This window comes from Deltaproteobacteria bacterium HGW-Deltaproteobacteria-4, from assembly GCA_002841765.1.
Classification (GTDB): domain Bacteria; phylum Desulfobacterota; class Desulfuromonadia; order Desulfuromonadales; family UBA2197; genus UBA2197.
Genome location: PHAV01000006.1, coordinates 1 through 115,343 on the forward strand (window position 1 = coordinate 1; position 115,343 = coordinate 115,343).

Here is a 115,343-nt window from a genome sequence, read left to right on the forward strand (position 1 = left end):
GGCAGTCGAGCACGTCTTTCGGTATGGCCATCGGTTCCTCCAGTGGTTACGGGTTGTAACCGACGATGACCATTTACACAAAGTTTTTTACACCCTCATAGTGGTGTTCATGTCTCGAAGTATAACTATGAGTTTGATTTCTTGTCAGATCGATGGCAAATCTCTGGCGATGCCTCCTTGCTCTTCAAAAATCTTGAAACTGATGACCATGAGTTTGAACTGGGTTTTCGTGCGGCTTTGTCGCGATATGCAGAAGAGTCTTCTGCCCGACATACGCAAAATATGTTTTTCGCTACACAAAAATACTTAAAAAACACAGGGGCTAACTCTCTAACAGTAAAGGATATTTCTAAATTTCTGTCTCAGCTTCCTAAAGACGAAGAGTATAAACTGGGAGTCGTTAAGGGCTTTTGGCTGCAATGGTTCGACTGGGACCTGCCGGGGATCGACAAAGACGTCGCCGATTTCCTGGAAGAGTTAATCCTTTCCGGCAACACCAAAGGTGAGGCGGTCGCGAAGGGGTGCCCTTATAGCGGGCCTCTTACTGAGTTGGAACAGTCCGCCTTGCTTGACTGGGCCGTAAACGCTTTGCAGCGTGGTGCTATAAGATTGACCGAATACGCCTACTTTCTGTGCCTGATGCTCACTGGTCGCAGGGCTATCCAGATACAGTCCCTGAGAGCAGTTGACCTTCCCATGTCAGAAACTCCGAATGGAAACAACTTTACTCTGAACGTTCCTCGCGCAAAGCAAAGAGGCGGTAGCTTCAGGGGAGAATTTCGGACCATCCCTATTTCAGATGAGCTTCACATGACGCTCAAGTGTTTGGTTGTAGAGTCTAAGTCTCGAATTGAAAAACTCTTTTCCTGCAAACTCCCTCCTCAGCGGATAAAGCAACTCCCTATTTTTATCGAGTGGGGTCGGCTCGGCAATTTTAGTGACTTCAATGAGGTTGAAGCGTTGCTCAAGAATAAGCCAGATTATCTTCACGCGACCCAAAACACGGCGGGAGACCTTTTGAGAACATTTCTCAAATTGTGTGAAGCCAGGTCCGAAAGAACTGGCGACTTTATCACCCTGACTAGTCGACGCTTCAGGTACACCAAGGGTACCAACCTGGCCCGGCGAGGGATTAGTGGAACTGCTCTGGCATTGAGCCTTGACCACTCCGACACGCAAAACATTGACGTTTATACGGAGAACACATCCAAAAACGCAGAAGTCATCGAAAAAATCATGGCCCCCGTTCTGGCGCCCATGGCACAGGCATGCGTTGGGAAGCTGATCAACTCTGAGCGAGACGCATTGCGTGAAAAAGACCCGAACAGCAGGGTGTACGGTTCCCGCGATAACCCTGTAGGAAACTGTGGCTCGCATGGGTTTTGCGCTATCGGATATCGCGGGTGCTATACCTGTACGGACTTTCAGCCGTGGCGTGATGCACCCCACCATGAAGTCTTGGATGACCTGATTGCCGAGCGACAAGTGCAACAGGAGGAAGGCGTTTCCTTGCATGTGATCCAAGCGACTGACAGACTACTGCTCGCCGTCCAGTGGGTTATGCAACTGTGCGAGAAGGCCAAGGCAGAACAGTGCGAGGCGGTATAAATGGCTGAAATAATTACGTTTAGGCCTAAGTTCAAGACACCGGCAGACAATTTGGCCGAGTTGATTGCCCACTGCCGGGACAACATTGCACTCTATGAGGATCAAGGTGGCTTCGGGGTGGACGAATGGAAGACAACGCATAAGCGTCAACAGTCCATTCGGTTCAGCATTTATGACGGTGGTTTGACAGGCAAGCAGTTTACGCCCCTCCCAGACCCATATGCACTGATTGCGAAAAGCTATGTTCGCTACAAGCAACACCTTAATGAAAGCAGCGCAATCTCAGTGGTGATCGTTGGCTTACAGGCTGTTTGTGAGGCATTGATCGCAGTGCACAGAGACGCCGATATATTGAAAATCGATGGGCTTGTCCAAAGGAAGGTGGTGGAGATACTAGACACGCGCTATCCGGGATCAGACAGACTCGCCAAATACGGCGGCGGGCTTGTGACATTTTACGAGTTCCTCCGTGAAAAAGGAGTTGCCCCTGCACTGCCCATGTGGAAGAGGCCTGGGCACTGGAAGAGGGGCAAGTCAAAGGCAGAGAGAACAGACCCCGAGTCCCGAAAATGGCAGGAAAAACGGTGTCCAAGCATGCAAGAGATGCTGTGCTTGGCCGACTGCTTCTATCTGGCTGAAAAACCTCAAGACCTCTACTGGTCGAGTGTTTGCACCCTTCTGATGTTCGCGCCAGCACGGGGTAGCGAGCCTTTTGTTTTGACGCTTAACTGCATCGGGCAAGAAACGGATGGAAGTTACTATGTGAGCTGGCACAGCAGGAAGGGCTTTGGCGCGACCAAGAAATGGGTCCCCACCCCCATGGTTGAGCCTGTCAAAGAGGCCGTCAGAAGGCTTACTGAGATCAGCAAGCCAGCCAGAGACGCAGTCCAGTTTGCGTACCAGAATCCAGGAAAATTCATGCGGCACCCCGACTGTACTACACCTGCGGGCTTCCCCGAGGACAAGCCCTTGAACTTCGACCAGTTCTGCGCTGCCATGAACATGCCCAAGACTGCGAAGGGTAAAATTAACAGGGGCCTTAAGGAGACGACAGCCTGGAATCAACTGGCCATCGCTACCAAGTGGGTGAAGAAGATTTTAGATGGCGGCCCAATCACCTATCGGCGGCTGGCCGCCCTCACTCTCGAAAAGTACAAGGGCAATGACGGTCGCCTCAAAAAGGATTGGCCTAATTTGCCAGACACGGATCGTCCCATATGGGAGTCGCTGTTGCTGATTAGGGACAACGAGTTCCACGCTGATATTGCTACCAAACTGTTCAGTTGGGACTTGCCTGATGTAAACAGGCTGAACGACCAACTTGGGAAGCGGGTAGCACCGACATTGTTTGAACGATTTGGCCTTAAGGATGAAAATGGGGGGGAGATCTATATGTCCTCCCACCAGCCCCGTGTTTGGCTGTCGACACAGGCCGAACGAGGAGGTATGGATGACTGGCGGTTGGCACGCTGGGCGGGGCGTGTAAACCTTAAGGACAACCGGCACTACAACATGATGACCAGGGCTGAGTACATCGAAAAATCAAGAGCGGTGCTGGGCTTGGAAACTGCGCCGACAGCCCTAGAGGCAGCCAAGATGAAATTACCCGTGACATATGAATCTCTTGGCATAGATCGCATTGGGGTCGCCGTTCCCACCTTATGGGGGATGTGCGTCTTTAACTTTGCCGAGTCGCCTTGCCGGAAGGCTGGCGATTGCATGCTTTGCAAGGATCACGTCTGCATCAAGGGGTTGCCAAACACGTTGGAGCGTCTGAAGCTCCTTGAGAACCATGTTGCCACATCGCTTACTAAGGCCAAAGATGCCGCCGGGTCAGGCATTTTCGGAGCTGATCGCTGGGTGACGCATTTGGGATGGAAACTGGCCCACATAAGCACGCAGATAAAGCGACTGGAAGATCCGAACGTCCCCGATGGAGCCGTTCTATTGATACCGCCAGCACATGATCCAAGCCCTGTAAAGAGGGCCTTGGAGGCGCGGGGACATAACACCGACATGGACACTGACTCACCCGACAAAGTGGAACTCAGTGAACTCAGAAAGCTGATGGGGTTCTGATCTAAATGGGAGGCTAACATGCCGAAAGTTGTAATCACACTAGACAAAATACCCAAGGTCTTGAGTATCCTCGATAAATGGCGGGGGAAGCTGACCTGGGATCTTTACTGCCAAGAGGTAGCTAAAGTTTTAGGGTTGGAGAGCGTTGATCGCGGTACGCTGAATGCCTATGGAGATATAAAAGCAGCTTTCCAAAAGAAAAAGGAAAACTCTCGAAAAAGTTCCGAACACAATCACGCCAAAGACTCTACTATTGATGTACTTCTTAAAGAGATTGCCGAGAAAGAATCGAAAATAATCAGGATTGAAGACAAGTTAAACAAGTACAAAGAGCAGTTTGTACGATGGCAAAACAATTTCTATATGATGCCAGGAGTTGATTTGGATAAGCTTAACAAGGAAATCGATGCACCATTGCCAACGATTAAAAGGAAATAACCATGCCCAATAAACGAAGCAATGGTGCAGATGACGGCAAGGAGAACCTTAAAAAGGTCGAAGTGTGGATTTCTGAAAGAAATCAACATAGAGACTGGGACGATTATCAGGAAAAAGGCAAGATTCATCGTGGAAGAGTGGCCGAAGAACTTGGCTTTGGTCGCTCTGTTTGCAATCAAAACCCTGGCGTTAAAGAGCTTCTGCTGAAGTACGACAAGATTTGGTTTAACGCCGAACCTGTCACGAAAGACGCCCAGATAGCTGCGCAAGAAGCCAGCATAGAGCGCACCCGTAGCAAGTTGCAGACCGCAACGACTGACAACAATAAGCATTTTGTAAAGATCGCCGAACTTGAAGCAGAAGTCCGCAGGCTCGAAAAGAAGCTTGATAAGTATGTGGCGCTGCACGGTCTGATAATGACCGGAGGCCCCGGATGTCAAATATGAGTAGCATCAGTCATCTAAACCAAATAGTCCAGGTTGTGAAGCCCCGGCGCGATGGATATGCCACGGTGAAGATGGTTGATAGCAACGGGTCTATCATCAGTCGCGACAAGACACTGGTTGTAAAATTTCCTAGTCATTCCCTAGAGGCCGTTCGCCTGGGGTCTTTGTGGCAAGTCTCCGGTACTGAAAAGGTGTCTCAGTACAAAATAAACGGCTACGACGTGTCCGAGTACACCATTACAGCGGCTGAGGTGAAGTACCTGAAGCCCGCCGGCAGGGTCTTATCTCGCTGGATAAGCACCAACGTGAAGGGCGTTGGTAAGACTATCGCTGATAGGCTTGTGAGAAAGCAGGGGATGTTGGAGGCTATACGCAAAAGAGACAGGGAGGTCTTGCGGTCAATAAAAGGCATGTCCGACGACCGCATTGATAGCCTCTTTAAGATCTGGCCGGACGACCACCTGTACGAAGTGATTGAGTGGCTGGAAGAGCGGCACTTGCCCCTAGGGCTTGGGAACAAACTTATTGACGTTTTTGGCAGCGAAGCACTTGAGAAGGTCAAAAAGAACCCGTTCCTGCTGATGGCAATGGGCGCCCCTTTTGAAAAAGCAATGGAAGTTTCGAAGGCCTTAGGGCTAGACCTTGCTGACGAGGCTGTACTGGCCGGAGTTGCCCAGCATTTTACATCCATCCACTCCTTCGACACGGGCAGCACAATCATTGATGCTGAAACACTAATCGAGGGTTGCAAGCTAATAACAGGGCGCGAGGTTCCTGAGAACATAGGTGACATCGCTGTTTCTGCGGGCCTGCTCGCCAAGGTCGGCCTTGGTTATCAAGTCTATGGTACGGCGGTCCAAGAGGTCTCGGTTGCTTCTTTTCTGGTTGACTGCCTAACCCGCCCACCGGGACAGGGTGCTCTATTGGCCGTGTGGGAGAGGGATCTGACAGAGGCGGAGGTCAACAACGCCCTGTCAAAATATGAGAAGACCCTTGACTTCGCGTTAACAGACGAACAGAGACGAGCCATCAAGGGAGCTGTGATGTCGCCCCTGTGCGGCATATCTGGAGGGGCTGGTACTGGCAAGACAACCATTCTGAGAGGCGTTATTTCGGTCTATGAGGCACTGTCTCCCGCCATACATGTCCGGCAGGTGGCTTTGTCAGGTCGTGCGGCACAGAGGATGTCTGAGAGCACCAGAAAGCCTGCCCACTCTATCGCAAAGCTTATCTACGACCATATTGGCCAAGGCAAAAAGGAACTGCCCCCTCATCTCCTGTTGGTTATCGATGAAGCAAGCATGGTTGACCTGCTGTCGATGTACCAATTGGTTGGCATTCTTCCACCCGCTACAAGGATTCTGTTTGTTGGGGATACGGAACAGTTGCCGCCCGTTCGTGCTGGACTGATATTCCACGAACTCAAAGAATCGGGAATACCCTTTTTCAATCTATCTGAAGTAAAGCGACAGGGCGCAGAAAGTGGAATCCACCATTTCGCAATGTCTATAAGAAATGACTCTCCGGAACAGCCTGAGCAGATTGCGGAAACTGTAGATGAAAGCGCCGATTGCGTTATTGAAGAGGTCGCTACAGTCGAACGCCTTATAGAGCTGTGGGAGGAAATTCGCGATGAGGACTCCATTGTATTGTCGCCCGTCCGCAAGGGTGAGCTTGGGGTACTCAATATCAACAAGAAGCTACAGGCGCATGTTGGAGGAGATCGGCTGCCACTGTCTTACCTCGATGAGGTGCGCGGCTGGATACCCTGGTGCGGTGATGACGGAGAGTTTCTTCTTGAAGGCGACCGTGTCCTGATCACCAAGAACAACTATGACGAAGACGCTGACTTGAGGAATGGCGACCTCGGTGTCATCGAAGAAGTATACGACGAGCCTGACGATGATAATGTCGTTGGCAAGTTGCTGGTCAACGGCCAGAGCATCGGGATTACGCGTAAACTGCTTGAGAAGATAACACTCGGCTATGCTGTGACCATCCACAAGGCCCAAGGTTCGCAGTGGAATACTTGCATTGTGACAATACCAAAAGAAGGTTTGCCTATAACAGATAAGACACTTATCTATACTGCGGTCACAAGACCTACTAATAGGCTAATTATAATTGGTAATTTTAATTACATAAAGAGAGCAGTAGATAAAGGATCGGAAGCTCTTAAACGTAAAACATATATAAAAAAACGACTGGAACAATGTATTGCTCTTAAAAATAAAAATGAGACTGCTTAAAATTATACTATATTATTGTTATTATATAGATTTTTGTTATAGGGTTAGTTGCGCTTCAGCGTAATACCTACTTAAAAGAAAGGCTTGAGCAAATTATTCGTTCTGCAACCTCAAATAAAGCGGCCTAACAGAACTGATTATATTTATTTTTCACTGGATCGGTGGCAGTCCCAACTCTTTCAGAAAAGTATTGTGAGCCTCAGCCGCTTTTGTGGCACGTTTTTCAATCTCCTTTAATTCAGCGCTCACAGCCTGTAAATCAATCTCTTCCTCTGCCGTGGCGGTGCTGATATAACGCGAGATATTCAGGTTGTAGTCGTTCTTCTCGATTTCCTCCATCGAGACGCGACGGGCGTAGCGGGCTTCTTCGTTGCGATACTGATAGGTATCGACAATCTTGTCAATGTGCTCCGGCAGCAGGCGATTTTGCAGCTTACCTCTTTCGAAGTTCTCGCTGGCATTGATGAATAGAACGTCGTCCGGCTTTTTGCAGCGTTTCAGCACCAAAATACAGACTGGGATGCCGGTGGAGAAAAACAGGTTGGCGGGCAGGCCGATCACGGTGTCGATATGCCCGTCTTTTAGCAACTTGGTGCGGATGCGTTCCTCCACGCCGCCACGGAACAGTACGCCGTGGGGCAGAATGATCGCCATCACGCCGTTGTCGCTCAGGAAGTGAAAACCGTGCAAGAGAAAGGCGAAGTCTGCTGCGGATTTCGGCGCAAGTCCGTAGTTCTTGAAACGAAAATCCTCGCCCAGTGCTTCGTTCGGCTCCCAGCGATAGCTGAAGGGCGGATTGGCGACCACGGCGTCGAATTGCATCTTCTTGGCCGGGTTCATCTCGTTGAGGATATCCCAGTCGTTGAGCAGCGAATCGCCGTGGTTGATCGCGAATTCGGTATCCTTCACGCCGTGCAGTAGCATGTTCATGCGCGCCAGGTTGTAAGTGGTAATGTTCTTTTCCTGCCCGTAGATTTTTCCAATTGTGCCGCCCTCTTCATGAAGCTGCTTGCGCACATTCAACAGCAGCGAGCCGGAACCGCAAGCGAAGTCCAGAACCTGCCTCAGTTTTTTCTTTTTGCCAGTGGCCGGTTCCTGACTATCAAGCGTGACAATTTCGGAGAGAATGGTGGATATCTGTTGCGGGGTGTAGAACTCACCCGCCTTCTTGCCGGAACCGGCGGCGAATTCGCCGATCAGGTACTCATAGGCATCGCCCAGGATATCGGTGTCGGTACTGAATTTCGAAATGCCCTCGGCAATCTTCTGAATGATGGTGCAGAGTTTGGCATTGCGATCTGCCGGTTTCTTGCCCAGCTTTTCGGAGTGTAGGTTGATTTCGGAAAACAGCCCCTGAAACGTACTCTCGAATGATTTCTCTTCGATGTACTTGAAGCCCTTCCACAGGGTATCCAGCAGGTCGTCATGGTGCGTGCGCGCCATTTCGGCAACGCTGCTCCAAAGGTGCTGCGGCTCGATCACATAATGCACCTTGAGTCGCATCTGCTTTTCAAAATCTTCGATATCTTCGGCGTTCTCTTCGTACCAGATTGCAAGCGGTGAGCGCCGGTCTCCCACCTTGGGTGTGGGATAGTCTTTGCCTAACTCCTTCTTCGCCGCCATCTCGTAGTTGTCCGAGAGGTAACGCAAAAACAGGAACGACAACATATAGTCGCGAAAGTCATCGGCATTCATCGCGCCGCGCAACTGGTTGGCGATATCCCAGAGAGTTTTGCCGAGTTGGCTCATTTCTTCTTTAGTCATTTTTATAGACCCCAATTTATACCCTTATGGATGTAGCCCTGGTAAATCGAAAGAATAACGTTCCAGAAACCCATTTAAGATATTCCGAAATAGCTGCTTGTTGTCTTCCGTTAGCTCATTTGGCTCAAAAAGCGAATAACCACCATGACTCAAAAGATTTAAAGCACGGCTAAAGAGAACATCATCATCTACGCCATGAATACATCCAGAAAAATCACTAAACCCGAAAAACGAAGAAGTTTTCTCTAAGACACATCGCAGCACATTGAAGTGATTGGCATAGAGTCGGCCAGATTCACATGCTTTCTGTAATTCGCTGAGCATCGCCACATGGTGGAAAAAAGGAGTATCAGTTGTTGACTGAAGGCTATAGCCGCCATCACCGTTTTCATGAATAAAGTACAACTTATGAGGTTCCTTTTTTAGCTCATTACACATCACATTAAAGAACAGACTGTGGTGTGACGATATGATTGTCCTAATATTTCTTCCAGAGCTACGCCGAAGCAGTTTGGCCAAATCAGAGGAAACTGCTATGGCGTTGTTATCATCCAGTGAAGAAATCGGGTCGTCTATGTAGAAATACCTGACCCAGTCATAGATATTTGTGTCGTCGTCCAACGCCACTTCACAAATAGCGAGATAAATACACCAAATGAATATATTCTCCTCGCCACGCGAAATCTTAATATTATTCTCAATTACCGTTTCCGGTTCGTCCGATTCTGGTCTAAATCTTGGATTTTTCACCTCCTTACTGAAAACAATATGCCAATTATCATAATCGATCATAAAATTAAACTTTGCATAACGCCCAAGATAGGTAAAAATCCTTTCCTCAAGCGCAAGTGTTTTGAATCCATCAAAAAATCGAGAGGCATAATTAATTTTTAAGAATCTTTCTGCATCATTTTCCAAGTCATTGTTCCAACTGAACAAATCTTCTGTGTAGGCGTTGAAGTACAAGGTATCTCGATCAATACCTTTCTTCCGCTTGCCTACATCTTTGAATTCCATTGATAGGCGAGTTTTGCCCGTACCGTTAAATGCGTAAAGCAAAACAAAATGAACGCCACCATTATCATGTTCACGCAGGTCATCTCTTAGTCGAGTGACTACCTTACGCAGGTTTTTATATTTATAGATTCTTGGTTTGCTGCTCATACGTTTACTTCATCCATAACCGGGAAGAGCTGCTGCAACAGGCCTTTTTTATGCAACTTGAGGGTAGCAATTTTTTGGGTTTGGTTGGTAATCAGCTCGTCGATGGAGGTAAGGCAAGCGGCAATTTTTTGTTGCTCTTCTTTTTTCGGAATAGGTATTTTTCCGTTCAATACATCTGAATTATTTACCTTCATATCGTTCTTTGCACCTTTATTGACAATCGGCTGCAAATAACTATTCACATGAAAATCTCTTGAGAAATACTGGCCTAAATATTCTGGATGCGCTATATCCGTGACGCGATAAACAGCGTATAGGGTCGAAACAATACCTGTTTTTCCTCTGTTTTCCTTGATGATTCCGAATGGATTATTTTTTAATGGGCTTTTTGTATATACGATGTCTCCTGTCTCAACGACATGATAGTCCTTGACACTGACCCCGGCATACGAACGACCCTTAAATTCTATTTGGTTTACACACCCGTATTCACCGGACACGGAAAGCACATTTTGTGGTCCATATTTTAAATCTCTGTTTCTATGCTTCGTCTCAAAAAGTAATTCACTCAATAATTTTTTTCCCCAATCTCCGGCCTCCTGAAACTCAGGAAAACGAAGTTTTGGCACAGTTTTGCCTTCGGCTGGGAAAAGTTGCTGAATCAGGCCTTTTTTATAGGCCTTGAGTGATTCGACATTATTGACCTGGTTGACAATCAACTCGTCGATGGAGGTGAAGCAATCTGTTATTTTTTGTTGTTCTTCTGGTTCGGTCACAGGTACGGGCATAGACATGAAAACATCATTGGATATGCTCATGCGGTCATGTCTTGCACCGCTATTTGAAACTACTTGCAAGTAATGATGCCACCTGGTTGACTTGAAGTATTGTTCGTAAAAATCGTTAATTTTGTTGTTGAATCTAAAGACGGTATAAAGAGGCGACATTACCCCTTTTGCAATTTTATTCTTCGAGATTGGGCCAACAGACGCAATGATTGATACTCGCGGGTTGTAAACGTAGTCTCCTTCTTCAACAATATAGTAGCCTCCAAGGTTGCTTTGGTTGGCTATATCCTTATCGAAGTAATCTCGCTGATCAACAACGCCGTATTGTGCTGAGTTAGTCAGGACACGAGTCTCACCGCTATCTAAATTTCTCTGAGTGGTACGTTTTGCCAGATGTTTTAGCTTGCTTATCTGCCAGTCCCCTTTATCACGAAACTCAGAAAAACGTCGCTCCGGCACCAAGCCCTTTTTCTTACTCATACGCATTCACCCCCGATATCTCGCGCCCACCCGCGAGCTTTTTTAGATAGGGCACTAGGTCTGCCATCAAGACCAGTTCGGCTTCTCGCCGCGCTTTCCAACCGAGCTCTAGAGGTGCAAGCAGGTCGGTGAGCTGTTCGCCGTCAAAGATCATGCGGCCCATGATGGTATCGACGAAGGCTTGTAGCGCCGTAGTTTGCAAGCCGTGCTTGTTGGCGATGTTGGCCAGGTCGGCGGCGGCCTTTTGCGCTTTGAAGACATGGAAACCTTCATATATTTCTTTTGTACTCAAGACTTCGCCTGTTGTCAGACTTTTGATGTAGTCGACGATATCTTCTCGTTCACTCTCAAGATTTGAATAACTCCTAATCATTTCAATAATTTGTGCGCGTGTCATCTTCTGCTTGCCGGTTTTCTGGGTAGATTTGGCAATCAGCCCCATGATGTAGTCATAGTCGATGAGGCTGGAGGCGAATAGCACCAGGTCGAATTCCAGTTGTTGTAGTTCTAGCTCTAGCCCCTCCTCATCGCCTTTACCTTGCTTGCGCTTGAGTTCAAGCGCGGTGTCGAGATAGACGGCCCTGAAGCTGCGCAGGGTGTCGGTGGGCAGCTTCTGTTCGATGGTTTTTTTGCTCTGGTCGTCGAGGTCGGTGTATTGCTCCAGTTGGGTCTTGAGCTTCTGCACCTCTTTAAAGTGGTTGATGAATTCCGCCTTGGCGATGTCTCCCTTGAGGTTGAACACTTGCGAAGGCGCACAGGGCAGCCCTTTGGCGGCCATAAAGGTTTCCAACTTGTCCACTGCTGCTTGGTACTGTTCCACCACCTTGGGGGCGGGGTCGACCAGCCAGATTTCCCGCGCCCGGTCGATGTCCGCACCGGAAAAGAGTTTGATTGCGTCGTCTACTTCGCTCTCCTGATAGCGGAAGTCAAGGATGTTGCCCCAGGGCTTGCTGTCGTTGAGCACCCGATTGGTGCGCGACAAGGCCTGGATCAGGCCGTGGTGTTTGAGGATTTTATCCACGTACAGGGTGTTGAGATATTTGGAATCGAAGCCGGTAAGCAGCATGTCCACCACGATGGTGATATCAATCTTGTTTTTGCGCGAGTAGTCGGCGTTACAATATTTGTGGTCCTTGATGCGCTGCTGCACGTCCTGATAGTAGAGGTCGAATTCATTGATGGAGTGATTGGTACCATATTGCCGGTTGTAGTCGTCAATAATGGTTTTGAGCGCGGCCTTTTTTTTCTCCGGATCTTGCTTGTTGTCTTCCTTTTCCTGTGCCAGGTCTTCCTGTAGTTGCTGCACATCCTTGTTGCCTTCTGCCGGTGGAGAGAAGACGCAGGCGATGTGAAGTGGGTCGAAGGTTTCATCTTCGGCCTGTTTTTTTGCCTGCATGGTTTTGAATCGCTCGTAATATTCCATGGCGTTGTTAATGGAAGCAGTGGCCAGTATTGCGTTGAAGCGGCGATGGTCTGTGGCGCTGTCGTGCTTTTGCAGTATGGCGTTGATGACAGCATCCGCCGGCGGCGTTTGCCCTTTCTTTGGCTTTTTATCCCCCTCTTTGCCGAAATAATCGATGTGGAAACTCAGCACGTTTTTGTCATCGATAGCGTGGGTGATGGTGTAGGCGTGTAGCTCCTTTTCGAAGATGTCTTTGGTGGTTTTGAAGGAGCCGACATTGCCATCGATCTGCTGATAGGTGGCGTTTTCGTCAAAGATAGGCGTGCCGGTAAAACCGAACAGTTGCGCCTTGGGAAAGAACTTTTTGATGGCCTTGTGGTTCTCGCCAAACTGGGAGCGGTGGCATTCATCGAAGATAAAGACGACGCGCTTGTCGCACAGGGGTTCGAGGCGTTCCTTGTAGGTCTGTTTGCCCTCTTTTTGTTTTGCCTTGTTGCGCTTGCTGTTTTCGTCCAGCGCCAGGCCCAGCTTCTGGATGGTGGTGACAATCACCTTGTCGGCGTAGTCGTCCGACAACATACGGCGCACCATGGCTTCGGTGTTGGTGTTTTGCTCGACACAGCCCTCCTGAAATTTGTTGAATTCCTCGCGAGTCTGGCGATCAAGGTCTTTGCGGTCCACCACGAATAGGCATTTTTCGATGTCGGGGTTGTCCTTCAGTAAGGTGGAGGCCTTGAACGAGGTGAGCGTCTTACCGCTGCCGGTGGTGTGCCAGATATAGCCGTTGCCGCGATTCTGGTGGATACATTCAACAATAGCCTTGACCGCATAGATTTGGTAAGGCCGCATAATAAGAATTTTTTGCTCGCTCTGCACCAAAACCATGTAGCGGCCGATCAAGCGGCCTAGGCGGCACTTTTCGAGGAAGTCGTCAGCAAAGTCGTGCAGGTTTGCAATTTTGTTGTTTTTTTCGTCGGCGTGCTGGTAGATGGGCAAAAAGCGCTCTTCAGCGTTAAAGCTGAAGTGCTGGTTACAGTTGTTTGCAAAGTAGCGGGTATCGCTTTCGTTGCTGACGATGAACAACTGCATAAAACAGAGCAGAGAGTTAGTGTAGCCGTTGCCGGGATCACTTTTGTAGTCGACGATCTGTTCCATGGCGCGGCGAGGGCTGATTTGCAGGGTTTTCAGCTCGATTTGCACCATCGGTAAGCCGTTGATCAGGAGGATGACATCATAGCGGTGGTGGCTGTTGTCGGTATTGATGCGGAGTTGGTTGATGACCTCGAACTCGTTCTTGCACCAATCACGGAGATTGACCAGCATGTATTCCAGCGGGGTACCGTCTTCGCGGGTGAATTTGCCCTTCTCGCGCAATGCCTGTGCGGCGGTGAAGACATCGGCGGTAATGATCTCGTCGCGCAGGCGGGCGAATTCGGCGTCTGTGAGGTGGACGCGATTTAAGGCTTCAAACTTCTGACGGAAGTTTTTCTCAAGCGTAGCCTTGTCGCGGATGTCGTCGCGGTAGGTGTATTTGAGATCGGTTAGCTTGGCGATCAGGCTTTGTTCTATCTGGTTTTCTTTTTGCGTCATCTTGCCAACTCGATTCACACAATATTTAGATTATTGTGACCCACCAACCATCGCAACGGGAGTCATCTGGTCACATAGAGTTACTGCGGGGTGATTGCTGCACAACTTCAAGAAGAAGCTGACGACAATCAACCAACTGAATTTAAACACCTTTCACTAAAAATAAAACCCGCTTGGCAGCACGAAGCCGACGGCAGAGGGAAGATCTTCCCTGGTTTTTAAATTTCGGACTTGGCAATCATCCTTCTCTCCTGTAAATCCATTAAAATTAGATTGATCAATGTAGACCTGACGTGAACAACGGTCAAGTTTTTTGCCCGTCCGGTAAATCGTCTTGGATTTAGTTCAGGGGTTGTAATGGCTCTGCTGACCCCGTTCTCAGATTCCCTGATAAATCAGAAACCCCCGATCCACTGACCGAGGGTTTTGAGTGTCTGATTGATGGTAAGTTTTGGGATAACCCTGCCGCTGTCAGGTTTTCAGGGTTTACTTTTCCCCTTGCCGGAATCCATTTTTGGCACCTCATCCCGATCAATGGTCAGAGCTTTCACCACACTCATTCTCCCTGTCTCCAAACGAGGAGAATCAGGAGACCTAAGAAAATTACCAATGATTGACCCTAGAGAGTCCTTTTTGCGAGACATAGTTAACCTCCAAGTTGTTTTTCAGTACGATAATATTGGTAGTTTGACCTTTAAAAGATATTCTCACGAAAAACGGCTAAAGTAAAATTATTTTTATATAACGGGTATTTAGTTAACATTTCTGCTAGATTTTATTGGTCTTATTTCTGAGCAATAAAAAATTTCAATTATTTTATTGCAACAAACTGTCGTCTTTGATATATTTATATATATACCTTCCACGTTATTCCTGACGACATTCTCGACCTTCCCCGAGCAAATCCAATCAATCTCCAATTGATCTGCGACATATTTATATGCGCCTATGTATCCTTGACTTCGCTGTTAAAGTGCAGTCGCAAACTATTCTTAGTCTAGCAAAAGGAGGTGTGTCTATGCTATATGTCGACATGTTTATCACGTAGGACTGCGCTCAGTCGCTGAAACGGACTGTCGTCGGGTTACCAGAACCCAAAATTGTGGTTATACTTTTGTTGATTTAAGGCCATTCGAGTTACGTTAAACTCTCAAAAAAACCTTTATATCAACAAAAATTACAGAAATGTTGAAAATGATTCATGGCCATTCTAAAAAAACCGTTTATTCAAAAGAGGTTACACGCTCACTCACTCACTCCATGAGTGAGAAAGGTGAATATAACCATTTTAATTCGGGGGAAGTGTTTGTTGCTGTTGCTGAGACGGGTTCTTGAAAATTCGAGGGAAAACGTGGTTGAAGACCGGAAGAAAAGATTAATAGAATTGTTGCGCGATCCCGACCCGGAAATTCGGAAGGCGGCTGCAGAGTCCCTGAATATTGTGGAATCGTTCTCTTCCCTCGATAGAATTTTAGAGATTTTACGGGGGGGAGAGCGAGGCGCCAAGGTCAACGCCATTTTTGCCCTTGAACGGATCGACTCCGACAAAGTTTTTCCTCCCCTGCTGCAGCTCTTGCAGCAGGCCGATGCAGATTTACGTGCGACCGCCATTCAAGTGCTGGGGACAAAAAAGAATCCCCAAACTTTGGGGGCGCTCGTCAAACATCTTAAAGATCCTCATCCCGCTGTTCGCGTTCATGCTGCGACCGCCGTCGGCCACTTCTCTGATAAACGACTTATCCCCTACCTGGCAGCACTCATCAACGAAAAAGATGACACGTTAGCGGCTGCGGCGATAAAATCCCTCGGGCAAATCGGCACAGTCGAATGTGAACCACGCATCCTCGCCGCTATGCTAGATCCCCGGCCAGCGGTACGCCTTGCGGCGGCCCGGGCAATCTCCGTTATCGCTATTTAGCCTTCCTGATCCGTCGCCCTAAAAATATTCGGTGACATCCACGCCCTTGGTCAAAGGATCAACTTCGCCAATAATCCTTGCTGTCTCGGTATTAACCAGTTCGATCAACGGCAGAGTGGTGAGTCTGGTGCCGCTGCTGTCAAAAAGAATCTTGAGCTTTACTGCTTCTCGTCCCTGTACCTCAACTTTGACGACAAGGCCGATTTCATTGGAATCAAGACGGACCAGAGTCCCGACTGGATAGGTGCCGAGGGAGGTAATGAATTTTTCGACAAAGTCGGGATGTAGCGCTGTGCCCGACAACTTCCGCAACTGTTCCGTTGCATTCCTGGGTGTCCTGGGGCGCTGATAAGAGCGCAGAGTCGTCAAGGCATCATAGGTGTCGGCAATCGCCGTCATATCGATCATCGGACTCATGGTCTGACCCAGTGCCGAGGCCGGGTAGCCGCTGCGATCAAAGCGCAGGTGATGTCCAAGAACAATGTCTACCACTTCCGCTGTGATCCCCTCCATCTCCACAACCAAGGCCGCGCCGTCGCCAGGATGTTTTTTGATCTCGACAAACTCTTCAAGGGTTAAACGGCCAGGCTTGGTGATAATATCTACATCGACTTTGAGTTTGCCAAGATCGTGCAGCAGGGCACCGAGGCCAAGCGTCCGCAACTGCTCTTCATTCAGGCCGCAGGCGCGGCCAACCGCCAGCGAGATGACGGAGACATTGACTGAGTGCGTAAAGGTGTAGTTGTCATAATCTTTAAGCATTGACAGCGCAAAGAGCGTGTCGGGTTCGGAGATCATCAATTTGACCATATCCCCCATGACACTGACTGCTTCAGTCGATGAAGGAATTTTTCCGAGGCGGACATCATGAAAAATATTATCCACCACTTTCAGCGCCCGTCCATAGACGGCCCGGGGCGCTTGATTTTCTTGTTCCGATTCCTGCACTAAAGGATGAATATGCGGGAAGTGTCTTGCCGAGAAAATGCTTTCCACGGACTGAGCGTTTATTGTCGGCGTCGTTAACAAAGTCAGCAGTCTGGAAAATTCATCTTCGTTTACACCTGACTCGAACTGCAATCCTGTTAACCCCGCGCGCTGCAAGAGCTTGACGAGGTCGTCTGCCGCAGGCATATCGGCTGAGAGCAGCAGGTCGTCGACGACCAGCGCCCCATCATGCAGCCCGATGCGGAGTGAAGAATGTTTTTGATGGCAGACCTGCAGGACCCCAAGAAAAGTCCGCATTTGACGGGCAAGCGCAGGATGCTGCAGCGGATAAAGTTTCAAACCCTTCAGGCTGCTGACAAAGGCTTGAACCAGCTGCCGGGCAATCTCCTCAGTCATTCGGCGATCCTTTCCTCGCTTGCTTTAATGCACTGATAGCGGCTTTCTGCACGATGGGATTAGACGCTTCCCCCATTGTTTCGAGAAAGCTGATCGCTTCAAAGCCGCCGATCTCTCCTATTGTTAACAGGGCAGCAGCCCGCAGTACGTTATTGCGGCTGCGATAAAAGAGGCAGCGATGATTGACAATCGACATTAATTCCGGGAGGGCCTCAGCCGAGCCGATCTCACCAAGAGCTCTGATAGCATCAATTTTTTCCTCAAGCCGGAGAAAGCGCCAGTCCTTGACCTGGAGGAATTGGATAAGAAGCGGTATGGTCGCGGCCGGATTTTTTATTGCCCCGAGACAAAGCATCGCCTGACGGCGCAAGTCGCTATCCTCCCCCTGCAAAATTTTTGCAATGATGGCAATGACACTATTGCCGCCGATACGCGTTAGCGCCCGCAGTGCTTCGCGCCGTACCCGCAGATCACGATGGTGCAAAAGATCGCGTAGTGGCTCAATCGCCGCCGCCGCGCGTATCTCGCCAAGGATCTGTGCGGCATTGCGCAGCACCACCCACCGATCGTCGTTTAATGTCGCGAAAATCGCCGCAAGAGCAGCCTCTCCCTGAGAAATTAAGGCTTCAGAGAGGACCTTTCTGATTGACTGGTCCTCCTCGGCAGCAAGACGGTTCAGTAAAAGCTTTGCGAGGGGGTCGCCAAAGGAGCGGGTGATCTTGTCCCAGACAATGCGATGATCATCAAATCGCCTCCGGGCACAAAGGAGATTGATATAGAAACTCAGCAGTGTTGACGTAGAGAGTTGCGTCATGGCCTGCCGGGCAGCTTTGCGCTTTTCCTCTTTTTGGGCAACGTCTTCAGTGCAATACGTCAGAAAAGAGAGGGCTTGTAAAATCAGATGGGCGGACTTCTCCGTTAAATTCCCTTGAACCACTGGAATCAAACGGTGTAAAAGTCTGGAAAATTCCTGTTCGTCAGAGGCCATCTCGACAGCTTTGAGAAGATCTTCAAAGGGGAGTTCTCCGGCAGAAGAATCGGCCTCCTCTACAGCCAGGGTCGATGTGCTCTCTATGGGGGCGGGTTCACCAAGGGTTGCGAGGAACTTTTCATCGGTCAGATCGGTAGCACCGTAAAGAGTCAGCTTTTCAGCTTCAATTTTATTTTTTAACTCAAAAATGCCCTTAATGTCGACGGTATTGGTCCAGATAGTCGTCACTTGTGCTTGCTGTAACAGGGATTGGATCCCCCCTTTCTTCTGGATAACATCTGCATCGAGAAGTAAAATTTTTGCTGTTTCCCAGAGATCTCGACACGAGAGATCCTGGAGAATCATTAATTGCTGAATTCTCCGGGCAAAGAGATTCGCCGCCAATTTTTGCAAGATTGCATGGTTGCTGCCGACAGGCTCTTCTCCGTAAAAAAACCCGGATCGCCGTATGATGACCGCCACACTTTCACGGCCTTCAAACAAAGGCAAAAAAACGGACTTGGCATCGCTGGTAACGTCTTTAAGGGCAGGATGGCCCGTCGGGTAAAACTTGATAGAGACAAGGAGTTTGGCCAAGGACTTGAGTGCCGTCTCCAATTGGGCGGCCACCAAATTCTCAGTTGCAGTGGAACTCTTTGTGTTTTGCGTTCTTTCGCCCATTCGTTTACACTTCTATAATGATTAAGTAATTCAGGATAGTCGCAGGATAATCTGCTATAAGCAGAGGATAAATTACATGGTTAAAAAATGCTTTAATCATAGCACAGTTCCCTCCCGGAGAAAACTACCAGAAACGGTCAGTCCCATTGTCCTCGGGGTCACTGGTGGAATTGCCTGCGGAAAGAGTCTGGTTTGCCAATTCTTCAAAGAACTGGGGGCGGCCGTTCTGAGTGCAGATGAATTGGCCCGTGAAGCAGTCAGGCCGGGCGAGAAGGCTTATAATGAAATCGTCGCGTACTTTGGAAAAGAAATATTGACGACGGAAGGGAGCATTGACCGCGCCCGTCTGGCTGAAAAGGTTTTCCGCGTACCTGCAGCGCGTCATGAGCTTAACCAGGTCACTCATCCGGCAATTGGTCGCCTTGCTGAGCAACGTATCAGCGAACTGCGAAAGGACCCGGCCGTCCCCCTTATTATCTATGAGGCGCCTTTACTCTTTGAGGCCAAAGCAGAAGGGCGTGTCGATCTGGTTTTGGTCGTAGCTGCCAGTCCTGAGCAACAGCTTGAACGACTGATACGCCGGGAAAACTTATCACGAGAAGAAGCTTACCGGCGAATTTCTGCACAGATGCCACTTGCCGAAAAAGTTGCCCGCGCTGATATTCTTATCGAAAATAACGGATCCCCTGCAGAGGTGCAAAAACTGATTGGCGATATCTTTGTAAAACTGACGACACCCAATAAAAAAAATCCCCCGATTCCGGAGGATGTTTAGTGTGTTAGCCGTTTTTCTATTTATTGTAACCGAGCCGGGTCGAGAGATCTTCAGCCGCCTGTCTGGCCAAAGGGATCAACTCTTTTTCGATGCGTTCATCGGAAAAACGCATTGTCGGGCCTGAGATGCTGATCGCCCCGACAATCCTCCGCGTATAATCTCGAATCGGGCAGGCAATACAACGCACACCGTTATCGAGTTCTTCATTGTCGATGGCATAGCCTTGTTCAAAAACCTTAAGTAATTCCTCACGTAATGCCGTCTTTGTTGCAAGGGTCGTCGGCGTATAGACTTTAAGATCATGCGCCGGATAAAGATGGTCAACATCTTCATCGGACATATAAGCAAGGTGCACCTTGCCGGTGGCGGTACAGTAACCGGGGAGTCTTGATCCCACCCGGGAGACAACGCGAACTGTCAGGTTCGTCTCGACAACGTCAAGATAGACAACATAGCCTTCTTTGAAGATGGCAACATAGGACGTCTCGTTACACTCTTGGACAATGCGATCAAGGATGGGGCGCGCCTGCCTTAAAAGTCCCATCTGTTTGACAAAAGTTTGACCAAGTTCCAGAGATTTCAAGCCCAAGCGGTAATTTTCAGTCGCTCGATTCTGCTCTATATAGCCGCGCGACTCCAGTGTTGCCAGCAGTCGAAAGACGTTATTCTTGTGGAGTTTCAGCCGTTTGCTCAGCTCTGTGACGCCGAGTTCGTCGGTCTCGCCATGAAACTGCTCCAGCAAATCAAGCGCATGCGAAACGGCTTGAATGATATATTCTGACTTATCTTTTTTTGCCATGGTCTTTCCCTCTTGGACTTCGCTTGAAATCATAAATAATCTACAAAGAGTTGACGTCTTGTCAAGAAATACTTCTTGATTCTTTTAGTGTTATTTTAGAATGCCGTTTGGATATTGTCAAGGCAGCATCTTAAGTTCTTTTATGATTGCGGATTGTTTCTTCATCGGGCTTATGCTATGAAAACGCCCCACTCTACCCCTTCTCTGTGTGAATGACCTAATGAATGTCTCGAAACTCAACCCGGAGCAACGTAAAGCCGTCCTTCAGACCGATGGTCCCCTCCTCCTCCTTGCAGGTGCCGGCTCCGGCAAGACCCGGGTTATTACCATGCGCATTGCCTATTTGCTCCGCGAAAAAAAAATCGGTCCGGAACATATCCTGGCGGTGACCTTTACCAACAAAGCTTCTCGCGAGATGTTGCAACGGGTCATCGGTCTGGTCGGCCGAGAACACTGCGGCGGCATCGCCATCTCCACTTTTCACGCACTCGGCATGCGAATTCTTCGCAGCGGCATCGAGCGACTCGGTTACAAAAAAAACTTTTCTATCTATACCGGCGCTGATCAGGAGCGTTTGCTACGCGATTTGATTCGCGCGACCGATAGCAAGGGGGCATCCTTGGTCAGCCAGGTTCTCTGGTGTATTTCCAGCGCTAAAAACCGACTCATCGCCCCCCGCAACTTCAAGCCCCGTCACCACGATCCGGCCAGCGCCCTGGCGGCGCGCATCTACCCCCTTTACCAAAGATCATTGCGTGCCTGCAATGCTGTCGACTTTGATGATATCCTCATGCTCAGCGCCCAGCTTCTGGTGGAGCACACCGACCTGTTGAGTCTCTGGCGGAAGCAATTTCTTTATGTCATGGTCGATGAATATCAAGATACCAATTTTGCCCAGTACCAACTCCTGCGCCTCCTTTGTGATGAACATCGCAACCTTTGTGTTGTCGGCGACGACGATCAGTCGATCTACGGCTGGCGAGGCGCTGCGCCGGAGAATATTCTTGACTTTGAACGGGATTATAAGGGTGCCCGGGTGATCAAGCTCGAGCAAAATTATCGTTCTACTTGCAATATTCTGGCCGCGGCAAATGCCGTAATCAGTCATAACCCTCGGCCCCACCCTAAAAAATTGTGGAGCGCAGCCGGCGCCGGCGTCGGCGTTGAACTGCTCAGCTGTCATGATGACGAAGAGGAAGCGAAATTAATTGTCCAACGGATCATGACCCGACGGGCTGAAAGTAAAGATCCTCTTTCCGCCTTTGCCATCCTTTATCGCACAAATGCCCAGTCGCGTCCTTTTGAAGAGCAATTGCGCTACGAAAATATTCCTTATGTTCTCATCGGAGGCCAGCAGTTTTTTGACCGCAAAGAAGTCAAGGATGCTCTCGCCTACCTGCGGGTTATTGCCAATCCGCAGGATGAAGTCAATCTCCTGAGAATTCTCAATTACCCTAAACGGGGGATCGGCGAAAGCAGCGCGCATGCCCTGATCGAGACTTCGGCGCGTCTGCATAAGCCTATCTGGGAGATTTTACGCCATCCTCAGGCCCTGAGCGATCTGGGAGAGAAGCCTCTGGCGGCCATGCATAATTTTACGGCATTGATCGTCAACTTTCGCCACCGTTTTCGCTCGGCGGGAAATGCTGCCAACACTTTCCGTGAGCTGATTCGGACGATTGGCATGGAAGAGGATATCTGGCGGTCAGCTGAAAATGTTGAACAGGGGAAACGCCGCCTGGAAAATCTTGCCGAGGCTGTCAATGCCTTTGCTGCCTATGAAAGCCGTGAGAGCCAGCCAACGCTTGCAGGCTTCCTAGAAAAGGTCTCTCTCCTCGACGCCGACGAACCGAACCGGGAGGAGAAGGAAAATAAGCTTCGTCGTGACGCTGTGGTCTTAATGAGTTTGCATGCCAGCAAGGGGCTTGAGTTTCCTCATGTCTTTCTTGCCGGGCTTGAAGAGGAGACTATCCCGCATTGCACCGCAGACGGAGAAGCTGCCGATCTAGCCGAAGAGCGCCGCTTGCTATATGTCGGTATCACCCGCGCGCAAAAGACCCTGACATTACTGCATGCCCGTCACCGGAAAAAGTATGGAAAATTGCGCCCCAGGCAGCCGAGCCGTTTTCTGGCCGAAATTCCGGAGGAACTGCTTCTCCGCTCTCCCGCTGCTGCGCCGCTGCAATCGGAAGCAGAGAAAGATCAAGTTGCAAACGTTTTCTTCTCTAAGCTCAAAGCGCTCCTTGATGAATAATTTTTTATTTCGTTTCAAGATGGTGCAAGAATTTTAACCAGCCCGGAAAATTATTTTTTCTTGACAGTTTTGTTCTCTCTGTCATATTTTGTGCCAGCTTTAATAAACTCATACGGAGGACATTATGAAAAAAATGCTTACCATTGCTCTGCTGCTCGCCTTTACGGCGGGGACTGCCATTGCAGCAGACACCGTCGTCATGACAGCCAAAAACGGCAACGTAACCTTCAATCACAAAGCCCACTCGGAGTCGATGGATTGCAAGATTTGCCACGGCGATGCTAAACCCGGAAAGATTGAGTTGGATAAAGATGCCGCTCATGCTTTGTGTAAAGATTGTCACACCAAAAAAGCCGCCGGGCCCACCAAGTGCGGCGAATGCCACAAAAAGTAAAAAACAAAGATATAACGAAAAGGAAAGGCCCCTGTTTCGGCAGGGGCCTTTCCTTTTCTTAAATAAAGAGCCGCCCCTTAAGAGGCGGCTCTTTATTTAAGCGGTTGTGTCATAGGTTGAAGTAAATACTATTTCACGTTGAGCAGTTCGACATCAAAGATCAGCGTCGAATTCGGACCGATCTGAGCTCCGGCCCCCCGTTCGCCATAGGCAAGATTTGCCGGGATAAAGAGCTGCCACTTCGCACCCTCTTCCATTAATTGCAGAGCTTCCGTCCAACCGGGGATCACGCCGCCCACCGGGAAGCTCACTGGTTCACCGCGCTTGTAGGAACTGTCAAATTCGGTCCCATCAATCAAGGTGCCTTGGTAGTGCACTGTAACACTGTCATTTGGGCCAGGTTTCTTCCCTGTCCCCTTCTTCTCGACTTTGTACTGCAAGCCGCTCGGCAGGGTGATAACCCCCTCTTTTTTGCTGTTTTCCGCAAGGAAGGCTTCGCCGTCTTTCAAATTCTTGATGGCGCCCTCTTTGGCTTTGGCTTCCTGCTTTGCAACGAGTTCCTGCTGGAAATCTGTAATCACCTTCCGGACTTCTTCTTCTGTCATCAGCGTCTTGCCGCCAGCAGTGACATCCTTGATCGCCCGTGCCATGACGTCCGGATCGATTTCAATCCCTTGAGCTTTAAAGTCTGTGCCGAGGGACATACCGATCCCATAGCTGACCTTTGCTTTTTGATCGTTGAGCTCAATCTTTTTTTCTCCCGCACCGCACCCTGCCGCCATCAATACGATACCGGCAGCCAGTGACACTCCTGAAATAAGCCCCTTCATATTGCCTCCTGTTAAATATTTTTACGAAAACATTTATACGCTATTTCCATAGCTGTCAACCGATTTTCCAGACTGGATCTGGCATTCTTCAGGATCACTTTTTTTGAAGGAGGTTAAAGTGTGTCCAGGCAGAGTTGCAGTTGTAATAAAAAGAGGGCGATTATGGGAAAGGAGAAGCGATGAACGGTTAGCGTTTCAGTCGCTGCACCAGATTTTCGGCGAGTTGGCGGTTCGCGCCAGTGAGAAAGCGATTCTGAAAGATGGCATCATCACCAAAGATTACGAAATTCCCTTTCCCTACTTCGCCAAGAGCGATTATTCCGAAGGCTTGCCTGGCGTCCTGCGCAGAGTAGTTGCGATCCTTATTAAGGTCGATCCAGGATTTTTCGCCACTGCTGGCAACGATCCGTGCGAATTTCCCTTCGGTCAACAGGGCCCAGCAGCCGTAGACGGCAAAGTGATCGATTCCGGTAAAGATCGGTTCATGGTCCAAACGTGTGACATGGAAATTGAGCGCTTCGCCATCGATCTGTGCTTGCTCCTCTTCACGAATGACTCCGTTCGAATGGACAACATCAAAGCGGGCCAGTAGCCTGGAGTTGATAGGCGCTACGTGGAGCATGATGGACAGACGCCCGCCCTTTTCGACAAAGGTAAAAAGAGCATCAATCTCCTCCGGGGAAAAAGGGGCAAAGGGGCCGGAGATAACCACGGCATCGACTTCGGCAAGTAGGGCCGGAGTCAGGAGTTCTTTGGCGCTGCGAATTGTGAAACCCTGACCGGCGAAGATTTTGCCGAGCTCAGTCAGGGCAAGCGGACCCTCCTGCAGAGGGAGAAATTTCTCGCCATGCGCTTCATCGAAGAGAACAACAGGTCTTTTGTCCGCGGCAGCGGCGGAGCAGGTGATAGCGATCAAGAGAAGGGTGGCCAGGAAAAGCCGCTGAAAAACAGTCATGAGTAGCTCCTTATTTATTACTTATTAAGTCTTTTATCATGCGCTTCTTCAACAGTCTAGAGAAATCTTTATTATGCCCCGTTCGATTTTTTTTGGTGAAACAAAGCTTTTTCTGCTTTGAGCAGGATTTATTCTTGACTTGAATTGTGTGTTTATTTGATATTGAGTTTTACTCCACTTAGAGGTATTTCCCATGAAGCTGACAACTAAAACCCGTTACGGCGTTCGCGCCCTCTTTGATATGGCCTTTCACGCCGGCACCCTGCCGGTGCAGGTCAAGGATATCTCCCGGCGCCAGGATATCTCCCCCCGTTACCTTGAACAGATATTTCAAGTGCTTAAAAAAGCAGGACTTCTCCACAGCAAGCGCGGGCCGCAAGGGGGGTATTCTCTGGCGCGCCTGCCGGCCGAGATCTCCCTTCTCGATATTATTATTGCGACCGAAGGGAGAATCGCTCTCCTCGATTGCTCCGAGGAGGGGGAGGGGAGGAAGAAGAAGGGAGAGTCGACTCCCTGTGAGCGGATGGAACATTGTGTCACGCAGTCTCTTTGGGCCGAGGCCGGCCAACATCTGGAGACTTACTTTGCGTCGGTCACGCTCAAGGATCTCTGTGACAAAGCGCGAGCCCTTGGTATTGAGCGGGAGCTTGATCACCGCTTCATGTATTTTATCTAGGCCATAAAAGAAGTTGATTTTGACAATCCCGCTTGCCCGGAGCTAACATCTTTGCTGCCCGGCAGGTGGCAAAACGCCTCGGCCCCGGCAAAAATGTCGTGACGGTCCTCTGTAATACGGTGAGCATTATCTTTCCACCGGCATCTACGATTGAAAAGCGCTACTACCCTTCCGCCCGAAAATGTACTGTCCCCATAACGAGACGCCTTCATGCCCGACTTTCGCTGGCAAACCTTTGTCCTGATCATCAGTCTCCTCCTCTGCTCCGTTCTCGGCGCTGCCGCGGCTGAGGTCCGCGGCCGGGTCAGCTGGATCTATGATGGTGATACGATCAAGGTCGACGGGGTCGGCAAGGTACGCTTGCTCGGCATCGATACCCCGGAAAGGAAGGCCTCGGAGCGCGACAAAAGCTTCCGGCGCGCCGGAATTGCTCCCAAACAACTGAGGCGCGGGGCGAAACAAGCAACAGACTTTCTGATCCGCACCGCCAAGGGACAGGTCGTTACTCTGACTTTTGACCGGGAGAGGAGGGATCACTATGGTCGTACTCTTGCTTATGTCACGCTCACTGACGGTCGACTGCTCAACCGCGAACTTCTCCGCGAAGGCTTGGCCTGTGTTTATCGTCGTTTCGATTTTCGCATGAAAGACGATTTTATCCGGGTGGAAGCTGCAGCACGGGCCGGCGGTCATGGCCTTTGGTCTCAAGAATAAAATGTTTCTTTATGGGTCATGAACAGGTCAGCAGGGAGGCAAAGGGATGGAAGGGATACGTTACCGCATCGTCTATCGCGGCGAGGTCGGGCTTGGATTTGATTATGAAGAGATCAGGGAAAGCCTCGTTCGTCTTACCAGGTGGGACGCCAGAAAGGTAGAGCAGCTCCTCGCCAGCAGCGACTGTATCATCAAAAGCGATCTCGATGCCGCCACCGCCGAGCGTATGCTCAAGGCCCTGAATAACAGCGGAATTATCTGTCATAAAGAGCTGATTACTGTGACCTCTCCGGCGGGCGCTTTCGCCGCTGCCATGGCACCGATCGCGATTGTCGGTCAAGAGGCCAGCAGCGCTGCTAAAGAGTCGGACAGCAAGTGCCCCAAATGTGGTTTTCTCCGTGAGGGAAACTTAAGCTGCCCAACGTGCGGTCTTGTCTTTGCCAAGTACGCGCAACTACGCACGGCAGCAGAACAGCCGCCGGTTGTTGCCCCCCGGGCTGTCACCTCGCAGGCGGCGGCGTTGCAGCGCCGTTCCATGCGTCGTGACGACCCTCTTGCGCGCCTCGAACAAAGTCACTCCCTCGGCTATTATCTGGGCAAGCTCCTTCTGGTCTTTGTCGGTGCGCAGTTACTGCGCACCCTCTACGCTGCTGATCTTACCCTCCTCATCGTGTTTCTTCTGCCTCTTGGCTTTGTCCTTTATCTTGGCGTTTTAGGGGCAGTGACAGAACGACCCCTTGGCGAGGTTTTTTCTGAACACCTTTCGCTGCTGCCTCTTCCATCCTTTGACCATGAACGCAGCACTGCGGCGTTGCCCTTTGCCACCTACGGACTACTTTTCCTTCATGCCCTTCTTTATCTGGTCTGGCAACTACGCACCCCCGTAGAAATTCTGGAGAAATACTGGTTCTTCCCGCCCCTTGACGGCAGCGGTTTCAACCTTTTTCTCAGCGCCTTTGCCTCCCTCTTTTTGCATAGCAGCGGCTTTGCTTTTCTCATTGGGCTCTTTTTTTTGTGGATCATCGGTGCCACTCTGGAAATGCGTATCGGCAGCGGCCTTTTGGTCGGGACCTATCTCCTTGCCGGCCTCCTCGTCGCCGGGATCGGCGTTGCCGTGCAGCAGCTCCTTCCCGGCACGACTCTGCCAATTCTCGGGGTCGGCGGTGCGCTTGCCGGGCTCCTTGGCGTCTTTGCCCTTTGCAGCCGTCGGCGCACGATGACTTTTCCACTGCCCTTCTTCGGCCTCGAGGCACTTATTGCCGGAAACTCCTGTCAAGTGCGCTGGAGCTCCCTTCTTATCGCCGGTCTCTTCGTCCTTGCCGATGTGGGTGCTCCGGTCGCCGCAATCAGTACCGGTCGCGGCACTCTTGGTCCGGTGATTCTTTTCAGTGGTTTTCTCGTCGGTTTGCTGGGTGCTAATGTGCTTGGACTTGGTGATAAAGCCGGGGATGAGGAGGACGAACCGGTCCCGGGAAGCCAGCTCTTTACGGCCAACGCAACGACATTGCGACAGCGTCTCGCCGCCAATCCCGATAATCCAGATATTCTGCTTCAGTTAGCGCGGGTTGTTACCGCGGAGAAGCTCACGGATGAAGGCCGAGAGCTCTACCGTCGTGCCATTATCGGCCGACTTTCCAGTAAACCGAGAGAGGCCGCGGAGGTCTATCGCGAATTCAATCTGCGTCATCAGGAAGTCTTTGAAGCGAAATTGACCCTGCGTCTGGCCAACATCTATCTCCGCCAAGGGGACACAGCGATGGCGGCGAGCGTCTTCTCCTCGGTGTGTGATGATGAGCGGGCAACAGCTCAGGAGCTGGAAAAAGCTCTTTATCAATATTGCGTGACGATTGCCAAGCTTGGTCAACTCGACGAAGCGCAGATGACACTGCAGCGGCTCGCTGAAACCTTCCCCGCATCGTCCCTGCTGCCGAAGTTGCGGGAGGTGGTTTACGACGCGGCGCAACCGGAGCCGGAGGGAGCTGGAAGTTAGCTCGAAGCTGCGCAGGCGCCTGCGTCTTTTCAGTTTTTGCCCATTGAGATGCCTTCCCCTCTAAAATTTTTTAGGTTAAACTGCTTTCATCGTGTAGGCATGGAGGATCTATGGTGTGGAAGAAGTGGGGCATGAGCAGGATTGGCTCTGGCTTGATCCTGGGCTTGGCATTGGTCTGTATCTGTGGTTGTCAGCGTGAAGAGCCATTAAAAGTCAAATTGAGCGAGCGTACCGTGGTCACTGACAGCAGTCCCGGGACAGAGACGCAGAAGCCCTTGACCGTCAGTGTCGGTTCGATGATCACCCCCCAGGCCGGCTACGGCTACTATCGTCAGTTGATCGACTACCTGTCCGGTTGTCTGGGGCGAAAGATCGATTCGATCGATCCTGGCAACTACGCCGAGACCAACCGCCTCCTGCAAACCGGCGAAGCCGATTTTGCCTTTGTCTGCGGCGGCCCCTATGTCAGTGGTCACGAGCGCTTCGGACTTGAACTTTTGGTCGCGCCGGTCGTTAACGGGAAAACGGTCTACTACTCCTACCTGATCGTGCCGGCGGAGAGCACGACCCGTCATCTCTCCGATTTGCGCGGCAAAAGCTTCGTCTTTACCGATCCCCAGTCGAACTCCGGCAAGCTGGTGCCGACTGCGATGCTGGCCCGTCTCGGCCAGACCCCGGAGCAATTTTTCAGTTCGATCACCTATACCTACGGACACGACCGATCCATTCAAGCGGTGGCGGATAACATTGTCGACGGTGCTGCCGTCGATAGTCTGATCTGGGAATATATTGCCGTCACCCAGCCCGCCTTGACCGCCAAGACCCGGATTATCGAACGGAGCGAGCCCTTCGGCATTCCGCCGGTGGTGACTTCGCCGCACCTCTCCCCGGAATTGCGCAAGGTGTTGCAGCAAGCCTTGCTGACTATTCACGAAGATCCGCACGGGCTCAAGATTCTCAAAGGGATGAATATTGAACGCTTCGTCCTGATCGACGACAGCGCCTACGACGGTATCCGGCGACTGGAAGGCGAATCCGGTCCTCTCCCGACTCCGACGGCAACCAAATGAGGCTGCAACTCAAAATTATTCTCGCCCTTGGCGTCCTCCTGACGCTCGCCGCTACGGCCAGCATTCTGTACATTAAGCTGCACTTTGCCGATCAGTTGCGCGGTGAACTGGAAAAGCGAGGAGTCTCCATCGCGCGCAATCTTGCGCAACATTCTACCGCCAATCTCCTGGCTCGCGATCGGCTCGCTCTGAAGATGATGGCCGTGGCCCAATCTAAGAGCGAAGCCGATATCGTCTACATTTTTTTTGTCGATTCACGCGGATCGACGGTGCTTGCCCATACCTTCGGCGATAGTTTTCCTGATTCACTGCTGGCAGTTAACCCGATTCCCCTCGGGCAGGAATACAGCATCCGTTATCTGGAAGCGGAGGAGGGACCGCTTTACGATATCGCTATGCAGGTTGAAATGGGAGGTTTGGGACAAGTCCGGGTGGGCCTTTCAGTTGCACCGATCAGCGCTTCCGTGAATCAGCTCAGCGGTGGAATTCTCCTGGTGATCGTACTCTTTGGCATGGTCGCATTGCTGTTGAGTTTGCCAATGACGGCAGGGATTACGCGTCCGGTTAAAAGTTTGATGATTGCAGCCGAGGCGGTGGCAAGAGGAGACTTTGAGCGGCAGGTGCCGATAGCTTCCCGTGATGAAATCGGTCAATTGGGAGAATCCTTTAACCGCATGGTCGATCGTCTCAAGGCGTCACATCACGAATTGCGGGAGCGCAATAGCGAATTGGCCGGGGAGGTCTCGCGCCGCCGGGACGCCGAGTCGAAGCTTGCGGAGCAATTGAGTCTGCTCTCCATCCTGCTGGATGAAATTCCCCTTCCGGTCTTCTTCAAGGACGCTGGCGGTATCTACCGCGGATGTAATCGGGCCTTCGAAACATTTGTCGGTATCACCCGCAATGAACTATGTGGTCAGACCGCCGCGACCTTGTTTTCTCCCGAAGAGGCCGCCGTTCACAATAAAGCGGATCGGAATCTTTTTGATCACCCCGGCAGTTGCCGCTACGAATATACTTTCACCAACCGCCAGGGAGTGCGTCGCGAGGTCATCTTTCAGAAGGCCACTTACAATATGACTTCCGGGAAACTGTCAGGAATGGTCGGCATCCTGGTCGACGTGAGCAGTGAGAGGGAGGTCGACCGTCTGCGCAACGACTTTGTTTCGACGATGGCGCACGAATTTCAGACCCCCTTGACCGCCATTCTCGGCTTTTGCGAATTGTTGCTAGGGAGCGAGGATCTTCCCATTGACGATCAGCAAAACTATCTCAATATCATCAGCGAACGGGCCGAGTACCTCTCGCGTCTGGTTGACCGTTCTCTCGATGTCAACCGCATTGACAGAGGCAGCCCCATACCCCTCAATCCCCAACTCTGCTATTCGGATCAATTGCTGCGCCAGATTTTGCAGAGCTATACGGGCAAAGGCAGCGACTATCGCTTTGAACTCCATCTGCCACCGCAGCCACCGCCAATACTGGCAGACGAGGTAAGATTGACCCAGGTTATAGAAAACTTGCTCAGTAATGCCCTCAAGTATTCACCCCGGGGGACACTGATTCGTATGGCGGGGAGCGTTAAGGGCGGGTACTTCATTGTGACGGTCACAGACCAGGGACCGGGATTGACGGATCACCAACGTGCGCAAATCTTCGACAAATTCTACCGGGTTGACAGTTCCAACCATGCGCCATCTGGCACCGGGCTAGGATTGTACATCTCGCGGGCGATTGTCGAAGCCCATGGTGGGAAGCTCGAAGTCGAAGCCGCCCCTGAAGGGGGGAGTTGTTTCATTGTGTCCCTCCCTCTTGCCCCTGCCCGGCATTGAAATTTGCCACATATCGACGTGGTGATCTGACAGATGAAAATATTACAGCAGGCGCGACCGCCAGCCGCCGTCACTTTTTAGTCACTTGAACAAAAATAGGTTAGCGAAAAATCGCTAACCTATTGAAATTTGGTGGAGCTGAGCGGGATCGAACCGCTGGCCTATGCATTGCGAATTCTTAAATCTGTCCATTTCATATCGTTTCATCTCGCACCAACCCCCCTGTAAGTTTTAAATAAAAATGGTTACATTTCAATGCTTTTGCCTTATTATGTGAGGAATAGAAGTTCATCTCTTTCCATCTGTTTTCATCTTAAACCGGCATAGCAGAGCATATACTTCAGCATATACTTCGGCAGAAAAAGGAGTTAGGTGTATGGCCTTCACCGATCCATATGTAAGAACCCTCAAGACGACAAAGCGGATTGAAGACTTTCGAGAGAAAACGGGCGACGGTTTTGGAATCCGCTGCTATGCCACCGGCACAAAGGTCTTTTTCTTTGCCTATCACTTCGACAGCAAGCCACGATATTTGAACTTAGGGAAATATCCCGCATGTTCGCTTGCCGATGCTCGAAAAAAGCATAGGGAGGCGCAGGGGAAACTGGATAAAGGGATTGATCCTCTGGCTGAAAAGGAACAGGCGGAAGCTGACCGTAAAAAGACCCCGACCGTTGCTGAGTTAATCGAAGAATACATGACCAAGCACGCTAAGCCCCATAAGAAGGACTGGAAAAAAGACGAATGCTGCCTCAAAAATGATGTCCTGCCCGCTTGGGGGAATCGTAAGGCTTCAGACATCAAGAAACGGGATGTCATCCTTCTTTTGGAAAGTATTTTAGAGCGGGGCGCGCCCATCCAGTCGAACAGCGTGCTGGCTGTCACTCGCAAGATGTTTAACTTTGCCATAGAAAGAGATATTTTGGAGTACAGCCCTTTTGTTGGGGTCAAACCTCTCGGCCCCAAGGTAGTTCGTAAGCGCTATCTTGCAGAAGACGAGATAAAAACATTATGGGGAAATCTTGCTGTAGCTGGTATGACCGATGAGCTTAGGCGGGCATTGAAATTGATATTGGTAACGGCGCAGAGGCCGGGAGAAGTCATAGGGATGCATCGGCGTGAGGTTAACGGGCACTGGTGGTCGATCCCAGCGGAGCGCGCCAAGAATAATCGTGAGCATCTTGTTTACCTCACGGACAGGGCTATCGAATTAATTGGTGACAAAGACGGCTTTATTTTTGAGTCTCCTCGCGGGGGTAAGCCGATTGATGTTAATGCGCTTGCTAATGCGGTAAGACAGAACTGCCCGACAGATTGTTGCTTTGATCTCAGTTGTTGCCAGAATGAAGAGTGCAAGAAGGTCGGTCGCGAGTGTGCTGAGAAGAATAGGCTGGGAATTGTTTTCTTCCGACCGCATGATCTGCGGCGCACGGCGAATACCCACATGGCTCGGATGAAGGTTCCCCTGGAACACCGCGAGGCGATTTTGAATCATGCGATGGGGACGCTGGATGGGACCTACAATCTTCATGATTATCAGGATGAGAAGAGGCGAGGTCTTGAAAGATTAGGGCGGGAACTTGGAAAAATAATCAGCGGCAAGGAGTCGGGGGAAGTGTTTTCCACCGCGGCCAGTTAAACCTCGCGACACATGTCGGTCAGTTTATAAATTATTTATTGTTTTGTCAAAAAATTCTTGATTTTTATTTTCCTATTAGTTATTGTTGCTCAACTTCGTTTCATAGTGCGCCAAGACTCGGCGGCGGACAGGACTTGAGCGGTTCAAGACCTCATCCAAAGAAGTAGCCGGTCATTCTCTCAAAAAACTGAATACCACGTGAAAGCGGTTCGTCCTTGGCAGGGCGATTTGGGATCATGCAAATAGAACTGGCTACCCTGAGAAATCGGGGTAGCCTTTTTGCGTTTCAGGCCGCAAAGGAGATTATGATGAGTGAGAAAAAGAAAAAGGATGTGGAGATTGTATTGGTGAGTGGAGAGCAATTTTTCACAAAGCGTCAGGTAATTGCAATCACGTCACGGAGTGCTACTAGCCTGCACAGAGACGTAAAAGCACAACGATTTCCTGCGCCTAAGAGCCTGGGCCCACTTCGTATTGGCTGGTTGAAAAGCGATATTAACGAATGGTTAAACAGCCGTCCTTTGGTTTCAACTAAAAAATAATTAAACGGCTATAGATGAGAGATTGCAGGGGGTGCCAGTGAAATGATTATTTGATATAATCATTTCACAATCGATTAAAACATAGCCATATAACATGGCTCAGAACTTTAGGACTTGGTATTACGCGAACCATCGCGGCCAAGTCCTATTTTTTTTTGTCCAGAAAGAAAGGTGAGCAATGAAGAAAATCCTTGAAGAGTGGGAAGAGATTAAAGCCGAGACGGTTGCTGACCTGACCACCAGACTCAAGCCGAACATATCGGAACTCTGCCCGCCAGTGATCCTCGCCCTCGATACTCTCCGCCTCCCACAGGCAGGAATAGCTGCCGTCCTTAAAACGAAGCAGCCGAGGATTTCATTGTTCAGGCAGGGAAAACGGCAAATGACAATAACCGAACAAGAGCGTCTTTGTGACCTTGTTGATGCAATGATTGAAAAAAACGAGCTGGATTTTTCTGCTGCGTTGAAAGCAATTGTGGAACCGGTCGAGTCGGGGGAGATCGCAGGTTGGAAAGAGTGTGTGCGGATCCAAATTGATTATGCCCGTGTTATGAACACCATACAAAGAGCTATCATAAAAAAAAGGAAAGGGTGAAATTATGATGAACATGAATGAGGCTAGCGTGCAGGCTAGCCAGATTCAGGAAGATGAATTTTTCGACGAGACTGTTCCCCACGAGTTCCTAAACTATAAAAAATATATCACAAACCACCCTGAAACTCACGAGATATTGGCTTCTTTCCCTGATCGAAAAGAAGCAGAGAACGAAATTTATGGAAGAATTGAAGAAGAAACTTATAACCCACTTTTGGCGTGTAGCCTTACCACTCAGATTGGCAAGCGACACCCCAGCTGTAAGCCGGCCCGAGATAAATATGCTGTGATCAGGTGGGAAGAGCGGAGTCAAATCAAAGAACAGCGCAAGATTAACCGTGTGAGCGGGGGCAAGGTGGACATACTTGATGACCGTTTGGAAGATGCATATGAAGATTGTCGTCAAGCATTAATATCAGGAAATCGCAACGCCCTTAACTCTTCATTGGTAAAGCTCCAAAGTTCGATTCGACAATACTGGAGCGATTACACCAAGCTTGCCAGAAAATATATTTCTGCTGACTGGAGTCCACCAGAAAATAAAATAACTTTAACCGATTTGCAGAATCGGCCTTTATTGGATTTCGTACTCTCGATTGATGAACTTGTAAATTTGGATTTGCCGGAGCGCGAAAGCATCATTGCCCCTTTTCTCCCAGCACAGTCCTTATCAATGGTATTTGCGCCCCGTGGTCTTGGTAAAAGTTGGTTTTGTATGCAACTCGCTCTAGCCGTGGCTGATGGCCGTAAGTTCTTTGCGTGGGATGTCCCAGCGGCTCGTCGCGTCCTATACATTGACGGAGAGATGCCGCAAAAAACACTCGTGGATCGATTCAGGTCGTTGAGCCATGGCTTGCCAAGCATCCTTGACGTCTTGTCTTCTGAACGTTTGTGGATAGATGATCGGGGACTGAATTTGAATCTGGTCGAAGATCAAGCCCGAGTAAGCGAGCTTTTGGAACAGATGGACTCTGTAGGTCGCCAGCCTGAGTTGATAATTATTGATAACCTGTCCAGTATGACTTCGGGCGGCGATGAAAATAGTAATAGTGAACTAGACAATCTTTTGCAGTTTTTGGTTCGTTTGCGCCATAAAGGATTTGCGATTTTACTTGTTCATCATTCAGGTAAAGGCGGAGATCAGCGCGGAGCATCACGGCGAGAGGATTTACTTGACACCTCGATCAAGTTGAATGCGGTTAAGAACGGAGAGGTATTGAAGGGGGCAAAATTTGAAGTCGAGTTCGTCAAGGTGCGGGGTGAGCGACCGAATCCCGATAAATTAGAGGCTGAGCTAATTACTGGTGAACATGGTTGTCTTGAATGGTCTATCGGCAAAAAAGTCACCCTGTCGCCGCAAGCAAATTTATTGATAGCAATTAGGGATATTTTACCAAAGAATCAAGGAGATCTGGCCATTCATCTTGCCGTTAGCCAAGCTGCCGTTAGCCAGCAAATTAAAAGGGGTCGTGAAAATGGACACATCACGTACGACAAAAAACCTACCTTGACGGATCAGGGTATGGCCTATTGTGAGAAGATTTCTCCGGCAGGGGATCAGTTTTAGCCTTATAATTTACTTTTTATAAGCCCTGATAGTCAGACTTATAAAATAACAAAAATATTATATAAATCGAATGGTTAAAACTATATAAGCCTTATATTTTACCTTGATAGAAAATATTATAAGGCTCGCAATCCTTAGGATTGCGATGCCTTATATTTGAGAACAAAAACCGAATAGCATCACCCAGAACTTTAGAATAGCAGTGCCCGATATTTTTATCAGGTGCTGCTTTTCTATTGATTCAGCAAGGAGGAAACAACCCATGGCGTTTGTGAAAGGAAAGTCAGGCAATCCCTCAGGAAGACCGGCCGGAGCCGGCAGAGTCGCCAAACTTCGAGCAATGCTCGAACCAGAAGCACCCGCGTTGATTCAGGCGGCGATCACGGCGGCCAAGGGTGGCGATATGATCGCGATGCGCCTATGTCTTGATCGCTGCGTACCGGTACTGAAGGCCGTCACTGAGGCTGCACCATTGTCGGTGGACTTAAGCGGAACCGCCGTCCAACAAAGTCAGGCAATATTGACGGCTGTTTCTGATGGAGTGTTGTCCATAGAGGAGGCCACCCAACTTCTCGCGGGAATCGCTTCAAGCATGAAAATTCTCGAAATTTCGGAAATGGAAAAACGACTTGAGGCGCTGGAAGAGGCCGCCGGTCAAGGAGGCAGGTAATGAATCGCTCAAGGTTGACTCGTCTGGAAGAGAAGATGACGCCCATCCCGCCTCGTCACTATCTTGACCCTACCACCGGCTGGCACGTCATCGGCGGAGGAAAAGGATCGGTCGGAGTGCTTTATGCGCCGCCGATTCTCAGTAAAGAGGAGTGGCTGGCCGCAGGAAATAAGATCGCGGAGGCTTCGGAGGATCAATTCTGACGCCTTTAATCACTCGCGGAGATAGAAACCCTAACCCCCAAAGGAGCTTGATCATGAAAAAGAATGTTTTATCAACAAACGGAGCGCAAAGCATGACGCCGAGTAACCAGCCCGACAAGGCCAACGATCTGACCGGAGCGCGGAAGGAGATCGAGAAGCGCAAGAAGGACAACGTCGCCAGCCTTGGAAATTCCAACGGCTCAACCGGTGGCAACATCACGAAAGGAGGAAACTGATGATTACCGCCGCCCTCAAAAAATATCATCCGTCTCTTGTATCAATGAATCATGACATTAATGCAGATCTTGCCGACTTTCATTCTGCCGTCCTCCTCGCCGTAAAGCAGTACGAGAAAGTCATCGAGGAAGCCGGAAAAGTATCTGACGACCTAAAGCCAGAGGTGAGAAGGAAGCGTCAACAAGAGATCGTCGCCAAAGCCTCTGATCAACTCCAATCAGAAGTTGATAAGGCTGCACAGCCGTACAAGGTTGCAACCGGCGAAATCCGGCAAGAGATCGAAAACGCTAGTCGCCCAGGTATTCATAAAACCGAGACAAGCGAACTGATCGCCCTTATGAAGGCACAAGAGATCCGGCGCGTGATGTCCAGCATGAGCACCGCTGAAGCGGGGCAGCTCTTACGAGCTTCCGTGGCTGTAGGTGATCCGACCATACTTCACGCTCTGGAAGGTTTCATTGTACCGCTCGTATCGGCTCCGGTTATGGAATTGGCGCAACAGACTTATAAGGAAACGGCCATGCCGGATCGGCTTCAAGCTCTGGCGTTGTCCGAGGAGTACGCCGGAAGCGTTGGCACAACGCAACGATTCGTTGAATCAGCTGCGCGGGCGATTGCTGAAAAAGCTGGTCTTGGTGAGGTCTACGCTGGGCGAGGAGAAGGGAAGAGAAGCGAAGTGTTAAATCTGAGTGATGCCGAAAAGGCCGAGTTTATTGGAGAGAACGGCCTTTCTCTCTTTAAAGAATTGATCAAATAGCGATGCTCGCCAGTGTGGCGGCCCTCCGATCACGGCGTTTATGAGTGAAGGACGTTCGTGATCGGAGTTTATTGTTTCACTATTTAATCAATCGGGAAATCAAGGCTGCATGTCGAGAGGGTTGGCTAACACCCTCTATCCAATCTACCAGAAATGCAGTGTCAGCACCCACCTTACGATAGGCTAACACCCCCCGCTCAATGGCCTCGTCACTGAGGTAAGTGGGGAGGAGCCCGTCATCCTCGATCATTTCGATATCTTTTCTAATGGCTCGATCTTCCAGTCCCATTTTATCAAAATCCGGCGAATCCCAAAATTTATTTGGCCCTTTCACTCCTATCATGGTGGCTTCACGCGTTTCATCATGGTGCCAAACACATAGACCATCATAAATTTCGTCACCAACTAAAACCACCACTTCGGTATCACCCCACTGAGCCAGATGGTTTACTAGGTCTCTGATCAATTCAGAAGTATTCATTTTCTTCCTCCTGTTCTATCTATCTTTTCAAATTATAAGGCATTTTATCAAAACAGGAACGCAATAACTGGTATATCCCCCAGAAGAGAAAAGCATTCTATACAATTACTTGCATCCAATATCGTCCGTTATTTTCGCAGCTCTCCCAATTGACATGATAACTACCTTTTAATTTGGCAACTTGATCCTTGCGACCGGTCGGCTTAAAGATTTCCCCTTCGATGGGGCGACCATCGCGGAAATGAGCATAGATCCCGTCAATTGAACCGCTTTGGTAAAAAAGGGGATGATTCACATGAATGACAAATATGCCACCGTCGAAACCGTTCTGTGTCAGTTGCTCCAAAAATTGCAAATCTTGGCAGGCCTTAAACATCTGCTCTGGGTGTTGCCCCTGACGAGGACATTTCAGTTCGATAGCGTAGTTTTTATCGGACTCAGGGTAACTGACAACAATATCGATTTCTTTTTTTACCAGACCACGAGCTTTCTTGAAAAAGTGGCAGGCGGGGCGTTCAAATTGAACTTTTGCACCGCATGGCAGATGTGATCTAAGCCAATATCCTAACTCATGCTGCAAAGCAGCTTCATTGTATGTTTTATGTTCCAGTTCCGGTGACTCTCGGAAGAAGGACTCAATACAAGTTATTATGTGTTCCAAAGCCGCCTCTTAATAGAGAAATTGGATAACTACGGCTTTGGATACCACTCTGATTTTGTATTGTCAATCAACGATAATTCAATTTTGGTTACATAGAGATATGCAACCCATAGTTGTAATCTTCCGGCAAGGATGGTGCGCTATGGCTGACATGTTAACCTCTTTTGAACTTGGTCTGAAAATCAAGCAACGGCGTCACCTTGCGGGACTTTCTCAGGAGAAATTGGCCGAGATAGTGGGAGTCACTTTCCAGCAGATTCAAAAATATGAGAACGGGCAGACAACGCTCAATGTTCTTAAGCTCCAGCGGATAGCTCGCGCCCTCAATTATCCTGTCAAAGATTTTTTCGAGGATCATCCTGACGATAGCCCTCGGCTTACTGTTCAAGAAAGTGAGTTGTTGCAGGCGTTCAGAAAAATCAAAAATATGGAGTTGCGAGGGGCAGTTCTTTCTGTTGTCAGCAACATCAACAGAAAAGTTAGATAATTAATTCGATCGTCAAAAGTTCAGGATATAGGTGGCTTACGGTTTTTTCCGTGGGCCATTTTTTATAGCTTCTGGCGTTTACCTGGGTTCCTTCTGTTTCATTCGGATTTATAATTCCCTTGAAGTTTAAGTCTACGCAAAAGGACGGATATGAACGTGGAGAAATTTATCAGCTATTGCAGGGTGTCGACAACGCGGCAGGGCGCAAGTGGTCTTGGGCTGGAGGCGCAGCAGAAGGCAATCTCTGACTACCTTCAAGCCGGAGAAAGGGAGTTGTTGGCGGAGTTTGTTGAGGTGGAGAGTGGCAAGAAAAATGATCGCCCCAAACTTTTAGAGGCTTTGTCTCGTTGCCGAAGCACTGGTGCGACCTTGATCATCGCCAAACTGGATCGCCTCGCCCGTAATGTTGCTTTCATCTCGCGATTAATGGATTCCGGTGTTAATTTTGTTGCCGTAGATTTCCCGCAGGCGAATCGTCTGACAGTACATATTTTAGCAGCCGTGGCCGAGTATGAAGGTAAGATGATCAGCGAACGGGTCAAGGTTGCTCTTGCTGCAGCAAAGGCGCGAGGCGTTAGGTTGGGAACGCCAGAGAATTTGACGCGAGCGGCACAGGTGAAAGGTGCAAAAGCGGGAACTCTTGCTAAGGTAATGCGGGCGGATGCTTTCGCTTTGGAATTGATTCCGATGATTGAAGGGTATCTACAGCAGGGATTGAATCTCTCTCAAATCGCCGCAAGCCTAAATTCTGCACATATCCTTAGCGCTAGAGGGCAGGCTGGTAAGTGGACTGCTCAGGCAATAAAAAATACCCTTGGGAGGACAGCATGAATAAAATATCAATAAAGAAGCACAGGATTGTCGCCGCACCGCTGACTGGTATCGGCTGGGTTGCCGTTCAGGTGTGGCATGATGACGCCGGCGAGTATAGGCATGTCGCTACATATAGAAGCAAGGATGAGGCGGTGTCTTTCATAGGCAGCAAAGACACATTAGAGTGACCCACCCACGATAAAATGGTATATTTTATTGTATCGTGAAACCCCTTAAAGTTAAAGGAAGTTTATTAATATGATTTTTAGCATTGAAAAAGCGATTGAACTTATAAAAAATAGCGGGGGCAAACAGACTGAGCATCCAGAATTCATGGCTATCGCTTCACATTGGCTTCAATCGCCGGAGTGTGTCCCTACTTGGGGGAATCATGAATTGAAAAACAAATGGTTAAATGTTTTATTGGCAGGGTTTTCCCTTCGGACCCAAGATGAGCTTATAAAATTAATATCCAATTCATATAGTTTTCCGTTCCCTCCATGTGAAAACCCCAAGTTTAGATTTATTGATTTATTTGCTGGAATTGGGGGGTTTCGAATATCTTTACAGGATTTGGGGGGAAAATGCGTTTTTACAAGTGAGTGGGACAAAAACGCAAAACAGACATATTTTTCTAATTATGGTGAGATGCCATTTGGTGACATTCGTCAATTTACAGACCCAATAACTATTACTGATGAAACATTAGACCAACTTATTCCCGATTTTGATATTTTAGCCGCTGGATTTCCTTGTCAGCCATTTAGTCTTGCGGGTGTATCAGCAAGGCAGTCGCTTGGAATTAACCATGGTTTTTCGTGTGAAACACAAGGGACCTTGTTTTTTGATATTGTCAGAATCGCAAAAGTGAAACAGCCCAAGATATTACTGTTGGAAAATGTCAAAAACCTGAAAAGTCATGACGGAGGGAATACATTTCAAACAATCAAAAAAACTATTGAGGATGATCTCGGTTACTCATTTTCGCATAAAATTATAAATGCTAATACGGTAGTACCTCAAAATCGACAACGCTGTTTCATGGTTTGTCTTAAAAATAGGGATACGGATTTTGTTTTTCCAACATTTGAGGGGGATCCATTACCCCTTGAGTCGATATTAGAAGAATCTCCCCCTGAAATTTATACAATTTCAGACAAACTCTGGGCAGGTCATATTTCTCGCACTAAACGCAATATGGATAGAGGCACAGGTTTTTCGGCCTTTGAGGCAGATTTGAAGAAGCCGTCAAATACAATTGTTGCGAGATATGGCAAGGATGGTAAGGAATGTTTAATCCCTCAGGATGGAAGAAATCCTCGTATGTTGACACCGAGGGAGTGTGCGCGCCTCCAAGGGTTTCCTGAAGAATTTCTAATCCCTCAAGGAAAAACAATGGCGTACAAGCAATTCGGTAACTCCGTACCTGTACCAGTAGTCAGAAAAATAGCTAAAGAAATACGCGACCGTTATCTTTCATAGCTACAATATATAGATTGTAAAAGTTATGACCGATGTTATGACACCCACACAACGCAGTAATTGCATGTCAAAAATTAAAAACAAAAATACAAAACCTGAATTGAAGTTAAGAAAAGCTCTCTGGAATGAGGGAATTAGATACAGAATCAACACGAAATTGACCGGCAAGCCGGATATAGTATTTACTTCAAAGAAGATTGCGATTTTTGTGGACGGTTGTTTTTGGCATTGTTGCCCAATTCACGGCACATCACCAAAATCAAATGTTCCCTTTTGGGGTTCAAAACTTCAAAAAAATATTGAACGTGACGCGAAAGTTAATCAGCTACTAAAAGAATCAGGTTGGAATGTTTATAGAATTTGGGAACACAAAATTGATTCGGATATTGTTGGTGTTATTTCCAGTATCAAGACACTTTTGGCGTCAAGTGGCAATCACCTCTCATGATTTTGTAGAGCGAAATTGGTAGAGCCAGTCTTTCATTTGTTCTGGCGTGCGTTCTAGCCACCCCTTTTTTTTTGTTAGGTTGTATAGCCAGAACTCAGTACAGTCTTCTCTGTATAGAACAACACGAGCCTCAACACCGAGTATTTTTGCTATTGATGTAATAACTTTATATTGAGCATCTCTGTTAAACCTATCAACTATCGCATTGAGGTAATTTGTGGTTACGGCAATCCCACTTTCAACCATAGTGATCTCATTCACAGATAACGGTACAACCTCACCATTAATAAATTTGTATTCTATGCAGTCTATATCTTGCATATATAGTTCTCTTCCTTGTTCACGATGCCACTTCAAATAATTTTCGGACCTATCTACATGGCCCTTGTCTGAACGCTGTACAGATTTGCTTCCCTGATCGTTTATAATCTTTTCCAGTGGCATAATATATCTCCTTTCCAGTAGTTAACTACGCACCATAAATTCTGAGAATATCCGTAAAAGAAATTTCCAATCCCCTCAATGCTAAACGCTCATGACGTGCTTCAAAGAGGTGGCGCAGAAGCACAGCTTTTGCCGTTGGTTGTCCATGGTGAAGTGTCCTATGGCAAACTGGGCATAAAGCTACAATGTTATCCGCAACATCTAATCCGTTAACAAACTCATTTTGCGAGGAAATGGGGATAAGGTGATGCCCTTCTACAAATGGGTTGCCTGTGGCTGCACTTATAAAGGTCCGATGAGAGTTGTCTATTTCACAGCAATAGTGAGCCGCCCTTGCAGCTGATAGCCCTAATCTTGGGTCGCGTGGGTATGTCATTCCTGTCCTGCTTACAGGAATGCTGGCCGCGACTGCTCCTATCTGGTTTTGATAAAAATCATCTTCATCATCAATATTGACCCCAGCACGGAAATTTAGAGCCGATGCTGACATTGCCGTTGAAAATAGATTGTTCCAATCTGCCGTTGACATAAATCCAACATGCGGACAAGCCTCTCCCCGACGTGAAAAAATAAACCAAATATCGGTAGCTGTGGGGTAGAACTGGCTAGAGCGAGAGAAATAAAGCCGTAATTCATTCCCCTGGCGCTTTGGGTATACTACGACAATCTGATTTGTGGAGGTGTGCCCCGAAGGTGCGTGAACTACCATAGTCCAGTCTTCTGGTTTACCGTCTGGCGCGGCCCCACCTCGACGGGTAAATCCACTTAACGGGTAACGGCCTTCCAGGACAGCTTTTTCATCAGAGTCTACGGTTACACTCTTATCTCCCGTAGCCTCGCGATCGGTTACTACCGAATATGCTCCTCGCTCAGCACCAAAATATCCACACATGTACCTGTCAAACATTGGCATAAAGCACCTCTCCCAGAAAGAATTATTGTCCCGAATCAACCGGTGTATAGCGGGACAGTGACACATGTATGGTTAGCTGTCAACCCGAAAAAACATATATATTTACCCCGTAAGTGACGGGGTAGAAAATTTTGACGTTAATTCGGGATTTTAAATCTTGTGCTCAAACTTCTCGGGAATCTTGGTGAGCCTTTGGATTGTGGCAGTGGAATAGTATTTGTTTCAGAGATGAGAAATGGCGAGAGTATATATTTTAGCATATACTTTTTTAAAAAAAGAAAATGGGTTAACCGAATAATCGGCTAACCCATTGGTTTCTTTGGTGGAGCTGAGCGGGATCGAACCGCTGGCCTATGCATTGCGAACGCATCGCTCTCCCAACTGAGCTACAGCCCCAAACGGGAGTTAAGCTACACAAAGTGCTTTCCCCTGTCAACCGAAAGAGAAGGATGATTGACTCTTTTCTCACCATCTGCTACAAATTTTTCACTTAAAATCGTACGGTGCCCGTTCGCTCGGGAGAATAGGGAAGAGGGTGCAACCCCCTCGCTGCCCCGCAACTGTAAGCGGTGACGAAAGCCGAAGTTAAGCCACTGTTCGCAAGGACGGGAAGGCGCGGCAATTAGGACGATCCGCAAGTCAGGAGACCTGCCGTAACGACGCTTTTACGAACCCTGCTCGGGATGGGGTGCGCCGCTTTCTTGACGCCCCCCGACCGTGCCTCGTGTCGGGGTTTTTTGTTGCAGCAGAGCGGCGTGGTGCCAGGAAGAGATGGTCGGATGCAACAGAGACGACTGCAGGTTTATACCGGGGCGGGGAAGGGGAAGACGACGGCTGCGGCCGGTCTCGCCGCCCGCGCCCTCGGTCATGGTTGGCGCGTCCTTTGGGTGCGACTGCTCAAGCCCGCCGCCCTGCAGGCCGGTGAAGTGACCAGTCTCAGCCGCTTTCCCGGTTTTGAACTCCTTGATGCCGGGATCGGGGTAATCGCCGGCTCAGCTTCTGTCGAGGAAGTGGCGGCCAGTGTGCAGCGGGTCTTTGCCGCCGCCAGGGTGCGGATTGCGAGTGGCGATCTCGATCTGGTGGTCTTTGATGAAATCAATGGGGCGGTACGGCGTAACGCCTTGCCCCTTGCCGAACTCCTTGACCTCCTCGATCAGCGGCCGCCGGCCTTGGAGATCGTCCTCACCGGGCGCGATGCGCATCCGCAAGTTCTCCTTCGCGCCGATCTGGTGACAGAGATGATGGCGATCAAACATCCATTGGCGCAGGGGATTGCAGCCCGGCAAGGAATCGAATACTGACGATGGCGGAACTGATTCTGATCACCGGCGGCACCCGCTCCGGCAAGAGTGCCTTTGCCCAGCGCTGCGCCGAAGCCCATGCCGGCCCCCTCCTCTACGTCGCTACGGCGATGATCGCCGATAGCGAGATGGCTGACCGCATTGCCCTCCATCAACAGGCGCGGGGGGGGCGCTGGAATCTCCTCGAAGAGCCGTGTGATCTCTGTGGCCGTTTACCGATGGCTGCGACAGGGCAGGGGGCAATTCTCCTCGATTGCGTGACTTTGTGGATCACCAACCTCCTCTTTGCCCATAATGAAGAACCGTCCGCTGTCCTCGCTGAAGTCCGGCGCTTTATCGCTTGTCTTGCCACCATCGACGGCCCGGTTTATCTCGTCAGCAATGAAGTCGGCGGCGGCATCGTCCCGGAGAATCGCCTTGCCCGGCTCTTCCGTGATCTCGCCGGTGAAGTTAATCAAGAGCTGGCAGTTGCGGCAAGCAGCGCCTGGTTGGTCGTGGCCGGCCTGCCGCTGCGTCTGAAGTAATTATTCCCCTTTTAAGGATCTGATCGATGAATCCCCATTCCCTGCAAGCTGTCCTCAATACCATCAAGCCGGTCGATAAAACAATGATCGCCGAAGTGCAGGCCCGCCTCAACAGTCAGGCCAAACCGAAAGGTTCTCTTGGCCGCCTCGAAGAGTTTGCCCGCCGTTTTGTTGCCATCACCGGGCGGGAAGATATCCGCAAGAAAGTCGTCTTTACCTTTGCCGGCGATCACGGCATTACCGAAGAGGGGGTCAGTGCCTTCCCCAAAGAGGTGACGCCGCAGATGGTTCTCAACTTTGTCAGTGGCGGCGCAGCGATTAACGCTTTGGCCAACCATGCCGGCGCCGAGGTGATCGTTGTCGATATGGGGGTTGACTACGACTTCGCGCCGATTGCCGGACTCCTCAACAAGAAGATCGCTAAAGGGACAGCCAACTTTTCCAAAGGGCCCGCGATGAGTCGCAAGGAGGCGATTGCGGCCCTGGAGGCGGGGATTGAACTCGCTTTTTCCAGCCGTGATGCCGGTATTGATCTCCTCGGTACCGGAGACATGGGGATCGGTAATACCACCCCGTCGGCGGCGATTGCCGCGCTCTTCACCGGGCGCTCGGTGGAGCAGGTGACCTTTCGCGGTACCGGCATCGACGACCCGACCCTTGCCCACAAGATCGCGGTGATCAAGGCGGGGATCGCCCTTAATCAACCGGACAAAGACGATCCTGTCGATGTTCTCGCCAAGGTTGGCGGTTTTGAAATTGGCGGTATCGCCGGCCTGATCCTCGGTGCCGCCGCGACCGGGATTCCGATCGTGGTCGATGGTTTCATCTCCACCGCCGGCGCCATCATCGCTTCAGAACTCCATCCCCACGTCAAGGATTACATCTTCTGCGCCCATCAGTCGGTGGAGATCGGCCATCGTCACATGCTGGAGATGCTCGGACAGAAGCCGATGCTCGATCTGGAGATGCGTCTCGGCGAAGGGACCGGTGCGGTCCTGGCGATGACCTTGATCGAAGCGTCGCTGCGCGGACTGCGGGAAATTCGCACCTTTGAAGAGGTCGGCGTGAGCAAGGCCAGCAAATAATGAAGGGAATACTCGGCGAGCTGCGCCAAGCCCTGCTCTTTCTCACTGTCCTGCCGCTGCCGGCGTCAGCGGGGAGTGCGCAGCAACTCGGGAGGTCGATGGCTTACTTCCCCCTGGTAGGACTCGGGCTTGGTCTCCTCCTGGCGGGCGCTCACCAAGTGTTGCTGATCTTCTTCCCGCCCTCCGTCGGCGCCCTCCTTGTTCTGCTGTTGCTGATCTATGCCACCGGCGCTCTTCATCTTGACGGCGTCGCCGATACTGCCGACGGGATGTACGGCATCCGTGACCGCGCCAGCCGGCTGCGGATCATGAAGGACAGCCGGGTCGGGGCGATGGGGGTGGTGGCCCTGCTTTGCCTCTTCCTGCTGAAGGTCATGACCCTGAGCGTTATTCCGTCCGCAATGCGCTGGCAGGTGCTGATCGCGCTGCCGGTTGTCGGCCGCTGGATGATGGTGGCGCTGGCGGTCCTCGCCCCTTATGCCCGCAGCGAAGGCGGAACCGGCAGCGTCTTTGTCGAAGGGGTGGGTCGCCGCGAACTCGTGCTCGCAACGCTGATCCTCGCCGCCGTCCTGCTTGGTTTCTTCCGGCTCTGGGGGTTGACTCTTCTCGCCGCCCTTTGTCTAGCGGTCTTCCTTCTGGAGCGCTACTTCAAGGCGCGCTTGGGGGGAGTGACCGGCGATATTCTCGGAGCGGTCTGCGAATGGAGTGAGGCGGTCTTTCTCCTCCTGTGTTCGTCCGCATATTTTCACCGCTAACAGGAGGAGATTGCATGCAAAGGACCCGTATCTATCTGATTCGCCATGGGCAGGTGGCCGGTTATGAAGAGAAGCGTTACAACGGCCATGCCGATGTCCCCTTGACACCGGAAGGAGAGGCGCAATTCGGCTTGCTGCAGTTGCGCTTGAAGAAGAAGGAGATCAGTGCGGTCTACAGCAGCGATCTGAGTCGCTGTCTGAACGGCGCCCGCCTTCTCGCCGCCAGTCATGATCTGGAGGTGCAGAGCGATGCGCAGCTGCGTGAGCTCGATATCGGTAACTGGGAAGGGAAGACCTGGGCGGAGCTGCAGGCGCTCTATCCTCAAGAGTGGCAGGCGCGCCTTGATGATATTGTCAACTATCGGGTACCGCAGGGGGAGAGTCTTAATGATCTGGCGGATCGTGTCCGGCCGATGATGGCCCGTATTGCCGCCGCTCATCGTGGCGAAGAGGTGCTGGTTGTCGCTCATGGCGGCACCAATCGGGTTATTATTCTCGACGCCATCGGCGCCCCGCTGTCCTGTCTCTTTGCCATCGAGCAGAGCTATGGCTGTCTCAATATCATTGATTACTACGCAGATGGTAATGCTGTCGTACATCTGTTGAACGGCTGAGCCATGCAGACTTTCGTCATCGCCGCCCCGGCTTCGGGGAGTGGCAAGACCACCATCACCCTTGCTCTCCTTGCGGCGTTGCGTCGGCGCGGTCTGGAGGTAGCGCCCTTCAAGGTCGGGCCGGACTTCATCGACCCCGGCCATCATGCTGCCGCCAATGGCCGGGTTTCCCGTAATCTTGATTCCTGGATGTGCGGCGAAGACGGAGTGCAGCGCAGCTTTGCCCTGGGATGTGCCGACGCTGAGGTGGCGGTGGTTGAAGGGGTGATGGGGCTCTTTGATGGTGCTGATGGAGGAAGTGAGGCCGGGAGTACTGCTGCCGTTGCCAAGCTCCTCAGCGCTCCGGTCATTCTGGTAATCGATGCCAAGGGACAGGCGCGCAGTGTGGCCGCTCTGATCAAAGGGTTTGCGGAGTTCGATCCCGCTTTGACTGTCGCCGGCATCATTCTCAATCGGGTCGCCAGCCCGCGCCACGCTGAACTCCTTCGTGCGGCCCATGCCTCGGTTGCCGGCCTGCCCCCGCTGCTGGGGGTGTTGCCGCGTGAGCCGCAGATCGCCCTTCCGGAACGCTATCTCGGTCTGGTGACGGCGGAAGCAGCGCCGGAGAATGTCGTCTTTTATGAGCGTCTGGCCGAATGGTTTGAGGCAGGCGTCGATGTTGACGGGCTGCTTGCACTCCCCCCTTTGGCAAAGAGGGGAAGGGGGAGATTTAATCTGAACGAAATCCCCCTCGCTCCCCCTTTGCCAAAGGGGGAAGACAGAGTACGCATTGCCGTGGCGCGCGATGAAGCCTTCTCTTTCTGCTATCCGGAAAATCTTGAACTGCTGGAGGCAGCCGGTGCCGAGATCGAATTTTTCTCGCCGCTGCGCAATCATCATCTGCCGGTCGGGATCAGCGGTCTCTATCTCCCCGGCGGTTACCCGGAACTTTATGCCCCCCAACTCGCCGCCAATCTTTCCCTCCTCCAGGCGATTCGCGCCGCTGCCAGCGCCGGTATGCCGATTTATGCTGAGTGCGGCGGCCTGATCTATCTTAGCGGCGGGGTGGCTGGCGCCGCTTCCGACCACTTCCAGCCCTTTGTCGCTCTCTTCCCGGCCTGGGCGCGGATGTTGCCGCAACGCAAAGCCCTCGGTTATCGACAGGTCACCTTCCGTTTCGATACCATTCTTGGACCGACGGGGACGGTCGTCCGCGGTCATGAGTTCCATTACTCGGAGGTAGTGATCGCTGCAGAAGTGCCGCGCTCCTACGCGCTCAGCCGCGCCGATGGACAGATTCTGGAGGACGATGGCTATGTCCTCAATAACGTTCTGGCCTCTTATGTCCACCTCCACTTCGCCAGTCATCCAACGCTCGCCGGTAACCTGGTTGAGAGCTGCCGGCGCTGGAACGGCCCTTGAGACCGGTTACGGCCCGGTTCGCAGCGCCAGGAGGAGGCCGGTTCGGCCGTTCCTTTGTCTTTGCCGGACTGATCAAAGTTCTACGTGCCGACGCTCTGGCTGAGGTTGCTCCGGCCTTTGCCGAACTGGAGGCGGCCGTCGCTGCCGGCTGTCATGCGGCCGGTTTTGTTGCCTATGAAGCGGCGCACGCTTTCAATCCCGATCTCCCGATCGGCGCCCCTCCGCAAACTCCCCTCCTGTGGTTTGCCATCTTTGCAGAGCGCCGGGAAGAGCTGGGGACGTCCCCCGTCTCCCCGCTCCGATTGCCTTTGGTGCCGCGCACAACAATCCCTGATGCCGCCGGCTATGAAGCGGCGATCACAGCAATCCACGCCGCCATTGTTCGCGGCGAGACTTATCAGGTCAACTACACCCTGCGCCAGCGCTTTCCTGTCCCGAACGATAGTGCGGCTCTCTTCTCTGCCCTTTGTCAGACCCAGCAAGCGCCCTTTTGTGCCCACATCGAGACCGGCGAACTAACTGTCGTTTCGGCTTCGCCCGAACTTTTCTTTGCCCGTCAGAAGGAGAAGATCGTCATGCGGCCGATGAAGGGGACGGCCCGCCGCGCTGCCGAGAGCTCGGCTGATTGCGCGGTCCGGAGCGCGTTAGCCGCCAGTCCCAAGGAACGCGCCGAGAATCTGATGATTGTCGATCTGGTGCGCAACGATTTGTCGCGTCTCGCCATCATCGGTTCGGTGCAGGTCGAGAGTCTCTTCGATGTCGAGACCTATCCGACCGTTCATCAGCTCACCTCGACTGTGAGTGCGCAGCTGGCGCCATCGACCACGACCTTTCAGATCTTTTCCGCCCTCTTCCCCTGCGGTTCAGTGACCGGCGCGCCGAAGCGTCGCACAATGGAGATCATCCGCGACCTGGAAGTCGCACCGCGTGGTCTTTATTGCGGTGCCATCGGTTTTGTCTCCCCCGGAGAAAGTGTCTTCAGTGTCGCCATTCGCACGGTGGTGATTGATCATGCGACCGGGGAGGCGGAACTCGGTATCGGCAGCGGCGTCACCTCGGATTCGTCGTGCGCCGCCGAATACGCCGAATCCTTTGCCAAGAGCCGATTTCTCGACATGGACCCCACCCCCTTTGCATTGATCGAGGGCCTGCGCCGCCAGGAGAAGGGGGGCTATTTTTTGCTGGAGCGCCACCTACAGCGCCTCGCTGCTTCGGCGGAATATTTCGCTTTTCCCTGGAATCGTGCCGCCATTCTGACGGAGTTGCAGCAGTGTGATGCCGAGCTCAAGGGGGCACACAAAGTCCGACTCCTCCTCGACAAAGACGGGACAGTGACGCTGCGCGCCGAGCCCCTCCTTCCTGCGTCCCGTCGCTTCCCCCTGACGATGCTCCTGTCGCCACAGCGGGTGCAGCGCGATGATCCCTTTCTTTTTCATAAGACGACCCGCCGCGATCTCTACAACGTCGAGCGGGCCCGTTTTCCCGGCGTGGATGAAGTTCTCTTCTGCAATGAGGCCGGGGAGGTGACAGAAGGGAGCATTCACAACCTTGTTCTGCGCCGCGGCGGGCGACTGCTGACGCCGGCGCTGGTTTGCGGTCTGCTGCCGGGGACGTTGCGGGGGGAACTGCTGGAACGGGGGATTTTGAGCGAAGCGGTGATCACGGTCGGGGATTTGCGGGCGGCAGAAGGACTGTGGCTGATCAATGCCGTGCGCGGCTGGCGGCGGGCCGTGCTGGTCGAAGAGTAAAGAAAACGGGCGCCTCCTGAGGGAAACACCCGCTTCTTGTTTGTTGGGTTGTGCCGGAGCCCGCTCCTGCAGAATAATCAGCGGGATTGGCCGAAGAGGGCTTTGAGATCTTCAGTGACGATCTGAGCGTGTCCATGTGTCGACGATGCATTGGCCAGATAGATATCCCGGATCTTCGGATCGCTTATTTGGGCAGCGGTTTCGCGCAACGACTTTTCCAACGCTTCTTCCTGATCGATCGCCAGTTCGAGAGCGCGTTGCTCGTCGAAGTTGCCGAGGATGATCTTCTGCAGGGCCTTCCACCAATCCGATTCGGTATCCGGAGGGGCTGCCATCAGTTCGTCAAAGGGGGGGAGGTCCTTTCCGGAATAGACGTCGTAAAACATCCGCGCATGGTGCAATTCATCTTTGGCGAGGATTTCAAAGGTACGGCAGGCGCTTTCATCACTCATCTTGGTGGCGCCGTACTTGTAAAAGTCCATCGCTGCCTTTTCGGTCATGATCGCTGCCTTCAAGGCCTCTAATTCGTTGTAAATTTCCGACATTACATTAACCTCCTCAAACGGATGACTCATTGCGGCGGAATTTTAGCACAGCGCCGGAAATTTTCATCTCTTTTTTCACAGAAAGCGTTCTTTTTCTCCGGAAGTTCAGGAGATTTTCGTCTTAACTGCGAATCTGCCCGTTGCCAAAGACAATAAACTTACGGGTCGTCAGGTCTTCCAGCCCCATCGGCCCAAAGGAGTGGAGCTTGGTGGTGGAGATGCCGATCTCGGCGCCGAGACCGAGTTGATTGCCATCGGCAAAGCGGGTCGAGGCGTTGATCATGACCGTACTGGAGTTGACTTCGCGGATAAAACGCTGCGAGTTGCTGTAGTCACTGGTGATAATCGCTTCAGTATGCAGCGACGTGTAGATACTGATGTGGTCGAGGGCCGCGTCAAGATCCTTGACGACTTTGATTGCCAGAATCAAATCAAGGTACTCCGCCGCCCAATCTTCCGCCGTCGCGGTTTTGGCTTCGGGAACCAGGGAGCAGACGAGCGGGCAGCCGCGGATTTCGACGCCGGCCGTGCCTAAGGCCGCGGCGATGCGCGGGATAAAATCCTGAGCAATATCCTGATGCACGAGGAGGGTCTCCATCGAGTTGCAGACGCCGGGACGCTGGACTTTGGCGTTTAAAGCAATCTCCTCGGCCATGGCAAAGTCTGCGCTGGCATCGACAAAGACGTGGCAGACTCCCTTGTAATGTTTGATGACGGGGATACGGGAATGCTCGGCGACAAAGCGGATCAGGCTCTCGCCGCCGCGCGGGATGATCAGGTCAATCTCTTCATCGCGCTTGAGCAGTTCGAGGATGGCTTCCCGGTCGGTGGTCGTCACCACTTGCAATGCTGCCGCCGGCAGATGTAACTCAGCCAGCACCCCCTGTAGCAGGGCGCCGATGGCGCGATTGGAATGGATCGCTTCCGAACCGCCGCGCAGGATGACGGCATTGCCGCTCTTCAGGCAGAGGGCGGCGGCATCGGCGGTGACGTTGGGCCGGGATTCGTAGACGATGCCGATAACGCCCAAGGGGATGCGCATCCGCCCGACCTGCAGTCCGTTCGGGCGCCGCCACATGCCGGTGACTTCGCCGACCGGATCGGGGAGGGCGGCGACTTCGCGCAGGCCGTCAGCCATGGCACGCACTCGCTTTTCGTCGAGGGCAAGACGGTCAAGCATCGCCGCCGAGAGACCCTTGTCCCGTCCGGCGTTCAGGTCGAGTTCGTTGGCGGCAAGGAGGGAGGGGATATTCTTCTCCAGCGCCGCAGCCATCTGGCCCAGCATTTCATCTTTAACCGCACTCGACAGTGTTGCCAGGACGCGGCCAGCTGTCTTGGCATCAGCGGCAATCCGCTGCATTTCTTCACGAATCGTCATGAATTTCTCCTTGTGCACGGGGCAATCAGGGGGTCTTGAGGACCAGATTGTCACGATGCACGACTTCATCGGCATATTTGTAGCCGAGGATCGTTTCGATCTCGCTCGATTTATGCCCCATGATCCGCAACAGCTCGGTCAGGGAATAGTTGATAACGCCGGTGGCGATTTCGCTGCCGTCGGCACTGCTAAGACGGACGGCGTCACCGCGGTCAAAGCCACCTTCGACACCGATGATCCCGGAAGGGAGGAGGCTCTTGCCGCGTTCGACCATGGCGCAGCGGGCGCCTTCATCGACGATCAGCTTCCCCCGCGTCTTCTTGGAGAAGGCGATCCAGTGCTTTTTGGCCGTCAGGCGGTCGCGGGCGGGAAGGAAGAGGGTGCCGATCTCATCACCGGCAAAGAAGGCGAGGAGGGAATCCTTGACACGGCCATTGATAATCGCCGTGCCGATGCCGGAGAGGCTGGCACGTTTGGCGGCCTTGATCTTGGTCGCCATACCGCCGGTGCCGAGGTCGGTCCCGGAGCTGCCGGCCATGGCGATAATCTCGTCGTTGATCCGTTCTACGCAGGGGATCAGCTCGGCGGCGGCATCAGTGCGGGGATCGCGGTCGTAAAGGCCGGAGACGTCGGAAAGGATAACAAGGAGATTTGCTTCGACGAGGGAGGAGACCAGAGCCGAGAGGTTGTCATTGTCGCCGAAGCGGATTTCATCAATGACGACGGTGTCATTCTCGTTGATGATCGGGATAATGCGATGGTCGAGGAGAGTCATCAGGGTGTTGCGGGAGTTGAGGTAGCGGCGCCGATTGGCGAGGTCGTCGCGGGTGAGGAGGACCTGTGCCACTTTCAGTCCGTATTGGTGAAAAGCTTCCCCCCAGGTCCGCATCAGCAAGGTTTGGCCGATCGCGGCAGCCGCCTGTTTGAGGGGGATAGTCGCAGGACGACCGGCGATACCGAGGTAGCCTTTACCGGCAGAGACAGCGCCGGAAGAGACGATAATGACCTCGTAGCCTTTTTGCCGCAACAGCGCGACCTGGTCGGCAATCACGGCAATCTGGGCCGGTTCAATCCCCTGCGGATCGGAAAGGACGCCGCTGCCGATCTTGATGACGACCCGGCGCACATGGGCAAGAAGGTTGGAGCGCATGGATGAAACTCCCAGATTCGTGGCGAAAATTGGAGATGAGGAGTCTGGATCTAAAGAAGCGGATCCGTCGCTGCCGGAGCGTTCCGTTCCGCGCGGCGGGCTTCGATCTCGACTGCAATAGCATTGATCAGGTCTTGTACCCCTTCGCCGGTCGCCGCCGAGATCGGGAAGACCCGGTGGCCGCGCTCGGCAAAGAAGGCGAGGGCATCGGGGAGTCGCTCCCGAACGTCGGGGAGATCGAGCTTAGTCAGAACGACAAGTTGCGTCTTCGCGGCCAGTTCGACGCTGTGGCTGGCGAGTTCGCGATTGATCATGTCGAAATTTTCCAAAGGATCGCCTGGTTGCAGATCGGAAAGATCGACAAGGTGCAAAAAGAGATCGGTCCGCTCAACATGTTTGAGGAAGCGGGTACCGAGGCCCTGGCCGATACTTGCCCCTTCGATCAGGCCGGGAATGTCGGCCATGACAAAGCTGTTATAACCACCGCCGTAACTGACGACGCCGAGGTTGGGGACGAGGGTGGTAAAGGGGTAGTCGGCAATCTTCGGCTTGGCGGCAGAGACCGTCGCAATCAAAGTCGATTTCCCGGCGTTCGGCATGCCGACCAGGCCGACATCCGCCAAAAGTTTCAACGACAGGCGCAGAGTGCGTTCTTCACCGGGGATGCCGGGCTGGGTATGGCGTGGAGCCCGGTTGGTGCTGGTCAAGAAACGGGCATTCCCCCGACCGCCCATGCCGCCGTGCAACAGCAGGACGCGCTGGTCGGCCGAGACCATGTCGGCGAGGAGTTCATCGGTCTCGACATCGTAGATCAGGGTGCCGAGGGGGACGACGATCTCCAGGGCCTCCCCGGATTTGCCGTGCATATCCTTGCCCATCCCCGGCAAGCCGTTTTTGGCTTTGTGGTGGACTTTATAGCGGAAGTCAAGGAGGGTGCCGAGGCCGGGATCGACAACGACCCAGACATCGCCGCCATTGCCGCCGTCGCCGCCGTCGGGGCCGCCGCGGGGGATAAATTTCTCGCGGCGAAAAGAGAGGCAACCGCGACCGCCATCGCCGGCCTTGGCGTAGATTTTGACTTCATCAACAAATTGCATGGGGCTTCCTAATAGAAAAGCCCGGAGTCGCAGGGACTCCAGGCCTCTTCTGTGTGCATGGTGCCGAGTCGATCAGGCCGGATAGACGCTGATCTTCTGGCGGGTCTTGTCTTTGCGCTCGAACTTCACAACCCCTTCAATCAGCGCAAACAAGGTGTAATCCTTGCCGCAGCCGACGTTGTTGCCGGGATGGAAGGTGGTACCGCGCTGGCGGACCAGAATTGAGCCGGCGGTTACGGCTTCGCCACCAAAGCGTTTGACGCCGAGGCGTTTACCACCACTGTCGCGACCGTTGCGGGAGCTGCCAACCCCTTTTTTGTGTGCCATGAGAAATTCTCCTTACGCCTCAATGCCTGTAATTTTCAGGCGAGTGATCGGCTGACGGTGTCCGTACAGTTTGCGAGTGCCCTTGCGTCGCTTCGAATGGAAGACGAGGACTTTTTTGTCCTTGTCCTGTTCGACGATGCGTGCCGTGACTTTCGCCCCGGTGAGTAAAGGTGTTCCGATTTTAACCTCCGCTCCACCGACCATGAGGACCTCGACCAGCTCGATAGTATCACCTACCATGCCTTCGATCTTCTCGATCTTTAAAAGATCGCCTTCGGAAACTTTGTACTGTTTGCCTCCGGTCTTAATTACCGCGTACATAACTCTTCACCTCACTCTCACTTTTTTGTAGCGGGTTACTATAGGTAGGGCGGGTTTTGCTGTCAAGGAAAAATATGGCATTATCTCTTGTCATTGCTTTTTTTGTTTTGTGAGGGGATAAGTTGAAAACTCCGGTCTAGGATTTTTTCTGCCGATATGTTAGGGTCTTGACTCTGTTGCTGCCTATTTAATGTTGAATTGAGAGAGAAAATTATATGGCCTATCCCCACCTTCCCGAGGTTGATCTGCACACCCATACCATTGCTTCGGGGCATGCTTTCAGTACCATTTCCGAGATTGCTGCCGCTGCTGCGGCAAAGGGTTTTCGTGGCGTCGGCATGACCGACCACGGCCCGGCCCTGCCCGGCGGGCCGCACGCCTACCATTTTCATGCCCTGCGCTTTATCCCCCCCACTCTGCACGGGGTGCGCATCCTGCGCGGCGTCGAGGCCAATATTATCGGTCCCGGTGAACTCGATCTCCCTGAGCATAGTCTCAAGCGCCTTGATTTAGTCATGGCCGGGTTTCACGAAGATTGCGGTTTTCGCGGTCACGATCAAGCGGAGAATACTGAGGCGCTGCTGCATCTGATGGCAAAACATCGCGTGCATGTGCTCACTCACCTTGGCAATCCGGTCTTCCCCATCGACGCCCTCGCTGTTGCCCGGCGGGCTGCTGAACTTGGTGTCGCCATCGAAATTAATAATGCCTCTTTCTCCATTAGTCGCAAGGGGAGTGCTGATAACTGTCGGCAGATGGCGCGCTATTGTGCCCAGTTTGGGACGTCGGTGGCGATCAGCAGCGATGCCCATATTGCCGAAACCGTCGGATTCATCGACCACGCTTTGCAGGCAGCCGAGGAGGGTGGCGTGCGTTGGGAGCAGATTGTCAACCGGACGCTGGAGAGCACCTTGGATTTTCTCGACCTTGATTCCGGGGGTTAAACGTGTAACAATTGTACCATTCACGCTGCTACGGATGAATTTTATCTAACTGGAGGTCTGTTAAAACCATGAGATTTAAAATGATTGTTGCTGGTGTTGCTGCCCTTTGTCTTTGTGCCGTCAGTGCTGGCGCTGCGTCTCTCGATCTGAGCCTTAACGATGACAGTGTTCAAGCCCAGTTCTTTTTGCCGGTGACGCAAGATGCCTATGGTACCACTCAGGTCGGCGTCCGCGGTCTTTACAATGATGATCACGACACCAAGCTGGTTTCCGGCGAGATCGATTTCATCGGCAAGCCCGGTGATATTCCCGGATTGACCGCCGGCGTCGGGATGATCGTCTGGGGAGGTGAGGCAGGACGAGTGGTGGATGTTGATATCTTTTCGGTCGGGATCGGCGCCAAAGTCGGTTTTGCTCCGCCGCAACTGATGGGGATTGGCATCGACGGCAAGTTCTTTTACGGTCCGAAGATCCTTTCAGGCGGCGATTCAGAGCGCGTCTTTGAAAGCGGCCTACGGCTTTCTTACGCGATTATCCCCAAGGCCCGCCTTTTTGTCGAATATCAGAAGATCCATGTTGATCTTGATGGCGGTGGCGACGGCGATATTGATGACGATTTACGCATCGGTTTTGAAGCAAAGTTCTAGGAAATCTTCACAATCTTTGGATCTATTGCACCCGCCGGATCCCCCGGCGGGTGTTTTAGTATCCGGGTGATCGCTGCTTTCAGGGGGGTGAGGTCGGGTTCTTCGTCGGCAATCGTCACGGTGATGCGCTGCTCGGGGCAGGTGTGGCGGTATAGGGGGTCGTAATACAGGAGCATCAACTCTCTCGCCAGATCGTCCCAGCGGCCGGCTTCGAGGTAACCGAGGAGACGGTCATAATTCTCCCCTCCCAGCCGCGGCCGGATCAGTGCCAAGGGACGGAGGAAGTCACGTTTGAGCTCGTCGCGGGCGGGATAATCGTCAAGGGTAATGCGGACGCGAGTTGCGATGGGGGCCTCGATCCACAGGCTGGTCTCCACCTGCAGGGCGGCGTAGACTCGGGGAGGGAGGATGAGCCGGCCGATATGTTTACTCTCCCCTTCGGCCAGGGCATAACCGCCCTTGGGGATGCGGCGCATTTCATTCCAGAGGAGGGATTCAAAGGCGATCTGGGATGGTTGCGCTTCCAGTCCGAGATTGCCAAAAGCGCTGCCGCGGTGATTGGCGAGTCCTTCAAGATCGACCACCGGATAGCCCTCTGTCTGCAACATCTTGAGGAGTCGGGTCTTGCCGACGCCGGTCAGACCTCGTAATACTAGCAAACGTCCCCACTCGCCCTGTGCAAAAAAATCCCGAACGACAGCACGAAAAGCTTTATGCCCCCCCTCAATCTGCATGGTCGGAATGCCGGCAAGATCGAAGAAGGTGCCCAAGGCAAAACTGCGCATTCCGCCGCGCCAGCAAAAGACCAGAACCGGTGACTTATTGCCTGCCATCGCCGCTTCGACCTGATCGATCAGCCCCGGTATCTTCGGTGCCACCAGCTTGACCCCCAGGCGCTTGGCCCTCGTTTTTCCTTCGACCTTGTAAAGTGTTCCGACCCGGGCGCGTTCGTCGTCATCAAAGAGGGGGATATTGATCGCCCCGGGAATCGTCCCTTCGGCATATTCCGCCGGGGAGCGGGCATCGACGAGAAGGGCGCCTCGTTCGCGCAGGGCCAGAGCCTGTTCGATGGTAATTATCTGCACCGTTGCAAGTATCCTTGGGAAGAGATGGCGTAAAGTGGCGCTGAATCTATCCCGCTATTCGGATTAATGCAATGAATCTTCAAAGACTTCATGGAAACCATGGGTGCCGAGTTCGTGCACTTTCATCAGATTCGTTGATCCGCGCGTTTCGATCGGGATCCCCATCGTCACTACGATCAGATCGCCATGACGAAAGCCGACGGCCAGGAGTTTTTTCTCCACTGCCGAGATCTGCTGATCAGTATTCTCCATGATCCCGACTTCTGTACAGTGGACGCCCCAATAGAGCGAGAGGCGGCGACGGATCTCGGCCGATGCAGTAAAGGCGATGATCGGTGTGGTCGGACGAAAGGCCGAGATCAGGGCGGCGGTGCCGCCGGAGCGGGTGAAGACGGCAATCGCTTTGGCCTTGAGGATGGCGGCGGCATGACAGGACGATTCGGCGACGGCATGGGCGATGCTCGAACCGGAGCAGGCCGGCTTCCCCTCTTTGAGGATAAAGGTCGTATTCTCGACATCATGCGCTATCCGCACCATCGTTTCCACCGCTTCCAGCGGGTAATCGCCCGAGGCGGTCTCGGCCGAGAGCATGATGGCATCAGTGCCGTCGATAATGGCGTTGGCGACATCCGAGGTCTCTGCCCGGGTCGGCCGCGGATGGCGAATCATCGAGTCGAGCATCTGGGTGGCGGTGATAACCGGTTTACCGGCCTGATTGCAGGCATGGATGATCTTTTTCTGGTAAATCGGTACCTTCTCCGCTTCGATCTCGACCCCGAGATCGCCGCGTGCCACCATGACGGCATCGGTCGCCTGGAGAATCGATTTGAAGTTGCGCAGCGCTTCCGGCTTCTCGATCTTGGCGACGACCGGGGTATCCATCCCTTTGGCGGTGATGATCTCTTTAAGTTCCTCAATATCGGCAGCAGTGCGGACAAAGGAGAGAGCGATAAAGTCGACCCCGGCCATCAGCGCAAAGTCGAGGTCGATCAGATCCTTTTCCGTCAGGCAGGGGGCCGACACTTTCACCCCCGGCAGATTGATCCCTTTGTTATTTTTTAACAGGCCGCCATTCACCACCAAACAGCGCACCTGCTCCCCTTGCAGCGCCGTGACCCTCAGCTCCATCAAACCATCATCGAGGAGAATGCGTGAGCCGATCTGCACGTCGTGCGGCAACGAGCGGTAGATGGTCGGAATAACACCCTTCTCGCCGAGGACGTCGGCGGTGGTGATGACGACCTCTTGCCCTTTGGAAAGGAGCATCCCGTCTCCGGCCATCTTGCCGGTGCGGATTTTCGGGCCTTGCAGATCGGCGAGGATACCGACTTGTCGGCCGATTTTATCGGAAATCTGGCGGATGAGATGAATCAATTCGAGCTTTTGGGCATTCTCGCCATGGGAGAAGTTGAGGCGGAAGATATCGACACCGCTCTGGATGAGCTTTTTGACCATCTCGGGGGAGGAACTGACCGGGCCGAGAGTGGCCACGATCTTGGTTTTGCGGGTTGTTCTGGGCATTTTGACTCCTTGTAGATAAAGTAGGTCAGGTTGAGAAATGAGATTTTTGTCATGGGAACTTGAGTGAGAGTCTGGCAGAGGAAATTACCAATGTCAAACGCGGCTTGCGTCTATTGATCGGGAAGGGGTAACGCGGCCACAAGATTAAAGTTAGTTATTTGCATCCTGCCGCACCCCTGATATACTTCATCAAAAAAGGAGGTACTAACTTTATGCAACTATCCATTCTCTTCCGGAAAACAGCACTGTTATTGATTCTGCTCATGTCCTTTCATACCATCGTCGCTCCCCTCGCCGGTGCGGCCCTGATCGAGACTGAAACGTTGGTCAGCACACAAGCGGCGGACGCCAGTCGTGACCGTATCGTTGCGCTTCTGGCTCGCGAAGATGTCGGTGTCGCGCTACAGGAGCACGGTGTCAGCTCTCAGGAGGTGTTGCTCCGGGTCAACAGCCTCACTGATCAGGAAGTGATGCGATTGGCGCAACAGATCGATGTTCTGCCGGTTGGCGCGGATAGCGGGGTCGGCAGTGTGATCGGCGCCCTCCTCTTTGTCTTTCTTGTCCTGCTCTTTACCGATCTCATGGGTTTGACTGATGTCTACCCCTTTGTGAGAAAATGACCTGTCGAAAAGTTGTGAGCGCGGCCCTGATCGGGGCCGCGCTTCTTTTTTCCGGCGGTTGTACGTCGTTAGCACCGATCACCTATCCTGTTCCTTCTTCCCCGCGCCTGGCCGTCCCTTATTTCCCCCAGGATGATTTCCAGTGTGGTCCTGCGGCCGTGGCCATGGTTATGGACTTTAACGGCGACGGCGTCCCTCTGCAGACCTTGACGGCTGAAATCTACTCTCCGGCTCTGCGCGGCAGTCTGCAACCGGCATTGGTCGCCGCCGGCCGCCGGCACGGCTGGCTTGCCTGGGAAATTTTCGACTTCGCCGCGATTCTGCAGGAAGTCGCCGTCGGTCGACCGGTGATCATCCTGCAAAACCGGGGGCTCTCCTGGAAACCGGTCTGGCACTACGCGGTGGTGGTCGGTTTTGACGCAACCAAGGGGCTGACCTATCTCACCTCCGGTCGCGAGGAGCAGCGGCCGGTGGCGACGCGGACGGTACTGCATACCTGGGAACGGGGAGGGCGCTGGGGCCTCCTCCTTCTCCCCCCCGGTGCCTTGCCGGTCGTCGCCGATCCCGACAGCCTCCTTGCCGCTTTGATCGGACTGGAGCGCAGTGATGCTGTTGCGGTGCGTCCGAGTTATGCTGCTGCGGTGGCGCGATGGCCCGCCCATGCCGGCCTCTCTGTCGCCTACGGCAACCTGCTGCGCAAAGCCGGCGAGCCCGTGGCGGCAGAAGCCGCCTACCGCGCCGTGCTGGCAAAGGAGCCACGGCATGTGCCGGCCCTCAACAACCTCGCCGATCTTCTTCTGCAACTTGGCCGTCTCGACGAGGCATACGCCGCTGCGGTCGCAGCCGTTGATATTGATGGCCCCTATCGTGCCACCGTCATCGCGACCCTTCGAGAGATTGAACGCGCCGGAGGAGGTTCCACTGCGGGACGGTAGGGTTGAGGTCTGTCGTTGGCAGGATTTGTTGTCCAGGGGATTGTTAAAAAATCAGTCAACCTGATGTTGCTAAAAGTTTAAAGTTGGGTCAAGCGCCCTTGCCGCGCTGTTTTAATTGAATGAAAGGCAAGAGTCTTAAAACAAAACGCCGTCAGTCAGTGCTGGCTGGCGGCGTTTTGTTTTCGGCGGGACATCACACGAATGACCGAATGTTCGACCGGAATTTTAAGCCTTTCCTATGAGACGATTTTGAGGGTGTTATTCCTGCGACCCTAGTCAGTTAATGTGCCCGCAGATCCGCTGCCACCCTAAATAGAGGGGATTCAACGTCAAGTTGTGAGAAGATCTCCTCGAAAACGTTCACCACGTCAGGACAGAAATGGGAGCCGGAATTTGTAGTGATTTCACTTCTCGCCTGCGACGGGGTCAGGGCCTTACGGTAAGCGCGATCCGAAACCAGGGCATCATAGACATCAGCCACGGCTATGATGCGGGCTCCCAAGGAAATCTCCTTCCCTTGCAGGCCGTGATAGCCGGTTCCATCGAAGTGTTCATGATGCTGGAGGATGAAGGGGAGGAGCTCGAGGATTCGCCCTCCAACCGGTTCAATGAATTTGGCTCCATGTTTTGGGTGTTTTTGGATCTGGGAGAATTCTTCACTTGTCAGTTGTCCCGCCTTGCCCAGTACTTCACTGGTCACACCGATTTTGCCGATATCATGCAGCAGTGCTCCGATTCGAATGTTTTCCACTTCGTGCCGGGGACAGTCCATGGCCATGGCGAGTTTTTCTGCAATAAGCGAAACCCGGTAGGAGTGGTTGTGTGTTTCTTTGTCAACGGAGTCAATGACATGAGAGAGCATCTCGATAACACCGAGATAGGTCTTCTGGATTTCTTTGGAGAGTTTTTCTTTCCGCTCGTAAAGCAGGCCCATAGCGTAACCGGTGATGAGGAGAAACCCCCCCCACGTGACCAGGTCGAGCCAGCGCATGAGGGTTTCGTCCGCATTGAAACTGAAGGTTGCGGGGTAAACATAGGCCACGCTAAAGATTAGAATAACGGAGAAAAACGCGGCCAGGGTTGCGTAGCGTTTGCCGTAGAAGTAGGCCCCGAGAACTACGGGAAGATAGAAAAAGTTTAGAAACGCTCGTTGGTTTGCCACGTAGAAAAAGATGAAGCCGGTGATTGCGACAAGGAGGAAGATGATGATGAGTTCTTTGTCGACTTTCCAGTAACTGATAAAATCACGGTTAGCTTCCGTGTCCATGGTCGATGTCCCCTTGTCTCATTTGGTCGGCAACAGAGGAGACGTTACCGCAAATCAGGAAGGTTATTTTAATATAAAGTTGGTGTCAAGGTTGATGATATCGTAGTTCGCTCCGATCCTTGCACCCTGCCTAGATCATGCTAAGCTTTGAGAAAAGCAGTGGCGCCGCAGTAGCCGGAGAGACCGGATGCCCCGTTGCCACTCAACCTAGGAGGTTCTATGGCCAAAACGCATATTCTTCCCACTAGTGCAGAGTCAGAGGAACTCAAGGAGAGTCTCACTCGCGGCGAAAAAAATCTCGATATTCTTGAAGTCCATGAGGCGGAACTCACCGCTGTCGAGCACAACATTCAGCAGGATATGAAACGCAAAGACCGCGAGTACAAAGATTCCCACTTCCACAGTATTCCCAAACCGATCAAGCACACCAGACCCTGATCTGTGAGCCCATTCCTGCCACGCACCGTGGTTCTCCCTATGACAAAAGCGCCTCCGGTCGATAGAAACCGGAGGCGCTTTTGTGTGAGGCGTGGAGAGTCCGATCAGGAATCGTTCTTCTTTGTTTCCTCGATCTTGCCGAAGGCGAGGTCGAAGATCTCCAGTAACTCTAGATTCTGCTTCGAGAGCATCATCGCATTGCCGACGATGGCGTAGTAAAGGATGCTAAGGCGGGTCTTGGACGTATTATCGGCAATCCGGGCAACCTGCCGGTTGTTCAGCTCGGCAGCGAGAGTCCGCAACTGAGCATCTTTTTCCTGTAGACGTTGCAGATTCGCGGTCTGTTTACGGCTGAAGGTCTCTTCCACCTCAAGGAGGATTTCGCGTAACAGTTGGCGAACCTGCTCCAACTCTGCGATCTGCACCGGCAGGAGACCCTTGTGATGGTTGCCGACGTGGGTGTAGGCGCGCAGGACAATATCTCGGTGGCCATCAGTAATTTTCTGCAAACGGCGGATCGTCTGGGCATACTTGTGTGAAACTGCCAGTCCTTTCTGGTCGAGAAGACGCATCGCTTTGAATACGTTGGCGATGATGATATTCGACCACTGCTGCGCCTTATTCAGCTTTTTGCGCTCTACTCCCAGGCGATCCTGGTCCAGCCGGAAGAGGGCGTTAAGGGTCGTGTCGAGCGATTCCCGGGTCTCCTTCAGCAACAGGCTCATGTGCTCGAAGGTCGTTTCGACACTTTCCCGGGGATTGTCGACCGACTTGAGGTTGAAGACCTTTTCCTGCTGCGCCTCTTTCTCCATGCTCTGATGCTTGCGGTGGGCATTCCAGATCAATGCTCCGGCAAGGAGGAGGAGGAAGATCACCCCGAAAGCCTGGCCATAGAAGATGACCGCGGCAAAGAGGCCGGCGGAGGTGAAGGCGATGACTGCGGTCAGAAACCAGCCGCCGATGACGGTGAGGACGCCGGTGATGCGGTAGACCGCACTTTCGCGGCCCCAGGCCTGATCGGCGAAGGAACTCCCCATGGCGACCATGAAGGTAACGTAGGTGGTGGAAAGGGGAAGTTTGTAGGAGGTCGCGTAGGAGACGACGGCGCTGGCCACCATCAGGTTGACAGAAGCCCGCAGCAGATCGAAGGATGGCTTCTTCTCCCCGGTAATTTCTCCTTGGCCGGCCGCGGGATTGAGCCGGCGGCTGACAAAAATGCGGAGCCCTTTCGGAATAATGAGTTTAGCGGTTTCAAAGAGGTGTAGCACCAGGCGGACGATCGCCCGGGATAAAAAGATCGATTCAAAACGTTCATTTCCTTCATCCTGCTGGCTGAGGCTGAGCTCGGTCTCAGTGACCGTTTTCGCCTTCTTTGACAGCCACAGAGTGACGACCATGATGACCCCGGCGAGGAGGAGATAGAGGGTCTCGGTCTGCACTTTTTGTCCCAGCGCCCCCATGCTAACGGTCAGGGGATCAGCCGTCGCCATCGCTGTTTTGAAGGCTTCGATGCCGGCGAGGGGGACGCCGATGAAGTTGACCAGGTCATTGGCGGCAAAGGCCATTGCCAGGGCGAAGGTGCCGATCAAAACAATCGGTTTGAGGATGTTGAACTTGAGCAGCTGCAGGCTCTGCAGGAGGACGACAGAGGCCGCAAAGATCAAAAACAGGAGGAGGGCGGTATTGGCATTAATCCAGACAATGTTCTCTTTGGTGATGAAAGAGGCGCCCTTGGCCCCTTTGACCAGAATAAAATAGGTGATCGAGGTCAGGGCCATACCGCCCCAGAGTGCCCCGTACCGTCTGATTCTTTTCTGGTAATCGAAGGTAAAGAGGAGGCGGGTAAGGAACTGGACGAGGGCGCCGCAGACAAAGGAGATCGCCACCGAGAGTAAGATCCCCATGATAATGGTGATCGCACTCGACGAGTTGATATAGCGGGCAATAGTCGTCAGGCTGTCGCCGGACTGCATGATCTTGAGGAAGGAGACGGCCACCGCCGCTCCGAGGAGTTCGAAGACGACCGAAACGGTGGTGGAGGTGGGGAGACCGTAGGTGTTGAAGAGATCAAGAAGGATGATGTCAGTGATCATGACCGCCAGAAAGATGGTCAAGAGCTCCGGCATGGTGAAGAATTCGGGATGAAAGATTCCTTTGCGGGCCACCTCCATCATTCCGCTGGAGAAGGTGACCCCGGCCATAATCCCGAGACTGGCGATGGCCATGATCGTCGCCCGTGGTGCCACGCGTGAACCGATGGACGAATTGAGGAAGTTGACGGCGTCGTTGCTGACTCCGACCATGATGTCGAAGACGGCAATGGTGACAAGGATTGCAACCCCGATCAGGAGAATTTCTGTGCTCATGTTGTCCGGTCCTTTCAGATTTTGTGGCGCACTCTTTTTGACCTGTCAAAGCTCATGTCGTGGTGGCCGTCGGGTTACGCTGCACTAACCCGACCTGCTGTGAGGGAGCGGTGGGTACTTCAGTTTCGCTGTCTCCCTCTACCTGCTGCAATCGCCAAAGGCGGGCGTAGAGGCCGCCAGCGGCGAGGAGGTCGGTGTGGCTGCCGGATTCGCGGATGCGGCCGCGGCGAAGGACTACGATGCGGTCGGCGTGGCGGGCAGTGGCGAGGCGGTGCGCGACGAGGAGGACGGCGCGACCGGCACCGGCTTCCTGAAGGCCGCGGCGGACGACGCCTTCGCTCTCGGGATCGAGGCGGCTGGTCGCTTCGTCGAGGATGAGGAGTTGCGGGTCGCCGGCCAGCGCCCGCACCAGGCAGAGGAGTTGGCGCTCGCCGGAAGAGAGGTTGCGGCCGCGTTCCGAAAGGATAGCGTCGAGGCCGCCGAGGCGCTGCACAATGGCGTCAGCGCCGCAACGCTGCAGGAGGGTTGCGAGTTCATCATCGTTTTGGCGGCCGGCGGGGTCGAGATTTTCCCGCACGCTGCCGGAGAAGAGGAACGGTTCTTGGCCGACCCAGCCGATGCGCTGCCGCCAACTGCTCAGTTCGACATCGCCGAGGGCAATACCGCCAAAGCGGATGGTGCCGATTTGCGGTAGATGAAAGCCCATGATCAGGCGCGTTACGGTCGTTTTGCCGCTTCCGGAATCGCCGACCAGCGCAATCGTCTCCCCCGGCGCGAGGCGGAGATCGATCTCTTGTAATACCGGGGTGCTGTCGTCGTTGTTGTAACTGAAGCTGACGCCTTCGAGTTCGAGGGTGCCTTTCGCCGGGACACTTCGCGTCCCGCTCATTTCTTCCGGCTGATCGAGGAGCTCGAAGATCCGCTCCAGCGAAGCATTACTGGTCTGCACCACCGAATATTTGGCGGAGAGGTCGCGTAGCGGCGTAAAGAACTTCTGCGCATAATCGATAAAGGCGACAAGGGTGCCGAAGCTGGTGGTGCCGCGCAGCGCTTCGCCGCCGCCATACCACAGGATCGCGGCCAGGGCAATGGAGCCGAGAGTCTCGACAACGGCGTAGAGGGCGGCGTCGGCGTTGATCACCTTGATCGCCCCCTGGCAGTAATCGTCCTGCAATTTTTCGAATTCGCCGAGGGTGCGACACTCCTGGCCGAAGAGGCGTACTTCGGCGATCCCGGCGATCCGTTCGGCGACAAAGGCGTTAAGCCCGGCGAGACGGGCCCGTACTTGGCGGGAAGCGGCGCGCAGGTTGCGGCGGAAGAGGGTGCCGGCGATAAAGAGGGGCGGCAGGACGATAAAGGTGACGAGGGCGAGCTGGAGATTCATCCAGAGCATGACGCCGATGATCAGGGTCAGGGTGACGATATCACCGAGAGCGGAGATGATCCCCGAGCCGAAGAGTTCGCCGACATTCTCGACATCGCTGGTGACGCGGGTGACGAGGCGTCCGGAGGGATTTTTTTCATAGTAGCTGGCCGGCAGGCGCGGCAGCTTGGCAAAGGCGGCGCTGCGCATATCGGCCATGATCTTCTGCCCAACCAGCTGCACTTGATAGCCCTGCCAATACATGAGGAGGCCTTCGAGGGCGAGGGCAACGAAGAAGAGGAGGGCAAAGAGGCCGAGGAGTTCAAGGCGGCCGGGGATAATGGCGCGGTCGATCGCTTCCTTGACCAACCAGGGCTGCACGAGTTTGGCGAGGGCGAGGATCGGCAGCATCCCGAGGGAGAGCCAGGCCGTCCGCCGGTAGGGGTGTACCGCGAGCAGGAAGCGCTTGAAGAGCTGGAGGTCGAGGTGGCGGCCGCTGATCTCGTCGCTATTCTCGCTATGGAAATGGCTACTCATGCGATCTCCTCTACTTCGTCCCGCAACTTCTCCTGCTCGGCAAGGCGGGCGTAGAGGGGGGAACTGTCGAGGAGTTCGGCGTGGGTGCCGCGGGCGACAATTTTACCGTTCTCGAAGAGGAGGATGGTGTCGACATCGGCAAGAAAAGAGACGCGACTGGAGGTCACCAACACCGTGCGACCGTCAAGACGGCTGCGCAGCGCACTCCAGACAGTGCGGGCGGTGGCCGCGTCAAGGTGGCTGAGGGGATCGTCCAATAACCAAAGGCCTCCGTCACGGGCGAGGGCGCGGCCGAGGCAAACGCGCTGGCGCTGGCCGCCGGAGATCGCTACCCCGCCTTCGCCGACTTTGGTTTGATAGCCCCGCGGGAAGCGGGCAATCTCATCGCTGAGAGCCACTTCTTCGCTCACCCGTTGCAGCAGATCATCGTCACCCTCCGGCACACCGTAAAGGAGATTCTCTTCGATCGAACCGGAGAAGAGGCGTCCTTCCTGCGGGACGACTGCGAGGCGGCGGCGATACTCGCCGCCATCGAGGGAGGCAAGATCGGCGTTGTCGATGAAGATCGTCCCGGCCGGCGGCGTGTAAAGGCCGGTGAGGAGGCGCAGCAGGGTGCTCTTGCCGGAGCCGGTCGGCCCGACGATGCCGACGACGCTGCCGGCGGGGATGGTGAGGGAGATCTCCTTGAGGACTTCCGGACCGCTGTCGTAGCCGAAGCTGAGGTTGTGGACAACGATAGCCGGCGGCGCGAGGAGGGGAGGTAGTGGTGGAGCCGGGGGCTCGCCGCCGAGGACGGTGCTGAGCCGCTCCATACTGGCGGCGCAGCGCTGCATCAGGGTCATCACCCAGCCGAGGGTCAGGGTCGGCATCACCAGTTGGGCGAGATAAGCGGTAAAGGCGACGAGCTCACCGAGGGTGAATTCGCCGGAGCTGACCATTTTTCCGCCGAAGTAGAGGGTGAGGAGGGCGCCGATCGGGCCGACGATGGTCATCACCGGCATGATAAAGGCCCGTAACTTTGCCAGGTCGAGGTTGCGTTGCAGATAATCGGCATTACAACCGGCAAAGTGGCGAATCCGGACGCCCCCTAGTGCAAAAGCGCGAACCACTGTTTCACCGGAGACGGTCTCTTCGACCGCCTGACTGACCCGGCCGAGACTCTCCTGGGAAGCGGTGGTGAGGGCCATCATCCGCTTGCTCATCTTTTTGACAAAGAGGAACATCAAGGGATAGGGGATGAGGGCAATCGCGGACAAGGTCGGGGAGAGGCGCAGGAGCATCACCAGAGTGACGATGTAGACGAGGAGGGAGTTGACCATGGTCAGCACCCCGAAACCGGCCAGCATCCGCACGTTGCTGAGATCGTTGGTAAAGCGGGACAATAGGTCGCCGGTGCGATGGCGGTCAAAGAAATCAAAGGGTTTGGCGAGGAGGCCGCGCATCAGGTCAGCCCGCAGGTCGAGCTCCACCGCCCGGGCGCTGTGGAGAAAGCGGAAGCGGGACAGGAGGCGGGTGCCGCCGCGCACGATCGCCACCCCGCCGAGACCGAGGGCGGCGATGGTGAGGCTTTGTTCGTCCTGGCTGGCAATGGCGTCTATCCCAACCTTGAGCAGCCAGGGGAGCATGGCGCCGAGGATGTTAGTCACGGTCAGCCAGAGGGCCCCGGCCAAAACCGGCAGGAAGTAGCGGCGCAGGTAGGGAGTGAGGAAGTGCAGAGCGTTCATCGTCGCCTGGTTGCTTGAGGATGGCATAGCTTATATGCTGAACGTCAGGCGCGTCAACGCCGAATATGGTATAAGTTTAACTCTGCAACCATCAACCGGAGGTGAGCATGCAACTTTTTTCTCCTTATCAGCTCGGTGCTACGGCACTTAAGAACCGCGTCGTCATGGCGCCGATGACCCGCAACCGGGCTATCGGCAATCTCGCCAACGATCTGATGGCGGAATATTACGGACAGCGCGCTTCTGCCGGCCTGATTGTCACCGAGGGGACTTCACCTTCCCCGCATGGCCTCGGTTATGCCCGTATCCCCGGCCTTTATGCGCCGGAGCAGACTGTCGCCTGGAAGCAGGTGACGCGGGCCGTGCATATGCGCGGCGGCAAGATCTTTGTCCAACTCATGCATACCGGTCGGGTCGGAAGTCCCCTCAACCTTCCGGCCGGCGTGGAGCTTCTCGCCCCTTCGGCGCTCGCCGTCCTTGGCAGGATCTGGACCGACAGTCAGGGGGAGCAGCCGTATGGGATGCCGCGGGCGATGACAACGGATGATATCCAGCGTACGGTCAAGGAATATGCCCAGGCCGCCGAAAATGCCATCGCCGCCGGTTTCGACGGGGTGGAGATTCACGGCGCCAACGGTTATCTGGTCAACCAGTTCCTCGATCCTGCTGCCAATCAACGCCATGACCTTTATGGTGATGACAGCACCAACCGCAACCGCTTTGCTCTGGATGTCGCAGTTGCCGTCACCACCGCCATCGGTGCGGCGCGGGTCGGCATCCGTCTCTCTCCTTACGGCGTCTTCAACGACATGTCCGGCGATTATGCCGGCATTGCCGGGCAATATACCGCGTTGGCCGCGGCGTTGGGGCAGCTGCAACTGACCTACCTGCATCTCGTCGATCACTCCTCCATGGGGGCGCCGAAACCGAATGCGGCGACGGTGCAGGCCATCTGTCAGGCCTTTCGTGCGGCCGGCGGCGCGGCGGTGATCCTGTCCGGAGGTTATGATCAAGAGCGGGCAGAGACCGACCTGAGCCGCGGTGCCGCCGATCTCGTCGCCTTTGGCCGCCCCTTTATCGCCAATCCCGATCTGGTGGCACGTATGCAACATGTCTGGCCATTGGCCGTCCCGGACTCGGCCACTTTTTACAGCGCCGATGCCGCCGGTTATAGCGACTATCCGCCGTATAGCCCTCCATCGCCATGATCATGCTTAGTCCCCAGGGAAGGAAGCAAACGATGAATCTTCAGGAAGCTTTCAAAAATTACGGACTCGGGGTCATGGCCACGGCCAACGCCGCCGGCGCTGTCAATACAGCAGTTTATGCCCACCCCCATGTTATCGATGAGCAGACCCTCGTCTGGGGGATGACCGATGGGCGGACCTTCCACAATCTTACCGAAAACCCCCAAGCCTCCTACCTCTTTCGCGAATCCGGCCCCGGCTTTCGGGGTGTGCGGGTGGCTCTTGATCTGATCAAGACAGCGGAGGGCGGAGAGATGTTGGCGACGATTAAACAAAATACCAACGAAGTCGTCGGACCGGGCGCCGGTGCTGCCGTGACGCATGCCGTCTGGTTCAAAGTTGTCGAGATCAGGCCGTTGATTTAGTGCTGGGATGCGGAGGATAAGGTGCGAAGACATGTACGAACAAGGATAGCCATGACACTCTTGACTGCAATTCTGACGGCCTGCGCCGGGGAGCGACCGAAGAATCTTGGCGTTAAAGATGGAGTTTTGGCGGCGTGCCCCTCGTCCCCCAACTGCGTATCGAGTTTCGCTGCCGACGAAGGACATCGGATTACGCCGTTTTCCTTTGGTGACGAACCGGCCGCTGCTTTTGCCAGGCTTACGCAGATGCTTCGCCAGCGTAGCGATGCGACGATCATCGAAGAAGGGAGCGGCTATCTGCGCGTCGAGCTCCGCACCACTCTCTTTGTCGATGATGCCGAGTTTCTTTTGGACGAGGAGAATAAGGTGATCCACCTCCGCTCCGCCTCCCGCCTGGGCTATTCCGATCTCGGCAAGAACCGCAGTCGGGTTGAAGAGATTCGGGCAGCGTTCAGTCGTGGAGGATAAGGATAAAAGAAGCAAAGAAAATAATTGCCTGCCTAACTTTTGAAAAGGGACTCCCCTAATGCTGAATTTTCTCGTTAATCAACAGGTCTGCACCAAATGCGGCCAGTGTGTCGCCGATTGCCCGCCGCGCATTATTGCCATGGAGGGCGGTTTTCCCTGCATTGTCCCGGAGAAGGAAATTCTTTGCTACAAATGTCAGCACTGTCTCGCTATCTGCCCGACTGCCGCGATCTCCATCCTCGGTTTGCAGCCCGAAAACAGTCGTCCGCTGGCCGGTAACTATCCTGATGCCGGACAGTTGGAGGTTTTGATCAAGGGACGGCGTTCGGTGCGGCGCTACAAAGAGGAAAATCTTCAACCGGAACTGCTTCAGCACCTGCTGGAGGTGGCGTGGCACGCTCCCACCGGTGTCAATTCGCGGCAAGTCCTCTTCACCGTCGTCGATGATCGTGCCAAGCTGGCGCAACTGCGGGACGAGGTGATGGCCGGGCTCGGTCGATTGGTGCAGGAGAATGCCCTGCCGGAAGGGCGGGGATTTTATGCTGACTTTGTCCGGATGTGGGAAGAGAAGCAGGTCGATGTTATCTTTCGCGGTGCCCCGCATCTGCTCATTGCTTCAGTACCGCCGAATGTTCCGACGCCTCTTCCTGACTGCGTTATCTCTCTGGCCTACTTCGAGCTCTTCGCCCAAGCCAACGGCGTCGGTACGGTCTGGAATGGTCTCGCCAAATGGGCGATCAACGATCTCGTCCCGTCGGCCCGCCGCACCCTCGGCATCCCCGACGACCATCTCATCGGCTACGTCATGGCCTTCGGCAAGCCGGCAGTGCATTATTCCCGCACTGTACAGCACGGGCCGGCGTTGATTCAGCGGATGAGATAATGGGTTGATCTGCATATAGAATTCAAAGTGAGGTGAAATCATGCCAAGAAGAAAGATCAGCACGGTTCTGCAGAGCGTCCCAACCCTCGAAGGGGCGGGCGTTCATCTCAAGCGAGCTTTCGGCTATTATCAGACGCCGCACTTTGATCCCTTCCTCCTCCTCGACGATTTCCACAGCGACAATCCCGCCGACTATATTGCCGGCTTCCCCTGGCATCCCCATCGCGGCATCGAGACGATTACTTATATCCTCGAAGGCCGGGTCGAACATGGCGACAGTATGGGGAATCAAGGGGTCATCACAGACGGTGATGTGCAGTGGATGACGGCGGGGAGCGGCATTATTCATCAGGAGCTGCCGCAGAAGACCGCCAGCGGCCGGATGTGGGGCTTTCAACTCTGGGCGAATCTTCCGGCGAGTCAGAAGATGATGGCGCCGCGCTATCGTGAAATCAAGGCGGCCGGGATTCCGCTGGTGACACTTGCAAGTGGCGTAGCGGCGCGGGTCATCAGCGGCGAGGTTGCCGGCATACGCGGTCCGGTGCAGGAGATCGTCATCGATCCCCTTTTGGTCGATGTCACGGTCCCCGCCGGGGTAGAGTTTGTTCTGCCGGTTAAAGAAGGCTACACCCTCTTCGCGTATCTCCTGGCCGGCTCCGGCTCTTTCGATAGCGAAGAGCAGCTCTTCGGACCGGAGAATGTTCTCCTCTTTGAGCAGGCGGGGACAGAACTGCGCGTCGCCGCGGCGACGGAACTTCGTTTTCTCCTTTGCGCCGGGAAACCCCTCAAGGAACCGATCGCCTGGAAGGGGCCGATCGTCATGAATAGCGACGCAGAGTTGCACATCGCCTTTGCCGAATATCAGCAGGGGAGGTTTATCAAGGATACTGCGCAATAAGGGGGGACTTGGAGCTTCTTGCAATCAACGACGCTATCTGTTAAATAATCTTCTGTTTCCTGCCGGTCAGACAAAATCAAGCGAATCGCTGTCACTATCTCTTCATCCGGGCGCTGTCTGCTGCCCACATTCCCTCTGGAGGTCTTTATGAAAAAATTATTGACTGCCCTGCTCCTGCTCTCGGTCTGCGCTGCGTCAGCCTTTGCTGAGAAGTATGACTTCTCCATTCCTGCCGACTTTGCCAATAGCCAATTAAATGATTTGGTCAAGGAAGCGGGGACAGCGATTGCGTACCGTGCCGTCGCGCCGGCTGAGCCAGGCGGGCTCACCGGTTTCGATATCGGCATCGAGGCCAGTTTTATCAAGATTGATAATGCCCTTTGGGATGAGGTTTTTGACTCGAATGATGCGCCCGGCTACCTTCCGGTGCCCAGGGTGCATGTGCGCAAAGGCCTTCCCTTTGACTTCGATCTCGGTGCCAGTTACGCAATGGTTCCGTCAAGTAATATCAAGGTGATCGCAGGCGAGATTCAATATGCGATCATGGATGGCTCGGCGGCGCTGCCGGCTCTCGCCTTGCGCGGCCACTATAGCACCCTCCTCGGTGTCGATGATCTCGACCTTGAGACCTATGGTGCCGACGCGGTACTGAGTAAAGGTTTTCTTTTTCTGACTCCTTATGTCGGCGTCGGGGTATTGCGCAGCGATGGTGAATACACCGGAAGCAACGCGACCTTAAAGGCGAACCTCCAGGATCAGAGCGAAACGACCCAGCGCGTCTTTGGCGGGGTGCAGATTGCCATGGCTTTGTTGCGGATCACTCTCGATGCGGAATATGCCGAAGTTCCGGTCTACACCGCCAAGGTCAGTCTTGGCTGGTAAGTAAAATGTCTTCAGGAAGGGCCGACCCGCTTTGCAGGCCGGCCCTTCCTGCGTCTTGTCCACGCCCTGCTTTTTCCTGCCCCCTGAGTGCCGATCGGAATGATCAAATGAGCACCAACTCTACGGAACTTTATGCCGGCAAGGTTCTCCGCCTCTGTCGCGAAACCCACACCCTGCCCAATGGACGCACCGGCCATTTCGAGATCGTCCACCATAGCGGCGGTGCTGCCATCCTGCCGATATTGCCGAACAACGAAGTTCTGCTCATCCGCCAGTTTCGGCCGGTGGCTGGAAGGATGGTCATCGAGATTCCGGCCGGCCGCCTCGATCCTGGCGAAGCGCCGGCTGATTGCGCCCGGCGCGAACTCGAAGAGGAGACGGGGTACCGCGTCGGCAAGCTCATCGATCTCGGTTCGACCCTCCCTTCGGTCGGCTATACCGACGAACGGATTCACCTCTTTGCGGCGCGGGAGCTGATGGCGGGGACAATGGCGCAGGAAGACCATGAGTTTATCGAATTCCTCCCGCTTCCACTAAGTGAAGCGATCGCCATGGCCGGGGATGGGCGCATTGACGACGCCAAGACCCAGTTGGCCCTCCTTCTTTATGCCCTGAAAACGGGATGCTGCCGATGAGCCCTTTCCCCCGCCATTACCTCTCGACCGTTCATCTTCCTTTCAATAGCACCTGCCTGGCCGGGCGTTTTACGCCAGAGCCCCCGGATGCTGCAAGGGAGGGGGAGGGCTATTGGCTGCTGATCATGGCCGGTGAACTGTTGCTGCGCGAAGATGCGACCGGTCTACGCCTGCCGCAGGAAGAGATCTTGCCGGCGGGGCTGGTTGCTGCCGCGCCCCCCCTGCATATCGGCGTTTGGGACGGTCTCCCCTGCCGGGTCGCGGCGATCTCCCGTGATTGTCCCCTGCCGCCCGGCTGGGTGCGGGAGAGTTTCAGCAGCGCCGTTCCGCGCCTCTCTATCGAGTTCGCCTCTCTGGCGGCCCTTGCCCATCAGATCCTGCGCTGGGAAAAGGAAAGCCGTTACTGTGCAGCGTGCAGCGGCATCCTTGACCGGGTTGGCGGCGGCTGGGGGAAGTGCTGCCCAAACTGTCAGACCCTCCGCTTTCCGGCGATTCATCCCTGCGTGATTGTACTGATTCATCGTCCCGGCGAACTTCTTCTCGCCCGCAAGGCCGAGTGGCCGGCGGGCCGCTACAGTCTGGTCGCCGGTTTTCTCGATTTTGGTGAGGCCCTCGAAGAAACGGTGGTCCGCGAGATAAAAGAAGAGACAGGGGTCACGGTCAAGGATATCTGTTACATCGGCAGTCAGGCCTGGCCCTTTCCGGGTCAGATCATGGCGGGATTTACTGCCGAGTACGCTGGTGGCGAGCTCTGTGTCGATCCGCACGAGCTTGAGGATGCGCGATGGTTCTCCCTTGACGCTCTCCCCGAACTGCCGCCCCCCCGCAGTATCGCCCGTTTTCTTATCGATCAGCATCTTGGAGCAGCGATGGGCGGGCCGTTGGTTTCCTCCTCTTTTTGCCATCGCCGCTACCGTCTGGTGCCAGCCCGGATCGGCATGCTCCGTTTTCTTGTTGAAGGCTACGATGGCACCCTCTTTCTGCGCACCATCGAAGCATCGACAGCCGTTGTCGAGCTGAGTTGGTCAGAGACTTGTGCTGCTGATGCCGAAGGAATTCTGGCTGCCCTCAGTGCCGAACTGGAGATGGTGTTGGAAGTAGACTTGTGAGCGAAATTTTATTGGGAGCAAATAAGACGTTTGTGTTATCAATGGCGCGTTTACCCACTCTACGCGCAGGATAGTCGCAGGCATTGCTTGTGTCGGCGCCATGGATTCGGGGATGGCAATCTCAATTTGTTGCAAAAAAGGAGCTAGTATGGACCTCATGAAACCGGAAAAATATTTCGCTGACTGGCTGGAACGGGAAGAGCTCGCCGAGATGATGCTCCCCCTGATCGGCCGGCTTTATCGCCGCGGCGTGGTCATCACCGTTTACGCCCGTACCCTGTCGAACGGTTCGGCCATCGATATTCTCAAGGCGCACCGTTTTGCCCGCCAGATTCTGGAAAATGACCTTTCGGTGCGTGAAACCGCCCCGGTTCTCGTCGCCCTCAGCCGCCTTGATCTCGCCCCCTGTCGCATCGATATCGGCAAGCTGACGGTGCGTTATCTCGCCGAAAATAGCGGTGATGTCGACGCTTTCGTGTGTCGCGAACTCGCCGAGGTCAATACCGGCCAAGCGCCGGTGCTGGAGAAGCCACGCGATGTCGTTCTGTACGGATTCGGCCGCATCGGCCGCCTCCTCGCCCGTATCCTCACCGAGAAGACCGGTGGCGGCGACAAGCTGCGGTTGCGCGCCGCCGTGGTGCGTAAAGGGAGCGATGACGATCTGATGAAGCGCGCCTCGCTGCTGCGACGCGATTCGATTCATGGCCATTTCAACGGCGCCATCACCATCGATGAAGAAGAGAATGCCATTATTGCCAATGGCAATATGATCCGGATTATCTACGCCGATGCCCCTGAAAAGGTCGATTACACCGAGTATGGGATCAACGACGCCATCCTCATCGATAACACCGGCAAGTGGCGGGATCGTGAAGGGTTGAGTCGTCACCTCGCCGCGCAGGGGATTTCCAAGGTCATCCTCACCGCACCGGGCAAAGGGGATGTGCCGAATGTCGTCTTCGGCATCAACAACGAACTCATTACCGCCAACGAGGCGATCTTTTCGGCAGCGAGCTGCACCACCAACGCTATCGTGCCGGTCCTCAAGGCGGTCCATGATCGTTTCACCATCGTCAATGGCCATGTCGAGACCTGTCACAGCTACACCAACGACCAGAATCTTATCGACAATTACCACAAAGCTTCGCGGCGCGGCCGTAGCGCCCCACTCAACATGGTCATCACCGAGACCGGCGCTGCCAAGGCCGTGGCTAAAGTCCTTCCGGAGCTGAGTGGAAAATTGACCGGTAACGCCATTCGCGTGCCGACCCCCAACGTTTCGCTAGCGATTCTTAACCTGACCCTCGGTAAAGAGACGAGTGTCCAGGAATTGAACAGTTACCTGCGCGATATCTCTCTGGAATCTCCCCTTCAGAATCAGATCGACTACACCAACTCCCCCGAGGTCGTCTCCAGCGACTTTGTCGGTTCCCGCCATGCCGGCATCGTCGATTCTCTCGCTACTATCGTCCAGGGCAATCGTTGTGTCCTGTATATCTGGTACGATAACGAGTTTGGTTATAGCTGCCAGGTTGTACGCATGGTACAGCGCATGGCCGGGGTGGAGTTGCCGGCTTTTCCGAAATAGTTGTTGAAACGAAGGAGCATGCTCCTGCCTGCGATGATCGTGATCTGGAGCTCGCCCCTCCTAAACACAAAGACGCCGTCCTAATCGGGACGGCGTCTTTGTGTTTAGGAGGGGCGAGAGTTAATTCGTGACCTTAGTACCATCTTTCGCTGCTGTGATTCTCACCGTGACAGTTGCCGTTGCAGGTGGTATTCCCCCCTGACTGTGATATTGAAATTCCGGCGCCGACGCCGGTCATGATCACCGTGGCGCCGGTGGTCTGGTCGAAGTGATTAACATTCCCCGGTCCGAAGGCCGCCCCGTGGCAGACAGCACAGGTGTTGAGCGGGGTATTACTGATTTCGCTGCTGTGCCGTCCCTCAGCATGTCGCCCCCGACGGTTCGGGGTCAGAGCGCCGGCAACTCCGGCACCGTTAGGCGGTACGCTGTGGCAGGAGACGCAGCCGCTATTGTTGGTGATGGGGCTGGCTCGATGGCAGCTGGTGCAGGCCGGTCCGACCGTGCCGGTTCCACCAAGCCCAGTATGACACATGCTACAAGCGGCGGCGAAGGTGCTCTTGGTTCCGTTGCTGTGCCGCCACTGACCGTCGTACCAGCGGACGTTTTCGCGGGTCCCGGCTGAGGGGTGGGCGGTGTTGGTATTGTGGCAGGTTTCACAGCCAGTGCCGCCGATACCGACGTTGTAGCGCGGGTTGGTGGTGGACGCCTGGCCGTGACAGGCCTTGCAGGCAACGAGGTTGGCGCGGGCCGAGGGGCCGTGATTGGCCGGCAGGAGGAAAGAGCCGTCGAGAGCGTGAGGAGCAGTCCCGCCTCCTTCCCCGCCGTAGTCGGCAAACTGTACCGTCAGTGCCGAATTGCTCAACCGGTGGGCGGCATCATTGCCATGACAGCCGGCGTTGTCGCAACCAAAATTGGTCTGATTGTAGCCCGTTCCCGTCGTTGGAGAGGGACCGTTCATGTTGATCTGGCCGTTCCAGTGATCGCCGGGCACGCCGGTGAGGACATCGAAAGTCAGATAGTTGGCGTTGGGTGAGAGGTGTCCGCTGCTGCCGGTATTGCTGCTCTTGACCCCGTGGCAGACGGCACACTGATCATGCGACCCCACCGCGGCGACGGCGCCGTGATTGACCAGGGCACCGCCGAGGGCGGCCACCAACGGCTCGGCGGTCACCCCGTCCGGCGGATAGCCGTGGCAGGCAGTGCAGTCGAGGTTGAAGAGAGTGGTGTCGGCATGACATACCAGGCAGCTCTGCCCCGGCGTGCCCCCGGCCGCATTGACGCCGCCGATGCCATCGAGATTGACGCCATGGCAGAGGGTGCAGGCGTTAGCGATGTTTCCGGACAGATAGTGAAAGACATTGTTGTCCGGGCCGGCCCAGGTTGCTGGATGGGCGTAGAAGGGGGGATGGCAGGTTTCGCAGCCGGTGGCCAGGGTGCCGATGGTAACATTAAAGCGGGGATTGGAGCCAGGGCCGGAGGTGCCCGGCACGGCATGGCAGTTCTGGCAGGCAACCAGGTCCTGCCTGGCGTCCCGGCCATGCGCCGCTGGCGCCTGGTAACTGCCGTCGACGGGGTGAGGAGCGGTGAGCGGTCCGCTGCCGTGGCAGATGGTGGTGCTATTGTCCTCGTTGGTATGGTTGGCGGTAAAACAACTTGGAGCGGTGGGGACCGGACCCGTACCAGGTCCGGTGGTCAGATGGCAGAGGGCGCAACTGCGTTCCTGGGTGGTTTCGTCGATCCCGCGGTGACTCGCAGCATAGGCGGGACCCGGGTCGTTCGTCCCCTGCCAGTTGGTTGGATGGGCCGAGGCGGAAGGATGGCAGAGGTTACAGTTACCGCTGGGATTAATCTCGACGCCGACCGGGTCGGTATAGAGATCGGCGACGAAGCCGCCGTTGAAATTGCTCTCCGGCCGGCCATGGCAATTGCGGCAGACAATCTGATCAGGCTTGGCTGTCGGTCCATGAGCAGTCGGGGCGGTAAAGGGGAGCGCGTGCGGTGCCGGCGGGTTTCCCTGCGGCCCGTGACAAGCGACGTTAAAGCAGCTGGGACCGGTACTCCCCCCTTCCAGGGTCGGGCCGTGACAAGCCGCGGTGGCGCAGGTGGTCCAGCTGATGGTCTGGGCAAAGGTCTGGTGGTCGGCCACGACGTCAACCCAACCTCCCGGATGCACGGAGGTGAAGGGAGGGCCGGAACTGTGACAGTTAAAGCAGTTCACGGCGTTGCCGCTTCCGGAGAATTCGACCCCGTGACAACCTTGGCAGCTGTTCAGATCGGCGTTGGCGGCTGCTGCGTGTTGAACGAGCCACCCCGCAGGATGGATCTGCCCCGGCAGTGGGGCATCGGTGTTGCGGTCGGAACAGCCGCCCGCGATCAACATAAAGATCACTGCAATAAGAGCGTAGATGGAGTTTTTCATCTTTATCCTCCTGGCTGTTAACCGTGACAGGGTCTGCAGGTCTCGGACGCTTTCGGGTTACCGTGACAACGATAGCAGGAGGTCGGATCGAGGCGACCGTCGATCACGTGGCGACTCTGGTAATCACCGCGATGCGGCATCCCCCGGAAGGTCTCGCTCTGATTCTTCAATGAGGGTTTGAGCTCAATCCCGGTGGCATGGCATTCGTTGCAGAAACTCTGCTGATGACACATGGCGCAGACCTGGGCGCTGCGGCTGGCAACGGAGCGGTGGGTGGTAGCAAAGGTCGGAGTGTGATTGAAATCGGCATAGGCGAGCTTGTCGCTGCGTGATTCATGACAATCGACACAGATCGGCCGGATGTGGCTCAACCCTACATCGGCCGGGTGCTGAGCGGGGAGATAGTTTGACGAAGAACAGGCATAAAGGACGCCGAGCGTCGCGACCGTAGTCACCAGGGCGATGAGAAATCGTACAGGCATAAGTTTTCTCCTTGAGATGAATGGCGGATAGAGATTTTTGCCCTTAGAGGCCAAAGCGATAATTCATCACCAGCATGCCGCGAAAATCGCTGTCAAAATTCGGATCAACACTGTAATCACCCGAGAGCTTCAGTTCGAGACGATCCTTGAAGAAACGCTGACCGGCGCCGAGAGAGGCAAAGAACGAGCTGTCTTTGCCGTAGATTGATTCATCGTAGAGGGCATAAACAAGATCGCCACTGACAAAGGATCCCAGGCGCTCGTTGGGGCGATCCCAATAAAAGAAGAGACGGCTGAGCAGATAATTGTTCTTCGCCGCATCCCCTTGCATCGTCCCGAGTTCGCCGCCAATCTGCGTCAACGCTGCTCCGTGCCAAGTGACGAGCCCGGCGTAATAAGTCGCTGTGTCGTCGTTGACATGGTAGGTGAAGTGTTTGACTTTGGCGCCGATATCCCACTTGGAGGTTTTCCCCCAGAGGATGTCGGTTCCATAGGTGGTCAAACCTTCATTGCTTTGGGTGAGAATGGAGAAGGGGTTGGGGGTGCGGTTGCCATAGGCGAAGTAGTCGCGATAATCGTATTTTTCAAAGAAGGGGCGGATGGAGAAGTCGCCGAGAGTGACCGGGACTTCATAAAAATGTTCTCCCCAGCCATCGTTCTCGAGATTGTAACTCGATCGTCCGGAGAGGCTGATCCCCGCGGGGAGTTTGAAGGCGGTGTCGATCCCGAGTTGCTGATTCTGCTTATCGCCGTCGTTACTGAGCTGTTGATAAGAAAGGCCGATTGCGTAGCGACTGTTGAGATGGTGGGCGATGCGCCCGCCGTAAATGTAATCACCGCTGCGACCCTGGATTGTGCTGAAGGCGACCGGGAAGCCGCCGTAGGCCGAGAGGGAGAATTTGTCGCCCAGATTGGTGAAGAGGCTCAAGCCGTCGATGCTGTCGTTGGCAATGCCGGCGACGATCTGTTGACGACCGAGGCGCAGGTTGAGGTTGCTGAAGGGGCGGGTGTACTCCAGATAGCCGTAGAGAAGTTCGGCGGTGCTGTTGTCCTCATAGTAGTCGTTACGAGCGAGGTCGGTTCGTCCCCAGCCGTAGAGGTGCAGCGAGAGCCCCTTGGTGTTGTATTGACCGATATCGGCCTGCAAATATTCATAGACCGGGGCGACGCTTTCGTCCTTGTTGGTCAGATTATCGCGTTGAAAGAGGCGGAAGAGGGTGGTCGACTGGATTTCAACTGGCATCGCCGCAGCGGCGACAGGGGGAAGGATGTGACTGATCAAGATTACGGTTACGCAGATGGAAAGGCTTAAGAGCGTCAGTCGCCAGCGATTCATAATACCTCCTGAATTGGCAATGGTAAGGATGACTGCGATTTTTTGTTGACAAGCATACTGTGTTTTAACCACATAATTATGAATATGCAAGAGCGATTAGAATTAAAATAGTTATATTTCTCGTTAGGCACGGTTTGCGCGCAAAGAATCTTTATTATTTTAGGGAATTGCACCGCCATCAGGTGCGTGGTAGGATTTCAACGAAAAAAAATAAGAGAGGATATTGCCATGCAAAGCCAGGTCTTTATGACCGATATGCGCACCGGGAACCGGGAGAATCTCCACGACAAGCTGGAGAGATTGGTTGCCTTGGCCGGCCTTCCCGGCGTGGTCAGTAAAGGGGATCTCACCGCCATCAAGATTCATTTTGGCGAGCGCGGCGGGCATGCTTATATCCGTCCGACCTTTATCCGTCGCCTTGTCGACAAGATCAAGGTGGCCGGCGGCAAGCCCTTTCTCACCGATTCCTGCACCCTTTATCCGGGTCAGCGCAAGGAAGCTGTCTCGGCGCTGGTCTGCGGCATCGAGAACGGTTTTGACTTTGCCGTCGCCGGCGCGCCGCTGATCCTTTGTGACGGGCTGCGCGGCCACTCGGCGCGGCGGGTGAAGATCCCCGGCGAGATTCTGGAGGACGTCGATATCGCTCTCGGCATCCTCGAAGCCGATGCGCTGCTCTGCGTTTCCCACTTCAAATGTCACGAACTGACCGGTTTCGGCGGCGCTCTCAAAAATCTCGGTATGGGCTGTTCGAGTCGGGAAGGGAAGATGGAGCAGCACTCCAATGTTGCGCCGGAGGTGGCAGAGGCGGTCTGCACCGGCTGCGCCGCCTGCCTCAAAGCCTGCGCCCATGACGCCATTTTCATCGTCGCGAAGAAGGCAAAGATCGACGAAAAGCGCTGCGTCGGCTGCGGCCGCTGCATCTCCGTCTGTGAAGAGACGGCGATCCGTGTGCAATGGAATGAAGCGCCAGCTCTGGTCATGCAGAAGATGGCCGAATATGCTTTGGGGGCGACGGAAGGCAAGAAAGGAAAAACTCTTTATATCAACTTTGTGACTCAGGTCTCGCCGGCCTGTGACTGCTACGGCCATTCCGATTCCCCGATCGTCGCCGATCTCGGTATCCTCGCCTCCATCGACCCGGTTGCCCTTGATCAGGCCTGCGCCGATCTCGTTCTCGCCGCGCCGGGGCTGCCGAATACGGCGCTGCAGAGCGGTCAGGCACCGGGCGGCGACAAGTTTCGCGGTGTTCACCCTGATGTCCCCTGGGAAGTGCAGCTCGAGCACGCCGAGAAGATCGGCCTCGGCTCGCGTCGCTATGAGCTGGTCAACCTCCAGCCGAAGAATCCGAAAGGGTGGTAAGAAAAGATAGTTTTCAAGAGGAAAGAGCCGGTAATCTTGCGATCGACCGGCTCTTTCCTCTTTGTGGGTTACTACCGCTCGGCAAACCTTTGGCAGGCCTCAACCACGCAAATAATGTCCTCGGCACGAAGATCGAGGTGGGTGACGAAGCGCAGAGCGTCGTAACCGCCCACCAGAATTCCCTGCTCCCGCAAATATCCCTTCAGCGCCTCTTCCCGGTTGTTCTCCACCGTCACAAAGACCATATTGCTCTGCACTGTCGCCAAGTCGATGTGCAAGCCGGGGAGAGGAGCCAACCCCTCGGCGAGGATGCGGGCGAGGGCATGATCGTGGGCGAGGCGGGGAAGGTTATGCTCTAACGCATAAAGACCGGCGGCAGCGAGAATGCCGGCCTGGCGCATGCCGCCGCCGACCATCTTGCGCCAGTGGCGCGCTTCACGGATCAAGTCGCGGCCGCCGCAAAGGAGGGCGCCGACCGGAGCGCCGAGCCCTTTGGAGAGGCAGATCGAAGCGGAATCGACGGTGGCGACCAGCTCGGCCGGGTCGATGCCCAAGGCCACAGCGGCATTGCCAAGACGGGCGCCGTCGAGGTGGAGAGCGAGACCCTGCTGTCGCGTCAAAGTCTGCATCTGCTGGTGATAGCGCAGCGACAGGACTTTGCCGGCATGGGTATTCTCCAGACAAAGGAGGCGGGTGCGGGCGTAGTGATCGTTTATCGGCTTGATGGCGCGGAGGATCCGTTCGGCACTAATCGTCCCGTCCGCCTCCATGGCAAGAGGTTGCGGCGAAATACCGCCAAGGACGGCGCCACCGCCGCCTTCGCAGCGGTAACAATGTGCCTGATCCCCGGCGAGATATTCGTCGCCACGCCGGCAGTGTGCCAATAGGGCCAAAAGATTCCCCTGCGTGCCGCTGCTGACGAAGAGGGCGCTTTCGCAGCCAAAGCGTTCGCAGGAAAAGGCTTCGAGGCGGTTGACGGTTGGATCTTCGCCGTAAACATCATCCCCGACCTCAGCGGCGATCATGGCGGCGCGCATTTCCGGCGAGGGACGGGTGACGGTGTCGCTGCGCAGGTCGATGTTTAGCATTTAAGTAACTCCCAAAATAACCTGAAAAAATAGTCGGACACGGATTAACACGGATGAAACGGATAAAAGACAGATAAATCAGGTTGAATCCCTTTTAAATCCGTCAAATCAGATTTTATCCGTGTGCTGAATGCTTTTGCTGAAAATGATTATTCCTGCCGCAATCGCTTTGCCTCAAGAGAAAAAAACAGTTATGCTCGGGCGCTCAGGTGAAGATTTTGACTTGAACGGATAAGAAAGGGGAAGAGACCGTATGGCCCGGAAAATTTTTGTCGCTGCCACCGGAAAAGATTGTGGAAAGACGACCACCAGCCTTTCACTTCTGCACCTCGCCAGTAAAAAATACGGCAAGGGCCGAGTCGGCTTCATGAAGCCCTTCGGGCCGAAACCCGCCGAGTACCGCGGGGTGATCGTCGATAAGGACGCCGCCCTCACCGCCGAGATCTTCGGTCTGGAGCAGGACCCCACCCTCCTTTCTCCGGTCGTTGTCGATCGCGCCACCACCCGTGCTTTTCTCGACGGAGAATTCACCGCCGCGTTCCTGCATGAGAAGATCCGCAGTGCCCTGGACGAACTCGAGCATCAATACGACTTCATTGTTATCGAGGGATCGGGACATGGTGGTGTCGGCTCGATCTTCGATCTCAGCAATGCCGAGGTGGCCAGGATCACCGATGCTCCGGTGATGATCGTCACCGGCGGCGGCATCGGCAATGTCGTTGATGCCACCGCTCTCAACATCGCTCTTTTCCGCCAGGCAGGTGTCGAGGTCAAACTGGTATTGACCAACAAGGTCGATCCGGCCAAACGGGAGCAGAGCCTGCACTACCTCACCCTCGCCTTTGCCCGCATCGGGGTGCCGGTGCGTATCGGCTTCGATTATGCACCGCTCCTTGCCAATCCGACCCTGAACCGGGTGGCAAAAGTCCTCGGGGAGACCTTGCGCGCCACCCCGCAGGAAGCGCAGCGGATTATCCTCCACCAGCAGCTCGGGGCCGCTTCGTCGCAACGGGTCATTGATCTTCTCGAAGATTCAACCCTGCTGATGGTCAACTCTTCTCGTGATGAACTCCTGGTAACGACTTCGTCCCTTTATCATCTCCCCGAATATAAAAGGAAAATTGCCGGACTCCTCATCGCCGGTCTCAACCCGATTTCGAAAATTACTCAGCAGATCATCGATGATTCGGGGGTTCCTTATCTGCGGACGATGATCACCAATTCCGAGACCTTTACCCTCCTGTCCAACGACGTCTCGAAGACGACCGCCGATGATAAAGAAAAGATTGAACTGATCTACAGTATGGCCGAGCGTCAGCTCGATTTCGACGCCATCGAAGCACTGGTGGTGTAGGGGCGACCCGGTGGGTCGGCCTGGGCGAGGCACCGCCTCGCCCCTACGGTAATCGTGTTATTTTCCGTACTTTTCCAACACGCCCGGAATCTCTTTTTTGATCCGGGCGATGCGGGTGGCATCGGATGGGTGTGTACTGAGGAATTCCGGGGGCGCTTGCCCCCCTTTTTGCGCCGCCATCCGTTCCCAGAAGCTGATGGCGGCATGCGGATCATAGCCGGCCATGGTCATGAAGACCAAGCCGAGCTGGTCGGCTTCATTCTCCTGCAATCGACCGTAAGGGAGGAGCGCTCCGTACTGGGTGCCAACGCCGTAGACCGACATCCAGAGCTGTCGAGTTGCTGCCGACTTCGTCGACATCGCGGTCGAGAGTGCGATCCCCCCCATCTGAGAAATCAGTCCTTGACTCATCCGCTCATTGCCATGTTCAGCAATAGCGTGGGCGATTTCGTGGGCAAGGACGACCGCCAGTCCGGCATCATCGCGGGTCACCGGCAGGATGCCGGTGTAGACGACCACCTTACCGCCGGGCATGCACCAGGCATTGACCTGCGGATCTTCGACCAGGTTGAACTCCCATTGGTAATCAGCGAGATGGCTTTCCAGGCCGATGTCGGCAAAATAGCGTTCGACCGCCTGCTGGATCTTCGTCCCGACCCGCTTGACCGTCGTTGTCTGCTCCGGGTTGGCGCTGACCTTGTTCTCCTTGATGAAGGTACCGTATTCCTGGGCGCTCATGGCGAGCATGGAGGAACCGGGGATGAGGTTGAGCTGGGAACGGCCGGTAATCGGCACGGTTGAGCAGGCGGTAAGGAGGAGCAGCGTCAGAGTGAGAGTAATGAGTCGGCACATAAAAATCTCCTCAAATGGATAGACTGGGTTAGCGTAGCGTAACCCGAAGTTTTTTGGCAAGTGTAGCATATTTTTCTTTGACTTTTATCCTGCTGACAATTACAACTGCCGCACAATCGATGACCAAGCGGTCTGGTGCCGTACCCTTGCCGGTACGGATAATAGGGAAGCGGGTGCAAATCCCGCGCTGTCCCGCAACTGTCAGGGTGGACTGATCTCGCATAATCCCACTGGGGAAACCTGGGAAGGGGCGAGTGAGGGTTGATCCCCAAGCCAGGAAACCTGCCAAGCCGACGCTGTTTTGGAACCTCCGTGGAAAGAGGGGCCGGAAGCGGAGGTCTATGCGCACCCTCGATTTCGAGCCCTATTCCGCCTGCGGAGTGGGGCTTTTTCATTACTGAATCATCTAAACCCAGGAGTTGAAATTCATGTTGACCCAGATCGAAGCTGCCCGCCAGGGCATCGTTACCCCGCAAATGGCCATTGTTGCCCGTGACGAACAACTCAGTGAAGCTTATATCCTGGAGAACGTCGCTAGCGGCAAGATCGTCATCCCCTGGAACCACAATCGTAAGCCGAAGGTTGTCGGCATCGGCAAGGGGCTCTCGACTAAGGTCAATGCCTCCATCGGCACCTCCTCCGATATTGTCGATTACGCTGCTGAAATCCGTAAAGCCATCGCTGCCGAGGAATCAGGCGCCGACACCCTGATGGAACTCTCGGTCGGCGGCGATCTCGACCGGGTGCGGCGCGAAGTCATCGCCAGCGTCGATTTGCCGGTCGGCAATGTCCCCCTTTACCAGGCCTTCTGCGAAGCAGCACGGCGTTATGGCGATCCCAACAAGCTCGACAAGGAGCTCCTTTTCGACCTCATCGAACAGCAGTGCAGCGATGGCATGGCCTTCATGGCGGTCCATTGCGGCATCAACCTTTACACCATCGAGCGCCTGCGCAAGCAGGGCTACCGTTACGGCGGCCTGGTCAGCAAGGGCGGCGTCTCGATGGTAGCGTGGATGATCGCCAACCAGCAGGAGAATCCCCTTTACGAACACTTCGATCGGGTGGTAAGTATCCTCAAGAAGTACGACACCGTCCTCTCCCTCGGCAACGGCCTGCGCGCCGGCGCGATCCACGACTCCTCCGATCGGGCGCAGATCCAGGAGCTCCTCATCAACTGCGAGCTCGCCGAGCTCGGCCGCGACATGGGCTGCCAGATGCTGGTCGAAGGGCCCGGCCATGTCCCCCTCGACGAGATCGAAGGGAATATCCAGCTGCAAAAGCGCATGAGCGGCGGCGCCCCTTACTACATGCTCGGCCCCATTGCCTGCGATGTCGCCCCCGGCTTCGATCACATCACCGCCGCCATCGGCGCCGCCCAGTCGAGCCGCTACGGCGCCGACCTGATCTGCTATATCACCCCCGCCGAGCATCTCGCCCTCCCCAACGAAGAGGATGTGCGCATGGGGGTCAAGGCCGCCAAGATCGCCGCCTACATCGGCGACATGAACAAATATCCGGAGAAGGGGCGCGAGCGCGACAAGGAGATGTCGAAAGCGCGCCGCGATCTTGATTGGGGGAAACAGTTCGAGCTCGCCCTCTACCCCGAAGATGCCAAGGCGATCCGCGCCAGTCGCACCCCCGAGGACGAAAATACCTGCACCATGTGCGGTGATTTCTGCGCTTCGCGCGGGGCCGGGAAGCTGTTTAACGGTGATCTCAAAGGGGACAAGATCTGAATTCACCACCCCCGACCCCTCCTTGTGAATAAGGAGGGGAGGTTTTGACCAAAGTCCCCCTCCTTGACAAGGAGGGGCTAGGGGTGGTGGCCCTTGGCGATGGGAGGCGCGTATATGAATTTCATCAGGTTTGAACCATGACGACTTCCCTCCTCCTCACCTTCCTCGGCGCGTCGTTGGCGATCACGGTGGCACCGGGGCCGGACAACCTCTTTATCCTCACCCAGGGGATTGCGCGGGGGCGGCGGGCGGCGATCATCACCGCCCTCGGCATGTGCAGCGGCATCAGCATTCATACCCTCGCTGCGGCGCTGGGGATCTCGGCGATCTTCGCGACTTCGGCCCTCGCCTTTAGCGCCGTCAAGTACGCCGGCGCCGCTTATCTCCTCTATCTTGCTTGTCTGACCCTGCGCCACAGCGGCGCGGTACGACTCGGGCAGGCGGATGCGCGGCCGGCGCTGGACCTCTTCAAACGCGGCTTCATCATGAACGTCCTCAACCCCAAGGTTGCCCTCTTCTTCCTCGCCTTTCTCCCCCAGTTCGTCAATCCGCAGAACGGTTCCGTCCCGGCGCAGATGCTCCTCCTCGGTGGCCTCTTCATGGCGCAGGCGGTGGTCCTCTTCACCACCCTCGGCTACTTTGCCGGGAGCATTGGTGGCTATCTGCTGGCGCGGCCGCGACTGGCGAAATATTTGGATGGTTTGACGGCTGGGGTCTTTACGGCGCTGGCGTTACGGCTGGCTTTTGCGGAGAGATGAGGATTACGAAAGGCGTTTCACACGGATTGTACGGATGAAACGGATAAAATCAGATTAATCAAGACAATAGACTCTGGACCGGTTCTTTATGTTAAATCCGTGAAAATCCGTCTAATCAGATTTTATCCGTGTGCAGAATGCATTTGACCGGATAATGGTTCGTCCCTACGTGGCAATAAATTTCAACGCCTTCTTGTGCGCGCCGTGCAGGGATAATCCGCGCAAAACCTCCGCGTCAACCCACTCCGCCTTCCCTTCAGCGACCCGCCCCCACTCTTCCACCTGACCACTGAAAAGCCGCAGATCGACCTTGAAATGGCTGTAGGCATGAGCGACCCGCCCGGTTTCGCGGATGTCACCCACGCCGTAAGTGGCAGCGAGAACGGCGGCGATGGTCGTTGGATCGTCTCTGACGGCGACGACGCAGGTCGGGAATTCCCAGAGGCCGCCGAGCATCCCGCTCAAGGGACGGCGTTCGACCCGCCAGCGATTGTCGCGTTCCAGCAGCAGGGCGACCTGCAGCACCGTCGGCACCGCCTTGGTCTTCCGTCTCTCCGGCAACGCGTCTTGCCGTCCCTGCGCGAAGGCATGACAATGCGCAGCGAGGGGACAGAGGGAACAGGTCGGTTTGGTCGGGGTGCAGCAGGTGGCGCCGAGGTCCATGATCGCCTGAGCGTAGTCACCGGCGCGCTCAGGCGGAGTCACCGCCTCGGCCGATTGCCAGAGGATCTTCTCCGCCGCTGAGCTGCGCGGGTCGCCATCAAGGGCGAGGAGGCGCACCAGCACCCGGCGGACATTGCCGTCGAGGATGACGCCGCGCTCGCCAAAGGCGATGGCGCGGATCGCCCCGGCGGTGGAGCGGCCGACGCCGGGAAGATCGGTCAGCTCTTCGAGGGACGAGGGGAAAGAACCACCATAGTCGTTCATCACCCGCTGCGCCGCCGCATGCAGGTTGCGGGCGCGGGAGTAGTAACCGAGGCCGGCCCAGGCGTCGATCACCGCCTCGATCGGCGCGCTGGCGAGGGTGGCGACAGCGGGGAAACGGGCGAGGAAGCGCTGGTAATAGGGGATGACCGCCGTCACCGTCGTCTGCTGGAGCATGATCTCGGAGAGCCAGATGCAATAGGGATCAGAGGTGTGGCGCCACGGCAGGTCACGGCCGACCTGGCCGTACCAGGCGAGGAGGAGCGGGGCGATGGAGATCAACCAATCTCCCCCAGCGCCTTCAACGTCGTCTCCATCTCCGCATCCGTGCCGATGGTAATCCGCATCCCGTGTGCCAGGAGCGGATCGGAGAAGTAGCGCACGAGAATCTTGCGGGCGAAGAGGGCATCGTAAACCCGCTTGCCATTTCCATCCGGCGGCGAGGCAAAGACGAAGTTGGTGCGCGACTCGACGATGGTGTAGCCGATTTCCTTGAGACCGGCGATGAAGCGTTCGCGGGTGGCGCGGATCTTGGCGACGGTGGCGGCGAGGTGCGCCTGATCAGCGAGGGCGGCGCTGCCGGCGACGAGGGCGAGGCGGTCGAGGTGGTAGTGGTCGCGGATCTTGTCGAGGGCGGCGACTACCTCGGGGCGGGCGACGGCGAGGCCGAGGCGCATCCCGGCGAGGGAGTAGCTCTTGGAGAAGGTGCGGGTGACGACGACGTTTTCGTACTTCTTGACCAGCGCCATCGCCGTGAAGTCGGCGAAATCGACGTAGGCTTCATCGACGATCAGCATGCCTGCGCAGCGCTGCGCGATCTCCTCGATGTAGGCGAGGGGGAAGGAAAAACCGAGGGGGGCGTTCGGTGAGGTGAGGAAGAAAATCTTTCCCTCGAAACGGGCCGGGAAGTCCTTGATGCGGAAGTCGTCGGTGAGGCCGAAGGTCGTGATTCTCGCCCCCTGGATCTCGGCGAGGGTGGCGTAATAGGAGTAGGAAGGATGGATGTAGGCGACCTCCTCCTCTTCGCCGGCAAAGGCGCGGATCAGGTTGTTGAGGAGCTCGTCGGAACCGTTGGCGGTGATCACCCAACTCGGGTCAAACCCGTAAAGCTCCGCCGCCACCTGACGCATCTGTTTGCTGCTGGGGTCGGGGTATTTGCGCAGATTCTCGCCGTCAGCGCCGATCTCGGCGAGGAGCGCTTCCCGAACCTTCACCGAAGGCGGGTAAGGGTTTTCGTTGGTGTTGAGCTTGATCCACGGCTCATGATCAGGGGGCTGGAAGCCGGGGACGTAGCCGGCCATGTCACGAATGGCTTTGCGTAAGGGTTGCATGGGAGACCTCGATTTGTTTATGTGTGTTCTTGATCCAATAAATTTTGAGACCTTACCACCCCCAGCCCCTCCTTGATAAGGAGGGGCTGGGGGTGGTGGCTTTTAGTATTCTTCTAAAATCTCATACAGCGTATTCCGCTTCGCCGGCGTAAACCCCGCGCCGCGGGCAATTTCGACGATCTCCTCAATCGACAGGCGGAAGTCACAACCGGCGGCGGCGACGACGTTTTCTTCTAACATGGTGCCGCCGAGGTCGTTGGCGCCGAAACGGAGCGCCACCTGGGCCATCATCGCGCCCTGCGTCACCCAGCTCGCCTGGATGTTGTCGATATTCTGCAGAACAATACGCGACAGGGCGAGGACGCGCAGGTAGGCGACGCCGCTGGCGGTTTCGCCGCCGAGTTCGGTATTCCCCGGCTGGTAGGTCCAGGGGATAAAGGCTGTGAAGCCGCCGGTTCTGGCCTGCAGTTCACGGATGACGAGAAGGTGCTCGACAATATCTTCCGGCGCTTCGCTGCTACCGAACATCATCGTCGCGGTGGTGCGCATGCCGAGGCGATGCGCCTCTTCCATCACCGCCAGCCAGTCGCTGGTGCCGATCTTGTTGGGGCTGATCGCCAGACGGACGGAGTCGACGAGGACTTCGGCGCCGCCACCGGGGATGGAAGCGAGGCCGGCGGCCTTGAGGCGCCCCAGACAATCCTCCATGCTGATCCCCGACTGTTTGGCGATGTGGATGACCTCGGCCGGGGAAAGGGAGTGGATCTGTACACTCGGGAAGCGGCTGCGGATGAGGCGAAAGAGTTCCTCGAACCATTCGATGCGCAGCTCGGGATGGAGTCCTCCCTGCATGAGGAGCTGGGTACCTCCGTGCTCAACCAATCCCTGCACCTTTTCCATGATCGTTTCGTAATCGAGGAGGTAGCTGTCGGCGTCGTCAAGGTTGCGGTAAAAGGCGCAAAACTTACACTTCGAGGTGCAGACGTTGGTGTAGTTGACATTGCGGTCGATGACGAAGGTCACGCGGTGCTGGGGATGTTTTTTCTCGCGGATGGCGTCGGCGAGCTGGCCGAGGGCGAGAAGGTCGGCTTCGCGCAGCAGCCAGAGGGCCTCGTCGCGGTCGATGGGAGTGCCGGCGGTGATTTTATTTTGGATAATCTCAAATGGTTTCATTGGCGTCATGTTGTGGATGGGCGACCCACCGGGTCGCCCCTACGGAAAATTGGTTTGGCGTGTAGGGGCGACCCGGTGGGTCGCCCGCTTGGGCATCAATAAGCCCGCAGCTCGTTATACAAGGTATCCCGCTCCACCGGGATTTTCCCGGCCTCGCGGATCAATCCGCAGAGCTGCTCTTTGGAGAGGGCCTGCGGCGAAGCGGCGCCGGCGTCGTGGCCGATCTTCTCCTCAATCACCGTGCCGTCGAGATCGTTGACCCCGAAGGTGAGGCTGACCTGGGCGATCTTGAGGCCGAGCATGACCCAGTAGGCCTTGATGTGTGCAAAGTTGTCGAGATAGAGGCGGCTGATCGCCAACGTCTTGAGGGCATCGATCCCCCCTGGTCCTTTGGCGCCGGCAATCTTGGTGTTGTCGGGCTGGAAGGCGAGGGGGATGAAGGCCTGAAAACCGTGGGTCTGATCCTGTAAGGCCCGGAGCTTGTGGAGATGATCGACGCGGTCGGTCGCGGTTTCGATGTGGCCGAAGAGCATCGTTGCGTTGCTCTTTAATCCGGTGCGATGCGCCAAGGCGGTGACTTCCAGCCAGCGTTCGCCGGAGATCTTCTCCGGGCAGATCTTTTCCCGCACTCGCGCCCCGAGGATCTCGGCGCCACCGCCGGGCATCGAGCCGAGGCCGGCGAGTTTGAGTTCTTCGATGACCGATTCGACACTCTGGCCGGTGAGGCGGGCAAAGTAGTCGATCTCGACCGCGGTGAAGGCCTTGATATGCAGATCCGGTGAGTCGGCGCGAATAGCGGCGAGCATCTCCAGATAGAAGTCAAAGGGGAGGTCGGGGTGGAGGCCGCCGACCATGTGCAGTTCGGTGGCGCCGGCGGCCTGGGCTTCGGCGGCCTTGCGGAGGATCTCATCCAGCATCATGGTATAGCTGCCGTTCTCCCCCTCTTCCTTGCTGAAGGCGCAGAAGGTGCAGCGGTTGACGCAGATATTGGTGTAGTTGATGTGACGGTTGATATTGAAGTAGACCTTGTCACCGTGCTTACGGTGATTGGCCAAGGCGGCGAGTTCGCCGATGGCGAGGAGGTCGTCGCTAGCAAAGAGGGCAAGGGCATCGCTGTCGGAAAGACGGACACCGGCTTCGATCTTGCTGCGGATTAAAGGAAAGAGATTGGTCATGGTCGTTTCAGGGTTCCTCCCCCCAAGGGATGAAGAGGGCGTGCTTGATGCGCAGGCTGTCGAGAATCTTGCCGATGACAAAGTCGACGAGATCGGCCACCGTCTGCGGTTGACGGTAGAAGGCGGGCATCGCCGGGATGATCTGCGCGCCGCATTCGGCAACGGTTAAAAGGTTGCGGAGGTGGATGGAGCTCAAGGGGGTTTCACGCGGGACAATGAGGAGTTCGCGTCGCTCCTTGAGGACGACATCGGCAACCCTTTCGATGAGATTGCTGCCGGCGCCACTCGCGACCCGTCCCAGCGTCCCCATCGAGCAGGGGACGATCACCAGCGCGTCCGGGGCCGAGGTGCCGCTCGCCACCGGGGCGAAGAGGTCATTGTTGGCGTAGTGGCGCAGCTGGTAGCTGGCAAAGTGGCTGCGGATCAGCTCGCGGCTGACCTCGATATCCGTCGGCCAGTCAAGGCCGGTCTCGTAGTGCAGCACTTGGCGTCCCGCGTCGGTGAGAAGGAGGGTGACGCGGCAGTCGGCCTTTAACAGTTCCTCGACCAGGCGCAGGCCGTAGATCGAGCCGGAAGCTCCGCAGATAGCGACGACGATGTTTTTCATAGGGTGTTGACCAATCATTTAATCAATACATCCGCCAGGGTGAAGCAGAAAATCGTCACGCTGATGTAGCCGTTCATATTGAAGAAGGCGGCGTCGAGCTTGGAAAGATCGCCGGGTTTGACGAGGTGGTGCTCCCAGGCGATCATCAGGCTGATGACGCCGATGCCGGCATAGTAGATCATCCCGAGGGGGAGTCCCTGCGGGATGAGCAGCAGGAGTCCGACCATCAGCCCGTGCAGCACCTTGCCGAGGAGGATTGCCCCCTTCTCGCCGAGGCGGACCGGGATCGAATGCAGCCCCTGCTTGCGGTCGAAGTCGAGATCCTGCAGGGCGTAGAAGATATCGAAACCGGCGACCCAGAATAAGACCGCCAGCGCCAGTGCGAAAATCGGCCACTCCACCGTGCTGCGCAGGGCGATCCATGCACCCAAAGGGGCACCGGCGAGACAGATGCCGAGGACGATGTGGGCCAGGGAGGTGAAGCGCTTGCAGTAAGCGTAAAGGATGAAGAAAGCGAGGACCAGCGGCGACAGATAGAAGCACAGGGGATTGAGCTGCCAGGCCGCTACCAACAGGAGGAGGGTCGAGCCGGCGACAAAAATCCATGCTTCCTGTCGGGAGATGATCCCGGCGGGGATCTGCCGACCGGCGGTACGCGGATTTTCGGCATCGATGCGGGCGTCGATGATGCGGTTCAGCCCCATGGCGGCGTTGCGCGCTCCGACCATGGCGAGGCAGATCCAGCCGATCTGGGCAGCGGTCGGTGGCTGGCCGTTGGCCAGAGATGCAAGGGTCGCACCCATCAGGGCGAAGGGGAAAGCGAAGATGGTATGGGAGAACTTGATCATCTCCAGCAAATGACGAATTTTGCTAAACATGGGCCTCGCAGTGAGCAGGGAAAGTTGAAGAACGACGGCAGTCTACACCGGCGGGCGAGCAGCTGGCAAGAACTCTGTCGCCAAAATTGGTGCGTTTGTGTTATGTAGTTCGTCGTAAAATGACCCTTGAAAGGAAGATATAGAAACCATGCCCCTTTACGAAGTGACCTACGAAGAAGCCGGTGAAATGAAGAGCGAAGTGATCGAAGCGCCGGGACCGGTAGAGGCGAGCAACCTCTTTCGTGAAGAGAATCGCGATCGCCAGGTCATCGTTATTTGCGTCGTTCGCCAGTAGCGCCCCTATTTTTTCTCCGTCGCAAAGAAGTCCCGGATTGCGGCGGGGATCTCTCCCTGTGCCAGCACTTGCGTCTGCACCGGCAGTGAGCGCATGAAGATGCGGCCGTAGCCTTTGCGTACCAGCCGGCTGTCGAGAATCAGCACCACCCCCCGATCTTCCCGGTGGCGAATCAGCCGCCCGAATCCCTGTTTAAATCTGATCACCGCCTGCGGCACCGTGTAGTTCATGAAAGGGTCCTTCCCCGCCGCGGCAATCGCCTCGGCTCTTGCTTCGAGGACCGGTTCGGTCGGCACCTTGAAGGGGAGGCGGGTGATGATCACCTGTTCGAGGGCACGCCCCGGCACATCAACCCCTTCCCAGAAAGAGTCGGTGGCAAAGAGGACGCTGGTCGGATCGTGGATAAAGGCGCGCAGCAGCCGGTGACGGGTGTCCTCCCCCTGGCGCAGGCAGCGGTAGCCGCGCGCCTCTAAGGTCGGGGCGAGTTCGCCGTGGATGCGCCGCAATAAGGTGTAGGAGGTGAAGAGGACCAGGGTGCGGCCGTCAGCGGCGACGATCGCCCGCTCGCAGAGATCGCGCAGCTGGTCGGCGTAAAGGGTGTTCCCCGGCTCAGGGAGGTCGGCGGGGACGGCGACCAGGGTCTGGCGGGCGTAGTCAAAGGGGGAATCGAGTTCAAGCTCAGCGCAGCGGCGCGGTTCGACGAGGGCTAGGCCGGTACGCTGAGCGAAGTAGGAAAAGGAGGTGGCGACGGTGAGGGTGGCGCTGGTCATCACCACCGTCTTGAAACGATCAAAGAGGGCGGCTTTGAGTCCGGCGGCGACATCGAGGGGGGCAGTACAGAGGCGGGTGACGATCCCCTTGCCGCGGCCGATGCGTCCCATGCCGATCTCGAACCAGATGCAGCTCCCCTCCTGATCGGCGATAAAAGCATAAAGGTCGGAGGTGACGCCGGTGATACGCGCTTCGATGCCGAGAAGATCGGTAAGGACCGAGGAAATCTTCGGTGCCACCTCGTCGGGAATCTCCTTACAGGCCTTGAGGAGTTCGCGTAACTCCTTGACCAGCTGACCGCTCTGTTGCGCCAGTTGTTGCACCGCATCTCTCGTCTCACTCCAGGCGAGCGAGTCGCTGAACGAGGGGATAACGCGCTGGCGGATCTCCTCCCGTTCTTCGATCTTCTTCCCCAGTGCCGCGGCGAGAAGTTCGCCGATCCGCTCCAGTTCGCTGGTCGCTTTCTCCGCCAACCCCTGGCGACTGACCAGCAACGCTTCGCAGCGCGCGTAGAGGTCGCGGTATAGAACGTCGCTGCTGTCGGGGAGTTCGCGGGCGATGGTGTCGAGAAAGCGGGGGATCAGCCCCTTTTCGGCTTTACGGGGATGGCGCAGGCGGCCCAGGACGCGGGCAAAGGCAAAGCGGGTGACCTGGGTGGAGAAGTAGCGGGTCGCCACATCTTCGAGGTGATGCGCTTCGTCGAGGATAACGCGGGCAAAGGGGGGGAGGACGGCAACCGCACCGTAGTTGTCAGTCTCCTGGCGCAGAGCGAGATCGGCCAAAAGGAGGGCGTGATTAACGACGAGGAGGTCGGCTTGCGCGGCCTGGCGCCGGGCTTTGTGAAAGAAACAGCGCGAATAGTGGGGGCAGCTGACGCGGCCGCACTGGTCAGCTTCACAGCAGATTTCTTCCCAAACCTCATCCGGCGGCAGAAAGGTGAGTTCATCCTTGCCGCCGTCTTTGGTCGCTTTTGCCCACTCCAGCAAGGCGCCGAGATGGGCGACTTCTTCGCTGTCGAAGAGCCCCGGCTCGGTTTTGGCGGTCTCGGCGCGGCGCAGGCAGAGGTAGTTGTTGCGCCCCTTGACGAGGACGGCACGGAAGTCGAGGCCGCTGGCGCGCTGGAGGAAGGGGAGATCCTTACGGATCAGCTGCTCCTGCAGGTTGATGGTGTTGGTCGAGACCACGACCCGCTCTTCGTTCTGTTTCGCCCAGAGGAGAGCGGGGACGAGGTAGGCGAGACTCTTGCCGGTGCCGGTACCAGCTTCGATCACCGCCAGTTTGCCGTGGTTGAAGGCTTCGGCGACATGAAAGGCCATGCGCAGCTGTTCGGGGCGCTCTTCAAAGTCGGGGAGGGCATTCGCTACCGCACCGCCGGGGCCGAGAATCCCGGCAATTGCCGCCATCTCCAGGGCCACTTCGTTGCGGGGGGCAAAAGGTTCGACTACGCGGTAGATGCGGCTGACGGGATTGTCGATGATAAAGAAGCCGACGCCGAGGATGCCGAGCTGGCCGGCAATATTGAGATCAGCTTTGGAGGGGTGCAGCCGGCCGGAGGGATGATTATGAATGACGACGTCGCCATAACGGCAGCCCGAGAGGATTGCCGGCACCGCTTCTTTTGAGCCGCGTGCCAACACTTCGACAGTATTGACGATCAGTTCCGCCGAGGTGCGGCCGAGAAAAAAGACCTCATTGCCGCCGGCTTCACGGATCGCTGTGGCGAGGGAAGCCGCGACGGCGGGGGTTAGGGAGGCGGTCAGGGGCGGAGTCGTTGCTGTGGTGTCGGGCATCGTCAACCTGGGGGGAAATGGTCTTTTTTTGCGGGAGAAATCGGGAATAAACGCCGGGACTATAGCACTCTGTTCGGCAAGTCACAAGGCGCGTGGTTGTCCGCTGCCCGAGGCCAGGAACCGACTTTCTCCTCATGACGAAAAAGATGGTTACATTTACCGCCTTCCATCGCTATAATTGGTAGAATTTATTTGAAATGCGTAAAGGAGACGATGCCCGTGAGCAGTCCCGAATTCGACCGTCCCCCCAGTCAGCAGGATTACCGGGTCAACTTCTTTCGTCCGCAGGCCGGCTTTATGCGCCGCGAGGTCATCTATATCTGGATTGCCCTGATTGCCTGGGCGCTGTTAACCTTCGGCTTTCAATTTCTGATCTATTCCGGCCAGACCGACGCCAGCGGCAGTGGCCCCTTGACCAGTCGCACCATCTTCTCTTTTCCCTTCGAATACTGGTTTACCGGGCAGTTTCTCATCATCTGGTTTATCCTGATCTGCTTCCTCTTTAATCTCATGGTCGACCGCCTCACTGAGCGCTACCGGCAACGGAGGCAGCAGTGATGGAAAATGAATTCAAGCTTGTCCCCCTGTTGATTCTAACCCTCTTTCTCGTTGTCTCCTTTATCATCGGGGTCGCCAGTCGTACCCGCAAAGGAGAGTACTATCCGGTCTCCGCCCATGCTGTCGGACGCATCGGCATCGGGGCGGCGATTGCCTCCAACTGGATGAGCGCCGCCTCCTTCCTCGGCATCGCCGGAATCTTCTATCTCAAGGGCTATTTTGCTCTCGCTTATGTTATCGGCTGGACCGGCGGTTACGTCCTTCTCCTGGTCCTCCTTGCCGGCCAGATCCGCCGCTTCGGCAAGTACAGTGCCCCGGAATTCGTCGAAGCGCGCTATGATTCCCCGGTCGCCCGTTTTATCTCAGCGGTAATCACCATTATCATTTCGTTGATCTACTGCGTCGCCCAATATAAAGGGATCGGCTTGATCTTCGCCTGGATCTTCGGCATCGATTACACTGGTGCACTCCTCCTTGGCGTCGGTGTTATCTTTGCCTATCTCGCTATCTCCGGCTCCCTCGGCGCCACCCGCAACCAGCAGCTTCATTATGCCGTCCTCCTCCTGACCTTTCTGGTTCCGCTCATGGCTCTCTCCGCCAAGCTCGGCTACGGACGCTGGCTGCCGCAGATCGGCTACGGTGCTGCCCTGAGCGAAGTCAATTATCTCAGCGGCGCAGAGATGGCCGCCCCCTGGGCAGCAGCGACGCCCTACGAGTGGATCGCGCTCTGTTTTACTCTCATGGTCGGGACCGCCGGTCTCCCCCATGTCCTGTCGCGTTTTTACACCCTGCCGAATATCCGCGTCGCCCGCTGGAGTGTGGTCTGGGGGATCTTCTTTATCGGCCTTCTGTACTGGAGTGCCCCGGCCTTTGCCACCTTTGCCAAACTTTTGCAGCTGCGCGGCGAGATGCCGATCGACGCCGTGGCCGCGCAGCAGATTGCCGATGTCATCGTCATCAAAGCGGCCGAGTGGGGCGGGCTTTCGCCCTGGCTGGTCGGCATGCTCGCGGTCGGCGGGATTATGGCCGCCTTCGGCACCATTACCAGCATGCTGATCGGCGGCGCCGGCGCCTTCTCTCACGATATCTATTATCGCATCCTCAATCCTGAAGCGAGCGAGCGGCAGCGGATGAAGGTGGCGAAAGGGGCGACGCTGGTTCTGGCAATCCTGGTTGTTCTCGCTGCGGTGAATCCGCCCGGACTGATTGCCGAAATTACCGCCGTCGCCTTTGCGCTGGCCGGGAATACCCTTTTTCCGGTCTTCCTCCTCGGCATCTGGTGGGATCGCACCAATAAATACGGCGCCATCGCCGGCATGACTCTCGGCATCGTTATTACCTTTGCTTCTCTGTCCCTCGGCAGCGTCTTCCCGATCTTGCACCACTTGCTGCCGCCGACCTCATCGGCGCTGATCGGCGCACCGCTGGTGATTATGGTGATGATTATCGTCTCCTTGCTGACGCCGCCGCCGCCGGATGCGATCCGTCGCCACCTTGTCGAAAAGGTTCACAGCCCCTGAAAACGATCTTGCGCTCCTTTCCTACAGAGAGCCGAACTTTATGAAACTCCTCCTTTCGACGGGTAGTCTTTATACTCTGCCGATGAGCCAGGCCTGTGAAATTGCCCGCGATACCGGTTTTGACGGGGTAGAGGTCATTGTCGGCATGGAGTTTCAGCACGGCAACCCCGTCACCAAGATCCGCGAACTGCAGAAGATTATCCCGATCTATTCGCTGCATGCCCCCTTTTTCGATCTCGACGGTTGGGGGGACAAGCCGGAACAGTTGCGACTTACCGTCCGCCTCGCCATCGAGACCGGCATCCCGTTGGTTAACTTTCACCCCCCTTCCTGGATGGCGATGGAGTTTGGTTTCTGGCGCTGGTTCAATTCGATCAAGGATTATCAGCAGGAACTCGGGCAGGGGCAAGTGATATTGACGGTCGAGAATATGCCCTCCACCGGGGCCTTCAAGGTGAATCCCTATCTTCTCGCCCGGACCGAGCGGTTGATCGATTTCATGCGGCAGCACAACCTTTATCAGACCTTCGATACTACCCATATGGGCTCGGGGAAGACCAATTTTCTCAGCGATTTCCATCAATGTTACGACAGCGGCCGCATGCGGAATATTCACTTCTCTGACTATGGCAACGATCGCGAACATCTCCTTCCCGGTCGCGGCGTTCTACCCCTGACCCGTTTCTTGAATCATCTGCGCGAGACCGCCTACAACGAAACCGTCACCCTCGAACTCGCCCCTTCCGAATTTCCCAAGGATGAAGAAGGGATTCGCCGCGGCATGGCCGAGGTCTTTGCTTATCTGCAGAAAGAGACGGGACGGCGTTAAATTTTCTGTCTTTCCCCTTCCCGCCGCATCCTGCGCAACCACTCCACTCTCTTTTGTAAAATCAAAGATCCCTTCTCCACCGGCGTCAGTCGTTCGAGTTGCTCAGCGTCAATGTCGAGTTGTGCGCTCGACAGCCGGGCCGCCGCCAAAGCAAAGTGCCAATCCGGCATCCCCGGCCCTTCCGGCCAGTCGGCGGCGGTCAGTTGCGGCAGGATTTCGCTGATTCCCCCCTTGATCGCCCCTTCGGCGATGCGGATTCGGGTACTGTCACGGGTCTCCTGCCAGCGGTTCGCCGGCCCGTGCAGGCGGCTCGACCAGGCCAATGCGGTGCGCCAGGTCGCTGGGAGGGCGAGGCGGTTGCAGAAAGCCGGTGCCATGGTGAAGCCGGCATCATCGTGGCCGTGGTGTTTGGGGTAAAGGGCCGGGTCGGTGGCAAGCTTGCCAAGATCATGGAAAAAGGCACAGAAGCGTGCCCGCGGCTCTGCGCTTTGTGCCACCATATTGGCGAGGACTTCGCAGTTGTGGGTAAAGAGGTCCCCTTCCGGATGATGCTCCAGGGGGCCGGCGGGGATCTGCGGCATGCGGAAGAGCTCCGGCAGCAGATCGCGGCCGACATTGAATTGCAGCATCAGGACAAAGAAGCTGCCAGGATCCGGCTGCGCGAAGGCCTTGCTCATCTCGGCGGAGAAGCGTTCGATCGGCAGCAGCTGCAACCGCTCATGCCAATCTGCGCTCTCGATGAGTTCCGTCGTCTGCGGGGCCAGACTCCAGCCATCGGCGGCAAAGCGGAAAGCCCGGAAAAGGCGGGTCGGATCAGCGCTGAAAGTGCCGGCGGAACAGGGACGCAACTGTCGGAGATTGAGATCATTCACCCCCCCCAGCGGGTCATATAGCTTCCCCTCCAGATCGAGAGCGAGGGCGTTGACAGTAAAGTCGCGGCGGCGCAGGTCGTCCGCCAGTTCGGCAACACCGCCGATGCAGGTCGCCTCGACCTTGCCGAGAGCCGCCGAGTGATAAAGGTGGATCGGTGGCGCATCTTTCGGCTTTACCTCCCGGAAACGGCGGCTCGTCAACTCCTGCTCCGGCAGGGCAACAACGAGATCGAGATCAACGCTCTCCCTGCCGAGGAGAAGATCGCGTACCGCGCCGCCGACAAGGAAGATCCGGTTATAAAGTTCCGGCGGGAAGAGGGGACGTAGCTGCTCCAAGGCAGCGCAGTTGTCGAGATCTGTGTGCATCAGGCGATCCGCACGGTCTTGTATAGGAAATTCTTGTAACGGAAGAAGGTCTTTTTCTCCTCGGCGGCTTCGCTGCGCGGGTCGCAGGCCCGCAACAGTTCGGCGCTCTTGGGCATGGTGTCGGCGCCAGCGGCGCGGGCGAGTTCGATGATCTCAAGGACGATATCTCGGGTGATGCGATTCGCCGAATAGGGTTCGTAGATGCCGCTCCAGAAGTCGCTCTGCCCTTCGATGATGCACTGGTAGATCTCGCGGGCGACGTCGCTGGTCAGGCTCTTGCGGTTGTTTTGCGGTTGCGGCGGATCGAGGGCAGTGAGGATGGCGCGGATATCGTCTTCACTGACGCTGCGTCCTTTGCGGAAAAAGAGGGCACGCAACAGGATGCTGCGCAGTTCGCGGATGTTGCCGGTGTAGTGGTGCGCCGCCAGCAGGGCCTGGGCGCCGCGGTTCAGGGTCGGACCGTCTTCGTCGCGCTCTTCCGGTTTTTTGTAGACGCGATAGAGTTTACCGAGGAAGTGGACAGCGAGATCGGGGATGTCTTCGCGCCGGTCATTCAAGGACGGCACCTGGATGGTCAGTTCGTTGAGGCGGTGGTAAAGGTCTTCGCGAAAATGGCCGGACTGGATCAGCGCCTTGAGGTCGCGATTGGTGGCGGCGATGAGGAGGACGCGGGCATAACGGGTGGCATTCTCGCCGAGGCGGACAAAACCGCCATTATCAAGGAAGCGCAGCAGCTGCACCTGGGTCTTGGGGTCGGCATCGCCGATTTCATCGAGGAAGACCACCCCGCCATGCGCTTCTTCAAGAATCCCCTTGCGGTCGGTATGCGCCCCGGTGTAGGCGCCGCGTTTGTGGCCAAAGAGTTCCGAATAGGTGATCTCGCCGCTGTAGGCAGCGATGTTGGTCTTCTTCACCGGCAGTTCGCCGCGCGGGTTGATCCGCTCCTGATAGATGGCGTTGAGGCGCGAAAAGATATTGTTGAAGAGAAACTCCTTGCCGCTGCCGGTGTCGCCGGTGATCAGGATCGAGGGGAGGCCGAGGGTCGCTTCCTGCAATCCACTTTGTTGCCAGGTGGCGATGCGGTTGAAGAGGGGGGGGGTAATGGTCTGGATGAAGTTGACGACCTCGTTCGCCTTGGCCGATTTGCCGATGATATTGCCGAGGATATAGGACGAAATCTTCGGGTCTTTGTAGCCGACGTCCTTTTGCAGGCGGTTGACTTCGGTGGTCAGCTGCTCAATGCGCTGCAGATCGGAGAGGTGACGCGAGATCATCCGTTCGATGATCATCAGGATGCGGCGGTGCTCGTCAGTAAAGTAGTGGGGGCGCAGACTGTCGAGGCAAATAACAGCAATGACTTCATCGTCGCAGATCACCGGCACGGCGATCTCGCTTCGGATCGCCTCTGTAATCTCGCGATAAAAGCCGTCGCTGCGTTTCTCTTCCTGCGTATCGTTGATCAGGTGGGGCCGGCCGGTGAAAGCGACGTAGCCGGTCATGCTCCGCTCTGCCGGCGGGAGATTGAGCCCGCCGACCCGATTCGGGGGGATATTGCGCTTCAGCCAAGACTTGCTCTTGGCGCCTAGCAGGGTGCCGTCCACTTCTTCGACGACCAGCCAACGCTCCCCACCTTCTTCTCGCACCAGGGCGATACTGCCGGTATCGGCGTTGATCAGTTCTGTCGCTTTGGAGAGAACGCGGGTAAGGAAGGGGGCAAGGCTATCGTATTTCTCCTTGAGGAGATCATTGATTTCAGCGAGGACCTTGATCTCGATATGTTCATCGCCGATCTCTTGTATAACCCGTTGTGCCATCTCGGCATGGGCTTCAAGGAGGCCCTTTTCAAAGTCGGTGAGGAGGTGGGCTTCGCGCATGTAGTAGTTGACCAGGCAGATGACCTTGCGGGTTCGCGGCTCATAACGCGGCACCACATAAAGGGACTTGAGACCGAGTTCTTCAACGAGATAGCGCTTTTGCAGTGACTCCGAGGGGAGATCGTCGAAGTACAGGGGGTGAAGGAGGGTGTCGTCGGTAATGATCCCCTGCCGGTTGATATAGCGGGATAGGAGAGATTTTCCCGGTCCGAGGCTGATCAGGCGCTCATCCTCGTAAAGGAGGGCCGCTTCCCGCTCTTTCGAGTAAGAGGCGACGATCTGCAAGCTCTCCTGTTTCTCCCCGGTGGAAGGGATGAGAACTGAAGCCAGTGTCAATTTGTCGATCAGTCGGACCGCCGACTTCACCATGATCAGCGCCGCTTCTTTCTTCTTGGCCTGATCGACGCGTCGTGCCAGGACAAGCTGCTGATGGTATTTACGCGCCTGATCGATGATCGGGGCAACATCGGTCAAAAAGTTCTCAAGGAGATTCAGGGACGGCTCGGCTGGAAGCTGCCCGGGATGGCTGCTGTCGAGACAGAGGACACCGATACCACGTTCCAGATGGATCAAGGGGAGGAGCAGAGTGGCGCGAATCTCAAATCGTCGGGCAAATTCCGGTCCGCCATCCGGGAGCATTGCGAAATCGTCGATTCGGTTGCCGGTGCGGGTCAGGTAGGCGTGGGCCTCAAGGTCGTCGGCGTTGGTCAAGGGAAAGGTCGTCGCGCGCAGAGCCGCTGCGTGGGGGCCAGTCGCTGCCGCACAGGCAAGGACACCGTCGGTCAGATCTTCAAGATAAAGACGGCAGCGCCCCTGACGGTTGATCAGGGCAATTGCTTCCAGAAGTGCATGGAGAATGTCATCAAGATTCTCCTTGGAGTAGGAATTAATTTTGAGGCGCAACTGATCGAGTCGGATAGAGGTGTTGATCGGCATGAGCGTCTGCTTTCAGTGTGTTGTTAAGTTACACAGAGAGTATAGGGGATAAGCGGGTGCAGGTAAACGGAAGAAATGGATCCGATGTGCAAAGGATTTTTCACGAAGGAGTACTATTTGCTTTACAGGAATAGGCTCTTCGTGTAATTTGCCAAACCTGCGGAGAGATGTCCGAGTGGTTTAAGGAGCACGCCTGGAAAGTGTGTGTACGTTAATAGCGTACCGAGGGTTCGAATCCCTCTCTCTCCTCCATGAAAAAGCAAAGAAGCCCTTGAGAAATTGGGGGCTTCTTTTTTTATGGGGATATGTTTATTTTCACTGACAAGTCGATTGGTAAGATTTTAGTCAGAGGTCAGGACTATAAAGAAGTTAGCCTCTTCCGCAGAATCTGTGGAAGAGGCTATTTTTATGCGGTGTGAACCGGTGACGGTCTGTCGTCTTGCCGTCGCCTGTGCCATTAAAGAGAATCTAGTCTCTCTACTACTACTAGAAGCGCGACCTTGTCGCCCCTCTAACAGAAGGGGGCGAAGAGTCGGCGCGCGTCTTGGCAAAAGATTTGATGGAGTTGCTGCGCGAAGTACAGGAATAATTACATGGATAGAATAGAACATGGTACTTCATAATTTTATGAGGATTGAACATGCATTCCGATGAAGTATTGAAAATTAGACTATTGAATATTTGCGATAACGCTGTATTCTTATGCACGGTTGATAAATTTAAAAAAGGAGAGACTGAAAATGGCGACTTTATTGGAGATGGCAAAAGATATCGTTATTGCGCACGCAACCACGACACCGATGTCGAAGGACGATTTGCTCAAAGAGATTCAGGACGTTTATGCTGTACTGTTGGCCCTGGAAAAGGGTGTTGATGTTGTAGTCGAAGCGGAGGTTGTTGCTGAAGAGGTCAAACCGGCGATTTCTGCTAAGAAATCGATTGGCAAGAATGCAATTACTTGTATCATCTGTGGCGAGAGCATGAAGACGTTGTCACGCCACCTTATGGCCAAGCACAATATGAAGGCCAAAGATTATCGTAAAGAATTCGGCATTCCCCGGACCCAGGCTCTTGCGGCCAAGTCCTATTCCGAAACGCGGAAGAAGATGGCTATAGATAGCGGTCTCGGTGAAAAGTTGGCCGCCGCACGGATAGCCAATGCCGAGAAAAAAAATGCCGCGGTTAAAGAGAAGAAAGTTCCGGCCGGAACCAAAGCGAAGAAACTAACGTCAGCCAAGATGAAAAGTAAGGTTTAAGTTTATCTGATCGTCATGAAATAGCTCAGGCCTGGCCATTCGGTCAGGCCTTTTTTTCAGGTAATTCGATTGTAAATCCCACCTGTTTTGGCTAGAATTCATCCCCGCACTGCTATTATCCTTCCTTTTCAGGAGTCCTGCCATGGCGATCAAGCCGATCCGTTTTGAAAATGATACTCTCCTCCTTATCGATCAACGCCTCCTCCCCAACCAGGAGGTCTGGCTCAGTTATAAAGATGCCGAAGGTGTCGCCGAAGCGATTCGCAGCATGGTGGTGCGCGGTGCCCCGGCGATCGGGGTAACAGCGGCTTACGGCGCCGCCTTTGGTGCCGATGCCATCTACGCCGTTGACTTCATCGAGTTCTTCGAAGAGTTTAACGATGTCTGCGATCTCCTCGCCGCGACCCGGCCGACGGCAGTCAACCTTTGCTGGGCGCTGGAGCGGATGAAGACCTGCGCCCGTGCTCATGCGGATCTGCCGGGGAGCGAGCTTAAGGCCGCGCTCTTTGCCGAAGCGCATGCGATAGCCGCCGAGGATGAAATTCTCAATCGGGCGATGGGGGCGCACGGCCAGGAGTTGATCCCGGACGGGTCGCGTATCCTCACCCACTGCAATGCCGGCGCGCTGGCGACCGGCGGCTTCGGTACCGCCCTCGGCGTCATCCGGGCGGCGGTGGAGGCGGGGAAATCGGTCAGCGTTATCGCTGATGAAACCCGCCCCTGGCTGCAAGGGGCGCGTTTGACGGCGTGGGAGTTGATGCAGGATGGCATCCCGGTGACGCTGATCTGCGACAACATGGCCGGCTACCTGATGAGCAAAGGGGAGATCGACTGCGTCATCGTCGGCGCTGACCGCATTGCCGCCAATGGCGATACCGCCAACAAGATCGGTACCTACAGTGTCGCCATCCTCGCCAAAGAACACGATATCCCCTTTTATGTTGCCGCTCCCCTCTCGACCATTGATCGCAGTCTGAGTGACGGCAGCCTCATCCCCATCGAGGAGCGCAGCCCTGACGAGGTCACCCACTGCGGCGGCCACCCCATTGCGCCGGCCGGAGTGACGGTATGCAATCCCGCTTTCGACATCACCCCCGCCCGATACATTAGTGCGATTATCACCGAACGCGGCGTGGCGACGGCTGACTTTCAAATCGCGTTGGCGGGGCTCTTTACGCGATGATGGGGCCCGGGCAACTCTGTGAACGCCTTGCCGACTTGGACGGTATCCGGGAGCGCGACAGCTGGCGTCTGCTTGCTGTCGATCTCGGCCTGGTGGAGATTGCCAAGAGCGCCACCAACCTGCAGGAACTGCACGAACGACTGGCCTCGGAGTCGCTTCTGGCCGCCCTGATCGGTGATGCCCTGCTCTCTGCCGATCCGGATCAGGCGCTCAATGGCCTGGAACGTTTTTGTGATGGCCAGCCGCAGGAGCTCCTTCAGCTGATCCTCACGGCACCGCTGCGGCGCCAGCAACTTGTTACCATCCTTGGCGCTTCCCCATTTCTCACTAACATCCTGTGCCGCGATGAAGAGTTCCCCCGCCGCCTCTTGATCGATGGCAAGATCGACTGTATCAAGAGCGAAGAAGAGATGCTCGCTGAGTTGCGGGACGGCATCCCTGATGCTGTCGATTTCGTCACCCTGCAGAAGGGATTGCGCCGCTATAAATGCCGGGAGATCCTGCGCATTGCCGGCCGTGATCTCTGCGGCCTCGACGATCTGGCTCGTACTACCTATGCCCTCTCGGCTCTGGCGTCCGCCACTTTGCAACGCTCCTGCGAAATCTGCGGAATTCTCCTGAGGGAGGAGTACGGCGCACCGCTCCTTGATTCTCTCACTGGTGATGAGGGCATCGAAGCGGAGTTTACCGTTCTCGGGATGGGGAAGTTCGGGGGACGCGAACTGAACTTTTCTTCGGATATTGACCTTATCTACTTTTATACGAGCGAGAAGGGGATGACTGCCGGCGTGCCGACACCGCAGGGGGGACGACGCAATCAGATTCATCTCCATCAGTTCTTTGCCAAACTCGCCGATCTGGTCAGCAAGGCGGTCGGACAGGCGACGGAGGACGGCTTTGTCTTCCGTGTCGATCTGCGTCTGCGCCCGGAAGGGAACAGCGGTGAGATGGCGACGCCGCTGCGCAGTGCGGAAATTTATTACGAGCACTGGGGGCAGAGCTGGGAGCGGGCGGCGATGATCAAGGCACGGCCGGTCGCCGGCTCGATCGCGCTTGGCGAGAAGCTCCTTAAGAGCCTTGAACCCTTTATCTTTCGCCGCTATCTCGATTACGGCATGGTCGAGGACATCAAGGGGATGAAGCAGAAGATCGACCACAACCTGACCCGCGAGCGGGAAGGGGAGCGAAATCTCAAGCTCGGACGCGGCGGTATTCGCGAGATCGAATTCTTCATTCAGGCGCTGCAGCTGATCTATGCTGGCAAACAGCCGGAACTGCGGGAAAAGGGATCGATGGCGGCGCTTTGCAAACTGGTCGAAGCCGGTTTGGTGCGGGAGGAAGAAGCGACGCTGCTGCGCGAAGCTTATACTTTTTTGCGTACCGTCGAACATCGCATCCAGGTCGTCCAGGAACGCCAGACCCATAACCTGCCGGCGAGTGACGCCGAGTTGCTGGTCCTGTCCCGGCGCAGTGGTTTTTCCTCGCTGGCGGAGTTCTCTGCGACTCTGGAGCGCCATCGTCAGGGGGTCCACACCATCTTCCATGATCTTTTTTACAGCGGCGAAGAGACGCTGCGCGACGAGATCCGGCCCGAGATCCTTTGGCTCTTTGATCCGGCCGCCGATGCCGATCTGGTCATGGATTATCTCGAAGAGCAGCGCTTCAAGAACCCCGCCGGGGCTTACGAAAGTCTCCTCGCCCTGCGCGACGGACCGAAGAATTCACCAATGACCGAGCGGGCGCGGCGCCATTTTGAACGGATCGCCCCCCTGCTTATGCAGGAGGTTCTGGCGGCGCCGGAGCCGGAAATGGCGCTGCGCAATCTTGAGCGCTTTCTCGGCGCCCTGCGCGCCCGCGCGACTTTCTACGCCTTGCTGGCGGAGAATCGGACGATTATTACTCTGCTCGTCTCCCTCTTCGCCACCAGCCAGTTCCTGTCGCGCATCTTTATCCAGCATCCCGAGATCCTTGATGCCCTGGTCAGCAGTTCCTACAGTGTTACCTTCAAGGAGCGGGAGGTCATGGCGGCTGAACTGGCGGCGCAATTGGCCCTCCATCCCGATTATGAAGATCAACTCGGCATTCTGCGGCGTTTCCACAAGGAAGAGACGCTGCGCATCGGTTTGAACGATATTCACGGCAATACCCGCTTGGAGGAGAGTACTCTGCAGCTCTCGGCCTTGGCTGATGTTTGTCTGTGTGCAGCGATGGAGATGGCGCGGCGCGAACTGCTGCCGCGATACGGTCTCCCCTGGGTGATGGATGACAACGGACAGGAGCGGCCCGCCGGTTTTGCTATCGTCGGCATGGGGAAGCTCGGGGGGATGGAGCTCAACTACCACTCGGATCTTGATATTATCTTTATTCATGAGGGGAGCGGTGAGACCAAACCGGCACCGGGATGCGATCCCGAGCGTTTCCGGCCGCAAACGAATCAGGAATATTTTTCCCGGCTCGCGCAGCGGATTATCTCGGTGCTGACTCTGAAGACGCCGGAAGGCTCCCTTTACGAGATCGACACCCGTTTGCGCCCTTCCGGGAATCAGGGGCCGCTGGTCACCAGTCTTGCCGCATATCGCGATTACCATCAAACCACGGCGCAACCGTGGGAGCGCCAGGCGCTGATCAAGGCGCGGGTTGTTTGTGGCCCGCCGGAGTTGACAAAAAAGATTGACGAGCTCAATCGCCAGATCGTTTATGGCCGTGAGCTGCCGGAGAATCTGGCAGGAGAGATTCGGCGTTTGCGGGAACGGATGGAGAGTGAGATTGCCAAAGAAGGGGCTGATCACTTTAACATCAAGACCGGCCGCGGCGGTATGGTCGATGTCGAGTTTATTGTCCAGTATCTGCAACTGCGCCACGGCGGGGCTTATGCCGAACTTCAGGGGCACAGTACTCTGGAGGCGTTGAAGGTCTTGCAGCAGACAGGTTTGCTCGCGGTCGCCGACTTTGCCACTCTGCTGCAGGGGTATGAATTTCTCCGTCGCCTCGAAAACAAGTTGCGGCTGATCCATGACGAATCGATCAGTGCCCTTTCCGGGGAACCGGCGTATCTGCGCAAACTCGCGCAGCGTCTCGGTTATCCGGATCGCCCGCAGCGTGCTGACGAACTCTTTCTGGCCGAGTACCGGCAGATGACGACAGGGATCCGGGCGGTCTTTGCGAAGATTTTTGAGGCTTCGTAAGGGCGGTTCACGAACCGCCCCTACAGCTGTTTACGCAGTTCCGGGGAGAGGTCAAAGTGGTTGATGCCGACTTCAAAGGCCCAGCGCGGCAGCTGCGGGCAGATGTTGTTGAAGAAGGTCAGGATAATGGTGTCACGCAGCAGGGCTTGATTCACGAGAGAAATTTTTTCGAAAAGGATGCCGGCGTCATAACGGTTGTCGCTGTCAGGGAAGGTATTCACATAAATGACCTTTGCCGTCAGAGCCAGGTTCAGCTGTGGCAGCGGCAGGACGATGGGGAATAGTTCTCCGACCGCCAGTTCTCTGGGCAAAGAAAGGCGGGCACCGGCCGGGGAGAGACTGTTTAATCGTCCGGGTGCTTCCTGATTGCGGATATTCATGGAGATCGGGAGGTCGACAGCGAGGCGCAGGTGGCGGCGGTGGGGGAGGTGGTAGTATTTTTCGAGGAGCTGCCAGAGATGTTCGAGGACGATCGGCATATTGACGTGATCATTGTCAACATAAGCGGAGAAGATGAGGTCGATCCGCTTGCGATGTTCAGCACAACGCGGACAGTTTTCTTCAGCGAGAAGGAGTTCGTCCTGACTCTCCGGGCAAGTTGTACTGACACTGAAGCCCCATTCGTTGAGCAGTGCTGTTAAAAAGAGGCACAACCCTTCATCGGTGATGCAGAGATGGATGTTCTTTGCGTTGTTGCGGTCAAAGGTCATCATTCTTCCTCCGCATGGCTACTCTGCCCGATGAAATCCCAGAGATCGCGGTCTTGCAGATGACGGGGCTGAACATTACCGAGGGCGCCGATCAGGCTGCTGCGAATATGGGGGATATCCTTGGCGAGCTCCCGGATCAGGCGTTTCATCCGTTGCCGCTTAAGATCGCTGCAGCTGGCGACCGGACAGGCACAAGAGACGATGGGGAAGGAGTTTTCCCGGCCCAGAGCTATCAGTTTCTCCTCTTCGACATAAACAAAGGGGCGAATGACCGTCTGTTGGCCGTTGTCGGCGAGAAGTTTCGGGCTCATCGCCGCGAGGCGGCCGATGTAAAACTGGTTGAGAAGGAGGGTCTCGATAAAGTCGTCAAGATGATGGCCGAGGGCGATCTTGTTGCAGCCGAGGCGCTGTGCGACGTTGTAGAGGGCGCCACGGCGCAGGCGGGCGCAAAAAGAGCAGTACGACGTGCCGGGGCGGCGTTTCTCTTCAATGATGCTGTAGCATTCGGTCGCTTCCATGTGATAAGTGAAGCCGTACTGCTGCAGATGCTTTTCAATGACATCGGTGCGATAACCGGGGTAGTCGGAGTCGATGTTGACGGCGACCAGTTCGTAAGGAATCGGCGCATGCCGGCGTAAGGCGTCGAGGGTGTGGAGGAGGGCATAGGAATCTTTTCCTCCGGAGACGCCGATAGCAATCCGGTCGCCGGCTTCGATCAGGGAAAAATCGCCGACCGCTTTGCCGGCCAATTTGCGAACTTTATGAAAGAGCTTTGATTCGAGCAAGGACCCGCCTGATGTATTAATTGATTAAATTCGTCCTGAATTTAAGGGATTTCTGAAAAAAAAGCAAACCGCTTGCGGACTTTAACGCCTTGCTGGAGACAAAATGCTCCCTTATGCTTTTGATCTGCGCAAATTCATAGAACATCTGAATTGGAACAACGAGCTGCACACGATTGCTGTCCCGGTGGCCCTGACGCTGGAGCTTGCCCGGATCACCGAGCGGGTCAGCAAGGCGCACGGTCCAGCCCTCCGTTTCAGCGCGCTGCAACCGGCGGCCTTGCCGATCCTGACCAACCTTTTCGGCAGCCCGCGCCGTGCTGCCTGGGCGCTGGGGGCGGCGGATGAAGATCTGTCCTTGCTGACCGAGCGTTTGATCTTGCTGCTGCAAGAAGAAAGCGGCAGTGCCGCGCAGCGATTGGAGAAACTTTGCTCCGCCATCAAGCCGGCATTGGTCCCCCCCTGCTGGCAGGAGATGGCCGCGGAATTGACGGAACTCCCGTTTCTGCAATCCTGGCCGGATGATGGCGGCAGCTACCTGACCCTGCCGCTGGTGGTGACCCGACACCCTGAAAGCGGTGCGATCAACTGGGGGATCTACCGGGTGCAACGCAGTTCGGACGGCAGCTTACTGATTCACTGGAAAGAAGGCTCGGGGGCGGGTGCTCATGCCCGCGCCTGGCAGGAACGGGGCGCGCCGATGCCGGTTGCCATCGTCCTTGGCGCGCCGCCGGCCCTCCTCTGGGCGGCGGCCGCACCGTTGCCGGCCGGGGTTGACGAAGCCGCATTTGTTGGTCTCCTTGCCGGCGAAGCGTTGCCGCTGTCGCGCTGCGTGACCCTCGATCTCCTTGTTCCGGCCGTAGCCGAAGTCGTGCTGGAAGGGTACGTCTTGCCTGGCGAGGTCGGACGCGAAGGTCCCTTTGGTAATCACAGCGGTAGTTATGCACCGGCGGCTCTCGTGCCGCGCTTGCATCTCTCGGCTCTGCACCGGCGTCGGGATGCCTGTTGTCCGGCAACGGTGGTCGGGCCGCCACCGATGGAGGATTGTTATCTGGCGGCTCTCACTCCCCAGCTTTTTCTGCCGCTGCTGCGTATCGATTGTCCCGAAGTCGTCGCTCTCTCCATGCCCCTCGAAGGGATCTTTCACGGCTGCGCGTTGGTGGCGGCTGCAGTGGACCGAAATGGTGCAGAGTTGCTACAGCGCCTGCGCACCACCGATCTGCTGCTGCGCTCGCGACTGCTCATCCTTTTTGGGCCCGAAGTTAATGTCCATGATTACGCTGCGGCTTTCTGGCGTGCTCTGAATGCTGTCGATCCGCAGCGCGATCTGACGATCCTCCCCGGGATGGGGCTCAATATCGACGCTTCCCGTCCTTTGTCTCGCCCGTTATCCCCTGATCCGCAGATCGTGACGCAAGTCGCGGCGCGAGCCCGGGAGTACGGGTTGCCGGCATCCTGGTTTATTGACTCAAATTGAATAAATTCACTATGACAAAAAAACCATATCAGGTAGACTCTGCGCCATGAGTACTTTGGCTTTTAGTCTGATCCTCTTCTCGGCGCTGATGCATGCCCTGTGGAATCTCCTTGTCAAGCGCAGCCGCGACAAAACCATCTATATCTGGTGGATGTTTGTCGTCTCGGCAACGCTCTTTACCGCGCTCCTCCCTTTTCTCCCCGGCCCTTTCCCTTTGCCGTCGCCGCATATTGTTGCCCTCGCCGCCAGTGGTGGGCTCTGTTTTGTCCTGTATCATATTGCCAATGGTCAGGCTTATCATCGCGGCGACCTGTCCCTGGTTTACCCCCTGTCGCAGACCTCGATGTTGTATGTTCCGGTCTGGGGCGCCCTCCTGCTCGGGGAAAAGATCTCCGGATTGGGCCTGTGCGGGATTGCTTTGGTCGTGATCGGCGTCTGGTGTGTGCAGTTGCGGCGGATCTCCCTTGATGAAGCCCTCCGCCCCTTGCGCAGCCTCAATGAAGAGGCGGTGCGCTATGCCCTCTTTGCCGGCTTTATCTACTCGGTCGGCGCGGTCATCGACAAGACCGGGGTCATGGATTATTCTCCCCTCTACTTCACTTATCTGCTGGTCATCTTCATGCTGGTCTTTATGTCCCTCAACCTTCTCCGCCCCCGCTACCGCGGCCGCATCCTGCGTGAGTGGCAATACAATCCCCGCCTCATCCTCATTGCCGGTCCGGTGATGATGGGTTCTTTTCTCACCTTCCGCTACGGTCTCAAACTTGCCCCCTTAAGTTACGCTGTTCCGACTAGGCAGGTGAGTATCCTCATCGGCGTCCTTATCGGCACTCTCTTTCTCAACGAAACCTGCGGCCGCATCCGTTTGTTGGCTGGCGTTACCATTCTCGCCGGCGTGGTTTTGATCCGGTTTGGTTGAGGGGTGGCACTCCCCGTCCATTTGCGCTACCATACTGTTCCTACGCACAACCTTGAATTGGTAGGGATACTTCTTGTGGGTATCCGCCTTAATCCGGGCACCCACAAGGGATGCCCCTACCGGAAATCCTTTATCTGCCGGAGCACCATGAAAAACCTAGCCAACTTCCTCTTTGAAGTCGGGATGCTCAAACGCACGCCGCGCACCGGCTTTCAGTTTCTCGGCTCTGGAGCCGAGTCGGTCGCCGAGCACTCCTTCCGTACCGCCGTCATCGGCTACACGCTGGCGCAGCTTGACGGTACAGTGAATCCGGCGCGGGTCATGCAATTGTGCCTCTTTCACGATATCCCCGAGGCGCGTACCGGCGATCTAAACTATGTCAACAAGAAGTATGTGCAGGCCGATGAAGGGCGGGCCGTGCGCGATCTTGCCGCGACTCTCCCTTTTGGCGACGATTATCAGGGTACGATCGCGGAATTTACCGCCGGGGAGACGCCAGAGTCTTGTCTCGCTCACGATGCCGATCAGCTGGAGATGATCCTCGCTCTCAAAGAGTACCGGGATCTCGGCAATCGCAATGCCGAAGAGTGGTACCCCTACTCTCTGAAACGATTGAAGACCGTGGTGGCCCGTGAGTTGGCCGAGACCATCTGGGTCACCGATTCGAGCCGCTGGTGGTTCGAGGGGGAGGGAGAGGCCTGGTGGGTGAAGGGGAAGCGCTAAAGATATTCGGTTGACTTTTTCCGCGGCACCCTGCTAGCTTAACATCACAATTTAGCCCTAGGGGAGTGACTGACGTCACTGAGAGTTTCGCCGCCAGCGGGACGACCCTTTGAACCTGATCCGGCTCATACCGGCGTAGGGAAGCGGCGCATCCTCCCGAACGAATTATGAAGACGGTGGAGCCGCGACAAGTCGGCTCCACCGTCTTTTTATTTGTGGTGACTTTATGCAGATCATGGTCAATGAACGCAGTATCGAAGTCCCCGCCGGGATAAGCCTCTTTGCGCTGCGCGCCAGTTACAAGCCGCAGGCCGATCTCCTGATCGTCAACGGCTTTCCAGCGCCAAAGGATCAGCTCCTGGCGGATGGTGACCGGGTGGCGCTGATCCAGCGCGGTGAAGTGCCGCTCCCTGAAGAGATGGAAGCGCTGCTCATGGCGCGCCACACGCCGGGAGTGCATGAAAAGATCAAGGGGGGGACGGTTGGGATTGCCGGCTGCGGCGGCCTCGGTTCGGCGGTGGCGGTCGCTCTTGCCCGCATCGGTGTCGGGCGGTTGTTGCTGGCTGATTTCGATCTGGTCGAACCGTCGAATCTCAATCGTCAGCAGTTCTTTGTCGATCAGATCGGCTTGGCCAAGGTCGATGCCCTCAAAGCGAATCTCGGGCGGATCAATCCTTTCGTCAAGGTCGCCACCTATCATGGCCGCCTTGATCGCAGCAATATCCCGCAGGTCTTTAGCGTCGCCGATCTTCTGATTGAAGCCTTTGACGGTGCCGATCAGAAGGCGCTGCTGGTTGAGAGCTGGCGGCAGAGCTTTCCCGAAAAACCGCTGATCGCCGCCTCGGGCCTCGCCGGTTTCGGACCGTCTAATACTATCACCACCCGGCGGGTCGGCCGTAACTTCTGGCTGG

Annotated in this window: 103 protein-coding genes, 2 tRNA genes, 1 pseudogene and 3 riboswitches (1 of these 109 running past the window's edge); of the genes and pseudogenes, 64 read left to right on the forward strand and 42 right to left on the reverse strand. The window is 55.1% G+C overall.

All coding sequences use genetic code 11. The annotated features are described in order from the left end of the window. The first annotated feature begins 282 nt into the window (after positions 1–282). Genes CVU69_04935 through CVU69_04955 form a run of 5 tightly spaced genes read left to right on the forward strand, consistent with a single transcriptional unit; the run spans position 283 to position 6,820 of the window. Positions 283–1,608, forward strand: coding sequence for a hypothetical protein (locus tag CVU69_04935; protein ID PKN12710.1), 1,326 nt, complete (start codon positions 283–285; stop codon positions 1,606–1,608). Then, on the forward strand, positions 1,609–3,687 hold the full coding sequence (locus CVU69_04940) for a hypothetical protein (GenBank protein ID PKN12711.1): 2,079 nt from the start codon (positions 1,609–1,611) through the stop codon (positions 3,685–3,687). Positions 3,688–3,705: 18 nt separating this feature from the next. Then, complete coding sequence (locus tag CVU69_04945; GenBank protein PKN12712.1) at positions 3,706–4,125, forward strand: hypothetical protein; 420 nt, start codon at positions 3,706–3,708, stop codon at positions 4,123–4,125. Positions 4,126–4,127: 2 nt separating this feature from the next. Beyond that, positions 4,128–4,571, forward strand: a complete 444-nt coding sequence (locus CVU69_04950; GenBank protein PKN12713.1) for a hypothetical protein — start codon at positions 4,128–4,130, stop codon at positions 4,569–4,571. Continuing rightward, entirely contained in the window at positions 4,568–6,820 is a 2,253-nt protein-coding gene (locus tag CVU69_04955) for an AAA family ATPase (GenBank protein PKN12714.1), read from the forward strand. The genes CVU69_04950 and CVU69_04955 overlap by 4 nt, the downstream gene beginning before the upstream one ends. A 150-nt stretch (positions 6,821–6,970) precedes the next feature. Here the strand turns inward: CVU69_04955 and CVU69_04960 are convergent, their stop codons facing one another. Genes CVU69_04960 through CVU69_04975 form a run of 4 tightly spaced genes read right to left on the reverse strand, consistent with a single transcriptional unit; the run spans position 6,971 to position 14,008 of the window. Next, complete coding sequence (locus CVU69_04960) at positions 6,971–8,584, reverse strand: type I restriction-modification system subunit M (protein ID PKN12715.1); 1,614 nt, start codon at positions 8,582–8,584, stop codon at positions 6,971–6,973. A 24-nt stretch (positions 8,585–8,608) separates the two neighbouring features. Continuing rightward, complete coding sequence (locus tag CVU69_04965) at positions 8,609–9,748, reverse strand: anticodon nuclease (protein ID PKN12716.1); 1,140 nt, start codon at positions 9,746–9,748, stop codon at positions 8,609–8,611. After that, positions 9,745–11,022, reverse strand: coding sequence for a restriction endonuclease subunit S (locus CVU69_04970; protein ID PKN12717.1), 1,278 nt, complete (start codon positions 11,020–11,022; stop codon positions 9,745–9,747). Before CVU69_04970 ends, CVU69_04965 begins: the two co-directional genes overlap by 4 nt. Continuing rightward, positions 11,009–14,008: a DEAD/DEAH box helicase gene (locus tag CVU69_04975; protein ID PKN12718.1), complete on the reverse strand. Its 3,000-nt coding sequence runs from the start codon at positions 14,006–14,008 to the stop codon at positions 11,009–11,011. Before CVU69_04975 ends, CVU69_04970 begins: the two co-directional genes overlap by 14 nt. Positions 14,009–15,272: 1,264 nt before the next feature. Here CVU69_04975 and CVU69_04980 point away from each other — a divergent pair. Continuing rightward, positions 15,273–15,926: a hypothetical protein gene (locus tag CVU69_04980; GenBank protein ID PKN12719.1), complete on the forward strand. Its 654-nt coding sequence runs from the start codon at positions 15,273–15,275 to the stop codon at positions 15,924–15,926. An 18-nt stretch (positions 15,927–15,944) separates the two neighbouring features. On the opposite strand, the gene CVU69_04985 is transcribed toward CVU69_04980, so the two are convergent. Both CVU69_04985 and CVU69_04990 read right to left on the reverse strand, forming a co-directional pair. After that, on the reverse strand, positions 15,945–17,270 hold the full coding sequence (locus tag CVU69_04985) for a hypothetical protein (protein ID PKN12720.1): 1,326 nt from the start codon (positions 17,268–17,270) through the stop codon (positions 15,945–15,947). Continuing rightward, on the reverse strand, positions 17,263–18,921 hold the full coding sequence (locus CVU69_04990) for a hypothetical protein (protein ID PKN12721.1): 1,659 nt from the start codon (positions 18,919–18,921) through the stop codon (positions 17,263–17,265). Before CVU69_04990 ends, CVU69_04985 begins: the two co-directional genes overlap by 8 nt. Before the next feature lie 76 nt (positions 18,922–18,997). Here CVU69_04990 and CVU69_04995 point away from each other — a divergent pair, with 76 nt between their 5' ends. Beyond that, on the forward strand, positions 18,998–19,696 hold the full coding sequence (locus tag CVU69_04995) for a dephospho-CoA kinase (protein ID PKN12722.1): 699 nt from the start codon (positions 18,998–19,000) through the stop codon (positions 19,694–19,696). Positions 19,697–19,712: 16 nt separating this feature from the next. Here the strand turns inward: CVU69_04995 and CVU69_05000 are convergent, their stop codons facing one another. Beyond that, positions 19,713–20,495 carry an IclR family transcriptional regulator gene (locus CVU69_05000; protein PKN12723.1) on the reverse strand — a complete coding sequence of 261 codons (783 nt, stop codon included), beginning with the start codon at positions 20,493–20,495 and terminating at the stop codon, positions 19,713–19,715. Between the two features lie 220 nt (positions 20,496–20,715). On the opposite strand from CVU69_05000, the gene CVU69_05005 reads away from it, so the two are divergent. Next, the gene (locus tag CVU69_05005; GenBank protein PKN12724.1) at positions 20,716–22,749 is read left to right on the forward strand and encodes an ATP-dependent DNA helicase Rep; all 2,034 of its coding nucleotides are present in this window, start codon (positions 20,716–20,718) and stop codon (positions 22,747–22,749) included. 124 nt (positions 22,750–22,873) lie between these two features. After that, entirely contained in the window at positions 22,874–23,143 is a 270-nt protein-coding gene (locus tag CVU69_05010; GenBank protein PKN12725.1) for a cytochrome C, read from the forward strand. Positions 23,144–23,271: 128 nt separating this feature from the next. Here CVU69_05010 and CVU69_05015 read toward each other — a convergent pair whose 3' ends face one another. Both CVU69_05015 and CVU69_05020 read right to left on the reverse strand, forming a co-directional pair. After that, the gene (locus CVU69_05015) at positions 23,272–23,973 is read right to left on the reverse strand and encodes a hypothetical protein (protein ID PKN12726.1); all 702 of its coding nucleotides are present in this window, start codon (positions 23,971–23,973) and stop codon (positions 23,272–23,274) included. Positions 23,974–24,160: 187 nt separating this feature from the next. Then, positions 24,161–24,928 (reverse strand): DUF4350 domain-containing protein, encoded by a 768-nt coding sequence (locus CVU69_05020; protein ID PKN12727.1) that lies wholly within the window; start codon positions 24,926–24,928, stop codon positions 24,161–24,163. Between the two features lie 193 nt (positions 24,929–25,121). Here CVU69_05020 and CVU69_05025 point away from each other — a divergent pair, with 193 nt between their 5' ends. From CVU69_05025 to CVU69_05090, 14 genes and pseudogenes are all read left to right on the forward strand, one after another. Further along, positions 25,122–25,604, forward strand: coding sequence for an Rrf2 family transcriptional regulator (locus CVU69_05025; GenBank protein ID PKN12728.1), 483 nt, complete (start codon positions 25,122–25,124; stop codon positions 25,602–25,604). A gap of 38 nt (positions 25,605–25,642) precedes the next feature. Beyond that, a pseudogene (locus CVU69_05030) lies at positions 25,643–25,758 on the forward strand (cysteine synthase A). Positions 25,759–25,814: 56 nt separating this feature from the next. Further along, positions 25,815–26,318: a thermonuclease gene (locus CVU69_05035; GenBank protein ID PKN12729.1), complete on the forward strand. Its 504-nt coding sequence runs from the start codon at positions 25,815–25,817 to the stop codon at positions 26,316–26,318. A gap of 46 nt (positions 26,319–26,364) precedes the next feature. Continuing rightward, positions 26,365–28,308: a hypothetical protein gene (locus CVU69_05040; GenBank protein ID PKN12730.1), complete on the forward strand. Its 1,944-nt coding sequence runs from the start codon at positions 26,365–26,367 to the stop codon at positions 28,306–28,308. Between the two features lie 131 nt (positions 28,309–28,439). After that, a complete protein-coding gene (locus CVU69_05045) occupies positions 28,440–29,378 on the forward strand; it encodes a phosphate/phosphite/phosphonate ABC transporter substrate-binding protein (protein PKN12902.1) in 939 nt (312 codons plus the stop codon). Beyond that, the gene (locus CVU69_05050; GenBank protein PKN12731.1) at positions 29,375–31,207 is read left to right on the forward strand and encodes a hypothetical protein; all 1,833 of its coding nucleotides are present in this window, start codon (positions 29,375–29,377) and stop codon (positions 31,205–31,207) included. Before CVU69_05045 ends, CVU69_05050 begins: the two co-directional genes overlap by 4 nt. A 376-nt stretch (positions 31,208–31,583) precedes the next feature. Next, positions 31,584–32,846, forward strand: a complete 1,263-nt coding sequence (locus tag CVU69_05055; protein PKN12732.1) for an integrase — start codon at positions 31,584–31,586, stop codon at positions 32,844–32,846. A 308-nt stretch (positions 32,847–33,154) separates the two neighbouring features. Further along, positions 33,155–33,388: an AlpA family transcriptional regulator gene (locus CVU69_05060; protein ID PKN12733.1), complete on the forward strand. Its 234-nt coding sequence runs from the start codon at positions 33,155–33,157 to the stop codon at positions 33,386–33,388. A gap of 178 nt (positions 33,389–33,566) precedes the next feature. Then, positions 33,567–33,983: a hypothetical protein gene (locus CVU69_05065; protein PKN12734.1), complete on the forward strand. Its 417-nt coding sequence runs from the start codon at positions 33,567–33,569 to the stop codon at positions 33,981–33,983. A 4-nt stretch (positions 33,984–33,987) separates the two neighbouring features. After that, complete coding sequence (locus CVU69_05070; GenBank protein ID PKN12735.1) at positions 33,988–35,550, forward strand: hypothetical protein; 1,563 nt, start codon at positions 33,988–33,990, stop codon at positions 35,548–35,550. Between the two features lie 262 nt (positions 35,551–35,812). After that, positions 35,813–36,220 carry a hypothetical protein gene (locus tag CVU69_05075; protein PKN12736.1) on the forward strand — a complete coding sequence of 136 codons (408 nt, stop codon included), beginning with the start codon at positions 35,813–35,815 and terminating at the stop codon, positions 36,218–36,220. After that, on the forward strand, positions 36,220–36,423 hold the full coding sequence (locus CVU69_05080) for a hypothetical protein (GenBank protein PKN12737.1): 204 nt from the start codon (positions 36,220–36,222) through the stop codon (positions 36,421–36,423). Before CVU69_05075 ends, CVU69_05080 begins: the two co-directional genes overlap by 1 nt. A gap of 53 nt (positions 36,424–36,476) precedes the next feature. Next, positions 36,477–36,659: a hypothetical protein gene (locus CVU69_05085; GenBank protein PKN12738.1), complete on the forward strand. Its 183-nt coding sequence runs from the start codon at positions 36,477–36,479 to the stop codon at positions 36,657–36,659. Then, entirely contained in the window at positions 36,659–37,417 is a 759-nt protein-coding gene (locus CVU69_05090; protein ID PKN12739.1) for a hypothetical protein, read from the forward strand. The genes CVU69_05085 and CVU69_05090 overlap by 1 nt, the downstream gene beginning before the upstream one ends. Before the next feature lie 79 nt (positions 37,418–37,496). Here CVU69_05090 and CVU69_05095 read toward each other — a convergent pair whose 3' ends face one another. Beyond that, positions 37,497–37,898 carry a hypothetical protein gene (locus CVU69_05095; protein PKN12740.1) on the reverse strand — a complete coding sequence of 134 codons (402 nt, stop codon included), beginning with the start codon at positions 37,896–37,898 and terminating at the stop codon, positions 37,497–37,499. A 97-nt stretch (positions 37,899–37,995) separates the two neighbouring features. Continuing rightward, entirely contained in the window at positions 37,996–38,193 is a 198-nt protein-coding gene (locus CVU69_05100) for a hypothetical protein (protein ID PKN12741.1), read from the reverse strand. Between CVU69_05100 and CVU69_05105 the strand changes: the two genes are divergently transcribed. From CVU69_05105 to CVU69_05125, 5 genes are all read left to right on the forward strand, one after another. After that, on the forward strand, positions 38,194–38,448 hold the full coding sequence (locus CVU69_05105; protein PKN12742.1) for a hypothetical protein: 255 nt from the start codon (positions 38,194–38,196) through the stop codon (positions 38,446–38,448). Between the two features lie 253 nt (positions 38,449–38,701). After that, positions 38,702–39,046, forward strand: a complete 345-nt coding sequence (locus CVU69_05110; GenBank protein PKN12743.1) for an XRE family transcriptional regulator — start codon at positions 38,702–38,704, stop codon at positions 39,044–39,046. Between the two features lie 150 nt (positions 39,047–39,196). Then, the gene (locus tag CVU69_05115) at positions 39,197–39,877 is read left to right on the forward strand and encodes a resolvase (GenBank protein ID PKN12744.1); all 681 of its coding nucleotides are present in this window, start codon (positions 39,197–39,199) and stop codon (positions 39,875–39,877) included. 240 nt (positions 39,878–40,117) lie between these two features. Next, complete coding sequence (locus CVU69_05120) at positions 40,118–41,341, forward strand: DNA (cytosine-5-)-methyltransferase (protein ID PKN12745.1); 1,224 nt, start codon at positions 40,118–40,120, stop codon at positions 41,339–41,341. Between the two features lie 25 nt (positions 41,342–41,366). Beyond that, positions 41,367–41,789 (forward strand): very short patch repair endonuclease, encoded by a 423-nt coding sequence (locus CVU69_05125; protein PKN12746.1) that lies wholly within the window; start codon positions 41,367–41,369, stop codon positions 41,787–41,789. On the opposite strand, the gene CVU69_05130 is transcribed toward CVU69_05125, so the two are convergent. The 3 genes from CVU69_05130 to CVU69_05140 all read right to left on the reverse strand — a co-directional run bounded on the left by CVU69_05130 (position 41,784) and on the right by CVU69_05140 (position 43,542). Beyond that, on the reverse strand, positions 41,784–42,233 hold the full coding sequence (locus tag CVU69_05130; protein PKN12747.1) for a hypothetical protein: 450 nt from the start codon (positions 42,231–42,233) through the stop codon (positions 41,784–41,786). The genes CVU69_05125 and CVU69_05130 overlap by 6 nt on opposite strands. Before the next feature lie 25 nt (positions 42,234–42,258). After that, on the reverse strand, positions 42,259–43,212 hold the full coding sequence (locus tag CVU69_05135) for a hypothetical protein (protein ID PKN12748.1): 954 nt from the start codon (positions 43,210–43,212) through the stop codon (positions 42,259–42,261). Between the two features lie 254 nt (positions 43,213–43,466). Beyond that, a tRNA-Ala gene (locus CVU69_05140) sits at positions 43,467–43,542 on the reverse strand. A gap of 88 nt (positions 43,543–43,630) precedes the next feature. After that, positions 43,631–43,817, forward strand: a riboswitch (cobalamin riboswitch). 12 nt (positions 43,818–43,829) lie between these two features. On the opposite strand from CVU69_05140, the gene CVU69_05145 reads away from it, so the two are divergent. The 7 genes from CVU69_05145 to pabB are packed head-to-tail and all read left to right on the forward strand — an operon-like array spanning position 43,830 to position 50,574. Further along, complete coding sequence (locus CVU69_05145) at positions 43,830–44,447, forward strand: cob(I)yrinic acid a,c-diamide adenosyltransferase (GenBank protein PKN12749.1); 618 nt, start codon at positions 43,830–43,832, stop codon at positions 44,445–44,447. A 2-nt stretch (positions 44,448–44,449) separates the two neighbouring features. Then, a complete protein-coding gene (locus CVU69_05150; GenBank protein PKN12750.1) occupies positions 44,450–44,971 on the forward strand; it encodes a bifunctional adenosylcobinamide kinase/adenosylcobinamide-phosphate guanylyltransferase in 522 nt (173 codons plus the stop codon). 26 nt (positions 44,972–44,997) lie between these two features. Next, positions 44,998–46,056 carry a nicotinate-nucleotide--dimethylbenzimidazole phosphoribosyltransferase gene (gene cobT, locus CVU69_05155; GenBank protein ID PKN12751.1) on the forward strand — a complete coding sequence of 353 codons (1,059 nt, stop codon included), beginning with the start codon at positions 44,998–45,000 and terminating at the stop codon, positions 46,054–46,056. Continuing rightward, the gene (gene cobS, locus CVU69_05160; protein ID PKN12752.1) at positions 46,056–46,811 is read left to right on the forward strand and encodes an adenosylcobinamide-GDP ribazoletransferase; all 756 of its coding nucleotides are present in this window, start codon (positions 46,056–46,058) and stop codon (positions 46,809–46,811) included. Before cobT ends, cobS begins: the two co-directional genes overlap by 1 nt. A gap of 14 nt (positions 46,812–46,825) precedes the next feature. Next, positions 46,826–47,425, forward strand: a complete 600-nt coding sequence (gene cobC / locus CVU69_05165; GenBank protein ID PKN12753.1) for an alpha-ribazole phosphatase — start codon at positions 46,826–46,828, stop codon at positions 47,423–47,425. A 3-nt stretch (positions 47,426–47,428) separates the two neighbouring features. Next, positions 47,429–48,826 (forward strand): cobyrinic acid a,c-diamide synthase, encoded by a 1,398-nt coding sequence (locus CVU69_05170; protein PKN12754.1) that lies wholly within the window; start codon positions 47,429–47,431, stop codon positions 48,824–48,826. After that, positions 48,823–50,574: an aminodeoxychorismate synthase, component I gene (pabB, locus tag CVU69_05175; protein ID PKN12755.1), complete on the forward strand. Its 1,752-nt coding sequence runs from the start codon at positions 48,823–48,825 to the stop codon at positions 50,572–50,574. Before CVU69_05170 ends, pabB begins: the two co-directional genes overlap by 4 nt. Before the next feature lie 77 nt (positions 50,575–50,651). On the opposite strand, the gene CVU69_05180 is transcribed toward pabB, so the two are convergent. The 6 genes from CVU69_05180 to rplU form a co-directional block, all read right to left on the reverse strand. Continuing rightward, on the reverse strand, positions 50,652–51,119 hold the full coding sequence (locus CVU69_05180) for a rubrerythrin (protein ID PKN12756.1): 468 nt from the start codon (positions 51,117–51,119) through the stop codon (positions 50,652–50,654). A 121-nt stretch (positions 51,120–51,240) separates the two neighbouring features. Beyond that, positions 51,241–52,497 (reverse strand): glutamate-5-semialdehyde dehydrogenase, encoded by a 1,257-nt coding sequence (locus CVU69_05185; protein ID PKN12757.1) that lies wholly within the window; start codon positions 52,495–52,497, stop codon positions 51,241–51,243. A gap of 25 nt (positions 52,498–52,522) precedes the next feature. After that, complete coding sequence (gene proB, locus CVU69_05190; GenBank protein ID PKN12758.1) at positions 52,523–53,647, reverse strand: glutamate 5-kinase; 1,125 nt, start codon at positions 53,645–53,647, stop codon at positions 52,523–52,525. Positions 53,648–53,697: 50 nt separating this feature from the next. Further along, on the reverse strand, positions 53,698–54,744 hold the full coding sequence (locus tag CVU69_05195) for a GTPase ObgE (GenBank protein ID PKN12759.1): 1,047 nt from the start codon (positions 54,742–54,744) through the stop codon (positions 53,698–53,700). 72 nt (positions 54,745–54,816) lie between these two features. Further along, positions 54,817–55,071 carry a 50S ribosomal protein L27 gene (locus tag CVU69_05200; protein PKN12760.1) on the reverse strand — a complete coding sequence of 85 codons (255 nt, stop codon included), beginning with the start codon at positions 55,069–55,071 and terminating at the stop codon, positions 54,817–54,819. 12 nt (positions 55,072–55,083) lie between these two features. Further along, the gene (gene rplU / locus CVU69_05205) at positions 55,084–55,392 is read right to left on the reverse strand and encodes a 50S ribosomal protein L21 (GenBank protein ID PKN12761.1); all 309 of its coding nucleotides are present in this window, start codon (positions 55,390–55,392) and stop codon (positions 55,084–55,086) included. Between the two features lie 215 nt (positions 55,393–55,607). Here rplU and CVU69_05210 point away from each other — a divergent pair, with 215 nt between their 5' ends. Both CVU69_05210 and CVU69_05215 read left to right on the forward strand, forming a co-directional pair. After that, the gene (locus CVU69_05210; GenBank protein PKN12762.1) at positions 55,608–56,336 is read left to right on the forward strand and encodes a phosphatase; all 729 of its coding nucleotides are present in this window, start codon (positions 55,608–55,610) and stop codon (positions 56,334–56,336) included. 68 nt (positions 56,337–56,404) lie between these two features. Continuing rightward, entirely contained in the window at positions 56,405–56,983 is a 579-nt protein-coding gene (locus CVU69_05215; protein ID PKN12763.1) for a hypothetical protein, read from the forward strand. On the opposite strand, the gene CVU69_05220 is transcribed toward CVU69_05215, so the two are convergent. Both CVU69_05220 and pyk read right to left on the reverse strand, forming a co-directional pair. Continuing rightward, positions 56,980–58,080, reverse strand: coding sequence for a tRNA 2-selenouridine(34) synthase MnmH (locus CVU69_05220; protein ID PKN12764.1), 1,101 nt, complete (start codon positions 58,078–58,080; stop codon positions 56,980–56,982). The two genes, CVU69_05215 and CVU69_05220, sit on opposite strands and share 4 nt — an antisense overlap. Before the next feature lie 51 nt (positions 58,081–58,131). After that, entirely contained in the window at positions 58,132–59,589 is a 1,458-nt protein-coding gene (gene pyk, locus CVU69_05225; protein PKN12765.1) for a pyruvate kinase, read from the reverse strand. A 212-nt stretch (positions 59,590–59,801) separates the two neighbouring features. On the opposite strand from pyk, the gene CVU69_05230 reads away from it, so the two are divergent. Continuing rightward, positions 59,802–60,209, forward strand: coding sequence for a hypothetical protein (locus tag CVU69_05230; protein PKN12766.1), 408 nt, complete (start codon positions 59,802–59,804; stop codon positions 60,207–60,209). Next, the gene (locus CVU69_05235; protein PKN12767.1) at positions 60,206–61,144 is read left to right on the forward strand and encodes a hypothetical protein; all 939 of its coding nucleotides are present in this window, start codon (positions 60,206–60,208) and stop codon (positions 61,142–61,144) included. Before CVU69_05230 ends, CVU69_05235 begins: the two co-directional genes overlap by 4 nt. A 280-nt stretch (positions 61,145–61,424) precedes the next feature. Here CVU69_05235 and CVU69_05240 read toward each other — a convergent pair whose 3' ends face one another. Next, positions 61,425–62,411 (reverse strand): hypothetical protein, encoded by a 987-nt coding sequence (locus CVU69_05240; protein ID PKN12768.1) that lies wholly within the window; start codon positions 62,409–62,411, stop codon positions 61,425–61,427. Between the two features lie 219 nt (positions 62,412–62,630). Here CVU69_05240 and CVU69_05245 point away from each other — a divergent pair, with 219 nt between their 5' ends. Then, positions 62,631–62,849, forward strand: coding sequence for a hypothetical protein (locus CVU69_05245; protein ID PKN12769.1), 219 nt, complete (start codon positions 62,631–62,633; stop codon positions 62,847–62,849). A gap of 104 nt (positions 62,850–62,953) precedes the next feature. Here the strand turns inward: CVU69_05245 and CVU69_05250 are convergent, their stop codons facing one another. The 3 genes from CVU69_05250 to CVU69_05260 are packed head-to-tail and all read right to left on the reverse strand — an operon-like array spanning position 62,954 to position 68,866. After that, a complete protein-coding gene (locus CVU69_05250) occupies positions 62,954–65,215 on the reverse strand; it encodes a phosphate:sodium symporter (protein PKN12770.1) in 2,262 nt (753 codons plus the stop codon). A 52-nt stretch (positions 65,216–65,267) separates the two neighbouring features. Beyond that, the gene (locus CVU69_05255) at positions 65,268–67,115 is read right to left on the reverse strand and encodes an antibiotic ABC transporter ATP-binding protein (GenBank protein ID PKN12771.1); all 1,848 of its coding nucleotides are present in this window, start codon (positions 67,113–67,115) and stop codon (positions 65,268–65,270) included. After that, positions 67,112–68,866 carry an ABC transporter ATP-binding protein gene (locus CVU69_05260; protein PKN12772.1) on the reverse strand — a complete coding sequence of 585 codons (1,755 nt, stop codon included), beginning with the start codon at positions 68,864–68,866 and terminating at the stop codon, positions 67,112–67,114. Before CVU69_05260 ends, CVU69_05255 begins: the two co-directional genes overlap by 4 nt. Before the next feature lie 80 nt (positions 68,867–68,946). Between CVU69_05260 and CVU69_05265 the strand changes: the two genes are divergently transcribed. The 9 genes from CVU69_05265 (at position 68,947) to CVU69_05305 (ending at position 76,914) form a co-directional block, all read left to right on the forward strand. Next, on the forward strand, positions 68,947–70,047 hold the full coding sequence (locus CVU69_05265; GenBank protein ID PKN12773.1) for an alkene reductase: 1,101 nt from the start codon (positions 68,947–68,949) through the stop codon (positions 70,045–70,047). A 32-nt stretch (positions 70,048–70,079) separates the two neighbouring features. Then, a complete protein-coding gene (locus tag CVU69_05270) occupies positions 70,080–70,451 on the forward strand; it encodes a pyridoxamine 5'-phosphate oxidase (protein PKN12774.1) in 372 nt (123 codons plus the stop codon). Between the two features lie 51 nt (positions 70,452–70,502). Continuing rightward, positions 70,503–70,919, forward strand: coding sequence for a DUF1499 domain-containing protein (locus CVU69_05275; protein PKN12775.1), 417 nt, complete (start codon positions 70,503–70,505; stop codon positions 70,917–70,919). 58 nt (positions 70,920–70,977) lie between these two features. Beyond that, positions 70,978–71,802: a nitroreductase gene (locus CVU69_05280; protein PKN12776.1), complete on the forward strand. Its 825-nt coding sequence runs from the start codon at positions 70,978–70,980 to the stop codon at positions 71,800–71,802. Positions 71,803–71,842: 40 nt separating this feature from the next. Further along, complete coding sequence (locus CVU69_05285; GenBank protein ID PKN12777.1) at positions 71,843–72,700, forward strand: hypothetical protein; 858 nt, start codon at positions 71,843–71,845, stop codon at positions 72,698–72,700. 147 nt (positions 72,701–72,847) lie between these two features. Further along, on the forward strand, positions 72,848–73,582 hold the full coding sequence (locus tag CVU69_05290) for a hypothetical protein (GenBank protein PKN12778.1): 735 nt from the start codon (positions 72,848–72,850) through the stop codon (positions 73,580–73,582). Positions 73,583–73,689: 107 nt separating this feature from the next. Further along, positions 73,690–74,217, forward strand: coding sequence for an ADP-ribose pyrophosphatase (locus tag CVU69_05295; GenBank protein PKN12779.1), 528 nt, complete (start codon positions 73,690–73,692; stop codon positions 74,215–74,217). Then, positions 74,214–75,326, forward strand: coding sequence for an NAD(+) diphosphatase (locus CVU69_05300; protein ID PKN12780.1), 1,113 nt, complete (start codon positions 74,214–74,216; stop codon positions 75,324–75,326). The genes CVU69_05295 and CVU69_05300 overlap by 4 nt, the downstream gene beginning before the upstream one ends. Positions 75,327–75,474: 148 nt before the next feature. Then, the gene (locus tag CVU69_05305; protein PKN12781.1) at positions 75,475–76,914 is read left to right on the forward strand and encodes a glyceraldehyde-3-phosphate dehydrogenase; all 1,440 of its coding nucleotides are present in this window, start codon (positions 75,475–75,477) and stop codon (positions 76,912–76,914) included. 133 nt (positions 76,915–77,047) lie between these two features. Here the strand turns inward: CVU69_05305 and CVU69_05310 are convergent, their stop codons facing one another. From CVU69_05310 to CVU69_05320, 3 genes are read right to left on the reverse strand one after another with little or no spacing between them, the layout of a single operon-like run. Further along, a complete protein-coding gene (locus tag CVU69_05310) occupies positions 77,048–79,333 on the reverse strand; it encodes a hypothetical protein (protein ID PKN12782.1) in 2,286 nt (761 codons plus the stop codon). A 17-nt stretch (positions 79,334–79,350) separates the two neighbouring features. Next, a complete protein-coding gene (locus CVU69_05315) occupies positions 79,351–79,815 on the reverse strand; it encodes a cytochrome C (GenBank protein PKN12783.1) in 465 nt (154 codons plus the stop codon). Positions 79,816–79,858: 43 nt separating this feature from the next. Then, a complete protein-coding gene (locus tag CVU69_05320) occupies positions 79,859–81,151 on the reverse strand; it encodes a hypothetical protein (protein ID PKN12784.1) in 1,293 nt (430 codons plus the stop codon). 228 nt (positions 81,152–81,379) lie between these two features. Between CVU69_05320 and CVU69_05325 the strand changes: the two genes are divergently transcribed. Beyond that, on the forward strand, positions 81,380–82,510 hold the full coding sequence (locus tag CVU69_05325; protein ID PKN12785.1) for a 4Fe-4S ferredoxin: 1,131 nt from the start codon (positions 81,380–81,382) through the stop codon (positions 82,508–82,510). 71 nt (positions 82,511–82,581) lie between these two features. Here CVU69_05325 and CVU69_05330 read toward each other — a convergent pair whose 3' ends face one another. Next, a complete protein-coding gene (locus CVU69_05330; GenBank protein PKN12786.1) occupies positions 82,582–83,598 on the reverse strand; it encodes a low-specificity L-threonine aldolase in 1,017 nt (338 codons plus the stop codon). A gap of 253 nt (positions 83,599–83,851) precedes the next feature. Between CVU69_05330 and CVU69_05335 the strand changes: the two genes are divergently transcribed. Further along, complete coding sequence (locus CVU69_05335) at positions 83,852–84,952, forward strand: cobyrinic acid a,c-diamide synthase (GenBank protein ID PKN12787.1); 1,101 nt, start codon at positions 83,852–83,854, stop codon at positions 84,950–84,952. Positions 84,953–85,009: 57 nt separating this feature from the next. Here the strand turns inward: CVU69_05335 and CVU69_05340 are convergent, their stop codons facing one another. Continuing rightward, positions 85,010–85,804 carry a peptidase M48 gene (locus tag CVU69_05340; protein PKN12788.1) on the reverse strand — a complete coding sequence of 265 codons (795 nt, stop codon included), beginning with the start codon at positions 85,802–85,804 and terminating at the stop codon, positions 85,010–85,012. A gap of 116 nt (positions 85,805–85,920) precedes the next feature. Continuing rightward, a riboswitch (cobalamin riboswitch) is annotated at positions 85,921–86,109 on the forward strand. A 123-nt stretch (positions 86,110–86,232) separates the two neighbouring features. Between CVU69_05340 and CVU69_05345 the strand changes: the two genes are divergently transcribed. Beyond that, complete coding sequence (locus tag CVU69_05345; protein ID PKN12789.1) at positions 86,233–87,540, forward strand: thiamine biosynthesis protein ThiC; 1,308 nt, start codon at positions 86,233–86,235, stop codon at positions 87,538–87,540. 137 nt (positions 87,541–87,677) lie between these two features. Further along, positions 87,678–88,298, forward strand: a complete 621-nt coding sequence (locus tag CVU69_05350) for a LysE family translocator (GenBank protein ID PKN12790.1) — start codon at positions 87,678–87,680, stop codon at positions 88,296–88,298. A gap of 165 nt (positions 88,299–88,463) precedes the next feature. Here CVU69_05350 and mutY read toward each other — a convergent pair whose 3' ends face one another. The 7 genes from mutY to CVU69_05385 all read right to left on the reverse strand — a co-directional run bounded on the left by mutY (position 88,464) and on the right by CVU69_05385 (position 97,242). After that, entirely contained in the window at positions 88,464–89,504 is a 1,041-nt protein-coding gene (gene mutY, locus CVU69_05355) for an A/G-specific adenine glycosylase (GenBank protein ID PKN12791.1), read from the reverse strand. Further along, positions 89,501–90,553 carry a histidinol-phosphate transaminase gene (gene hisC, locus CVU69_05360; GenBank protein ID PKN12792.1) on the reverse strand — a complete coding sequence of 351 codons (1,053 nt, stop codon included), beginning with the start codon at positions 90,551–90,553 and terminating at the stop codon, positions 89,501–89,503. The genes mutY and hisC overlap by 4 nt, the downstream gene beginning before the upstream one ends. A 102-nt stretch (positions 90,554–90,655) precedes the next feature. Further along, positions 90,656–91,726: a dehypoxanthine futalosine cyclase gene (mqnC, locus tag CVU69_05365; protein ID PKN12793.1), complete on the reverse strand. Its 1,071-nt coding sequence runs from the start codon at positions 91,724–91,726 to the stop codon at positions 90,656–90,658. A gap of 95 nt (positions 91,727–91,821) precedes the next feature. Continuing rightward, on the reverse strand, positions 91,822–92,901 hold the full coding sequence (locus CVU69_05370) for an aminofutalosine synthase MqnE (GenBank protein ID PKN12794.1): 1,080 nt from the start codon (positions 92,899–92,901) through the stop codon (positions 91,822–91,824). Between the two features lie 7 nt (positions 92,902–92,908). Continuing rightward, the gene (locus CVU69_05375; GenBank protein PKN12795.1) at positions 92,909–93,508 is read right to left on the reverse strand and encodes an aromatic acid decarboxylase; all 600 of its coding nucleotides are present in this window, start codon (positions 93,506–93,508) and stop codon (positions 92,909–92,911) included. A 14-nt stretch (positions 93,509–93,522) separates the two neighbouring features. Then, positions 93,523–94,386: a 4-hydroxybenzoate octaprenyltransferase gene (locus tag CVU69_05380; protein PKN12796.1), complete on the reverse strand. Its 864-nt coding sequence runs from the start codon at positions 94,384–94,386 to the stop codon at positions 93,523–93,525. A gap of 300 nt (positions 94,387–94,686) precedes the next feature. Next, positions 94,687–97,242 carry a helicase gene (locus CVU69_05385; GenBank protein PKN12797.1) on the reverse strand — a complete coding sequence of 852 codons (2,556 nt, stop codon included), beginning with the start codon at positions 97,240–97,242 and terminating at the stop codon, positions 94,687–94,689. A 213-nt stretch (positions 97,243–97,455) separates the two neighbouring features. Between CVU69_05385 and CVU69_05390 the strand changes: the two genes are divergently transcribed. Genes CVU69_05390 through CVU69_05400 form a run of 3 tightly spaced genes read left to right on the forward strand, consistent with a single transcriptional unit; the run spans position 97,456 to position 100,149 of the window. Next, complete coding sequence (locus tag CVU69_05390) at positions 97,456–97,800, forward strand: DUF4212 domain-containing protein (GenBank protein ID PKN12798.1); 345 nt, start codon at positions 97,456–97,458, stop codon at positions 97,798–97,800. Further along, positions 97,800–99,320, forward strand: a complete 1,521-nt coding sequence (locus tag CVU69_05395) for a cation acetate symporter (protein PKN12799.1) — start codon at positions 97,800–97,802, stop codon at positions 99,318–99,320. The genes CVU69_05390 and CVU69_05395 overlap by 1 nt, the downstream gene beginning before the upstream one ends. A gap of 40 nt (positions 99,321–99,360) precedes the next feature. Beyond that, positions 99,361–100,149: a sugar phosphate isomerase/epimerase gene (locus CVU69_05400; protein PKN12800.1), complete on the forward strand. Its 789-nt coding sequence runs from the start codon at positions 99,361–99,363 to the stop codon at positions 100,147–100,149. On the opposite strand, the gene CVU69_05405 is transcribed toward CVU69_05400, so the two are convergent. Further along, on the reverse strand, positions 100,146–101,387 hold the full coding sequence (locus CVU69_05405; protein PKN12801.1) for a phosphohydrolase: 1,242 nt from the start codon (positions 101,385–101,387) through the stop codon (positions 100,146–100,148). The genes CVU69_05400 and CVU69_05405 overlap by 4 nt on opposite strands. Then, entirely contained in the window at positions 101,387–104,197 is a 2,811-nt protein-coding gene (locus CVU69_05410) for a Fis family transcriptional regulator (GenBank protein ID PKN12802.1), read from the reverse strand. Before CVU69_05410 ends, CVU69_05405 begins: the two co-directional genes overlap by 1 nt. Before the next feature lie 161 nt (positions 104,198–104,358). On the opposite strand from CVU69_05410, the gene CVU69_05415 reads away from it, so the two are divergent. The 4 genes from CVU69_05415 (at position 104,359) to CVU69_05430 (ending at position 109,821) form a co-directional block, all read left to right on the forward strand. Continuing rightward, positions 104,359–104,449: transfer RNA gene (locus CVU69_05415), tRNA-Ser, on the forward strand. Between the two features lie 488 nt (positions 104,450–104,937). Further along, complete coding sequence (locus CVU69_05420) at positions 104,938–105,453, forward strand: MucR family transcriptional regulator (GenBank protein ID PKN12803.1); 516 nt, start codon at positions 104,938–104,940, stop codon at positions 105,451–105,453. 142 nt (positions 105,454–105,595) lie between these two features. Further along, the gene (gene mtnA / locus CVU69_05425; GenBank protein PKN12804.1) at positions 105,596–106,636 is read left to right on the forward strand and encodes an S-methyl-5-thioribose-1-phosphate isomerase; all 1,041 of its coding nucleotides are present in this window, start codon (positions 105,596–105,598) and stop codon (positions 106,634–106,636) included. Then, positions 106,633–109,821: a bifunctional [glutamate--ammonia ligase]-adenylyl-L-tyrosine phosphorylase/[glutamate--ammonia-ligase] adenylyltransferase gene (locus tag CVU69_05430; GenBank protein ID PKN12805.1), complete on the forward strand. Its 3,189-nt coding sequence runs from the start codon at positions 106,633–106,635 to the stop codon at positions 109,819–109,821. The genes mtnA and CVU69_05430 overlap by 4 nt, the downstream gene beginning before the upstream one ends. Before the next feature lie 20 nt (positions 109,822–109,841). Here CVU69_05430 and CVU69_05435 read toward each other — a convergent pair whose 3' ends face one another. Then, a complete protein-coding gene (locus CVU69_05435; GenBank protein PKN12806.1) occupies positions 109,842–110,534 on the reverse strand; it encodes a hypothetical protein in 693 nt (230 codons plus the stop codon). Further along, positions 110,531–111,316 (reverse strand): tRNA 2-thiocytidine(32) synthetase TtcA, encoded by a 786-nt coding sequence (locus tag CVU69_05440; protein PKN12807.1) that lies wholly within the window; start codon positions 111,314–111,316, stop codon positions 110,531–110,533. The genes CVU69_05435 and CVU69_05440 overlap by 4 nt, the downstream gene beginning before the upstream one ends. 103 nt (positions 111,317–111,419) lie before the next feature. Between CVU69_05440 and CVU69_05445 the strand changes: the two genes are divergently transcribed. From CVU69_05445 to thiF, 4 genes are all read left to right on the forward strand, one after another. Further along, positions 111,420–112,790 (forward strand): menaquinone biosynthesis decarboxylase, encoded by a 1,371-nt coding sequence (locus tag CVU69_05445; GenBank protein PKN12808.1) that lies wholly within the window; start codon positions 111,420–111,422, stop codon positions 112,788–112,790. 46 nt (positions 112,791–112,836) lie between these two features. Next, on the forward strand, positions 112,837–113,709 hold the full coding sequence (locus tag CVU69_05450) for an EamA family transporter (protein PKN12809.1): 873 nt from the start codon (positions 112,837–112,839) through the stop codon (positions 113,707–113,709). A gap of 147 nt (positions 113,710–113,856) precedes the next feature. Then, positions 113,857–114,432, forward strand: a complete 576-nt coding sequence (locus tag CVU69_05455; protein PKN12810.1) for a phosphohydrolase — start codon at positions 113,857–113,859, stop codon at positions 114,430–114,432. Positions 114,433–114,481: 49 nt separating this feature from the next. Continuing rightward, a riboswitch (TPP riboswitch) is annotated at positions 114,482–114,592 on the forward strand. Positions 114,593–114,658: 66 nt separating this feature from the next. Next, positions 114,659–115,343: the 5' portion of a thiamine biosynthesis protein ThiF gene (gene thiF, locus CVU69_05460; GenBank protein ID PKN12811.1), read on the forward strand. The gene runs 122 nt beyond the window's last position; 685 of the gene's 807 nt are visible here — the first part of the coding sequence; the start codon lies at positions 114,659–114,661; its stop codon lies beyond the right edge, outside the window.

Bases quoted from the DNA above. Each gene is read 5' to 3' on its own strand.
- CVU69_05255 (PKN12771.1), bottom strand. From the start codon at position 67,115: ATGAGTAGCCATTTCCATAGCGAGAATAGCGACGAGATCAGCGGCCGC.
- pyk (PKN12765.1), bottom strand. From the start codon at position 59,589: ATGCCCAGAACAACCCGCAAAACCAAGATCGTGGCCACTCTCGGCCCG.
- CVU69_05110 (PKN12743.1), top strand. From the start codon at position 38,702: ATGGCTGACATGTTAACCTCTTTTGAACTTGGTCTGAAAATCAAGCAA.
- cobC (PKN12753.1), top strand. From the start codon at position 46,826: ATGCAAAGGACCCGTATCTATCTGATTCGCCATGGGCAGGTGGCCGGT.
- CVU69_05145 (PKN12749.1), top strand. From the start codon at position 43,830: ATGGGGTGCGCCGCTTTCTTGACGCCCCCCGACCGTGCCTCGTGTCGG.
- CVU69_05375 (PKN12795.1), bottom strand. From the start codon at position 93,508: ATGAAAAACATCGTCGTCGCTATCTGCGGAGCTTCCGGCTCGATCTAC.
- CVU69_05085 (PKN12738.1), top strand. From the start codon at position 36,477: ATGAAAAAGAATGTTTTATCAACAAACGGAGCGCAAAGCATGACGCCG.
- CVU69_05370 (PKN12794.1), bottom strand. From the start codon at position 92,901: ATGACCAATCTCTTTCCTTTAATCCGCAGCAAGATCGAAGCCGGTGTC.
- CVU69_04935 (PKN12710.1), top strand. From the start codon at position 283: ATGTTTTTCGCTACACAAAAATACTTAAAAAACACAGGGGCTAACTCT.
- CVU69_05340 (PKN12788.1), bottom strand. From the start codon at position 85,804: ATGTGCCGACTCATTACTCTCACTCTGACGCTGCTCCTCCTTACCGCC.
- CVU69_05350 (PKN12790.1), top strand. From the start codon at position 87,678: ATGACGACTTCCCTCCTCCTCACCTTCCTCGGCGCGTCGTTGGCGATC.
- cobT (PKN12751.1), top strand. From the start codon at position 44,998: ATGAATCCCCATTCCCTGCAAGCTGTCCTCAATACCATCAAGCCGGTC.
- CVU69_05040 (PKN12730.1), top strand. From the start codon at position 26,365: ATGGAAGGGATACGTTACCGCATCGTCTATCGCGGCGAGGTCGGGCTT.
- CVU69_05000 (PKN12723.1), bottom strand. From the start codon at position 20,495: ATGGCAAAAAAAGATAAGTCAGAATATATCATTCAAGCCGTTTCGCAT.
- proB (PKN12758.1), bottom strand. From the start codon at position 53,647: ATGCGCTCCAACCTTCTTGCCCATGTGCGCCGGGTCGTCATCAAGATC.
- CVU69_05405 (PKN12801.1), bottom strand. From the start codon at position 101,387: ATGCACACAGATCTCGACAACTGCGCTGCCTTGGAGCAGCTACGTCCC.
- CVU69_04985 (PKN12720.1), bottom strand. From the start codon at position 17,270: ATGACTGAGGAGATTGCCCGGCAGCTGGTTCAAGCCTTTGTCAGCAGC.
- CVU69_05150 (PKN12750.1), top strand. From the start codon at position 44,450: ATGGCGGAACTGATTCTGATCACCGGCGGCACCCGCTCCGGCAAGAGT.
- CVU69_05180 (PKN12756.1), bottom strand. From the start codon at position 51,119: ATGTCGGAAATTTACAACGAATTAGAGGCCTTGAAGGCAGCGATCATG.
- CVU69_05310 (PKN12782.1), bottom strand. From the start codon at position 79,333: ATGAAAAACTCCATCTACGCTCTTATTGCAGTGATCTTTATGTTGATC.
- CVU69_05450 (PKN12809.1), top strand. From the start codon at position 112,837: ATGAGTACTTTGGCTTTTAGTCTGATCCTCTTCTCGGCGCTGATGCAT.
- CVU69_05300 (PKN12780.1), top strand. From the start codon at position 74,214: ATGAGCCCTTTCCCCCGCCATTACCTCTCGACCGTTCATCTTCCTTTC.
- CVU69_05095 (PKN12740.1), bottom strand. From the start codon at position 37,898: ATGAATACTTCTGAATTGATCAGAGACCTAGTAAACCATCTGGCTCAG.
- CVU69_05045 (PKN12902.1), top strand. From the start codon at position 28,440: ATGAGCAGGATTGGCTCTGGCTTGATCCTGGGCTTGGCATTGGTCTGT.
- CVU69_04975 (PKN12718.1), bottom strand. From the start codon at position 14,008: ATGACGCAAAAAGAAAACCAGATAGAACAAAGCCTGATCGCCAAGCTA.
- CVU69_05430 (PKN12805.1), top strand. From the start codon at position 106,633: ATGATGGGGCCCGGGCAACTCTGTGAACGCCTTGCCGACTTGGACGGT.
- rplU (PKN12761.1), bottom strand. From the start codon at position 55,392: ATGTACGCGGTAATTAAGACCGGAGGCAAACAGTACAAAGTTTCCGAA.
- CVU69_05125 (PKN12746.1), top strand. From the start codon at position 41,367: ATGACCGATGTTATGACACCCACACAACGCAGTAATTGCATGTCAAAA.
- CVU69_05135 (PKN12748.1), bottom strand. From the start codon at position 43,212: ATGTGTCACTGTCCCGCTATACACCGGTTGATTCGGGACAATAATTCT.
- CVU69_05210 (PKN12762.1), top strand. From the start codon at position 55,608: ATGGCCTATCCCCACCTTCCCGAGGTTGATCTGCACACCCATACCATT.
- CVU69_05240 (PKN12768.1), bottom strand. From the start codon at position 62,411: ATGGACACGGAAGCTAACCGTGATTTTATCAGTTACTGGAAAGTCGAC.
- CVU69_05130 (PKN12747.1), bottom strand. From the start codon at position 42,233: ATGCCACTGGAAAAGATTATAAACGATCAGGGAAGCAAATCTGTACAG.
- CVU69_04945 (PKN12712.1), top strand. From the start codon at position 3,706: ATGCCGAAAGTTGTAATCACACTAGACAAAATACCCAAGGTCTTGAGT.
- CVU69_05010 (PKN12725.1), top strand. From the start codon at position 22,874: ATGAAAAAAATGCTTACCATTGCTCTGCTGCTCGCCTTTACGGCGGGG.
- CVU69_05305 (PKN12781.1), top strand. From the start codon at position 75,475: ATGGACCTCATGAAACCGGAAAAATATTTCGCTGACTGGCTGGAACGG.
- CVU69_05420 (PKN12803.1), top strand. From the start codon at position 104,938: ATGGCGACTTTATTGGAGATGGCAAAAGATATCGTTATTGCGCACGCA.
- CVU69_05325 (PKN12785.1), top strand. From the start codon at position 81,380: ATGCAAAGCCAGGTCTTTATGACCGATATGCGCACCGGGAACCGGGAG.
- CVU69_04955 (PKN12714.1), top strand. From the start codon at position 4,568: ATGAGTAGCATCAGTCATCTAAACCAAATAGTCCAGGTTGTGAAGCCC.
- CVU69_05280 (PKN12776.1), top strand. From the start codon at position 70,978: ATGCTGAATTTTCTCGTTAATCAACAGGTCTGCACCAAATGCGGCCAG.
- CVU69_05070 (PKN12735.1), top strand. From the start codon at position 33,988: ATGATGAACATGAATGAGGCTAGCGTGCAGGCTAGCCAGATTCAGGAA.
- CVU69_05330 (PKN12786.1), bottom strand. From the start codon at position 83,598: ATGCTAAACATCGACCTGCGCAGCGACACCGTCACCCGTCCCTCGCCG.
- CVU69_05020 (PKN12727.1), bottom strand. From the start codon at position 24,928: ATGACTGTTTTTCAGCGGCTTTTCCTGGCCACCCTTCTCTTGATCGCT.
- CVU69_05120 (PKN12745.1), top strand. From the start codon at position 40,118: ATGATTTTTAGCATTGAAAAAGCGATTGAACTTATAAAAAATAGCGGG.
- CVU69_05060 (PKN12733.1), top strand. From the start codon at position 33,155: ATGAGTGAGAAAAAGAAAAAGGATGTGGAGATTGTATTGGTGAGTGGA.
- CVU69_05015 (PKN12726.1), bottom strand. From the start codon at position 23,973: ATGAAGGGGCTTATTTCAGGAGTGTCACTGGCTGCCGGTATCGTATTG.
- CVU69_05290 (PKN12778.1), top strand. From the start codon at position 72,848: ATGAAAAAATTATTGACTGCCCTGCTCCTGCTCTCGGTCTGCGCTGCG.
- CVU69_05315 (PKN12783.1), bottom strand. From the start codon at position 79,815: ATGCCTGTACGATTTCTCATCGCCCTGGTGACTACGGTCGCGACGCTC.
- CVU69_05380 (PKN12796.1), bottom strand. From the start codon at position 94,386: ATGTTTAGCAAAATTCGTCATTTGCTGGAGATGATCAAGTTCTCCCAT.
- CVU69_05005 (PKN12724.1), top strand. From the start codon at position 20,716: ATGAATGTCTCGAAACTCAACCCGGAGCAACGTAAAGCCGTCCTTCAG.
- CVU69_05075 (PKN12736.1), top strand. From the start codon at position 35,813: ATGGCGTTTGTGAAAGGAAAGTCAGGCAATCCCTCAGGAAGACCGGCC.
- CVU69_05105 (PKN12742.1), top strand. From the start codon at position 38,194: ATGAATGACAAATATGCCACCGTCGAAACCGTTCTGTGTCAGTTGCTC.
- CVU69_04965 (PKN12716.1), bottom strand. From the start codon at position 9,748: ATGAGCAGCAAACCAAGAATCTATAAATATAAAAACCTGCGTAAGGTA.
- CVU69_05385 (PKN12797.1), bottom strand. From the start codon at position 97,242: ATGCCCGACACCACAGCAACGACTCCGCCCCTGACCGCCTCCCTAACC.
- CVU69_05320 (PKN12784.1), bottom strand. From the start codon at position 81,151: ATGAATCGCTGGCGACTGACGCTCTTAAGCCTTTCCATCTGCGTAACC.
- CVU69_05235 (PKN12767.1), top strand. From the start codon at position 60,206: ATGACCTGTCGAAAAGTTGTGAGCGCGGCCCTGATCGGGGCCGCGCTT.
- CVU69_05050 (PKN12731.1), top strand. From the start codon at position 29,375: ATGAGGCTGCAACTCAAAATTATTCTCGCCCTTGGCGTCCTCCTGACG.
- CVU69_05025 (PKN12728.1), top strand. From the start codon at position 25,122: ATGAAGCTGACAACTAAAACCCGTTACGGCGTTCGCGCCCTCTTTGAT.
- CVU69_05400 (PKN12800.1), top strand. From the start codon at position 99,361: ATGAAACTCCTCCTTTCGACGGGTAGTCTTTATACTCTGCCGATGAGC.
- CVU69_05230 (PKN12766.1), top strand. From the start codon at position 59,802: ATGCAACTATCCATTCTCTTCCGGAAAACAGCACTGTTATTGATTCTG.
- CVU69_05275 (PKN12775.1), top strand. From the start codon at position 70,503: ATGACACTCTTGACTGCAATTCTGACGGCCTGCGCCGGGGAGCGACCG.
- CVU69_05245 (PKN12769.1), top strand. From the start codon at position 62,631: ATGGCCAAAACGCATATTCTTCCCACTAGTGCAGAGTCAGAGGAACTC.
- mtnA (PKN12804.1), top strand. From the start codon at position 105,596: ATGGCGATCAAGCCGATCCGTTTTGAAAATGATACTCTCCTCCTTATC.
- CVU69_05345 (PKN12789.1), top strand. From the start codon at position 86,233: ATGTTGACCCAGATCGAAGCTGCCCGCCAGGGCATCGTTACCCCGCAA.
- CVU69_05035 (PKN12729.1), top strand. From the start codon at position 25,815: ATGCCCGACTTTCGCTGGCAAACCTTTGTCCTGATCATCAGTCTCCTC.
- CVU69_05445 (PKN12808.1), top strand. From the start codon at position 111,420: ATGCTCCCTTATGCTTTTGATCTGCGCAAATTCATAGAACATCTGAAT.
- CVU69_05410 (PKN12802.1), bottom strand. From the start codon at position 104,197: ATGCCGATCAACACCTCTATCCGACTCGATCAGTTGCGCCTCAAAATT.
- CVU69_05260 (PKN12772.1), bottom strand. From the start codon at position 68,866: ATGCCATCCTCAAGCAACCAGGCGACGATGAACGCTCTGCACTTCCTC.
- CVU69_05270 (PKN12774.1), top strand. From the start codon at position 70,080: ATGAATCTTCAGGAAGCTTTCAAAAATTACGGACTCGGGGTCATGGCC.
- CVU69_04950 (PKN12713.1), top strand. From the start codon at position 4,128: ATGCCCAATAAACGAAGCAATGGTGCAGATGACGGCAAGGAGAACCTT.
- CVU69_05065 (PKN12734.1), top strand. From the start codon at position 33,567: ATGAAGAAAATCCTTGAAGAGTGGGAAGAGATTAAAGCCGAGACGGTT.
- CVU69_04990 (PKN12721.1), bottom strand. From the start codon at position 18,921: ATGGGCGAAAGAACGCAAAACACAAAGAGTTCCACTGCAACTGAGAAT.
- CVU69_05435 (PKN12806.1), bottom strand. From the start codon at position 110,534: ATGATGACCTTTGACCGCAACAACGCAAAGAACATCCATCTCTGCATC.
- CVU69_04960 (PKN12715.1), bottom strand. From the start codon at position 8,584: ATGACTAAAGAAGAAATGAGCCAACTCGGCAAAACTCTCTGGGATATC.
- CVU69_05295 (PKN12779.1), top strand. From the start codon at position 73,690: ATGAGCACCAACTCTACGGAACTTTATGCCGGCAAGGTTCTCCGCCTC.
- CVU69_05055 (PKN12732.1), top strand. From the start codon at position 31,584: ATGGCCTTCACCGATCCATATGTAAGAACCCTCAAGACGACAAAGCGG.
- CVU69_05185 (PKN12757.1), bottom strand. From the start codon at position 52,497: ATGACGATTCGTGAAGAAATGCAGCGGATTGCCGCTGATGCCAAGACA.
- CVU69_05200 (PKN12760.1), bottom strand. From the start codon at position 55,071: ATGGCACACAAAAAAGGGGTTGGCAGCTCCCGCAACGGTCGCGACAGT.
- CVU69_05455 (PKN12810.1), top strand. From the start codon at position 113,857: ATGAAAAACCTAGCCAACTTCCTCTTTGAAGTCGGGATGCTCAAACGC.
- cobS (PKN12752.1), top strand. From the start codon at position 46,056: ATGAAGGGAATACTCGGCGAGCTGCGCCAAGCCCTGCTCTTTCTCACT.
- CVU69_05195 (PKN12759.1), bottom strand. From the start codon at position 54,744: ATGCAATTTGTTGATGAAGTCAAAATCTACGCCAAGGCCGGCGATGGC.
- CVU69_05090 (PKN12739.1), top strand. From the start codon at position 36,659: ATGATTACCGCCGCCCTCAAAAAATATCATCCGTCTCTTGTATCAATG.
- CVU69_04970 (PKN12717.1), bottom strand. From the start codon at position 11,022: ATGCGTATGAGTAAGAAAAAGGGCTTGGTGCCGGAGCGACGTTTTTCT.
- CVU69_04940 (PKN12711.1), top strand. From the start codon at position 1,609: ATGGCTGAAATAATTACGTTTAGGCCTAAGTTCAAGACACCGGCAGAC.
- CVU69_05390 (PKN12798.1), top strand. From the start codon at position 97,456: ATGCCCGTGAGCAGTCCCGAATTCGACCGTCCCCCCAGTCAGCAGGAT.
- hisC (PKN12792.1), bottom strand. From the start codon at position 90,553: ATGCAACCCTTACGCAAAGCCATTCGTGACATGGCCGGCTACGTCCCC.
- CVU69_05335 (PKN12787.1), top strand. From the start codon at position 83,852: ATGGCCCGGAAAATTTTTGTCGCTGCCACCGGAAAAGATTGTGGAAAG.
- CVU69_05115 (PKN12744.1), top strand. From the start codon at position 39,197: ATGAACGTGGAGAAATTTATCAGCTATTGCAGGGTGTCGACAACGCGG.
- CVU69_05395 (PKN12799.1), top strand. From the start codon at position 97,800: ATGGAAAATGAATTCAAGCTTGTCCCCCTGTTGATTCTAACCCTCTTT.
- CVU69_04995 (PKN12722.1), top strand. From the start codon at position 18,998: ATGGTTAAAAAATGCTTTAATCATAGCACAGTTCCCTCCCGGAGAAAA.
- CVU69_05170 (PKN12754.1), top strand. From the start codon at position 47,429: ATGCAGACTTTCGTCATCGCCGCCCCGGCTTCGGGGAGTGGCAAGACC.
- CVU69_05215 (PKN12763.1), top strand. From the start codon at position 56,405: ATGAGATTTAAAATGATTGTTGCTGGTGTTGCTGCCCTTTGTCTTTGT.
- mqnC (PKN12793.1), bottom strand. From the start codon at position 91,726: ATGAAACCATTTGAGATTATCCAAAATAAAATCACCGCCGGCACTCCC.
- CVU69_05250 (PKN12770.1), bottom strand. From the start codon at position 65,215: ATGAGCACAGAAATTCTCCTGATCGGGGTTGCAATCCTTGTCACCATT.
- CVU69_05265 (PKN12773.1), top strand. From the start codon at position 68,947: ATGCAACTTTTTTCTCCTTATCAGCTCGGTGCTACGGCACTTAAGAAC.
- CVU69_05080 (PKN12737.1), top strand. From the start codon at position 36,220: ATGAATCGCTCAAGGTTGACTCGTCTGGAAGAGAAGATGACGCCCATC.
- CVU69_05285 (PKN12777.1), top strand. From the start codon at position 71,843: ATGCCAAGAAGAAAGATCAGCACGGTTCTGCAGAGCGTCCCAACCCTC.